The 115,343-nt window shown below is 57.5% G+C and carries 100 protein-coding genes, 1 tRNA gene and 5 pseudogenes (1 of these 106 running past the window's edge); 51 read left to right on the top strand and 55 right to left on the bottom strand.

Annotation, left to right across the window (positions count from 1 at the left end; genetic code table 11):
* Together ACEWFR_RS14460 and ACEWFR_RS14455 are read right to left on the bottom strand one after the other, a co-directional pair.
* A protein-coding gene (locus ACEWFR_RS14460; RefSeq protein WP_374061717.1) for an asparagine synthase-related protein crosses the window boundary here: on the bottom strand, nt 1-730 show its start. The gene continues 1,097 nt to the left of window position 1, outside the view; only the first 730 of its 1,827 coding nucleotides appear in the window; the start codon lies at nt 728-730; its stop codon lies beyond the left edge, outside the window.
* A gap of 790 nt (nt 731-1,520) precedes the next feature.
* Nucleotides 1,521-2,114, bottom strand: coding sequence for an ArsR family transcriptional regulator (locus ACEWFR_RS14455; RefSeq protein ID WP_374061716.1), 594 nt, complete (start codon nt 2,112-2,114; stop codon nt 1,521-1,523).
* A gap of 821 nt (nt 2,115-2,935) precedes the next feature.
* Between ACEWFR_RS14455 and ACEWFR_RS14450 the strand changes: the two genes are divergently transcribed.
* Nucleotides 2,936-3,895: a transcription initiation factor IIB family protein gene (locus tag ACEWFR_RS14450; RefSeq protein ID WP_273740341.1), complete on the top strand. Its 960-nt coding sequence runs from the start codon at nt 2,936-2,938 to the stop codon at nt 3,893-3,895.
* Here ACEWFR_RS14450 and ACEWFR_RS14445 read toward each other — a convergent pair.
* Complete coding sequence (locus tag ACEWFR_RS14445; protein ID WP_374061715.1) at nt 3,888-4,070, bottom strand: hypothetical protein; 183 nt, start codon at nt 4,068-4,070, stop codon at nt 3,888-3,890. The genes ACEWFR_RS14450 and ACEWFR_RS14445 overlap by 8 nt on opposite strands.
* Nucleotides 4,071-4,158: 88 nt before the next feature.
* Here ACEWFR_RS14445 and ACEWFR_RS14440 point away from each other — a divergent pair, with 88 nt between their 5' ends.
* Nucleotides 4,159-6,099 (top strand): DEAD/DEAH box helicase family protein, encoded by a 1,941-nt coding sequence (locus ACEWFR_RS14440; protein ID WP_374061714.1) that lies wholly within the window; start codon nt 4,159-4,161, stop codon nt 6,097-6,099.
* A 222-nt stretch (nt 6,100-6,321) separates the two neighbouring features.
* Nucleotides 6,322-8,055: a helicase HerA domain-containing protein gene (locus tag ACEWFR_RS14435; RefSeq protein ID WP_374061713.1), complete on the top strand. Its 1,734-nt coding sequence runs from the start codon at nt 6,322-6,324 to the stop codon at nt 8,053-8,055.
* A 66-nt stretch (nt 8,056-8,121) separates the two neighbouring features.
* Here the strand turns inward: ACEWFR_RS14435 and ACEWFR_RS14430 are convergent, their stop codons facing one another.
* On the bottom strand, nt 8,122-9,246 hold the full coding sequence (locus ACEWFR_RS14430; protein WP_374061712.1) for a DegT/DnrJ/EryC1/StrS family aminotransferase: 1,125 nt from the start codon (nt 9,244-9,246) through the stop codon (nt 8,122-8,124).
* A gap of 210 nt (nt 9,247-9,456) precedes the next feature.
* On the opposite strand from ACEWFR_RS14430, the gene ACEWFR_RS14425 reads away from it, so the two are divergent.
* The 5 genes from ACEWFR_RS14425 to ACEWFR_RS14405 all read left to right on the top strand — a co-directional run bounded on the left by ACEWFR_RS14425 (nt 9,457) and on the right by ACEWFR_RS14405 (nt 13,109).
* Nucleotides 9,457-11,082, top strand: coding sequence for an alkaline phosphatase family protein (locus ACEWFR_RS14425; protein ID WP_374061711.1), 1,626 nt, complete (start codon nt 9,457-9,459; stop codon nt 11,080-11,082).
* Nucleotides 11,079-12,089, top strand: coding sequence for a lipid II:glycine glycyltransferase FemX (locus tag ACEWFR_RS14420; protein WP_374061710.1), 1,011 nt, complete (start codon nt 11,079-11,081; stop codon nt 12,087-12,089). Before ACEWFR_RS14425 ends, ACEWFR_RS14420 begins: the two co-directional genes overlap by 4 nt.
* Nucleotides 12,090-12,242: 153 nt before the next feature.
* Entirely contained in the window at nt 12,243-12,431 is a 189-nt protein-coding gene (locus ACEWFR_RS14415) for a hypothetical protein (protein ID WP_374061709.1), read from the top strand.
* 46 nt (nt 12,432-12,477) lie between these two features.
* Nucleotides 12,478-12,729: a HalOD1 output domain-containing protein gene (locus ACEWFR_RS14410; protein ID WP_374061708.1), complete on the top strand. Its 252-nt coding sequence runs from the start codon at nt 12,478-12,480 to the stop codon at nt 12,727-12,729.
* A 167-nt stretch (nt 12,730-12,896) separates the two neighbouring features.
* The gene (locus ACEWFR_RS14405; protein WP_374061707.1) at nt 12,897-13,109 is read left to right on the top strand and encodes a hypothetical protein; all 213 of its coding nucleotides are present in this window, start codon (nt 12,897-12,899) and stop codon (nt 13,107-13,109) included.
* An 85-nt stretch (nt 13,110-13,194) separates the two neighbouring features.
* Here the strand turns inward: ACEWFR_RS14405 and ACEWFR_RS14400 are convergent, their stop codons facing one another.
* Nucleotides 13,195-13,866, bottom strand: a complete 672-nt coding sequence (locus tag ACEWFR_RS14400; protein ID WP_374061706.1) for a trimeric intracellular cation channel family protein — start codon at nt 13,864-13,866, stop codon at nt 13,195-13,197.
* A gap of 334 nt (nt 13,867-14,200) precedes the next feature.
* Nucleotides 14,201-14,518, bottom strand: coding sequence for a helix-turn-helix domain-containing protein (locus ACEWFR_RS14395; protein ID WP_098726366.1), 318 nt, complete (start codon nt 14,516-14,518; stop codon nt 14,201-14,203).
* Nucleotides 14,519-14,926: 408 nt separating this feature from the next.
* Between ACEWFR_RS14395 and glmM the strand changes: the two genes are divergently transcribed.
* A complete protein-coding gene (gene glmM / locus ACEWFR_RS14390; protein WP_374061705.1) occupies nt 14,927-16,255 on the top strand; it encodes a phosphoglucosamine mutase in 1,329 nt (442 codons plus the stop codon).
* Between the two features lie 72 nt (nt 16,256-16,327).
* Here the strand turns inward: glmM and ACEWFR_RS14385 are convergent, their stop codons facing one another.
* Nucleotides 16,328-16,534 (bottom strand): hypothetical protein, encoded by a 207-nt coding sequence (locus tag ACEWFR_RS14385; RefSeq protein WP_066296984.1) that lies wholly within the window; start codon nt 16,532-16,534, stop codon nt 16,328-16,330.
* A 456-nt stretch (nt 16,535-16,990) separates the two neighbouring features.
* Between ACEWFR_RS14385 and glmU the strand changes: the two genes are divergently transcribed.
* On the top strand, nt 16,991-18,172 hold the full coding sequence (glmU, locus tag ACEWFR_RS14380) for a bifunctional sugar-1-phosphate nucleotidylyltransferase/acetyltransferase (protein ID WP_374061704.1): 1,182 nt from the start codon (nt 16,991-16,993) through the stop codon (nt 18,170-18,172).
* 573 nt (nt 18,173-18,745) lie between these two features.
* Here glmU and glmS read toward each other — a convergent pair.
* Nucleotides 18,746-20,557, bottom strand: coding sequence for a glutamine--fructose-6-phosphate transaminase (isomerizing) (gene glmS / locus ACEWFR_RS14375; protein WP_374061703.1), 1,812 nt, complete (start codon nt 20,555-20,557; stop codon nt 18,746-18,748).
* A gap of 723 nt (nt 20,558-21,280) precedes the next feature.
* Between glmS and ACEWFR_RS14370 the strand changes: the two genes are divergently transcribed.
* A complete protein-coding gene (locus tag ACEWFR_RS14370) occupies nt 21,281-21,472 on the top strand; it encodes a DUF5786 family protein (RefSeq protein WP_374061702.1) in 192 nt (63 codons plus the stop codon).
* Nucleotides 21,473-21,658: 186 nt separating this feature from the next.
* Here ACEWFR_RS14370 and ACEWFR_RS14365 read toward each other — a convergent pair whose 3' ends face one another.
* From ACEWFR_RS14365 to ACEWFR_RS14340, 6 genes are all read right to left on the bottom strand, one after another.
* Nucleotides 21,659-22,468, bottom strand: coding sequence for a helix-turn-helix domain-containing protein (locus ACEWFR_RS14365; RefSeq protein WP_374061701.1), 810 nt, complete (start codon nt 22,466-22,468; stop codon nt 21,659-21,661).
* Between the two features lie 406 nt (nt 22,469-22,874).
* Complete coding sequence (locus ACEWFR_RS14360; protein WP_374061700.1) at nt 22,875-26,234, bottom strand: bacterio-opsin activator domain-containing protein; 3,360 nt, start codon at nt 26,232-26,234, stop codon at nt 22,875-22,877.
* A 277-nt stretch (nt 26,235-26,511) separates the two neighbouring features.
* Complete coding sequence (locus tag ACEWFR_RS14355) at nt 26,512-26,934, bottom strand: universal stress protein (protein WP_374061699.1); 423 nt, start codon at nt 26,932-26,934, stop codon at nt 26,512-26,514.
* A 358-nt stretch (nt 26,935-27,292) separates the two neighbouring features.
* The gene (locus ACEWFR_RS14350; protein ID WP_374061698.1) at nt 27,293-27,988 is read right to left on the bottom strand and encodes a cytochrome c biogenesis CcdA family protein; all 696 of its coding nucleotides are present in this window, start codon (nt 27,986-27,988) and stop codon (nt 27,293-27,295) included.
* A gap of 2 nt (nt 27,989-27,990) precedes the next feature.
* Nucleotides 27,991-28,560, bottom strand: a complete 570-nt coding sequence (locus ACEWFR_RS14345) for a TlpA family protein disulfide reductase (RefSeq protein WP_374061697.1) — start codon at nt 28,558-28,560, stop codon at nt 27,991-27,993.
* 2 nt (nt 28,561-28,562) lie between these two features.
* On the bottom strand, nt 28,563-29,333 hold the full coding sequence (locus ACEWFR_RS14340) for an SCO family protein (protein WP_374061696.1): 771 nt from the start codon (nt 29,331-29,333) through the stop codon (nt 28,563-28,565).
* A gap of 228 nt (nt 29,334-29,561) precedes the next feature.
* Between ACEWFR_RS14340 and ACEWFR_RS14335 the strand changes: the two genes are divergently transcribed.
* The gene (locus ACEWFR_RS14335) at nt 29,562-30,701 is read left to right on the top strand and encodes an iron transporter (protein WP_374061695.1); all 1,140 of its coding nucleotides are present in this window, start codon (nt 29,562-29,564) and stop codon (nt 30,699-30,701) included.
* Nucleotides 30,702-31,409: 708 nt separating this feature from the next.
* On the opposite strand, the gene ACEWFR_RS14330 is transcribed toward ACEWFR_RS14335, so the two are convergent.
* A complete protein-coding gene (locus tag ACEWFR_RS14330) occupies nt 31,410-32,558 on the bottom strand; it encodes a M24 family metallopeptidase (protein WP_374061694.1) in 1,149 nt (382 codons plus the stop codon).
* A gap of 766 nt (nt 32,559-33,324) precedes the next feature.
* Between ACEWFR_RS14330 and ACEWFR_RS14325 the strand changes: the two genes are divergently transcribed.
* From ACEWFR_RS14325 to ACEWFR_RS14315, 3 genes are all read left to right on the top strand, one after another.
* A complete protein-coding gene (locus tag ACEWFR_RS14325) occupies nt 33,325-35,016 on the top strand; it encodes a trehalose-6-phosphate synthase (protein ID WP_374061693.1) in 1,692 nt (563 codons plus the stop codon).
* Nucleotides 35,017-35,019: 3 nt separating this feature from the next.
* Entirely contained in the window at nt 35,020-35,868 is an 849-nt protein-coding gene (gene otsB, locus ACEWFR_RS14320) for a trehalose-phosphatase (RefSeq protein ID WP_374061692.1), read from the top strand.
* 449 nt (nt 35,869-36,317) lie between these two features.
* A complete protein-coding gene (locus ACEWFR_RS14315) occupies nt 36,318-36,665 on the top strand; it encodes a winged helix-turn-helix domain-containing protein (RefSeq protein ID WP_374061691.1) in 348 nt (115 codons plus the stop codon).
* A gap of 121 nt (nt 36,666-36,786) precedes the next feature.
* On the opposite strand, the gene ACEWFR_RS14310 is transcribed toward ACEWFR_RS14315, so the two are convergent.
* The 6 genes from ACEWFR_RS14310 to ACEWFR_RS14285 all read right to left on the bottom strand — a co-directional run bounded on the left by ACEWFR_RS14310 (nt 36,787) and on the right by ACEWFR_RS14285 (nt 43,026).
* Nucleotides 36,787-37,539: a peptidase M10A and M12B matrixin and adamalysin gene (locus tag ACEWFR_RS14310; RefSeq protein ID WP_374061690.1), complete on the bottom strand. Its 753-nt coding sequence runs from the start codon at nt 37,537-37,539 to the stop codon at nt 36,787-36,789.
* A 147-nt stretch (nt 37,540-37,686) separates the two neighbouring features.
* Nucleotides 37,687-38,964 carry an RNA-guided endonuclease InsQ/TnpB family protein gene (locus ACEWFR_RS14305; RefSeq protein WP_374061689.1) on the bottom strand — a complete coding sequence of 426 codons (1,278 nt, stop codon included), beginning with the start codon at nt 38,962-38,964 and terminating at the stop codon, nt 37,687-37,689.
* Nucleotides 38,965-39,207: 243 nt separating this feature from the next.
* A complete protein-coding gene (locus ACEWFR_RS14300; RefSeq protein ID WP_374061688.1) occupies nt 39,208-39,474 on the bottom strand; it encodes a hypothetical protein in 267 nt (88 codons plus the stop codon).
* A 264-nt stretch (nt 39,475-39,738) separates the two neighbouring features.
* Nucleotides 39,739-41,748 (bottom strand): bacterio-opsin activator domain-containing protein, encoded by a 2,010-nt coding sequence (locus ACEWFR_RS14295; RefSeq protein ID WP_374061687.1) that lies wholly within the window; start codon nt 41,746-41,748, stop codon nt 39,739-39,741.
* Between the two features lie 212 nt (nt 41,749-41,960).
* Nucleotides 41,961-42,212 (bottom strand): MTH865 family protein, encoded by a 252-nt coding sequence (locus ACEWFR_RS14290; protein ID WP_098727421.1) that lies wholly within the window; start codon nt 42,210-42,212, stop codon nt 41,961-41,963.
* Between the two features lie 115 nt (nt 42,213-42,327).
* Nucleotides 42,328-43,026: a hypothetical protein gene (locus tag ACEWFR_RS14285; protein ID WP_374061686.1), complete on the bottom strand. Its 699-nt coding sequence runs from the start codon at nt 43,024-43,026 to the stop codon at nt 42,328-42,330.
* A gap of 288 nt (nt 43,027-43,314) precedes the next feature.
* Between ACEWFR_RS14285 and ACEWFR_RS14280 the strand changes: the two genes are divergently transcribed.
* Nucleotides 43,315-43,704, top strand: a complete 390-nt coding sequence (locus ACEWFR_RS14280; RefSeq protein WP_374061685.1) for a CopG family transcriptional regulator — start codon at nt 43,315-43,317, stop codon at nt 43,702-43,704.
* A 20-nt stretch (nt 43,705-43,724) separates the two neighbouring features.
* Here the strand turns inward: ACEWFR_RS14280 and ACEWFR_RS14275 are convergent, their stop codons facing one another.
* The 4 genes from ACEWFR_RS14275 to ACEWFR_RS14260 form a co-directional block, all read right to left on the bottom strand.
* Nucleotides 43,725-45,308 carry a cobyric acid synthase gene (locus ACEWFR_RS14275; RefSeq protein ID WP_374061786.1) on the bottom strand — a complete coding sequence of 528 codons (1,584 nt, stop codon included), beginning with the start codon at nt 45,306-45,308 and terminating at the stop codon, nt 43,725-43,727.
* 221 nt (nt 45,309-45,529) lie between these two features.
* Nucleotides 45,530-49,360: a PQQ-binding-like beta-propeller repeat protein gene (locus tag ACEWFR_RS14270; protein WP_374061684.1), complete on the bottom strand. Its 3,831-nt coding sequence runs from the start codon at nt 49,358-49,360 to the stop codon at nt 45,530-45,532.
* Between the two features lie 247 nt (nt 49,361-49,607).
* Nucleotides 49,608-51,107: a hypothetical protein gene (locus tag ACEWFR_RS14265; protein WP_374061683.1), complete on the bottom strand. Its 1,500-nt coding sequence runs from the start codon at nt 51,105-51,107 to the stop codon at nt 49,608-49,610.
* Entirely contained in the window at nt 51,104-51,871 is a 768-nt protein-coding gene (locus ACEWFR_RS14260) for an ABC transporter ATP-binding protein (RefSeq protein WP_374061682.1), read from the bottom strand. Before ACEWFR_RS14260 ends, ACEWFR_RS14265 begins: the two co-directional genes overlap by 4 nt.
* Nucleotides 51,872-52,087: 216 nt before the next feature.
* Between ACEWFR_RS14260 and ACEWFR_RS14255 the strand changes: the two genes are divergently transcribed.
* Entirely contained in the window at nt 52,088-53,587 is a 1,500-nt protein-coding gene (locus ACEWFR_RS14255) for an NAD(P)H-hydrate dehydratase (RefSeq protein ID WP_374061681.1), read from the top strand.
* Nucleotides 53,580-54,101 carry a cyclic pyranopterin monophosphate synthase MoaC gene (gene moaC / locus ACEWFR_RS14250; protein WP_374061680.1) on the top strand — a complete coding sequence of 174 codons (522 nt, stop codon included), beginning with the start codon at nt 53,580-53,582 and terminating at the stop codon, nt 54,099-54,101. Before ACEWFR_RS14255 ends, moaC begins: the two co-directional genes overlap by 8 nt.
* Nucleotides 54,102-54,308: 207 nt before the next feature.
* Here moaC and ACEWFR_RS14245 read toward each other — a convergent pair whose 3' ends face one another.
* From ACEWFR_RS14245 to ACEWFR_RS14230, 4 genes are all read right to left on the bottom strand, one after another.
* The gene (locus tag ACEWFR_RS14245) at nt 54,309-54,575 is read right to left on the bottom strand and encodes a hypothetical protein (RefSeq protein ID WP_374061679.1); all 267 of its coding nucleotides are present in this window, start codon (nt 54,573-54,575) and stop codon (nt 54,309-54,311) included.
* Nucleotides 54,576-54,779: 204 nt separating this feature from the next.
* Nucleotides 54,780-55,850, bottom strand: coding sequence for an RNA-guided endonuclease TnpB family protein (locus ACEWFR_RS14240; protein ID WP_374061678.1), 1,071 nt, complete (start codon nt 55,848-55,850; stop codon nt 54,780-54,782).
* The gene (locus ACEWFR_RS14235) at nt 55,832-56,467 is read right to left on the bottom strand and encodes an IS6 family transposase (RefSeq protein WP_374061677.1); all 636 of its coding nucleotides are present in this window, start codon (nt 56,465-56,467) and stop codon (nt 55,832-55,834) included. The genes ACEWFR_RS14240 and ACEWFR_RS14235 overlap by 19 nt, the downstream gene beginning before the upstream one ends.
* Nucleotides 56,468-56,505: 38 nt before the next feature.
* Nucleotides 56,506-56,730, bottom strand: coding sequence for a hypothetical protein (locus tag ACEWFR_RS14230; RefSeq protein WP_374061676.1), 225 nt, complete (start codon nt 56,728-56,730; stop codon nt 56,506-56,508).
* A gap of 55 nt (nt 56,731-56,785) precedes the next feature.
* Here ACEWFR_RS14230 and ACEWFR_RS14225 point away from each other — a divergent pair, with 55 nt between their 5' ends.
* From ACEWFR_RS14225 to ACEWFR_RS14215, 3 genes and pseudogenes are all read left to right on the top strand, one after another.
* The gene (locus ACEWFR_RS14225) at nt 56,786-57,505 is read left to right on the top strand and encodes a hypothetical protein (protein WP_374061675.1); all 720 of its coding nucleotides are present in this window, start codon (nt 56,786-56,788) and stop codon (nt 57,503-57,505) included.
* 262 nt (nt 57,506-57,767) lie between these two features.
* Nucleotides 57,768-58,445: an IS6 family transposase gene (locus ACEWFR_RS14220; protein WP_374061674.1), complete on the top strand. Its 678-nt coding sequence runs from the start codon at nt 57,768-57,770 to the stop codon at nt 58,443-58,445.
* Between the two features lie 39 nt (nt 58,446-58,484).
* A pseudogene (locus ACEWFR_RS14215) lies at nt 58,485-58,560 on the top strand (IS6 family transposase); the annotation flags it as partial.
* Nucleotides 58,561-58,972: 412 nt separating this feature from the next.
* Here ACEWFR_RS14215 and ACEWFR_RS14210 read toward each other — a convergent pair.
* The 3 genes from ACEWFR_RS14210 to ACEWFR_RS14200 form a co-directional block, all read right to left on the bottom strand.
* Nucleotides 58,973-59,242: a PadR family transcriptional regulator gene (locus ACEWFR_RS14210; RefSeq protein WP_374061673.1), complete on the bottom strand. Its 270-nt coding sequence runs from the start codon at nt 59,240-59,242 to the stop codon at nt 58,973-58,975.
* A 644-nt stretch (nt 59,243-59,886) separates the two neighbouring features.
* A complete protein-coding gene (locus ACEWFR_RS14205; protein ID WP_374061672.1) occupies nt 59,887-60,222 on the bottom strand; it encodes a hypothetical protein in 336 nt (111 codons plus the stop codon).
* A gap of 4 nt (nt 60,223-60,226) precedes the next feature.
* Nucleotides 60,227-60,622: a hypothetical protein gene (locus tag ACEWFR_RS14200; protein ID WP_374061671.1), complete on the bottom strand. Its 396-nt coding sequence runs from the start codon at nt 60,620-60,622 to the stop codon at nt 60,227-60,229.
* Nucleotides 60,623-61,865: 1,243 nt separating this feature from the next.
* On the opposite strand from ACEWFR_RS14200, the gene ACEWFR_RS14195 reads away from it, so the two are divergent.
* Together ACEWFR_RS14195 and ACEWFR_RS14190 are read left to right on the top strand one after the other, a co-directional pair.
* Nucleotides 61,866-63,434: a hypothetical protein gene (locus ACEWFR_RS14195; RefSeq protein WP_374061670.1), complete on the top strand. Its 1,569-nt coding sequence runs from the start codon at nt 61,866-61,868 to the stop codon at nt 63,432-63,434.
* A 72-nt stretch (nt 63,435-63,506) separates the two neighbouring features.
* The gene (locus tag ACEWFR_RS14190) at nt 63,507-64,319 is read left to right on the top strand and encodes a transposase (protein WP_374061669.1); all 813 of its coding nucleotides are present in this window, start codon (nt 63,507-63,509) and stop codon (nt 64,317-64,319) included.
* A gap of 566 nt (nt 64,320-64,885) precedes the next feature.
* On the opposite strand, the gene ACEWFR_RS14185 is transcribed toward ACEWFR_RS14190, so the two are convergent.
* A complete protein-coding gene (locus ACEWFR_RS14185; protein WP_374061668.1) occupies nt 64,886-66,046 on the bottom strand; it encodes a signal peptidase I in 1,161 nt (386 codons plus the stop codon).
* 470 nt (nt 66,047-66,516) lie between these two features.
* Here ACEWFR_RS14185 and ACEWFR_RS14180 point away from each other — a divergent pair, with 470 nt between their 5' ends.
* The 4 genes from ACEWFR_RS14180 to ACEWFR_RS14165 all read left to right on the top strand — a co-directional run bounded on the left by ACEWFR_RS14180 (nt 66,517) and on the right by ACEWFR_RS14165 (nt 69,093).
* Nucleotides 66,517-67,032: a hypothetical protein gene (locus ACEWFR_RS14180; protein WP_374061667.1), complete on the top strand. Its 516-nt coding sequence runs from the start codon at nt 66,517-66,519 to the stop codon at nt 67,030-67,032.
* Nucleotides 67,033-67,081: 49 nt separating this feature from the next.
* Nucleotides 67,082-67,747: a hypothetical protein gene (locus tag ACEWFR_RS14175; RefSeq protein ID WP_374061666.1), complete on the top strand. Its 666-nt coding sequence runs from the start codon at nt 67,082-67,084 to the stop codon at nt 67,745-67,747.
* Between the two features lie 51 nt (nt 67,748-67,798).
* Complete coding sequence (locus ACEWFR_RS14170) at nt 67,799-68,401, top strand: hypothetical protein (RefSeq protein ID WP_374061665.1); 603 nt, start codon at nt 67,799-67,801, stop codon at nt 68,399-68,401.
* 128 nt (nt 68,402-68,529) lie between these two features.
* Nucleotides 68,530-69,093, top strand: coding sequence for a hypothetical protein (locus ACEWFR_RS14165; RefSeq protein ID WP_374061664.1), 564 nt, complete (start codon nt 68,530-68,532; stop codon nt 69,091-69,093).
* A gap of 31 nt (nt 69,094-69,124) precedes the next feature.
* Here ACEWFR_RS14165 and ACEWFR_RS14160 read toward each other — a convergent pair whose 3' ends face one another.
* Nucleotides 69,125-70,147: a DUF5305 domain-containing protein gene (locus ACEWFR_RS14160; RefSeq protein ID WP_374061663.1), complete on the bottom strand. Its 1,023-nt coding sequence runs from the start codon at nt 70,145-70,147 to the stop codon at nt 69,125-69,127.
* Between the two features lie 138 nt (nt 70,148-70,285).
* Here ACEWFR_RS14160 and ACEWFR_RS14155 point away from each other — a divergent pair, with 138 nt between their 5' ends.
* Together ACEWFR_RS14155 and ACEWFR_RS14150 are read left to right on the top strand one after the other, a co-directional pair.
* The gene (locus ACEWFR_RS14155) at nt 70,286-71,455 is read left to right on the top strand and encodes a hypothetical protein (protein ID WP_374061662.1); all 1,170 of its coding nucleotides are present in this window, start codon (nt 70,286-70,288) and stop codon (nt 71,453-71,455) included.
* Nucleotides 71,456-71,609: 154 nt separating this feature from the next.
* Nucleotides 71,610-72,866, top strand: coding sequence for an RNA-guided endonuclease InsQ/TnpB family protein (locus ACEWFR_RS14150; RefSeq protein WP_374061660.1), 1,257 nt, complete (start codon nt 71,610-71,612; stop codon nt 72,864-72,866).
* A 110-nt stretch (nt 72,867-72,976) separates the two neighbouring features.
* On the opposite strand, the gene ACEWFR_RS14145 is transcribed toward ACEWFR_RS14150, so the two are convergent.
* From ACEWFR_RS14145 to ACEWFR_RS14130, 4 genes and pseudogenes are all read right to left on the bottom strand, one after another.
* Nucleotides 72,977-73,285 carry a HalOD1 output domain-containing protein gene (locus ACEWFR_RS14145; protein WP_374061659.1) on the bottom strand — a complete coding sequence of 103 codons (309 nt, stop codon included), beginning with the start codon at nt 73,283-73,285 and terminating at the stop codon, nt 72,977-72,979.
* A 115-nt stretch (nt 73,286-73,400) separates the two neighbouring features.
* Nucleotides 73,401-73,703: a hypothetical protein gene (locus ACEWFR_RS14140; protein WP_374061658.1), complete on the bottom strand. Its 303-nt coding sequence runs from the start codon at nt 73,701-73,703 to the stop codon at nt 73,401-73,403.
* A gap of 210 nt (nt 73,704-73,913) precedes the next feature.
* The gene (locus ACEWFR_RS14135) at nt 73,914-74,786 is read right to left on the bottom strand and encodes a hypothetical protein (RefSeq protein WP_374061657.1); all 873 of its coding nucleotides are present in this window, start codon (nt 74,784-74,786) and stop codon (nt 73,914-73,916) included.
* A gap of 55 nt (nt 74,787-74,841) precedes the next feature.
* Nucleotides 74,842-74,934: pseudogene (locus ACEWFR_RS14130) on the bottom strand (IS6 family transposase); the annotation flags it as partial.
* Nucleotides 74,935-75,365: 431 nt separating this feature from the next.
* Here ACEWFR_RS14130 and ACEWFR_RS14125 point away from each other — a divergent pair.
* Nucleotides 75,366-76,196 (top strand): IS5 family transposase, encoded by an 831-nt coding sequence (locus tag ACEWFR_RS14125; protein WP_374061656.1) that lies wholly within the window; start codon nt 75,366-75,368, stop codon nt 76,194-76,196.
* A gap of 509 nt (nt 76,197-76,705) precedes the next feature.
* Here ACEWFR_RS14125 and ACEWFR_RS14120 read toward each other — a convergent pair.
* Nucleotides 76,706-77,869 carry a hypothetical protein gene (locus ACEWFR_RS14120; protein ID WP_374061655.1) on the bottom strand — a complete coding sequence of 388 codons (1,164 nt, stop codon included), beginning with the start codon at nt 77,867-77,869 and terminating at the stop codon, nt 76,706-76,708.
* Between the two features lie 381 nt (nt 77,870-78,250).
* On the bottom strand, nt 78,251-79,546 hold the full coding sequence (locus ACEWFR_RS14115; protein WP_374061654.1) for a GAF domain-containing sensor histidine kinase: 1,296 nt from the start codon (nt 79,544-79,546) through the stop codon (nt 78,251-78,253).
* A 1,029-nt stretch (nt 79,547-80,575) separates the two neighbouring features.
* On the opposite strand from ACEWFR_RS14115, the gene ACEWFR_RS14110 reads away from it, so the two are divergent.
* From ACEWFR_RS14110 to ACEWFR_RS14100, 3 genes are all read left to right on the top strand, one after another.
* A complete protein-coding gene (locus ACEWFR_RS14110) occupies nt 80,576-80,860 on the top strand; it encodes a hypothetical protein (protein ID WP_374061652.1) in 285 nt (94 codons plus the stop codon).
* Between the two features lie 27 nt (nt 80,861-80,887).
* Complete coding sequence (locus tag ACEWFR_RS14105) at nt 80,888-82,036, top strand: tubulin/FtsZ family protein (protein WP_374061651.1); 1,149 nt, start codon at nt 80,888-80,890, stop codon at nt 82,034-82,036.
* Between the two features lie 759 nt (nt 82,037-82,795).
* A tRNA-Ile gene (locus ACEWFR_RS14100) sits at nt 82,796-82,904 on the top strand.
* A 42-nt stretch (nt 82,905-82,946) separates the two neighbouring features.
* Here ACEWFR_RS14100 and ACEWFR_RS14095 read toward each other — a convergent pair.
* Nucleotides 82,947-83,342, bottom strand: a complete 396-nt coding sequence (locus ACEWFR_RS14095; protein WP_374061650.1) for a hypothetical protein — start codon at nt 83,340-83,342, stop codon at nt 82,947-82,949.
* Between the two features lie 703 nt (nt 83,343-84,045).
* On the opposite strand from ACEWFR_RS14095, the gene ACEWFR_RS14090 reads away from it, so the two are divergent.
* The gene (locus ACEWFR_RS14090) at nt 84,046-84,393 is read left to right on the top strand and encodes a hypothetical protein (protein ID WP_374061649.1); all 348 of its coding nucleotides are present in this window, start codon (nt 84,046-84,048) and stop codon (nt 84,391-84,393) included.
* Nucleotides 84,394-84,556: 163 nt separating this feature from the next.
* Here ACEWFR_RS14090 and ACEWFR_RS14085 read toward each other — a convergent pair whose 3' ends face one another.
* The 3 genes from ACEWFR_RS14085 to ACEWFR_RS14075 all read right to left on the bottom strand — a co-directional run bounded on the left by ACEWFR_RS14085 (nt 84,557) and on the right by ACEWFR_RS14075 (nt 86,155).
* Nucleotides 84,557-84,916, bottom strand: a complete 360-nt coding sequence (locus ACEWFR_RS14085) for a hypothetical protein (RefSeq protein WP_374061648.1) — start codon at nt 84,914-84,916, stop codon at nt 84,557-84,559.
* Nucleotides 84,917-84,986: 70 nt separating this feature from the next.
* Nucleotides 84,987-85,643, bottom strand: coding sequence for a helix-turn-helix domain-containing protein (locus ACEWFR_RS14080; protein ID WP_374061647.1), 657 nt, complete (start codon nt 85,641-85,643; stop codon nt 84,987-84,989).
* Between the two features lie 209 nt (nt 85,644-85,852).
* A complete protein-coding gene (locus ACEWFR_RS14075) occupies nt 85,853-86,155 on the bottom strand; it encodes a HalOD1 output domain-containing protein (RefSeq protein WP_374061646.1) in 303 nt (100 codons plus the stop codon).
* 330 nt (nt 86,156-86,485) lie between these two features.
* On the opposite strand from ACEWFR_RS14075, the gene ACEWFR_RS14070 reads away from it, so the two are divergent.
* On the top strand, nt 86,486-86,755 hold the full coding sequence (locus ACEWFR_RS14070; RefSeq protein WP_374061645.1) for a PadR family transcriptional regulator: 270 nt from the start codon (nt 86,486-86,488) through the stop codon (nt 86,753-86,755).
* 822 nt (nt 86,756-87,577) lie between these two features.
* Here ACEWFR_RS14070 and ACEWFR_RS14065 read toward each other — a convergent pair.
* The 3 genes from ACEWFR_RS14065 to ACEWFR_RS14055 all read right to left on the bottom strand — a co-directional run bounded on the left by ACEWFR_RS14065 (nt 87,578) and on the right by ACEWFR_RS14055 (nt 90,177).
* Nucleotides 87,578-87,892, bottom strand: a complete 315-nt coding sequence (locus tag ACEWFR_RS14065; RefSeq protein ID WP_374061644.1) for a hypothetical protein — start codon at nt 87,890-87,892, stop codon at nt 87,578-87,580.
* A 103-nt stretch (nt 87,893-87,995) separates the two neighbouring features.
* Complete coding sequence (locus tag ACEWFR_RS14060) at nt 87,996-88,706, bottom strand: restriction endonuclease (RefSeq protein WP_374061643.1); 711 nt, start codon at nt 88,704-88,706, stop codon at nt 87,996-87,998.
* A gap of 1,243 nt (nt 88,707-89,949) precedes the next feature.
* The gene (locus ACEWFR_RS14055; RefSeq protein ID WP_374061642.1) at nt 89,950-90,177 is read right to left on the bottom strand and encodes a hypothetical protein; all 228 of its coding nucleotides are present in this window, start codon (nt 90,175-90,177) and stop codon (nt 89,950-89,952) included.
* A gap of 450 nt (nt 90,178-90,627) precedes the next feature.
* Here ACEWFR_RS14055 and ACEWFR_RS14050 point away from each other — a divergent pair, with 450 nt between their 5' ends.
* The 6 genes from ACEWFR_RS14050 (at nt 90,628) to ACEWFR_RS14025 (ending at nt 96,677) form a co-directional block, all read left to right on the top strand.
* Nucleotides 90,628-91,788 carry a tubulin/FtsZ family protein gene (locus tag ACEWFR_RS14050; RefSeq protein WP_374061641.1) on the top strand — a complete coding sequence of 387 codons (1,161 nt, stop codon included), beginning with the start codon at nt 90,628-90,630 and terminating at the stop codon, nt 91,786-91,788.
* A gap of 143 nt (nt 91,789-91,931) precedes the next feature.
* Nucleotides 91,932-92,936: a hypothetical protein gene (locus ACEWFR_RS14045; RefSeq protein WP_374061640.1), complete on the top strand. Its 1,005-nt coding sequence runs from the start codon at nt 91,932-91,934 to the stop codon at nt 92,934-92,936.
* A complete protein-coding gene (locus ACEWFR_RS14040; protein ID WP_374061639.1) occupies nt 92,933-93,313 on the top strand; it encodes an archaellin/type IV pilin N-terminal domain-containing protein in 381 nt (126 codons plus the stop codon). The genes ACEWFR_RS14045 and ACEWFR_RS14040 overlap by 4 nt, the downstream gene beginning before the upstream one ends.
* 395 nt (nt 93,314-93,708) lie before the next feature.
* A complete protein-coding gene (locus ACEWFR_RS14035; RefSeq protein ID WP_374061638.1) occupies nt 93,709-94,302 on the top strand; it encodes a response regulator transcription factor in 594 nt (197 codons plus the stop codon).
* The gene (locus ACEWFR_RS14030) at nt 94,292-95,113 is read left to right on the top strand and encodes a HalOD1 output domain-containing protein (protein ID WP_374061637.1); all 822 of its coding nucleotides are present in this window, start codon (nt 94,292-94,294) and stop codon (nt 95,111-95,113) included. The genes ACEWFR_RS14035 and ACEWFR_RS14030 overlap by 11 nt, the downstream gene beginning before the upstream one ends.
* A 511-nt stretch (nt 95,114-95,624) precedes the next feature.
* On the top strand, nt 95,625-96,677 hold the full coding sequence (locus ACEWFR_RS14025) for an ATP-binding protein (RefSeq protein ID WP_374061636.1): 1,053 nt from the start codon (nt 95,625-95,627) through the stop codon (nt 96,675-96,677).
* Nucleotides 96,678-97,053: 376 nt separating this feature from the next.
* On the opposite strand, the gene ACEWFR_RS14020 is transcribed toward ACEWFR_RS14025, so the two are convergent.
* Nucleotides 97,054-97,731: a helix-turn-helix transcriptional regulator gene (locus ACEWFR_RS14020; protein ID WP_374061635.1), complete on the bottom strand. Its 678-nt coding sequence runs from the start codon at nt 97,729-97,731 to the stop codon at nt 97,054-97,056.
* Nucleotides 97,732-98,177: 446 nt separating this feature from the next.
* On the opposite strand from ACEWFR_RS14020, the gene ACEWFR_RS14015 reads away from it, so the two are divergent.
* The gene (locus ACEWFR_RS14015; protein ID WP_374061634.1) at nt 98,178-99,218 is read left to right on the top strand and encodes an ATP-binding protein; all 1,041 of its coding nucleotides are present in this window, start codon (nt 98,178-98,180) and stop codon (nt 99,216-99,218) included.
* Nucleotides 99,219-99,331: 113 nt separating this feature from the next.
* Here the strand turns inward: ACEWFR_RS14015 and ACEWFR_RS14010 are convergent, their stop codons facing one another.
* Nucleotides 99,332-99,595: a hypothetical protein gene (locus ACEWFR_RS14010; RefSeq protein WP_374061633.1), complete on the bottom strand. Its 264-nt coding sequence runs from the start codon at nt 99,593-99,595 to the stop codon at nt 99,332-99,334.
* 523 nt (nt 99,596-100,118) lie between these two features.
* A complete protein-coding gene (locus ACEWFR_RS14005; protein WP_374061632.1) occupies nt 100,119-101,285 on the bottom strand; it encodes an ISH3 family transposase in 1,167 nt (388 codons plus the stop codon).
* 1,119 nt (nt 101,286-102,404) lie between these two features.
* Here ACEWFR_RS14005 and ACEWFR_RS14000 point away from each other — a divergent pair.
* Complete coding sequence (locus tag ACEWFR_RS14000) at nt 102,405-102,671, top strand: hypothetical protein (protein WP_374061631.1); 267 nt, start codon at nt 102,405-102,407, stop codon at nt 102,669-102,671.
* 681 nt (nt 102,672-103,352) lie between these two features.
* Nucleotides 103,353-103,697, top strand: coding sequence for a hypothetical protein (locus ACEWFR_RS13995; protein ID WP_374061630.1), 345 nt, complete (start codon nt 103,353-103,355; stop codon nt 103,695-103,697).
* A 1-nt stretch (nt 103,698) separates the two neighbouring features.
* Here ACEWFR_RS13995 and ACEWFR_RS13990 read toward each other — a convergent pair whose 3' ends face one another.
* A complete protein-coding gene (locus ACEWFR_RS13990; RefSeq protein WP_374061629.1) occupies nt 103,699-104,127 on the bottom strand; it encodes a TRAM domain-containing protein in 429 nt (142 codons plus the stop codon).
* Nucleotides 104,128-104,833: 706 nt separating this feature from the next.
* Nucleotides 104,834-105,073, bottom strand: coding sequence for a HalOD1 output domain-containing protein (locus tag ACEWFR_RS13985; RefSeq protein WP_374061628.1), 240 nt, complete (start codon nt 105,071-105,073; stop codon nt 104,834-104,836).
* A 527-nt stretch (nt 105,074-105,600) separates the two neighbouring features.
* On the opposite strand from ACEWFR_RS13985, the pseudogene ACEWFR_RS13980 reads away from it, so the two are divergent.
* From ACEWFR_RS13980 to ACEWFR_RS13965, 4 genes and pseudogenes are all read left to right on the top strand, one after another.
* Nucleotides 105,601-105,906: pseudogene (locus ACEWFR_RS13980) on the top strand (IS5/IS1182 family transposase); the annotation flags it as partial.
* A gap of 228 nt (nt 105,907-106,134) precedes the next feature.
* Nucleotides 106,135-107,133: an IS110 family transposase gene (locus tag ACEWFR_RS13975; protein WP_374061627.1), complete on the top strand. Its 999-nt coding sequence runs from the start codon at nt 106,135-106,137 to the stop codon at nt 107,131-107,133.
* 198 nt (nt 107,134-107,331) lie between these two features.
* Nucleotides 107,332-107,850: pseudogene (locus ACEWFR_RS13970) on the top strand (IS5 family transposase); the annotation flags it as partial.
* 761 nt (nt 107,851-108,611) lie between these two features.
* Nucleotides 108,612-108,914 carry a hypothetical protein gene (locus ACEWFR_RS13965; protein ID WP_374061626.1) on the top strand — a complete coding sequence of 101 codons (303 nt, stop codon included), beginning with the start codon at nt 108,612-108,614 and terminating at the stop codon, nt 108,912-108,914.
* A 1,171-nt stretch (nt 108,915-110,085) separates the two neighbouring features.
* Here the strand turns inward: ACEWFR_RS13965 and ACEWFR_RS13960 are convergent.
* Together ACEWFR_RS13960 and ACEWFR_RS13955 are read right to left on the bottom strand one after the other, a co-directional pair.
* A pseudogene (locus tag ACEWFR_RS13960) lies at nt 110,086-111,399 on the bottom strand (RNA-guided endonuclease InsQ/TnpB family protein).
* Nucleotides 111,400-112,503: 1,104 nt separating this feature from the next.
* Nucleotides 112,504-113,781, bottom strand: coding sequence for an RNA-guided endonuclease InsQ/TnpB family protein (locus tag ACEWFR_RS13955; protein WP_374061625.1), 1,278 nt, complete (start codon nt 113,779-113,781; stop codon nt 112,504-112,506).
* Between the two features lie 205 nt (nt 113,782-113,986).
* Between ACEWFR_RS13955 and ACEWFR_RS13950 the strand changes: the two genes are divergently transcribed.
* The 3 genes from ACEWFR_RS13950 to ACEWFR_RS13940 are packed head-to-tail and all read left to right on the top strand — an operon-like array spanning nt 113,987 to nt 115,019.
* A complete protein-coding gene (locus tag ACEWFR_RS13950; protein ID WP_374061624.1) occupies nt 113,987-114,259 on the top strand; it encodes a ribbon-helix-helix domain-containing protein in 273 nt (90 codons plus the stop codon).
* 10 nt (nt 114,260-114,269) lie between these two features.
* A complete protein-coding gene (locus ACEWFR_RS13945) occupies nt 114,270-114,566 on the top strand; it encodes a type II toxin-antitoxin system RelE/ParE family toxin (protein ID WP_374061623.1) in 297 nt (98 codons plus the stop codon).
* Nucleotides 114,567-114,578: 12 nt separating this feature from the next.
* Nucleotides 114,579-115,019, top strand: coding sequence for a hypothetical protein (locus ACEWFR_RS13940; protein ID WP_374061622.1), 441 nt, complete (start codon nt 114,579-114,581; stop codon nt 115,017-115,019).
* Nucleotides 115,020-115,131: 112 nt separating this feature from the next.
* Here ACEWFR_RS13940 and ACEWFR_RS13935 read toward each other — a convergent pair.
* The coding region (locus ACEWFR_RS13935; protein ID WP_374061621.1) for a hypothetical protein at nt 115,132-115,343 on the bottom strand (212 nt) is incomplete at its 5' end.

The raw sequence follows: 115,343 nt of genomic DNA, 5'->3' as shown, positions 1-115,343 counted from the left end.
TGGCGTCGCCCGATCGCTGGCGGCAGGCCCGTTCGAACCGATCGACGAGTTCGGCAGCGTTTCGCGATCGGCTTCGATCCGCGTAGGCCGGCTCACCGAAGTCGAACCGGTGGAGCGTCGTCTCCGTGACCGCGCCGCGCTCCGGATCGATGGTGAGTTTCGTCCCCGGACGCAGCCGGTTCGCCCCGTCGATCAGCGTCCGGTCGCCCAGCGAGTAGCCAAAGAGGAGACACTGAGCGACGCCCATCGGATCGAACCCCTCGATCGGCGCCTCGTTGATGAGATAGCGCAGTTCCCGCGAGAACAGAAACGTCTCTCCGTCGTGGAAGTAGTACGTCGGCAGCCGAGCAAGCGGATCATTGAGCAAGCCGAGCCGGTCGGTTTCCTTGTCGGCGGCGACGAGCAGGAACTCGCCATCGGTCTCGAGTAGCCACTCGGTCAGGAACTCGTCGTCGCCGTCGGCCGCGAGCACGTGTGCCCCAACCTCGAGGAGTTCGCGTTCGAGCGTCTCGTCGTCGCGGTCGTAGATCCGGCCCTCGAGACAGACCCAGTACTCGTCGTTCTCGACGATTCGGATCGGATACTCGGGATACGCCGTCGTCCCGACCGAACGAGACGCCGATTCGAGGACCACGTCGGCCTCGTACCGATCCGTGTGAACGAGTGGCTCGAGCGATCCGGCGAACGATCCGTCGTCTGCATCCGGCGTTCGCCCGGTGATGCCAACCATATTAGGAGACGTGATAGTCAGCGTCATAGTAATGGCCGCGTTTACGATGGCCAGATCCGGGCTACCGAATGCGGTGATCGGCCGTAACCGACCTGAAGCACGAGGTTCTGATCGATCGACTACCGTCTCGGGGCGTTCGCCCGCGAGGCAGTCGACTCGAGACGGTATAGCCACAGAAACGATTTATATACTGATCGCAACGCAATCGTGCGATCGGGTGTACAGCGATGTTCAGTGGCTACTATAGTCACTCTGCGGGAACGAAATTCGCGCACGTCGGCGAATCGGTCGTGTCAGAAGGCTCCCGCGCCGAGAACAGCTGCTGGCACGCGACTGTTCCGGTACTGGATGACGGTCGTCGGGAGCCAGATGAATGTACGGAAGCGGGTAATAAAAAGCCTTCTTAGCGGTCGATAGGAGACCGCCGTGTGAGAACGGATCGATTCCGTCGTCCATCCGTGTGGGGAAGGCGGGGAACCCGGGAACAAACAGAGATGGTGACTGAGGCCGGAACGGAAATCGAGACGGTGACGAACGCGAACATCCGGCCGGCCGGACGATTCGCCGTCCGATCGGCACGGAATCGACGACCGCGTCACTGTAGTACCAGCTGAAACGATTCACACACCGATCGCACAGTCCGCGGTTCTCGCTTACGGTGTTTGCTCACGGCTCGCTTCGCTCACCGATCGCACGATGGAGTGTGCAGTGACTGTCAGTGACTCCCATAGAATCACGATAGCAGAGAGCAGATTCGTCGCAGCCACGGCACGGTTGCCGTCGCGTGGGATTACTCGATACGAGAGAGCTTTCCGTCGACGTTGCGTTCGTGATGGCGGTTCCGAACAACGTGAGCGACCGAGAGGCAGAAGAAGGCGGCGACGACGAGGCCGGCGAGGGCGGTCATCGGCACGGCCGACAGGAGCGGAATCCCGAGGAACGCCGCACCGATGAGGGACGCGCCGGCCACGCTAAGCCCCGCATACCACCGATCCCATCGATCCTGTCGATGGGTATCCGTATCGAGGTACATCATTAACAGGTCGGCGTTGTCCGCGAGCGAGATCAACCCTCGGTCCTGGTCGTACTCGACGATACCAGCGTCGTCCATCTTCGGAAGATGGGTCTGATAGAGGGCAACATAGACTCGTTTCCGCTGGTCGGAGCTGAGGGCGTTGATATCGGTGTCGTTCTCCCAGGCGGCGATCTGTTCCGCGAGTTCGCCGAGCGTCACCGTTTCGTCGGCGTCCAGGAGGTACGCGAGGACTTCGCGCCGACGGCGATTCTTTAAGAGCTCGAAAATGACGTCCTTCGAGAGCCGCTCGTCCGTCTCGTCGGTGACCGAGGCGATCTCATCTGGAAGTGACGTATCTACCGACGACATTATCGCGACCCTCCGATCGTAGCGACCCCATTCGCGTTCGTTGTCCCCAGTACACGGCAGGAAAAGCCACCGGAGCACCGGCTCGACGATGACCGCTGTACGTTCGAACGACGGGTCCAAATCACGTTTGACACACCAAGTTGAACACCAACGGAGATACTCTTAAAAACGGCCACGTTTCGCACCGGCTGCAAAGGACGTACGGAACGGCTTCCGGAGGGAGCCACAGTGGTGACTTCTCGCCGTCGCGACGGCCGCTCTCGGTCGCCGGCGAAGTCGGTCGGTACCGATCGATTGTGGGCGCGTATCGACAGGGTACGGAGACGCGGGCCGAGAACGGATCTGATGCCGACGCGACTCGGGGAACTGAGTGACAACACGGCAGCGATACCGATCGTTCGGCCGATCGGATATAAAGTCGATCGACAGTTCACACACGAACGACGGGTTTACACATCGAATAGAGGGATTTACGCCGATTGCTCGAGTCGACTATCCCCGCATTTCATGTAGTATGGTCACACGAACCTATGTGGGTCGAAGCGACCGGTGACGGCCGTTTCGCCCGGATACGACCGATGGGACACGGTCTCGACGCGACCGTCACGGTTGTTTGCTCGAGAGTGACGGTCGCGTCGGTCGTCGTCGCCGCTCGGTTTAGCGTCGGCGACGGGACTCCTTACTGGCTGTTACGTAGATGCTCCCCGAACCCATCCGGTGAATACGCTTCCTGACAGTCAGGCGTCAGAATGGTAAGTCGGTGTTTCCCGCGAAACCATGTGAACCCCTTACAGTGACTGCACGGTTTCGGTCGGATACTGATGACGCGGTCTATAATCGATCACGCCAGCACCGAATCGCAGTCGGAGGCGGTCGAGGCTGGTCTCTGTCCAGACTGTGAGACCGATACGATCGTCCACGATCCGGACCGCGGCGAACGGGTCTGTGAGGAATGCGGCCTCGTTCTCACCGAGGACCCCATCGATTACGGCCCGGAGTGGCGAGCGTTCAACGCCCAGGAGCACGACGAACTCTCGCGGGTCGGCGCGCCCCTGACCCAGTCGATGCACGATCGGGGGCTGACAACGACCATCGATTGGCGCAACAAGGACGCGAACGGTCACTCGATGTCGGCCGACAAACACGGTCAGCTCCACCGGCTCCGGGTCTGGCAGGAACGAATTCGAACGAAAAACGCGGGCGAACGAAACCTCAAATACGCCCTCTCCGAGATCGACCGGATGGTGAGCGCGTTAGGCGTCCCAAAGCCGGTCAAGGAGACTGCGAGCGTCATCTACCGGCAGGCGCTCGAGCAGGACCTCATCCGGGGCCGATCGATCGAGGGCGTCGCGACCAGTGCGCTCTACACCGCGTGTCGTAAAGAGGACATACCCCGGAGCCTCGAGGAAGTAACGTCGGTTTCACGCGTCGACCAACGCGAGATCGGTCGCACCTATCGCTACATTGCGGACGAATTGGATATTAACCTCGAGCCGACGAACCCTCGGCAGTTCGTCCCGCGATTTTGCTCTGATCTAGACGTCGACAAGGACGTCGAAACCAAGGCCGTCGAGATCATTGATCTCACGACCGAGAAGGGGCTCCACTCGGGCAAGTCACCGACCGGGTTTGCCGCCGCGGCGATCTACGCCGCCGGATTGCTCTGCGACGAAACCATCCCGCAGCGAGCGGTCGCCGACACTGCCCAGACGACCGTCGTCACGGTTCGGAACAGATATCGCGAGCAACTCGAGGCGATCGATCAGCAGCCGGTCACATGATCGAGCGGTCGTTCTCGTCTTCCTCGTAGACCTCCTCGTCGAGCAGTGCGTGGAGGTTGCTGTAGGGAACGAACGCGAGGAACCGGTCGTCATCGTCGTATAGCTCGAGTCCGTTGTCGGTGTGATCGTAGCGCTCGCAGACGATCTGACCTTCGGGGAGGATCGCACGATACATACGACGACGTACGTTCTCATCCAGCATATCTGTTGGCCGTGATCGGCGAGCGAAATCGGTTTACCCCCACCGCCGCTACGACCGGGCAGTGACCGACGAACGTTCTTCGACGCCTGCCGACGAACAGCGAAGCGAGCCCACAGCGGCGGGCGACGCGGATCCGACGGACGGCGTCGATGAGAGCGATTTCGGCGAGGAGAACGGCGCAGCCGAAGAACCCACCGCCGACGAGTTCACCATCGCCGACTTCCACGACGCCAGTCAGCAGGAGGGACGGCCGGTTCTCACCGCCGCGGCCGTCTCCCGAGCCCTCGAGCTCCCTCACGAGGAAGCGAACGAACGGCTCGAGACCCTCGCAGAGCGCGGCGACCTCGAGCGCCACGCCGTCTCGACGGATCCAGTCGTCTGGTACCCGACCGAACTCGAGGACCTGACGGATCGAGAACGGGTGGTCGTCTTTCCGAAACAGCGGGAGATCGTCGTCGATCGGCCCGACCAGTTCACGCGCGCGCAACTATCGCAGTTCGCTCACCTCGCGGATGCGAACGGCGAACAGGGCTACCGCTACGTCGTTCGACCGGCCGATATCTGGGGGACGCCCCACGACTCCTTCGAGGACCTCGCGCGGACGATGCGACAGGCGCTGGGCCAGCGGTCGGATGCGCTCGAGGAGTGGGTCGAGAGTCAGTGGGACCGCGCCCACCAGTTCCGGCTGGTGACACACGATGACGGGTATACGGTTCTCGAGGCACAGAGCCCCGAGATCATGGGCAACGTCGCCCGGCAGAAACTCGACGAGGAACACGTCCACGCGCCGATTTCCGAGACCGAAGACTGGGTGCAGGAGGGCTCTGAGGCCGCGATCAAGCGCATCCTCTACGAAGCCGGGTATCCGGTCCAGGACCACCGCGAACTGGCCTCCGGCGAGGAGTTGCCGATCGGCCTGAACGTGTCGCTGCGGGACTACCAGCAGACCTGGGTTGATCGCTTCGCCGAGGCGGGTGAGGGCGTTTTCGTCGGCCCGCCGGGCAGCGGGAAGACCGTCGCCGCAATGGGCGCGATGGCCCACGTCGAGGGCGAGACGCTCGTGTTAGTCCCGAGTCGCGACCTCGCACAGCAGTGGGCCGATACGATCGAGGAGTACACCTCGCTCGAGCCCCATCAGATCGGCCAGTACCACGGCGGCCGGAAGGAAGTGCGGCCGGTGACCATCGCCACCTACCAGATCGCGGGGATGGACCGCCACCGCTCGCTGTTCGACGACCGCGAGTGGGGGCTGGTGATCTTCGACGAGTGTCAGCACGTCCCCTCGGACGTGTATCGGCGGAGCACGCACCTACAGTCCAAGCATCGCCTGGGGCTCAGCGCCAGCCCTATCAGGGAGGACGACCGCCAGACCGAGATCTTCACCCTCGTCGGGCCGCCGATCGGCACCGACTGGGAGGCGCTGTTCGAGGCCGGCTTCGTCGCCGAACCCGAACTCGAGATCCGCTACGTGCCGTGGGGCGACGACGAACAGGCCAACGCCTACGGCTCGGCCGAGGGCCGCGAGAAGTACCGCATCGCCGCGGAAAACCGGGGCAAGATCGACGAGGTCCGCTATCTGCTGTCGGCTCACCCCGACGCGAAGGCGATCGTCTTCGTCGACTACCTCGATCAGGGCCGGGAGTTATCCGAGGCGCTCGAGGTGCCCTTCCTCAGCGGCGAGACGCCACATCACGAACGGCGGCGGCTACTCGAGGAGTTCCGCCGGAACGAGCGTGACCTGCTACTCATCTCGCGGGTCGGCGACGAGGGGATCGACCTGCCGACGGCGGATCTGGCGATCGTCGCCTCCGGCTTGGGCGGCTCGCGGCGACAGGGGACCCAGCGCGCCGGGCGGACGATGCGTCCCGCCGGTGGCGCGCTCGTCTACGTCCTTGCGACTCGAGGGACGCGCGAGGAGGACTTCGCCCGGAAACAGCTCCAGCATCTGGGTCGAAAGGGGATCACGGTCCGCGAGCAGGCCGTCGAGCGCAGCGAGGACTGATACGGTCTGCTGTAACGATGTACCGGTGCGACCGCAGGCCGGATCACGGTCGCGCCGGAACTGACTGACAGCAGACCGTATGAGTCGGGACGGGTGGGCAGAGGGAAGTGAGGCAGAACGGCCCCACGAATGCGACCTCGAACCGAGGCCAATATTCAAGGTCGCGTATTCGAACTGTACTGATAGTATGAACGAGCTACGCGGTCGCGGGGTGAGAGAGCGGTGAGCGACGGAGGGACCCAGCGCCAGATTCTCGTCGGCGAAACGGCCGACGGCGCGAACCTGAAACTGCCGGTCGTGGAACTGCTGACCGGTCGCGGGTTCGTGACGGGGAAATCGGGCTCCGGCAAATCGAACACCGCGTCGGTCATCGCCGAGGAACTGCTCGAGGCGGGCTATCCCCTCCTCATCGTCGACACCGACGGGGAGTACTACGGGCTCAAAGAGGAGTACGAGATGCTCCACGCGGGAGCCGACGAAGAGTGCGACATCCAGATCGGGCCGGAACACGCCGAACAGATGGCGACCATCGCCCTCGAGGAGAACGTCCCCGTCATTCTCGACGTCTCGGGCTATCTCGACGAGAGCGTGGCCGATGAGTTACTCCGGGAGGTCGCCCGCCAGCTGTTCGTCAAGGAGAAGAAGATGAAGAAGCCGTTCTTGCTGGTGGTCGAGGAGGTCCACGAGTACATTCCGGAGGGCGGCGGCGTCGGCGAGACGGGGAACCTGTTGATCAAGATCAGCAAGCGCGGCCGGAAACACGGCCTCGGAATCCTGGGGATCAGCCAGCGACCCGCCGACGTCAAGAAGGACTTCATTACGCAGGCGAACTGGCTCGTCTGGCACCGGCTAACCTGGGACAACGACACCAAGGTCGTCGGCCGCATCATCGACACCGAGTACTCGGAACTCGTCGCCGACCTCGACGACGGGCAGGCGTTCGTGCAGACCGACTGGACCGAGGCCGACGTCCGAAAGGTCCAGTTCCGCCGCAAGCGGACCTTCGACGCCGGCGCGACGCCCGGTCTCGAGGACTTCGAGCGCCCCGAACTCAAGTCCGTTTCGGACACGCTGGTCGGCGACCTCCAGGACATCTCCGAGCGCAAGGACCGCGAGCAAGACCGGATCAACGAACTCGAGAACGAACTCGAGAAAAAGGAGAAACGGATCGAGACCCTCGAGGACGAGTTGTCCTCGGCGCGGGACGTCTCGAGTGCGGCCAGACAGATGGCCGACGCGTTACAGAACACGGACACGGTCCAGTCGGAGCTCCCTGGCTCGAGCGACGACCTGCGTCGGCTCCACGAGGAGATCGCCGAACTCGAGACCGAACGAGACGAGCTTCGGGAGGCACTCGACGCGCGCGACGACCGGATCGAGGGCCTCGAGACCGAACTCGCGGCTCGCGAGGACGAACTGTCAACGCTTCGCACGAACAACGAACAGTTACGCGAGGTCGTTCGCGACCTCGAGCGCGAGGGCGCCGACGGAAACGGGACCGCCGAGAGCGGGATCGACGATGAATCACCCATTCTGCAGGCCGGCGGCGACGACATCGAGTTCGGCTACACACCCGTTGGCACTGGCGCCGGTTCGGACAGCGAGAGCGGGGCAAACGCGGCTGTGACCGACGATTCGACGCTCGTCGTCGCTGACGAGGAGCGCGAACTCGCGGAGCTACTCGAGATTCCGTGGGTCCGCGATCGAGTCACTCGAGCGTGCGAGGGATCGCAGTGCTCGGTCGGTGCGGCGCGCGAGATTCTGGCCGTGTTCGCCGAGGACGGGCCGCTCGAGGCGGCGCCGATCGCGGCTCGGGTGAACCGGTCGACGGTCGCGGTGCAGAGTCTCCTTTCGGAGTTGCGGACGGACGGGATACTCGAGCGCACCGGCGAACGGACGTACGCGCTGTCCGAGGATGTCCGCGCGGAGCTGACCCACTCGTCCGCCGGCGAGTGAACGGCGGGGACGGTATCGGACTCCGAGTGTCCCGTCGTTTCACCGTCATCGTCGAATCGCTGTTACCTATCGCCGGAGACGATCGCCGACGGCATCGATCGCGGACGGCTCGATTCCCTGGTGGACGGGAAGCGCGACAAGCTCTCGCGAGAGCCGGTTTGCAGTCTCATACTCGTCGTTCCCCCGGACCGACTCTCGGAGTATCGGCCAGGTGTGGGCCCCCGTGACACCGGCCGCCTCGAGTTCCGCGAGAATCGCGGCCGAACCGTCGGCCCGGACGGGGAATTCGTACGGCGAGATCCCGGTGGGTAGCGAGTCAAACAGCAGCGTCACGTCGTCTCGGTCGCCGAAGACCTCCCGCCATGTTCGGTAGTTCTCCCGCCGCCGCTTTCGAATCGCGTCCGGGTCGGCGGCGTCGGCGATCGATGCCGAGAGCTTCGACATGGGTGCTTTCGCGGCCTCGTATCTCGCCTTCGGATCGACCGATTTCGAGCCATCAGAACCGTCGGAGAGAGCAGACTCGACCGACCGGTAGAGCGACGGACTCGTCTCGAGGACGGCTCCGGCGACCGACGTGGCGAGGAACCGGCAGTCGACGCTCCCGACGCGATCGGACTGCCCGGCGAGCGACGACGGGGAATACCGCTCGCGGATCTCCTCGTCGGATCGATAGAGCAGCGCTCCGTCGGGAACCGGGAGCAGCTTCCGTAGCGTCGTGATGCCGAGATCGCCGTCCGTCCCCAGCAGCGTCCCCTCGTAGATGCTGAGCGGCGAATGTGCGTTGTCGTCGATATGGTAACAGTCGTACTCGTCGGTCAGCGATGCGATCCGCTCGAGGCCGGGCTGTGGAAAGCCGAAGTAGTTGACGGACATGACGGCGACGGTGTCGTCGTCGATCCGTGCCTCGAGGTCGCCGAAATCGGGAGCCAACGTCTCCTCGATCGCGTAAAAGCGCGTCTCGAGCCCGAGGTCGCAGAACGGTTCGGCAATCGCCGGCGAGAGGTAGGCCGGAACGACGACGTTTCCGTCGGGATCGGCGACCCCGGCGAGCCCGTCCCTGAGCGCGGCTTTCCCGGAGCCGTAGTGCGTGTACGCCACATCGGGGGCGTGGCGGTCGACGAAGGAGTCGATTCCTCCCGTACCCGACCGGGAGCGGGAGAGATCGAAGACGGAGGGGGTAGTAGTGATCATACGTGTGACCGCTTTGTGAATCGATACCGAGAGCAGCGGTTATCGAATCAGTTGGGAGTCGCGTGGTCTTAGTGAACCGGACGATACAGCTCAGGACCGAGTGGCAATGGCTACTTACAGCCAATGCTCGCCGGCTCACTCGCTCCGCGATACCGAACTGACGGAGAAAGCACTTGCATAACAAAGCCCGGGCGGGCAGACATCGCGTCCATGGCAGGTTCGACTGACGATAACGACCTTCGTCTGCTCGTCGTCGGACTCGACGCCGGTTGTCGACCGGTGCTCGAGCCGATGTTCGAGTCGGACGAACTCCCCACCTTACAGCGGCTGTTCGAAACAGGCATTGCAGGACCCCTCGAGTCCCAGATTCCGCCCTGGACGGCCAGTGCCTGGCCGTCGCTGTACACCGGCAAAAACCCGGGGAAACACGGTGTGTACGATTTCCTCTCCTTCGACGGCTACGATTGGGACGTGGTCAACGCGACCCACGTCCGCGAACGACCGGTCTGGGAACTCCTGAGCGACAACGGGCTCTCGAGCGTCGTCGTCAACGTCCCGGTGACCCATCCGCCTCGTGCGTTCAACGGCGCGTTGATTCCGGGACTGACCGCCCCGGAAGATCCGGATTGTCACCCCGACGGGATCCTCGAGGACGTGAAACTCGCCTGTGGCGACTACTGGATATACCCGCAAAGCGGGCCGTTTCCGGACCGCTCGATCGAGGGCTATCAGCGGACAATCGAACTCCGAGGAACGGCCTTCCGATACCTCTGTCGGCGGATCGCACCGGACTTTGGCTTCCTCCAGTTTCAACAGACCGACTCGGTGTTTCACGAGCGACCGGGAGACAAGAAGGCGATCGAAGCGGTCTACCGGGCGGTCGACCACCAACTCGAGGAGACGCTCGAGCGGACGGAGCCCGAAAACGTCCTGATCGTCAGTGATCACGGTATGGGAAAAGTAACTGGCGACGGGTTCCGCGTCAACGAGTTCCTCCGGGACGCGGGTTACGTAAGCGCCCAGAGCGGGGGTGAGGGAATGCCCGACTGGTCGAAATCATGGGAGAACGATCTGCTCGAGGGTGCGGTCGCCGGCGACTCCGGGCCCGGTGCGCTCGAGCGGGCGATGAACCTGGCCGCGACCGTTGGGCTGACGACCCAGCGAATTGCGGACACACTCGAGCGCGTCGGGCTGAAGGAACCGATCGGCAAGCGGGTGCCCAACGATATGATCCGGGCGGCGAGCGAACAGGTCGACTTCCCGAACTCTCGAGCATACGTCCGCTCGAAGAGCGAACTCGGCGTCCGGATCAACCTCGAGGGGCGCGAGCCGAACGGACAGGTTCCGGCCGCGGCGTACGAGCGCGTCCGCGATGAGCTCATCGAGACGCTGTCGGCCGTCCGGACGCCCGACGGCGAGCCGATGTTCGACGCCGTCGAACCCAGGGAGACGTACTTCGAGGGGCCGTACGTCGACGAGGCACCCGACATCCTGACAGTTCCGGCGGGATTCGACAACGCGATCGCCGCCGATCTCGGCACGGAGCGCTTCGGCGAGCCGATGGAGCCGTGGAACCACAAGCCGACCGGCGTCGTCGCTGCCGCCGGGCCGGCGTTCGACGAGTCCGCCGCGCTCGAGGGGGCGACGATCTTCGATATCGCGCCGACGATCTGTTCGCTGTTCGACGTGCCGATCGATGTCGCGATGGACGGCGAAGCGCTTCCGGCCGTCGACTGGAGCACCGAACAATCGTACCCGGCCTACGATCCGGAGCCGATCAGGGCGACCGACGAGGGAACCGTCGAAGACCGACTCTCTGACCTGGGCTACCTATGAGCGTCGAAATCCGAACCCTCGATCCGCGAACCGACGGTGACGAGTGGAATCGGTACGTCGAACGATCCGACGGGTCGAACCCGTTCTTCCGGACGGAAGCGCTCCGATTGCAGGCCGAATACACCGGAACGACCCCGTACCTGCTCGCCGGGTTTAAAGGGCAGGAGCCGGTCGGGATCTTCCCCGTCTTCGAGTACACCAAAGGCCCGGTGACCGCCGCGTTCTCTCCAGCACCACACTCCTGGACATCGTACCTCGGACCCGCCCTGCTGAACGTCGACAAGCTCAAACAGCGCAAAGCAGATCGCCGGATTAAGCGATTCCTCGAGGGCTGTCTCGACCGGATCGACGCCGAAATATCGCCGCTGTACAGCAAGTTCGTCACCGCCGAGTTCGACGACATTCGTCCATTCGTCTGGAACGAGTACGATGTCAAACCCTGTCACACGTACGTCGTCGACCTCGAGGGGACCGAAGAAGAGCTACTGGGGCGGTTCAGCAGCGATGCCCGGAGCAACATCCGAAACGCCGACGACGACAGCTACACGATCGAGGAGGGCAATTCCGATGACGTCGAACGCATTGTCGAGAAGGTTCGAGAACGCTACGAGAGCCAGGGCCAACCGTTCCGACTGCAGTCTGACTTCGCCAGGTCGCTCCACGAACAGCTCCCCGACGGTGCGATCCGTCCTTACGTCTGTCGCGTTGACGGCGAGTTCCTCGGCGGGATCCTCGTTGTCGAATCCGACTGGATTCGGTATCGCTGGCAGGGCGGGGTCAAACCGGACGCGGACGTCGATATCGCGATCAATGATCTGCTGGACTGGCACGTCATGCGCGACGGCCTCCGCGACGGAATTGAGGAGTACGACCTCGTCGGAGCCGGCGTCCCGAGCATCAACCGGTACAAAGCGAAGTTCAACCCGCGCCTCGAGACCCACTACGAGATCACGTCGGGTTCGTTCGGCGTCGACCTGTTGGTCGATCAGTATCAGAAACACCGGTAGCGTCCCTGCTGTCACAGCTGTCCACGCGTCCCCGGAACAACCCCGACCGACGGAACTCGATATATCGGCAGTCTAGATGATGAGTATCAGATAGATAATAGTTCGATTGCCGTTTCGTCATCTATTTATATTATATCACTGCTTTGAAGGGACATGGGGATAACTATCAATGTTGCAGACGACGCAAATGTCGAACTCGACGATGTGGACATTACAATCTACGGAGATAGCATAGCGTTTTCCGTCGACGGAGAGATCACCGACGTTCCCTCGGACGTGCTGAACGAATTCGCCGGGAACAAATTGACACCGGTGGAGATCACGTTCGAGCGTAATTCCTAAATATCGCAACTGTTATACAAGGGTTACAGTATTACCTTGTATACCCATGACTGAGCGCGACACGGGGCCTCGGTCCGCTTCTCCTCCGGCTCCCGATAGTGTCCAGGTGATCGAAACGATTGCAGACCATGTCGAGAAAGATCCCACTGAGGTCGATTTTACGTTTGGAGACTACCTCGACCCGGACGCCCTCGATACACTTCTCGAGTCCGCGAGTTCGGAACTGGTCATCGCATTTGCGATCGACGATATGCTCGTCACCGTGGCCACTGACGGAACGATCGAGGTTCAAGAGTAGCAGAACTAGGGCCGCGACTACTAGAGGAACCACGGAAACGAGTTACGTACTGATCGAGTTCGCCGTCACGTTCGTTGACGAACTCGAAAACGACGAGGGGATTTACACGCAACTCGGCGTCGGATGCTAACAACACACTTTTCTCCGCCAGCTATCAACAGATAAACATGGGAATACGAGAATACTTCGAATCCGATCTTCGGTTCTACTATGCAGTCGGTGTATTCGTTATTCTGGTCTTCGTCAGTGGAATCGCGATAGTAGGAGTATTGGGACTCGCTGTCATCGATGCCCGGCTCATTCCGCTTATCGTGGGCTTCTTCTTGTTTATGTTCGTCTACTTTATCTCGGTGAGTGTTCAGGCTCTCGAGCCGAATTGAGTTGTGAACTATACGTAAGGGACGATACGTCCCTCACCTCCGCCGGACGGTGACCACGCATGCAAACTCAGCAGCGCTTCGCCCATTATTTGTGATCGAATTGAGTCAGCAATACTCCTAATTTCTGTGCTGTCGGGAGATTCCAGTTGTACGTAACCGCAGCTAACCGAGTCACAACGGTCACTACCGCACACACCCCGGCAGCCGTACTTCCGGTAGCACCTGCCGTCCCCACCAGCCAGTATGCGCTTCCACCGAGGACTGCACAACTCGCATAGAAATCCTCGAAGAGGATAAACGGGGGTCGATCGAGAAGAATATCTGCAAACGCACCACCGCCCACGGCGTTGATCGTCGCAATAGCGACGATACCAAACGCTGAAACGCCCGCCTCAGTTGCGACGATGGCACCAGTCGTGGTAAAGGCAGCAAGGCCGATAGCATCCGAAACAAGGGTAACTGGATGTGTTTCCGGAGACGTCAGAACGACGCTCAGCGCGATCGCCAAGCCGACTCCGAGTAGCCCCAGACTGATTTCGATCGGTGACTGGAGTGCTAACGGAGTTCGCGTCACGAGAAGATCGCGTGTCGCTCCACCAGCAAACGCCATCGCCAGTCCAACGATGGTAATCCCGAATACGTCGAACTCCTCACGGATCGCCTTTGATGCCCCCACGAGTGCAAACGCGACCAGACCGATCGTATTCATAACGGCAAATGGGTCGCCAAATAGTATTTCAATGAAGCCCTGACTCATTGCTCTCGCTCTGTGGGTTTCTCTTGGGTGCTCCGTCTAAAGTGTTCTCTCCTCCCCCGTTCCCGCCGATAGCGGTTTGGCGAACCGGTGGTGTGAAAGACACCGGTGCAACTCGAGCGACACCAGCACCGAGTCGACCTGACCGCCAAAAATGGCACTCCTGTCGCACTCCCACCCCCCTCACCTATAGTAGCCACTGAACGTCATTGCATACCTGATCGAACGACGGCTGTCCGATCAGTGTGTGAATCGGTTCAGTGGCTACTATAGAACCGCCCTCGATGACAGTGCTCCGCGCCGGTTGAAGCGGGATAACCGGTATGCGTTCCGTTCGCTACTCGCCGATCCGGTACTTGGACTGGCGGGCGTCCTCCAGACAGACGCGGCTGGTCACGAGGCCGCCGTCCTCGAGCTTGCCGAGCGCGTAGCGGACGGTCCGGGGACACAGTCTGGATTCGGCGGCGATCCGCTCTTGGGTCAGCGGCCCCTCGTACTCGAGGACCTTGTAGACGAGTTTCGCGCTGGGCGGGAACTCGGAGATGGCGCTCTCGGCTGCCGTCTCCTCGCTCTCGTCGCTTCGCTCGTCCTCGCTCGTCTCTTTGGTCTCATCCGTGGCCTCGTCGAGCTCGGAATCCGATTCGGTCGCGCTCATGCGTATCGATCGATGGGGTCAGCGCGCGATGGGCCCGAAGACTGTCCGTCAGGGGCGATCCGACCGAAGCGGCGTGTGGGAATCAAACGAGTTATATATCGGTCAATTGCTCGGAAATTGCGTCTATTGGCCAGCAGACGCCGTCGACAAGCCACAGGTCCGTCTTGTTTCATTCTCACTCGAGCATACCGGTGTGAGTCACATATACGGTACCGACAGTTCAAAATCGCAGGGAGGAACTAACGATCCACCGATCGGACGATCACCCGCAGTGATCACCCCGCGGATCGACCGTCGACGACCGCTCGAGGTGACACGGAACGGGCCGCTGTGGACCCGGTAACGGAGCGCGCAGCGGACGACAGTAACCCGTGCATAGTAAGGCGGTAGCCCACCTCAGGAACCGATATGTTCGGAACCAGCGGTATTCGCGGGCGGGTGGGCGACGAGGTGACGGCGGCGCTGGCGCTTTCGGTCGGCCGCGCCGTCGCCTCGGAGGGGTACGACCGGGTCGTCATCGGCCGCGACGTTCGAGAGAGCGGCTCGATGCTCGTCGAGGCGGTCGGCGCGGGACTGCGCGAGTGCGGTGCCGACGTCGTCGAAGTCGGCGTCGAGGCCACGCCGACGATCGCCCGTGCGGTCCACCACCTCGAGGCCGATGCTGGGGTCGTGGTGACGGCCTCGCATAACCCAGCGACCGATAACGGGCTCAAACTCTGGACCCCGTCGGGGAAGGCCTTCGGTCCCGACCAGCGCGCGGCCACCGAACGACGGATCCGCGAGGACGACTACGGACTGGCCACATGGGACGGGGTCGGCGACCGAACACGTCGCGACGGCGTTCGGGACCACCACGCGGACGCGATCGAGTCAGCGGTGGACCTCGAGCGGTCGCCGAACGTCGTCGTCGATATCGGGAACGGGACCGGCGGCGTGACGGCATCGGTGCTCGACGACCTCGGCTGTCGGGTTCGGACGCTCAACGGGCAGGAGGACGGCTCTTTCCCCGGCCGGCCGAGCGAGCCGACAGCAGAAACTCTCGAGACGCTCTCGACCCTCGTCGCGGAAACGGACGCCGAGTTGGGGGTGGCTCACGACGGCGACGCCGATCGAATGGTGGCCGTCGACGAGACGGGGACCTTCGTCCCGAAGGACGCGTTATTGGCCCTGTTCGCTCGAGAGGCGGCGGGATCGGGCGATCGGGTTGCGGCCCCCGTCGACACGAGTCTGGCCGTCGACGACGCGCTGACCGACGTCGGCGCGTCGTTGACGCGGACGCAGGTCGGGGACGTGTACGTCGCGGAGCGGACGACGGAGGCCGATGTCGTCTTCGGCGGCGAACCGAGCGGTGCGTGGATCTGGCCCGAGGAGACGCTGTGTCCGGACGGCCCGCTCGCGGCGTGTAAACTGGTGGAACTGGTCGCCGAACGAGGGGCGCTCTCCGAACTCGTCGGAGACATCGAGGGGTATCCGATCCGGCGAACGTCGATCGAAGTGGAAGCGAAGGCGACGGTGATGGCCGACGTCAGCGAGGGGGTAAACGAGCGATACGACGAAATCGATACGCTCGACGGCGTTCGGGTCGAGACCGATGACGGCTGGTTCCTACTTCGCGCCAGCGGCACGCAGCCGTTGATCCGCGTCACGGCGGAGGCGCGGTCGGCGGCCGACGCCGAGGCGCTGTTCGAGGACGCGCAGGCGTTCGTTACCGAAGCCGTCGCGACGAGGGGGGAGTGACGACGGCGGCAACTGATCGGCGAGACCTGCCCGGCCGACGGTGGAGCGCCCGAGACGGGTGTTATGAACGGGTTATCTGGCTTCTTTCGGAATGAAATCGGAGGTCTTCATTTCGCGGTACGTCGCGCAGTCGGGACAGGCGTGGACGACGTCGCGGTTGTCGCCGAAGACGCGAGCGAACTGTCGAGTTACCTGGTTGCCACAGTTGACACATCGGGGGGCGGTCGTTTGCTGGCCGGACGTCATTGGCGTCCAGTTCGCGGATGGATCCGTCGACATCAACAGGTCGTACCCACAGAACGGTATTTACTATAGACCGCATAATCGACGCGACGAGCGGCCGTTCGCGCTGCCGGCGGCGATTGATCCCCCATCGAAACACTCCAGATATCGAACGTATTAGGCCCGCATTCGAGAGAAATACAGTATTACCGAAACGAAATATCGTATTTCGGCCCGGTTTCCGGCCTACTGTTCGTCGTCCCGGAGCGACCGAACCGGGACTGTCGTATCGATCACTCGGACCCCACCCGATTCGGAACTATCCGGATCCGATCCGGTTCGGATTCAGTGCCGAAACGGGTCGCCGAATCGAGTCGCGGAATCGGATCGGCGACGCATCGGTCCGCCGCTCGGGACGCATCCAATTATCGCTCGGGATGCATCCAACCGTCGCTCGAGTCGACCACTGTAACTGATCTATAATTATCCGCCGGATCAGCGTACGTCGATTCGATGAAAGCCATCCTTCTCACGGCAGGTGAGGGGACGCGGATCAGGCCGCTCTCCGCGTCCCGTCCCAAGCCGATGCTGCCCGTCGCCGACCGGCCGCTGGCCGCGCACACGGCCGACGCCGCCATCGACGCCGGCGCGGACGAAATCGTGCTCGTCGTCGGCTATGAGGGTGAGACGGTCCGGGAGTACTTCGGTGAGGAGTACCGCGGTGTCCCGGTCTCCTACGCCGTCCAAGAAGCCCAGACGGGGACTGCCGATGCCGTCGACGCAGCCCGCGAACACATCGACGGCCCCTTCGCCGTGTTGAACGGGGACAACCTCTACGATCCTGCCGCCATCGATCGGCTGTTCGACGCGTGTCCGGCGGTCTGCGCCGCCGAGGTGTCGGACCCCCGCAACTACGGCGTCCTGAGTACGACCGACGGCACCGTCACGGACATCGTCGAAAAGCCCGACGATCCGCCGACGAACCTCGCAAACGCCGGAGCCTACGCCTTCCCGGCGGACGCCCGCGAGTGGCTCGAGGTGCCCGCGAGCGAACGGGGCGAACGGGAGATCACAGACGTGCTCACGCGGGTCATCGAGCAGTATTCGGTCACGCCGATCACGCTCGACCGGTGGCTGGACGTGGGCCGTCCCTGGGAACTACTCGAGGCCAACGAGTGGAAAGTCGGCGAACTCGAGCCCCGGATCGACGGCGCGGTCAGCGACGCGGCTCACCTCGAGGGGCGGGTCGTGGTCGAAGCGGGAGCGACGGTCGAGCCCGGCGTTGTGATCGAGGGACCCGTGCTGCTCCGGTCGGGGGCCACCGTCGGCCCGAACGCGTCCGTCCGGGGCGCGACGGTGATCGGTGAAGGCGCTTCGATCGGAAACGGTGTCGAGGTGAAAAACAGCGTCCTCTCGCGGGGAGCATCGGTGAACCACCTCTCCGCCGTCGCCGATAGCATCCTCGGTCGGAACGTCAACTTCGGTGCGGGAACGACGGTGGCGAATCGCCGCCACGACGACGCGGACGTCTCGTTTACGGTCAAGGGCGAACGACTCTCGACCGGCCGACGGACGTTCGGCGTCGTCGCGGGAGACGGGGCGAAGACCGGCATCAACACGAGTCTGACGCCCGGGCTGAAACTCGCGACCGGCGCGACCACGGCGCCCGGTGAAACGGTCGACCGGGATCGGTGACGGCGGGCCGCGATCCGATCTGTCGTAATTGCCTGCGAACTGATAGTTCGTCTTCCCGTCGCGGTCGAGCGCAGCCGGACGTTTCGGCCGCCCGGAGCAATCAGGTGTACCCTTTATGCAGTGGCGAACACCTAGACTACTTGGAGGGTATCGGTCGATACCCACGACATCGGTGACGCCGTCACCGTGACTCGATCGCCACAGTGACCCTCCACGTTCGATTCCGACAGCGTTCGAGTACGGGTCGTCACGACCGACGCCGTGTGGATTCGAGACTACGGGGGTGGTTTCGCGTCCTGCGGCCTCGAGACCCCTACTCGAGACCGATCGATCGGTTTACCCGCTGATTGGGGACGGCGCTGCTATCCGAAGACGATGTTCTGTATCGATGACCGAGAGGAACGCCATCTCGAGACGGACGTTTGAGTACAAACGAATCGACGCACGAGCCCAGCGACTCGACTGCGTCGGGTAGTGGGGCGACTCGACTGGGACAATTCGAAAGACGTGGGAAGGGAGGACTCGAGCGCGAGCGGCGTCAATCGCGTCTGAGTCGCAGTCGACTGTGCTGCGTCACTCGACGGTAACGCTCTTGGCGAGGTTTCGTGGTTTGTCGATCGGCCGGTCGAGCAGGTCGGCGGCGTGATAGGAGACGAGCTGGAGCTGAACGTTCGCGACCAGCCCCGCCAGATCGGGATCGGTGTCGGGAATCCGCAGGTGTTCGTCGGCCACCTCGACGGCGGGGTGGCCGTCGGGACAGACCGCGATGACGGGTGCACCGCGGGTCTGTGCCTCCTCGGCGTTTTTCAGCGTCTTCTCGTCTTCCTGTCCGGTGAAGATCGCGAACACCGGCGTCTGGGGCGTGACCAGCGCCAGTGGGCCGTGTTTCAGTTCGCCCGAGGCGAAGCCCTCGGCGTGCTCGTAGGTAATTTCCTTGAACTTCAGGGCCCCCTCGAGCGCCACGGGGAAGCCGAGCCCGCGACCGATGAAGAAGTACGCCTCGCTCCCGCTGTACTTGTCGGCGATCGCCTCGGCGCTCGAGTACTCGAGGAGGTCGTCGATTTTGGCGGGCATCGATTCGAGCGCCGGCAACAGCGACTCGAGGTCGGCCGGGGGTTCGCCCCGGACGTCATCGGCGATGCGCTGGCCGAGCAGCGTGAGCATGACCGCCTGCGAGGAGAACGTCTTCGTCGCGGCGACGCCGATCTCCGGTCCGGCGCGGATGAAGAGGGTGTCGTCGGCCTCGCGAGCGGCCGTCGAACCGACGACGTTGGTCACGGTGAGCGTGCGAGCACCCTCGGCAGCGGCCTGGCGGAGCGCGTTCAGGGTATCGGCCGTCTCGCCGCTCTGGGTAACCGCGATCACCAGCGTGTCGTCGTCGATCGGCGGCGCGGAGACGCTGTACTCGTTGGCCAGCAACGCGGTCGAGTGCACCCCCGCTTGGTTCAGCGCGAGCGAGCCGTAGAGGGCGGCGTGATACGAGGTGCCGCAAGCGACGAACTGAACGCTGTCGACATCGTCGAACGTTCCCGGTTCGAAATCGGAGAGCGAAATCCGGCCGTTCAGGGAATCGATCCGCCCCTCGAGCGCCTGGGTCAACGATGTCGGCTGCTCGTTGATCTCTTTGAGCATGAAGTGATCGTACTCGCCTTTCCCGGCCTGTTCGGGATCCCACTCGACCGTCTCGGACGTGCGCACGATCGGATTCCCCTTGAGATCGGTGAACTCGACGCCGTCATCGTCGACGATGACGACGTCGCCGTCCTCGAGGTAGACCACGCTGTCCGTGTACTCCAGGAAGGCCGGGACGTCGCTCGCGAGGAAGTACTCGCCGTCTTCCATCCCCACGACGAGTGGGGAGCCCTGCCGGGCCGCGTAGAGGACGTGTTCGCCCGTCACCATCGCGGTCACGGCGTAACTGCCCTCGAGTTCGTCGATCGCCTGCCTGAAGGCCGATTCGCTGTCGAAGCCGGCGTCGAGGTAGTACTGGACGAGATGCGGAATGACTTCGGTGTCAGTGTCGCTCGTGAACACGTACCCGTTTTCGGCCAATCGCTCCCTGAGTTCGACATAGTTCTCGATGATCCCGTTGTGGACGACTGCGACATCCTCGCTCTCGTCCGTGTGCGGGTGGGCGTTCGCGTCGGTCGGCGGCCCGTGCGTACTCCAGCGGGTATGCCCGATTCCGACTTCACCGTCGAGCGGTTCACCGATCGATTCTTTTAGTTCCTTGACCTTCCCGGAGCGTTTTTCGACGTTGATGCCGGAGCCGTTCTGGACGGCGACGCCCGCCGAGTCGTAGCCCCGGTACTCGAGGTTTTCCAGCCCGGTCAGCAGCGGCTCGAGGGCGCTGCCGTCTCCGACGCGGCCGATGATTCCACACATCTGTTAGTCACCACCCGTCGGGACGCTCGGAGTGCGCGCGCGGTCCGGACACGGGTTCGATTTCCGCTGACGAGACAACGCCTTGCCTGCCCCCGAACACTGCGATAGAAGTATCGTGGAGGGCTGCTGGCTCGCAGCAACTGGTCGAGACGACGAACGGTACGCAACCATGAGAGGAAGTCAAACCTCCTGAACCCATTACTATAGACGGACTACTGAGCACCGTAGTCACAGGGTACTCCACCGCTGGCTGTCGACTGCGGCGACTGTCGGCCGCACAGTCGAACGGAACCGCAACTCGATATCGGACACGAACTGTCGGTTTGAGGCGCTCTCTCCTCGGAAAACGTTCGAACTATCACATCGGTCTCAAAAGTACGCCGAACAAACAGGGAATCGGCACTCGAGTATGGGACGTCGAACGAGCGGTAGCGACCCCCAACTGACGTAGGAACGGAAAACAGTCGCTGCGGTTCCCAACGTATAGTAGCCACTGAAACGATTCACACACTGATCGGACAGCTGTCAGTCAATCAGGCGTGCAATGAATTGCAGTGGCTACTATAACACACAACGATGTTTCGGCGGTCGGTCGCGGTGTGACGAAACCCTGATCGCAGACGGTGTTCTGAACCGAGACGCCGGGAGACGCGCGATGGGCCGACCCGCTGGGACGGTGGCTCGAACCGCCACACCTTTTGCGGTGGACCGGGTTGTACGCGTATGGGTTTTGGTAGCTACGATGAATCCGAACAACAGGACCAGAGCACGGACGATGAGGACGTAGAAGCCGTCAACGTCCACGAACACGAACACAAGGGGGAAATGTCGTTCGAATCCGACGTCTCGACGGACGAACTCGTCTCCCAACTGGGCTCGATGAAAGAAGACGAGTCCGACGACTCCGACGAATAACGACCCGACCGTAACGGACACGATACTGGTCCGGCCGTCCGCGGTCGACGGCGATCGCTCGCGCGTCGTCGAGCGCTATCGATCCGATCGCTAATTCGCTTTTTCTCGCAACTGTGGCTCGAGCCGTCGAATCGATCGAAACGAGTGGGTACTCGAGAGATCGCTGCGTCAATAGCCGGATCCGAGTCAGCAGAGGGTCGCGGAACAGAGTTCGCCAATCGCCCGCCGCAGTCGCTGAGAGACGGCCGACTTCGAGACGTCGAGTCGATCCGCGAGTTCGTTCTGGGAGATGCCACGCGGGACGTCGAAATAGCCCTCCTCGTAGGCGACGGTGAGCAGTTCCTGCTGTTTCGCCGTCAGCGCGACGACGCCGTCGTCGCCGTCGTCGGAGACGCGCAGGTGATCGACGGTGACCGAGATTTCACGGTCACGACAGTACTCATTGAACGCGACGAGTCGATCCCGGTCGGCGAACCGAAGCTGCACCTGCCAGCCGTCTCGAGCGCTCGAGAGGTCGAGCAGGCGGCCGCCGACGTCGGCGATCTCGGCGGTGAACGTCGTCGTGCGGTCGGTACGCGTGACCCGGTAGATTCGTCTGTCGGGGTAGCGATCGACGAGGACGGGGTCGGTGACCGTCGGATCCGTCTCGAGGGCGGTTTCGAACGCGTCGAACGCGGTGCCGTAGACGGTAACGAACACGAGCGTCCGACCCGGCTCGACGGTGGTCCAGTAGTCGGGTTCGACGGTGACGTCCGACGCGTGCCGAATCGTCGGGCGCAAGAACAGTTTCGGGTGGTCGAGTCGAAGCTGAGCGACGATCCCGCCGTCGGCTTCCGATCGAACGCCCGACCGGTCACCGGTCGCGTCGCGAATCGATTCGAGAGGCTCCCCGGCGTCGGTGACTCCCTCGACGCTCGTCTCGGGATCGGCATCGGTGACTTTCTCGACGCCCTCCTCGGCGTCGGCGATATCGATGCTCACGAATTCATCCGCCATCCGGAGAGATGACCGGCGTAATTACGTCTTACCTCGAACGCACTCATCGAATGCCTCATTAGGAGCCGAAGATATGATCGTGGGCGCTATATACGGAAACGAATCGGGGTCGCCGCTCAATCTATATTCATCTGTCGACGTATTGACTGGCATTGGAACCGGCGGAAAGACGATATTACCGACTCGAACGGCTCGAAGTAAGACGGAAATACCGGGATGATACCGGGTGGTGGCGGCTCGTACGGACTGCTGTCAGTCAGTTTCGGCGCGACCGCGAACCGTCCTGCGATCGCAACGGTACATCGCTGCAGTCGACCCGGTACATCGGCATATGCGCCGGTACATCGCTGCAGTTGACCCGGTACATCGCGGGACACGCGCCGGTACATCGGGACAGCAGACCGTCTCAATCGGCCTCGAGTTCGTCGAACAGCAGTTCGAACAGTTTTCGCTGGGCTAGCCGGAGATGGCGACTGAACGTCGGCTGGGAGATCCCAATCGACTCGGCCACCTCCTCGCCGGTGTGCTCGCGCGGCCACTCGAAAAAGCCGCCGTAGTAGGCCGCCTCGAGCGTCCGTCGCTGTCGCTCTGAGAGGTGCTGGCTCAGATCGTCGAACGGGCGCACCGGCCGGGGCGATCGATCGCGTTTCCGGCGAGCGACCAGTTCCGTGCCGGGATGGGCCCGCTCGAGGTGGTCGAGGAACGAGCGAACGTCGACAGGGTCGCCGAGTTCGATCACGAGCCGGCAGCGACCGTCAACCGGCGTGACGGATCGGAGGATCCCACCGTGCTCCGCGATCGCTCGCGCGACGGTGGGTTCCCGCAGGCCGATTTCGAGGACCGTCCCGCCGGTGTCGCGGTCGACGATCGAAATCGCGTCGACCGCCGACAGCGATCCGATCGTCTCTTGGATCGCGTCCGCATCGCCCCCGTCAACCGTACAGAACACCGTCGATCCGCCCGACGACCGCGGAACGATCGCTCGCACGTCGAGTGGTCGATCGATGCCGCGGGCGATCGATGATAGCGCTTCGGCGTCGTCCCGGATGACGACCTCGAGTTCGGTGATCCGATCGGCGAGCAACGCGCGTTTCGTCTCGATCGCCCCGATCACAGCCCCGGCGATCGAAGCGAGGTGGCGACAGGCGCGGCGAGTTCGATCGTCGAACGCCGACGGTCGGTTCGCATACGCGGTCAGCGTCCCGTATCGGACCCCGTCAGCGGTGAGCGCCACGCCGAGCGCGGACCGGAATCCTCGCTCGAGGAGCCGCCGTCGCCACGACTGGTCCTCGGTCGTCTGCTCGCGCCGATCGATCGAGAGGTCGTCGAGGACGACCGGCTCGCGCGCCGCGGCCGCGGCTTCCGTCGGCGCACCGACATCAGTCTCCAGGGGAACGGTCGTCGACTCGAGGAACTCGCCGTCGCGGCCGACCCACGTCGACGGGACGACTCGTTTGCGACCGTCGTCCGCGTGACCGACCCACGCGAGCCCTATTTCGCCGGCCGACTCGAGCGGGTCCAGGGATACGATCGCTTCACAGAGCCGTCGCTCGACCGCCTCGCGCGTGTCGGCCGCCAGTATCGACTGCCCCGCGTCCCACACCCGTTCCGTCCGCTCGACGACGGCTTCGAGGCGGTCTTGCTCGTGCCGGGACGCCCGGAGGCCGTCGGCACGCTCGAGTGACTCGAGGGCGACGGTCGCGGCGTCCGACACCGCATCGATCGGGTCCGACTCGAGTCCGTCGAACGCCATCGGTTCAGTACTGGTCGCGAGGACCACGGCACGGTTCGCGACCGGGACGGCGAGAACTCGCTCGGCCCGGAGCCCAGCGCGCTCGAGGAGACCCGCCAAGTCCGCCCGCTCGTAGACTGTCAGTCCACCGGTCTCCGGGTGATCGGCCGCTCCGTCATCGTCTGCCTGAGCAATCGCTCCTTCGTTCTCGAGAACATCGGACAGCGGGCTCCCGTCGGGATCGATCGGTGGCGGCTCGAGCGAGCGCTCGTCGCCACCGATGCGCTCCGCCGCCGCGACCGTCGCCGGACGAAAGCGATCGTCTTCGGCGCGATACCAGACGGCTACGTCAGCGCCGGCCAATTCCCGGACGGCACCCGTGGCGGCGTCTCGAACGGCCGACGGCGTCTCGGCCCGGCGGAGCGCGACGAGCGCGCGTCGGATCGACGACAGGGCGGCCCCTCGAGAGCCGCGCCTGTCGCGGACGACACAGAGCGTTCGATCGGGGTCCGAAAGTGGCGCGACGAAGACGTCGACCGCCGGTGACGCATCGGTTTCGAGAACACCCGAAATCGGATCCATCCACCGGATGACCGGTGATCGAGCGCGCTCCCGAATCGTCGTCGCGAGGTCGTCGGCGAACACGTCCTCGAGTTCCCGTCCGACGAGCGCGTCCGCATCGGCGAGATCGAGCAGCGCCGGATTCGCTAGCCGAACCGTCGTCCCCTCGAGGACGGCGATCCCGTCGTCGAGCGCGTCGACGACGGACTCGAGGAGTTCGAGGCGGTCTTCAGTCACCGCGGTCACGGCATCGGGGGGCTGTTCCCGCGCGTGGACCGAGACACCGTCGTCACCGGGGGTAACGGTGACGGCGAGTCGCCCCTCGAGTGGAGGAAGGGCCGTTTCGAGCGTCTCAGCGGAGCCCGTCGTCTCGGCCGCTCGAACGCCGTCGTAGAGCGCCTCGCCGAGCTCGTCGGGAAGGAGGTCCCAGACGACGGTTCCGATCGGGTCGGCGCGGTCGCTCGAGCGCTCCGCAGTGCTCGTCTCGGTCCCAGTTCCCCCGCCGATACCGGTATCGGTGCCGGTGAACAGCGACATCGCGGCGTCGTTCGCATACCGGAGTTCGTCCCGCGGGCCAAGGGTGAAAAACGCGTCCGCGAGCCGGTCGACGCCCGCGCGAATCCCGTCATCGATTGCCGAATCGGCCGCCGAGCCCGCACCGGTTCGGGTGACGACGACCCCCTCGACGGTCGGATCCGCGAGCCGGTTCGTGAGGGTTAGTTCCGAAACCTGCCACGTGCCGTCGGCGTGGCCGAGCCGCGGCGTCACGCGGTCGGTCGTCCCAACCGGCGCGTCGGTCACGAAAGCGAGCGTCTCACGAACCGCCGCCCGATCGTCCGGGTGAACGAGCCGGTCAATCGCCGTTCGCTCGAGTTCGGTCGGCGTGTACCCCATCCGCGACTCGACCGCCGGCGTCGCGTACTCGATGTCGCCGTCCGCGTCGAGCACCCAGACGACCGCGCCGGCGCTCTCGAGGATCGATCGGTAGCGCAGATCGGTTTCCGCCGCGGCCAGACGGAATCGCGCTCGCTCGGCCGCGTTTCTCACTCGAGCGGTCAGCACCGTCGGGGATTCGTCACGAGCGACGACGTCGCTCGCTCCCGCCGCGAGCGCGCGGTCGGCGCAGTCTGGGTCTGTGCCGTCGACGCAGTCAGCACGGTCTGTACGGTCGGCGTCGTCGCCATCGAGGACGGCCACGATCGGCCGGTCGTCGGCTCCGGCGGCGAGACGCTCGAGAAACGTTCCGCTCGGTTCCGATCGTCCGTCGTCGGCCGGGACGAACGGGCAGACGAGACAGTGCACCTCGCGGTCGGCGAGTCGCTCACGGGCCCCCTCGAGCGTTCGCTCCCTGAGTAGCGAAGCGCCATCGAACCGGGCGGCGAGCGTCTCCATCGCATCGTCGGCGGCAGCAGAATCGCCGACGACCAGGACGCAAGGGGCGTCACCGACGACGGTTGCGGTACCATCGCTCACCCAGCGGTCACCTCCAGTCTGGCCCGATTCAGGTCTTGCGCCCCGGGTCGGTACCATCCAGTCTGATCGACATCTGCTCGGTGAATCGTCGGACGATCGGGTACCGAACGAGCGGGTATCGGACGACCGAGAGCACGAGCCGAGCAAGCAGCCACGAAAGGGGCCACAATACCGGCCGGATCGCTCTCCCGCAAGATAACTATGGATCTCGTACCCGCGCGTCGCGGGAGAGTAGGCGGACTCACCACCGGATTCGGAGGTCGTTATGACTGCACTGTTATGATTGCTCTCGAACCGTGAGGACCGGGACCGGCGCGTTCCGGACGATTTCCTCGGCGACGCTGCCCGAGATGAGGTGATCGAGCCCGGATCTGCCGGCCGTCCCAACGATAATCATATCGACCGGATTCGTCTCCGCGAAGTCGACGATCTGTTCTTGGGGGACGCCGTGGCGGATGTCCGTGGTTACGTCGACATCCGCGCGAGTCGCCGACTCCTCGGCCTCCGTGGCGGCCGCGGCGGCCGCCTCCTCCGGATCGTTTCGGAGGCGATCCTGTTGGTCCTCCGCATGCGGGCCGTCCTCCGACACCGAGAGGACATGCAGGGTCGCGTCGAGTTGATTCGCGAGTTCGATCCCGTGATCGGTCGCCCGACGGGCCGCGTCGCTCCCGTCCGTCGCAAGGAGTATATCCTGATACATCGGTTGACTATCCGTTGGAGCGACGCCCGGATACATCCCTGACCTGCCGTTGCCTGCCGGCTATGCGTCGATCGGACTTCCTCAGAACACCACCTCCCACCCGTGCCCGCAGTTCCGGCACTCGAAGCGACGCTTCAACCCCGCATCGGTCACCGATCGATCCGCTTCTTCTCCCGACCCCTCGAGACAGTTCGGGCAACGATACCGGCTCATGCGCTTCTCGCAGCACACAGTCGGACATAAAGAGCCGACTCGTTTCGGGATGATTGAGACCAATTCGTTTCGTTTCACGCGGAACCCGATCGGTCGATCGGACCGCTGAATTCCGGGCCGAATCGTCGCGCTGCGAGCGTCGGCGTCAGAGCAACTCGAGGATCGCGTGATGCAACTCGAAAACGACGATCGCGAGATACAGTTGCCCGATCCCGGCGGCGATCATCACGACTCCCGCGATCCGCTTGAGCAGGCCGGAGTAGGCCGCGAACCGGCCGGCACCGGCGACGAGCCCCATCCCCGTCGCGACGGTCAACGCGATCATGAGCACGACGACGGTACCGACGTACGTTCCCAGGAGGACCATCGCGTCGGTCGTCGACAGCGATAACGCGCGGGTGACGACGCTGATGAACAGCGGCGCGACGCAGCCGGCCGACGCCAGCGCGTAGCCGACGCCGAAGACCCCGAAGCCGAGCGTGCTCGAGCGGCGCTTCGGGAGCGGAATCGTGAGCGACGGCGCGCGCTCGAGGACGATCAACACGCCGAAGCCGATCAGGACGAAGCCGGCGATGGCTTCGAACCACTTGATCGACGACAGCGTCGACTGGCCGACCCAGAACGTCGCCCCGAGCAGGGCGGTAAACGTGACGAGGACGCCGAGCCCCGCGAGCAGGCCGCGGCTCAACGCACCGCCGAGCGACGCCCGCTCGCCGTCGGTCTGACTCACGTAAAAGCCCACGTACCCCGGCAGGAGCGGGTACGCACACGGGGAGAAGAACGTCGCGATCCCGGTCGACAGCGCGAACACGATCGACGTGGTGCCCGTCGCGTCGACCATCCTCACTCGGCCCCGCCCTCGAGGGCGCGTTCGATTCCCGCGACGAGTTCGTCGGCGGTTTTGATGCCGGAATCGTGCCACCGGACGGTCCCCGAGGCGTCGATCGCCACGGCGGACGGATAGGGCGATCCCCAGTATCGGCTGGTGAGCTCCGAGGTCGGGTCGAGGCCGATCGTCCAGTCGCCGTCGTTTTCGTCCCACCACTCGGCGAGCTCCGTCTCGGAAATCGTGTCGCCGACCGGTTCGCTCGTGACGGACAGAAAGAGGACGTCGTCGCCGACTCGGTCGTGGGTCGTGGCGAGGGCGTCCATCTGTTTGATACAGGGATCACACCACGTCGCGAAGAAGTCGATGAACGTCGGTTGATCCGGCGCGGGGACGGTGACAGTGCCGGCTTCGCTTCCCGACGCGTCGACCGTCTCGATCTCGTAGGGCTCATGTTGTCGGCCGACGAGTCCGGACGATCCGTCGGAGTCGTCGTCGAACGAGGGAACGCCGAACGCTGCGACGGCACCGGCACCGGCGACGACGCCCACACTGCCGAGACCGGCGAGGACCTCACGGCGACGCATCGCTACTCGTCCACCCCCACGACCGTTCTCGTGTCTTCGACCATCACCTGGGTGTTCACTGCGTCACGTTGCCTGCTCGCCGTCGGATATGCACGCTCGACGATTCCGCGTTCGTTGACGATCTGGACGAGCGCGGAGTGGGTGAACGTGTACTCGAGGCCATCGGCACCGGACGATTCGTTCCCGGATTCGTTCCCTGCAGCGGTCTCGTTCGTCGACTCGTTATTCGACGACTCTTCGTTTCGCCGAAGCGGGAGCCCGAACGTCTCATTGAGAACCGTCTTGGCCGTCTCGTTGTCCTCGGGGCGGAGGTAATGCCAGTGTCCCGCGTCGGGATCGATCCCTCGCTCTGTACTGTAGGCCCGCAGGGCGTCGGCCGTGTCTCGGTCGGGGTCGAACGTCACCGCGAGCAAGCCGACCTTGTCCTCGTAGCCGCTCTCGATGGCGTCTTCCTGTATCCGAGCGAGGTGCTGGAGGAGCGCGTCACACATGCCGTCCGGACAGGATCCATAAAAATACGTGATGACAAACGGGCGTTCGCCGACGAAATCGTCGCGGGAGACGGTCTCCTCCGCGATCGGATCGGTGAGCGAGAACGAGGGGAACTCCTCGCCATACGTATCATACGAATAATCCGCGTGTTGGGCCTCCTCTTCCGGGGATTCGAGTATCGTATCCGGGTTGGAGTCACCGCCGAGTAGATCACCGAGACAGCCGGCAGCGCTCGTGATCCCCACCGTCCCGAGCGAGCCGAGGTATGTCCGCCGTTCCATAGTTAATTCGATGGAACCCGTAATCAAAGGTTCATTGGTTCGATCGCCGAAGGCGGCCCCCGTGCGTTTCGTTCTCGATATACACACTCGGACGTGCCGCCATCCGCCGCCGATCGAGCGGGCACTCAGAGCGGTGATTCAATTCAGTGAACCGATCGTGAGCCCGTCTCCGGCCATTCGAGTGACGAACCAACAGGCGTTTGATCGCCGATACCCAACCCTCACTCGATGAAACGCCGGGGATTTCTCCGCGGAACAGCAGGGATCGGTGCCGTCGGGACCGCCGGAATCGCCGGACTCGCCGGCTGTCTCGAGCGGCTCGGGTTCGAAGAGGAATCTGCATGGGCGAACCCGCCGCTCGTCGAGAACAGACCCAACGCGGTCTACCTCCCGGCATCACGCGAGGAGATGGGGACTTACGGGACGGCGACCGACGGCGACTACGCGGCCGCGCTGTCATACACTTTTCCCCATCGGTTCTGGACCGTCGAAGCCACCAACGAGGGGAAGACGCTCGTCGAGGTCGACGCCGACGACAGCCTCCACCTCATGGTCTCCGTCTGGGATCGCGAGACGCACACCGCCCTCCCGGCGACCCTGCGCCTCGAGGTGTCTCAGGACGGCGAACCGGTCGACACCGGCACCTCGTCGCCGTGGCCCATGATCTCCCAGCGAATGGGGTTTCACTACGGCGATAACGTCCAGCTTCCCGGGGAGGGTGCGTACACCGTTCGGGTCACCGTCAACCCCGTCACCGGGATCAATCGGACCGGTTCGTTCGAGGGCCGCCTCGAGTCGCCGGGCTCGCTCGAGATCGACTTCGAGTACGCTCGGTCGGACATTCACGACCTCTCGTTCAAGACGATCCCCGAGGAACGGCGGGGGAGTCGCGAGGCGTTATCGCTGATGAGTCACGGCGGCGACGGTGGGGGAGACGGCAATGGTGGGCACAGCGATGGGGCCGGACAACCGCCGATGGGACGGGGAGTGCCGATCGAGGACCTTCCCGGCCAGGTCTTCGACCCCCAGCGCAGCGGTGACGCGACGTTCGCCGCGCTCGTTTCCGACGCCGATCGGTTCACCGACGGGAGTTCCTATCTGGCGATCAGTCCCAGAACGCCGTACAACGACATTGTCCTCCCGTTTACGTCCCTGTCCGCGGCCGTCGAGGGCAGCGGTTCGGTCCGCCAGACCGAACTCGTGGAAGCGCTCGATCACGAGATCGGCCACCACTACGGGGTCGCGATCGACGATCTCGCAGCCGGCGACCGCGTGACGGTCTCGGTCGACTCGCCACCGCAAGTGTCCCGTCACGACGGCTACGAGACGGCGTTTTTCGACTTCGACGAGCTGAGCTACACAGTCTGAGCCGGTTCGATGGCTGAGACGGGCTGAGCCGGTTCGATGGCCGAAACGGTTTGCGATCGTTCATGAGACAGTTCACCACCCGTCTCGAGTCGCACGAGGCGGAGCCACTCGTTGCGATAGTCTCCAGATGTATGTTGTCGATTTCAGCGTGGAAACCACGGCTTTCGGGCGGAACAACGATAAGAGCCGGTCGACCGTCGAAAACCGTTCGCGCCTGGGCTCTGTTTCAGCCCATAAATTCGTTCGTACCGTAACCGATCGATTCGGACCGGATACTGGTAGTTCCTTACGGTTATGATAACTATCGGGGATCGTCGAATACGTCCGAAGCATGTCTCGTACAGGTCACGCAGCCATGGATATCGGGTGTCCGGAGTGTGATACGACGATAGCCGCATCCATCCCGCCAGGCCCGGGAATCCACTCGGAGAGCGATTCGAACCGCCTCCTCGGAAAGGAAACGCAATGCCGGAACTGCGGTCACGAACTCGAGTTGTACTACTACTGAAACGGCGCATCCGCCGGTAGCTCCTGAGACGGGTGTCAGCAGGCGGCCTGTCCCTGCGTTTCGACCGCTGCACGTTTCACTCGTTCTCGCGGTCGGGCCGATGTCTCGGCGAACCGACTATTGGTCGCGTGGGAGCGACCCACACCGGAAACGCGGTGTCCCTCTTCGACGGTGATCGAACCGTCTCCGTTTTCTCCGACTCACTGACCGGTCTCCCAGCCGCGCGGCGTCTCGTTCAACCGCTCGGCACCGTCCTCAGTCACCGCGACGAGATCCTCGATTCTGATGCCGAACTCGTCCTCGAGGTAGATCCCCGGTTCGACGCTGAAGACCATCCCCGGCTCGAGTTCACGGTCGTTGCCCGCCGCGATGTAGGGCGGTTCGTGCACCTCGAGGCCGACCCCGTGACCGGTCCGGTGGACGAAGGCGTCGCCGTAGCCGGCGTCCTCGATAACTGATCGGGCGGCGCGGTCGATCGACCCGGCGGTGACCCCCGGCTCCACGGCGTCGATCGCGGCTCGCTGTGCTTCCCTGACGGTGTCATGGACGCGCTCGTACTCCGCGGGCGGTTCGCCGACGACGATCGTTCGGGTCTGATCGCCCGGATACAGACCGGTTCCCGCCTCGAGATCGGCTGCGACGAATGCACCGAAATCGAGGACGACGGGATCGCCCGATTCGATCTCGCGCGAGCCGCCGTGGTGGTGCGGGCGGGCCCCGTTCGGGCCGCTCGCGACGATCGTCTCGAAGGCCGGTTCCTCGCCGCCGTCCGCTGCGAGCAAACGGTCGATCTCGGCCGCCAGTTCGGCTTCGGTCATCCCAAGCAGTTCGTCACCGCGCTCGCGAATCGCGAGCGAAACGCGATCCGCGAGTTCGCCGGCCCGGCGGAGCGCCGCGAGTTCGACCTCGTCCTTGCGGATCCGCAACGGCTCGAGGACGGTACTCGCGAGCCCGAACTCGGCGTCGGGGAGCAGTTCTCGGAGGTCCTGCGTGAACGTCGCCCACATTCGATCGTCGACGAGCACGGTCGCCGGGTCGGTGCCGCCCAGCAAATCGGCTTCCAAAACGGTCTCGACGACCTCGAGCGGGTCGTCGGAATCGGTCCAGTATCGCAGGTGCAGGTCCTCGATCGGCAGGTCGGAGAGTTCGGCCCCGTACATCGCCGGCGCGACGAGCGCGGGATCGCCGCGCGCGGGAACGAACAGCAACAGGTGCCGTTCGGACGGCGATTCCGCGAATCCGGTCAGATAGGTCAGATTCGGGCTCGGGAAACAGACCGTCAGGTCGGCTCCGGCCGCCGCGAGGCGATCCTGACAGGCCGCGATTCGTGTTTCGAACGGCGGTTTCATGGAGTGGGGTTCACTCGAGCGAGAAATCAACGTTTGGTTGCCGAAACGAGCGCGGGAGAGGGCGGTATGCACGCCGGAGGTCGGCGTCCCGGTCGTGGCTCGAGGAGTCGGACGCGGCGAAACCGCCGATCCGGAGGACCACCAGCGTCTCAGCGTCCGTCGATCGAAGTGACCCTCGATGGAGGGTGTGAATGGAGTAGTGGATTTCGCCGGGAATGGATGGAAAAGAGCGCCCCGCTATCGTGGCAACACGGAATCGCCACGCCCTCCCCAGCCGATTTCTCCTCACGGGCGCGCAGCGCCCGTCTGCTCACGGCGGCTCCGCCGCCGTTCGCATGGTATGCGAAACCTCCGGTCTCGCACTATTCGCATGGTTCGCGGGACCTCCGGTCCCGCGCTATTCGCTTTCGAGGCACTCCCTCCGTCTTCGCGCGGCGTTGCCGCGCGAATGGTCTGTGAGACCAGCGGTCTCGCACTAGTCGCGCCTCGCCGCCAGCGCGCGCCACCGCACGCCGGGTGACTGGTCTGGAGCGATACGCTGCGTCCCTTTATCGAGCACCGCTTGCGAATCACAGAGTCGAATCAGTCCCGAGCGATCCGTTGGCGGACCGTAACGACCTCGCCGCCAGCACCGGGTTAGTGCTGATCGACGACTGTCTCCTCGAGCGAATAGTCGGCCGGACGCGAGTAGTAGCGGGAACCTATTAGCGTCCCTGCGGTCGCAGGCCGCGAAGCAACCAGTCGGGGCGCTCTGTTGTTTCAGCGAATGCGAGTTACCGAGCGGTTGTCGTCGATGCCTGTGCACAGTCGACAGCTTCGGGCCGACGGCCGCGGACGAGCGGACGAAACGTCCGACGACGACGGCCCCACCTGTCCCGGTTCGTTGATCGTGGTCTCGAACCGGCAACCGTATCGTCACGAGTACGAAGACGAGCCGACCGCGGAACGGGCGTCCGATCCCGCGGACACCGACGAGAGCCCGCCAGCGGGAACGAACGGCGGGGCGCAGACGGGAACACAGCGGTCCATCACGGTCGACGAACCGACCGGTGGGCTGACCGCTGGCCTCGATCCCGTGGTTCAGGCAACCGACGGGACCTGGATCGCCTGGGGCGACGGCGACGCCGACTTCGCAGTCACGGACGAGCGAAACTGCGTTGCCGTCCCGCCGGACGAGGAGGCGTACACGCTCCAACGGCTCGAGCTATCCGAGGAGGCGGTCGAGTCCTACTACTACGGATTCAGTAATCGCGTGCTCTGGCCGCTCTGTCACGGCTTTCCCGACCTGATCGAGGACCGAACGAACGACTTCGAGTGGTATCGGACGGTCAACGAACAATTCGCCGACGCGGTCGGCGAGCACGCCGAGGACGACTCGGTGATCTGGCTGCAGGACTACCACCTCGCGCTCGCACCACGGATGATCCGGGAGTCGGTCCCCGAGAGCGCGACCGTCGCCCACTTCTGGCACATCCCATGGCCGACGCCGGAAACCTTCCAGCGCTGTCCCGCCGGTGACCACGTCCTCGAGGGGCTGCTCGGGAACGATCTGCTGGGCTTTCACGTCGATCGGTACGCCGATCAGTTCCTGCAGTGCGTCGATCAGTTCCTGCCGAGTGCGTCCGTCGACTTCGCTCGTCGAACGATCCGGTACGACGGGCGGACGACCCGCGTCGTCGCGACACCGATGGGCGTCGACGCCGAATCGTACGACCGGGACGCACGATCGGCCGATCTGGACCGCCTCTCCGCCCTGTTCGAGGAGTACGGGATCCCGGAGGGGACCGCGGTCGGACTGGGGCTCGACCGCCTCGACTACAGCAAGGGGATTCCGGAGCGGTTGGCGGCGCTCGAGCGGTTCTTCGAGCGGAAGCCGGACTGGCGCGGCGAGTTCACGTTCATTCAGAAGGCGACGCCCTCCCGGACAGATATCGAGACCTACGAACGCTACGGCGAACTCGTCCGCAGCGAGGTCCAGCGGATCAATCGACGCTTCGAGACCGCCGACTGGCGGCCGATCGTCTACACGGAGGACGTGTTGCCGCGCGAGGACATCTGTGCGCTCTATCGACACGCGGACGTGATGGTCGTAAGTCCGCTGATCGACGGGATGAATCTGGTCGCACAGGAGTACATCGCCGCGAGCGTCGACGGGGACTCCACATTGTTGCTGAGCGACCGAACCGGAGCCCACGAGCAGTTCGGTTCGCACGCACTGACGATCGATCCGACCGATACCGACGGTTTCGCGGCCCAGATCGAGCACGCACTCTCCCTATCCCCATACGAACGCCAACGGCGAATGAACACGCTTCGTCAGCGCGTCTTCGATGGGGACATCGAGTCGTGGATGGAGACGCAATTCGACTGGATCCGACGCGTCCACGACGATTCCCGGACGACCGAACCGCGGTCCGAACGCGATTCGGACTCCCGCGAACCCACGCCACCAATATAGTCGATGACGAGGACCGAGTCACCGCCGCGGCCGATCGACGAGCATCTGCCCCGGATTCGAGAAACACTCGAGCGGGCGGAGGGGTTGCTCGTCTGTCTGGATTTCGACGGCACGCTCGCGCCGATCGTCGAGGATCCGGACGCCGCGGTTCCGACCGAACAGAATCGGTCTGCGGTAGCGACGCTGGCAAACACGCCGTCGGTGACGACGGCAGTCGTCAGCGGTCGCGCCCTGACGGACGTTCGCGAGCGCGTCGACGGACCGGCGATCTACGCCGGAAACCACGGCCTCGAGCTCGTGCGCACGGGAACGATCGCCGTCCATCCGGTCGCGCGAAAGCGCGCCGCCCGCCTCGAGCGGATCTGCGCCATCCTCGAGACCGCGCTTCGCACCGTTCCGAACTGCCGGATCGAAAACAAGCGCCTGACCGGGACGGTCCACTTCAGATCCGTGCCGCCGGCCGCCGAACCGATCGCCCGCCGCATCACCCGCGAGGTGGTCGAGCGATTCGGCGGCGACGCCCTCGAGATTTCGGCGGGGAAACGGATCCTCGAGATCGGACCGGCGTTCCCGTGGGGAAAGGGCAACGCCGTCGAACTGATCGCCGCGGACGAACCGCCGGCGACCGCCAGCATATATATCGGGGACGACGTCACCGACGAGTCGGCGTTCCAGGCGGTCGAACCGGACGGGATCGGGGTCCGGGTTGGTGACGACGCCCCCTCGAGCGCGTCCTGTCGGGTCGAGTCGCCAGCCGAGGTCGCGTCGTTTCTCTCGTGGCTGGGATCGACCGGAGCCGATCTGGTCGCTCGCTCCGACGTGTCCACTGCGACTCCCATCGAGGCCCGATAGCGGTTCCGAGGAGAGAGACTCACGATCCGCGCCGCGGTCGGAAAGACCACGACCATCACGAGCCACACCGCCGCCACTATCGAACCAACTGAAATGAATGCGCGCCCGATCGCACGACGGACGCGCGGTTCGGAGCGAACGCGGTTCGGAGCGAACGCGGTTCGGAGCGGGCGCGGTTCGGAGCGAACGTAGTGAGCGAGAACCGCGGGGATGCGAACGGCGAGCAAAGCGAGCCGTGAGCGAACGTAGTGAGCGAGAACCGCGGACTGTGTGCTCGGTGTGTGAATCGTCGCAGTTGTCGGGCTAGTTACCGCCACGAGTCATCGCGTCGGACCACCGGCTCCGTGATAGTGGGCTTGCCAAAACGAATAACTGAAGGATATACGCATGTTCGAGCCGAAAGTATTAGTTACCACTGGAAATATAGTACGGTACGAGAGTGAAAGAGAGTGAAACTCAGACAACCAACTGATTTCCTGATCCTCGAGGCGCTCGAGGACAAGGGTCGCAACGTCGCAACGAATCTGGCCGCGCACACGGGGAAAAGCCGGAAGAACATCAATACCAGACTGCCGGTGCTAGAAGACTACGGTCTCGTCCGCAAGATCGGCCCCGCAGAGCGGTCCGGGCTGTACGAGATCTCCTCGACGGGGAAGGCGGCGCTGATCTACCAGGACCAGTACGACGAAGCCGACGACTTCGAGGCGCTCATCGAAGGACCAAGCGCCGGCACAGAGCAGGGCGATCCACAGGCGAGTTTCGCCCGCGGTGAAACCGACGACGAATCCGACGAATAACCTGACGACGCGGTCCGTATTCGACCGCTTCACTCCGTCTCGAGTCGGCGTCGTAACGAGTTCCGCGACGGCGGGTCGGTCGCGGCATCCGGTCGATAGTCACTACTGTGTTCCGTGCGAGTCAGAAGGGAACTTCGCCGTCGTAGTCCGCGAGACGGCGGCGGGCACAGGTCGAAAAGGCGAAGCTGAGCGTCCGTTTCCGGTCTGCAGCGGCGGGGATCGCCGACCCACACGGCGATGCGTCGCTCTTGTACTCGGGATCCCACGCGTAACTGCTGAGCATCGGCGTCGCGGTCAGGGCACCGTCGGACACGAACGCGACGCCGTCTTCGTGGTTCAGACCGAGCGCGTGTCCGATCTCGTGGAGGAGGACCTGCATCGTCCGCACCGGCGTCGTGTTCGGCGCGATCGCGCGGGCGTCGTCGGTGACCACGTCGTCGAACGACTCGAGGGCGGCGAGATGTCGAGCCCCGCCGACCGATGCGATGTGAGGCACGCCGTATCCGGTTGGAGCCTGTTTCATCCCCCCGTCGGTCACCAGCAGGTTGACGTCCGACGCGGGCTCGAGGTTGCGCCCGCCGAGCGTCCCCGACGCGACTGCCACGGGCCACTCCCCGCGGCGAGTGAGGCGTGCGGCGTCTTCGGTCGAAACCGAGACGGTCCCGCCGATCGAAGCCTCGAGCGTCCAGTACTCGAGGGAGAGGGTTTCGTCGAGATACGATCGAATCCGATCGCCGACCCCGTCGTAGGTCGCGGCCTGTTCGGAGAGCCAGATCCGCACCTCGAGCGTGTCGCTTGTCCTCCGTGTCGCATACGCCAGCGTGCCGAGCGAGGCCGTCGATCCGATCGTCCCGAGGAACACACGGCGTTTCACGAGCGTGCGTCTCGCAACGAGGTCGGAGTGTCTGCGGGTGTCTATGGACACGCGTTAACTGTTGGTCGCTCCCTGCGATACGGACCACGTTGACGTCCTCCCCGCGCTGAAGCGCGAGGATTCCCGACCGCGTTGGGATATTAAGGTCTACGAGCGGACTTGTTCTTGAGGTACGAACGAGCCAGTTTCCTTGTCAAACAAGACTGTCGAAGGCTGCGCCAACCAGCCGTTACTCCTATCCGCGGCCGAAACAGCCGACGGACTCAGAGGTACTTGCCGAATATTCTCCGCCCCGTTCACATCCGCATTCGCAACCAACTCACACGAATCACATACGTACAACCCACGCTCCACACGATTCGAATCCCGCTCCCGCCCACAACACGAGCACGTTTTCGACGTGTCACGCTCGGACACAGGGTTCACCTCGACACCCTGCATCTCAGCCTTGTACGTGAGAATGTTCGTGAACCGGTCGAACGCCCAGCCATGCAAATCAAGATTGCCGTGCGTTCCCCAGTTTTTCACTTCGTCATCTTCGTCTTCACGAACTCCACTCAAGTCACCGATAGTGATGGAACCCACTCGTTTCTCCACACACCGTTCGACGATGTGTTTCGAGAGAGCGTGGAAGTAGTGAGTGCGGCGATTCGACCACTTACGGTGGAGTTGCTCTGCCCGCTCCGACGAAGAGTCATCGCAGTTCGCGATGTGCTTGCCGAAGTAGTAGCCGTCTTCTTTCAGACAGCCAAGCGGGTACAATTCCGCGGTTTCATCTTCGTAGGCAAGTGCAGCAAACGTGCAAATGCCGAGGTCGATTCCGACGGTTGATTCGCCGGGGGCGTCGGCGACTTCGATTTCGACGCGGCAGACGAAGTGGAGTTCCCACTTGTCGCCCGTCCATACCGCGCGGACTTGTTGAACACTCTCTACGGTAGGGAGGTCGACATCCGGCCGCGTTTCGTACTCACAGAGTGCGAAGTCGGACCAGTAGTCTTTCGTGTTCTTGCCTTTGGAGAGGCGGACGCGGTTGTTTTCTGTGTCAAGTTTGAACCCTTTATTTTTGAACGTGATGGTGGAGCGTGGGTGTTCGTCGCCGTGTTTGCGGTAGCCGGGTGGATTGGCTCGGGTGTCTCCGTTGGTTCGCTTGCTGTACCATGAGTGGAACGCTTCAGCGAGCTCTTGCAGAATTCGCTGACTTGACTGCGAGTGTAGGTCATCATAGCGTTCGTGGTTCTTGAGGTACGCGGTGAGTTCGTCGTGTTCTGGAATGTGTTCGATTTCGTCCCAGACGCGTTGAACGGTCCATCGTCCAACATTCCAGAGTTTGGAGCCGGAGAACCCGAGGGCGTCAAGGTCGCCCTCCACTTGCGAGTGGTTGCGGAGACTCGCTTTGAAAGTGCGTGGGACGACCTTATTCGCCATGCACAACATATGACAGTATAGTTACTTGAAGGTTTGGTTTCGTGTTTGCGTGGAATATCCAGTCGTGCCATCGTCAGTGGATAGCGTCACCGTGCGACGGCGCGTATCCCCGCCGTGAACGGCGAGGCTTTGCGCCTGCTCAATCCGTAACCGATACGGCCGCCTCGAAGTGCGTGCCGGGGTCCGGTCACGTGCGGTACCAAGGGCCATACAGACGGGATCCGAGCGTTCGGCCGACGCGACTTACCGCGGCGGCACGCGCCGAGTATCGACGACGCGGGCACGGCGCTCGATGACGCGGATCTCGAGCCCATCGGGAAGTTCGTCCGGGTCGGTCGGTGTGAGCATGAGCAACGCGTTGTCCGCAATTTCGACCAGTCGTCGATGCGGTGCGCGCTGGTACATACAAACCGTCCACTCGCCGTCCCGGAGCCGTCGTCTGACCTGCCAGTCGGTGTAGTACCGACCGTCCGACCCCTCGAAAACGGTCTCGAACGGGAGCGCTACCACGAGTTCGATCCCCCTCGCTCTCGAGAGTCGGGACTTCCGTGCGAGCCGGCAACGGCGTGGGCGATTCGAGCGGCCCCGGTCATTCCTACAGCATCGAACGACCGTCACGCACGTTGGCACTCGGATTCATATGGACGACGTTTAAGCGAACAGTACTTTCAACCGAGTGTGATAGTCAGAGACACGCGAATTCGCTGGTTAACAGACCGCCGACTACAGTTGTGAGACGCTTCACGACTCGGTCGAGTTCACCGCTGAGAACGACTACTCAGGGGTTCTGCCATCCTCGAAGAACTCACCGAGAATCGATTTGAGTCCCTTTCGCAGGTGCTGGTGCATCGTCGGCGGCGAGATGTCCATCGCGTCGGCGATATCCTCGCCGGTACTCTCGCGCGGCCAGTCGAAGAACCCGCTGTAGTAGGCAAGTCGCAACGTCGTGAGCTGGCGGTCAGTGAGCCCGTCGAGGATTCGGTTCCGTCGTTCGGCCGCCGTCCTGACCGGTCGATCCACTTCCCGTCTGGCGACGAGTTCGGTGTTCTCGTAGATCACAGTCAGCGCCTCCGCGATCTCCCTGATATCGGCATCTTGTGAGACCTCGACCAGACAGGTTCCGACCCCGCCCTCGACAGAGACATCCCGGATCGTCGCGCCGTGGTTCGTGAGCGTCCGGATCCCAGACTGCGACAGCCGCATCTCGATCGTACAGCCCTCCTCACCGTCGTGGATGAGCCGACACTCTTCGACCGAGTCGTGGGCCGCCGCCTCCTCGAGCACCGTCTCGCCGTCCAGCCCGTCGATCGTCACGTACTGGAACGTGCGTCCGCCGGCGGTCGTGCCGGCCCACTCGAGCGCGCAAGTACAGCCGTACTTCGTCGAGAGGTCAAACGAGAACGTGTCGCCGCCGTCGATTCGGAACTCGAGTTCGACGACGGAGTCGGCGAAGAGTAGCTGACGGTTCTTGACTGCCATGATCGTAAAGCCGATCGTCTCGCCGAGCAGTCTGAACCCGGCCCGCTCGCGCTCGCTGAAGGCGTCGTCGCGACTCGCGAGCACGGTAAGCACGCCGTAGGTCGCGTCTTCGTGCGTGATGGGGACGGCGATCGCAGACCTGACGTCGTCCTCACGGGCCGCCGCCCGCAATTCGTCGGGAATCGACTCGTCCTCGAGAATGCGGTTCGTCGTCCGTAACTCGCCGGTTTGTGCCGCCTTCGCGACCGGGTTATCGTGATCGTCACCGGGATACTCGCGAATGCGCTCGAGGACGGTCTCCGCCTCGCCCGCGCCGGTCCGGTAGGACAGTCGCCCGTCCCCGGTCCGTTCGGCGATCCACGAGCCGCAGTACAGCTCCGAGTCGACGAGTTGCTCGCAGACCTCGCGTTCGATGGCGTCTCTGGCCGGGGCCTCGACCAGCGTCTCGATAACTCGTCGGACGACTGCGTTGATCCGGTTGAGCGTCTCGAGTTGGTCCTGTCGCGAGCGGAGTTGCCGCTCGCGCTCGACGCGTTCGGTGATATCCCGCGCCAGCCAGACGACGGCGTGCCGGCCCTGAACCCGTTCGTCGATCGGGACGACGCGAGCCTCGAACTGTCGGCGGCCGTCGGTCGTGTCCGCCTCGTACTCGACCGACTGGACGTCGTCGGTTCGGATCGCCCGATCGACACACTCCTGTAACTTCGCGGCGACCGCGTCGGGGAACGCGTCATCGAGTGTGGTTCCGACGAGGTCGTCCGCCGGCATCGAGTACAGATCCGCGGATTCGGACCGAACCTTCGCCTCGAGATACGTGCCGTTCTCGCCGATGACGAAGGCTTCGTCGGGCAGTTCGTTCGCGAGGATGTGATGGTATCGGTCGTCGCTGCCGTCCGCTGGAACCGAGGTGGAAGATCGGACCGTCGAGACGATCCGATCGATCGGGTCCTCGTCGCGCGTCGTCGGCACGTACTCGGTCGCGTCGGCCCGGAACGCGACCGTGGCGAGTCGTTCGGTGCCCTCGCGTGGCACAACGATCGTCGGCACGCCAGCCAGGCTGGCGTGGACTCGCCGGAGCACGGTTTCTATCTCGCCGGGACAGTCGAGTTCGATGACGACGGCACTCGGCGTAATCGATGCCGGCTCGTCGTCGCGTCGCTCCATCGCCGACTCGAGATCCGCGCTCGCGGGCACCGTTCGAACGTCGTTCTCGGTGGCCCGCTCGAGGCGGGGCCGAAGACGGCTCTCCTGGCCCCGCGCGTCAGTTACGATGATGATCGGTCTCGTTCGATGTGCAGCGTTCATCCGTGTATCCCCGTCCGCAACCTGATCGGTCCGTTTCCGCACTCCTTTATCCCCCAACTACGCTGTGAAATAAAAATCTGCTGGTCGTCGTTCGACCGGCAGACACCTCACGGCCGGTGATCGATGCACCGTATCCCAGCGCGCCGACACGGTGGGTCTCGGGTGTGTCAGGCTGGCAGGAGTCCCCGAGCTGTGAGACACAGGAGTCCGTCTCACAGCTCGTCCGCCGCTTTCAGTTCCGCGATCAGGTCGTCGACGAGGGAGTCGACGTCCTCGTAGGGGAATTCCCCGCCGTCAGTTGTGGCGTTGAGCTCCATCGCGGTCATCGAGAAGTCGCCGCACTCGAACCTCGTCCCTGGCCCGTCGGGCAGCGCCGGCACGAGTTCCATCGGACCCGAAACCGGATAGTCGGCGTTCTCGAACGCGTCGATCAGCTGTTCGCGGAGTTCGGCTTCGTCTGTCATGAGATTGTGTTTCCGCGCGGACACCAATAACTCTACAGGGAGCCCGTCGACCGGTCGGCGATCGCGATTCGCGATCAGACCCGGTCACGGACGGCCACTCACCGGACGCAAGCGACTAGAGCCGTCGCATGAACTCGGGGAGGATCCCCCGCTCACTCGAGTCGGTCGCCGCGGCCGGCTCGGCACCGGGCGAGTCTATCTCTGCGTCGCCGGTGTCCTGGAACGAGTTGGGATCCCCATCACCGGCGCTCCCTGAGCCGGCCGACGTGCCGTCGGGTTCGGCTGGGGTCCCGCCGTTTGTTCCCGCCGTGGCTGTTCCGTTCGATGCGTCGGACTCGGCGTCGATGGTCGCCTGGAACTCGGCTTCGGATTCGGGACCGAAGTAGTAGGGGTCGGCGGGAAGCGAGCCCCGGAGGCGGACGTTCGCGTAGCCGGCCAGCGCCAGCGCGGGAACGAACAGCGGCTCGATCCCGAACAACGTCGGTCCGGCGGTCAGGATGACGAGAAAGACCGACAGCGGCGAGTAGAGGAAAAAGGCGACGACCCGGAAGGCGTCACCGACGTAGCCGTCGACGACGTACGCGTAGAGTCCGTACGCACCGACCAGCAGGCCGACGTCGGCGTAGAGCCCGACAAGCAGTCCGACGTCACCCGCGACGAATCCGTGGATGTGGACTGCGATCGCACCCGTAAGTACCGTCGTTCTGTTGACGTAGGTCTCGTCGAGCGCCATCCCGAACACGAGCACCGAGAGCTGGATCAGCGGGGCCGCAATCCACCACGGGAGGGAACTGAAGAGAACGCCATAAGACACGATTACACCCACTCGTCCGAGTGGAGTCGGCCCCGTACCTTTAACGTTCGTTCCGTTTCGAGACTCGATACGAGCCCCGACGGTCGGCGGGTACGACGATCGACTGACTGGTACGACGACGACCGACTGGTACGACGACCGACGGGCTCGAGTACGTGTCTGCGTGCGTCGGCGCTCGAGCCGTCGCTCGTCACGAGACGCCGCCGTTCGACGGACGCTCGTCACGGTCAGACGCCGCTCGATGGACGGTCGAAACAGTAATTAATCAGCGGCGAACAGTATGACGATATGGCAAAAGATACCGTCAGATATCCCGACGACGTGGTCACGGAGATTGACGCGCTCGTCGACGACGGTATGTTCGAGAGCAAGTCGGAGTTCTATCGGTTCTCCGCGGAGTACGTCCTCACCCTGATCGATTCGGACCACGATATCAAGACGTTCAACTTCGACGAGATCAAGTCCGAACTCGACATCAGCGACCGCGACCACGCCAAAGCGCTGGGCGCCGACGGCGGGACCTTCTTCCTCGACGCCGTGATAAACGTCCGAAAACACGGTCTGCGCGGCAACTACGAGGCCGCCGAACGCTTCATCGACACCCACTACGACGAGACCGACCAGGAGTGTATCATCCTCGAGGAACTGCTCGGGACCTACCGCGACGGGTCGTCGTAGCCGCTGCCGTTCCGTTTTCGCTATTCGAGTCGCTCAAACGGTTCGCCCAGGGCCGCTAGCTCGACGTGATCACGAACCAGCCGCGCCGCCCGGTCGGCGGGCGTCTCGCCGGGTTCTTCCCCCGCCCCTGGCGAGTCCGTGGCGTCACGGTCGACCCCCGCACTCGCCGCGATGGTGTCGAGAAACGCCGTTCGGACCGACGCGTTGTCGAACAGGCCGTGCAGGTAGGTTCCCAGCACCCGCCCCCTGGCCGCACTCGAGTCCCCGAGCGGTCGGCTCACGTCCTCGAGCGCGCGGGTCCGACCGGCGTGAATCTCGTAGCCCGACGCGGGACCCGTGGCACCCTCGAGCAGCGGCGATGCGTCCCCGTCGACGGGAACCGTCGTCTGCTCGAGGCGCTTGTCGCCCTCGAAACGAGTCTCGACCGGTAACAGGCCCAGTCCCTCGACGACGTCGGCCTCGCCGGTCCCCTCGAGCGCGGCGTTGGTGATCCGCTCGCCGAGCAGCTGATAGCCGCCGCAGACGCCGACGATCGGTCCCTCGAAGGCTGCGAGTGCGTCGGCGAAGCCGGCGTCGTGGAGTGCAAGCAGGTCGTCGACCGTGTTCTTCGTACCCGGGAGGACGACCGCGTCGGCGTCGACGCCCTCGAGTGGATCGGCTGTATCGCCGTCGACCGGCACGTAAACTACCGAGACACCGGGTTCGGCCGCCAGCGCCTCGAGATCGGTCGCGTTCGAGATTCGGGGCAGTCGGGGGACGGCGATCCGAATCCGGCGCTCTGCGGGAACACCGTCGTCGTCGCCGACGACGCCCCGTTCTTCGCTCCCGGGGAGTCCAACGCTGTCCTCCTCGGGGAGGCCGGGATCGTCGTAGGGCAGGACGCCGAGAATCGGGACGCCGGTCTTCGACTCGATCTCCTCGATTCCGGGCTCGAGCAGTGACGGATCGCCCCGGAATTTGGTGATGAGCGCGCCGACGATGCGCTCGCGGAGGGCGTCGGGAACGAGTTCGATCGTCCCGTAGAGGCTGGCGAAGGCTCCGCCGCGTTCGATGTCGACCAGCAGAAGGATGTCGGCGTCGGCGAACCGAGCCGTTTCGACGTTCGCGAGATCTCGATCGTGCAGGTTGATCTCGCCGATACTGCCCGCGCCCTCGGCGACGATCACGTCGTTGTCGGCCGCGAGTCTGCGATACGATTCCTCGGCCGCCTCGCGCGCCCGCTCCCAGTACTCATCGTAGTACGTGCCGGCGGGCACGTGCTCGTGGGCCTCGCCCTGCACCACCAGCTGGCTCTCGCCGTCGCCGCGGGGCTTGAGGAGCACCGGGTTGCAGTCCGTGGTCGGGGTCGTGCGGGCCGCTCGAGCCTGGACGAACTGGGAGACGCCGATTTCGCCCCACTGGCCATTGGAATCGTCACCTGCTTCGATGCTCTGCTGGCCGTCCGCGTCCGGCCGAACGACGACTCGAGCGTTGTTGCTCATGTTCTGGCCTTTGAACGGCGCGACGTCGATTCCGCGATCGGCGAGCAGCCTGCAGAGGCCGGCGGCCACCGTCGACTTGCCGACGTGGCTCGCGGTTCCGGCGACGAGGAGGGTTCTGGTCATCCGCGTTGGGCGGTACTCAGGGAGCCGGTAATTTCGTCCTGTCGATTCATGGTGGACGACGAGCGGTTGGCCAGCGTCCGGGTCTGACGGGTCGGTTTCGAGCAGCCGCTGAGCGATTTTAGTCATCTTCGACCGAGCGAAGCGGTCGCAGTCTGCTCGTCGTCTCGGTTTCTTTCGATTGACACTCCCTCGAGAACGCCGTCTACGCGGGAGACTGTGGCTCAGTCGCGAGTACGTCGTCGGTAGGCGTACAGGAGACCAGCAAGACAGACGAGTGCGCCGATCACGAGACCGATCTCGGGCGTCAAGCCGCCATCCTCGTTCGAATCTTCACCGGAAGCGGGCGTCGATTCGGGTTCCTGATCCGGTTCGACGGTTACCGCTCCGATGACCGACCCGTCGACAGCTATGTCGTAGGTCCCCGGCGCGTCGAACGCGACCGGGAGCGTGGCCGTCGTCTCACCGAACGCCTCGACGTCGAGTGGCCCCGCTGCGACGGGGTCGCCGTTGGCCAGGACGACTGCATCGTACGTCCCGTCGACACCGCCGTCGTTTGCGACCGACAGCCGTACGTCGACGTGCTCGCCCGGGGTAGCAGTCGATGACGAGACCGTCTCGTCTCGCACGTCGAAGACGGGAACGGTCGAGCCAATCGCGAACACGGACAGGCCGGGCGATGTCGACTCGAAGACGAAGTGACTCGAGGTCTCGTCGACGGGCGTCGCGTCGAGATAGCGCCACCGCGTCCCCTCGTCGCGGTACAGTGCGACGGTATCGGGATCGAGACCGCTGGTTTCGAGGTGACGCTTCTGTACCCGGTATTGGAAGGTCACGTCCTCGATGTCGTCGTCGCTAACGGAGTGGTCGACGACGACGTACCCCGCCGGAGTCGCGCCGGTGTCACGCCGAAACGTCTCCTCGCGAGCGCTCGATTCCGAGCGCTCGTAGGTTGTGACGTTCAGCGTGAAGTCCTCGCTGTTGGTTACGTTCACGGCGAGTTGGGAGACCGAGACGTTATTCGTAGGGGAGTGCTCTCCGTCGGCTTGATCGCCGTTGGTGGCGTTCCCGGAGTCATCGAAGACGAGGACGACCGGGACTCCGGCCTCGGTGTTCGTCACCGAAACGTTCGATGAGACGTTACCGCCGCGTTCCCCGGTTTCCACGACGACGGTCGTCTCCCGGTCGGTGGAAGTGTCGGTCGGTGGCGAGGGGTCCGGCTCCTGAGGGCGCGAGCGAACGGTCAGGGTACGGACAGCCGTCCCTCGGTTCCCCGCCGCATCGGTCGCGTTCATCGTGACGACAAACGTCCCGGCTGTCCCGAAGGTGTGACTCGTCGTCGCGCCGGTCGTGCTCGTCCCGTCGCCGAACGCCCACTCGTAGTCGACGATCCCGCTGTTGTCGATCGAATCGGTAGCGTCGAAATCAACCGTCGTACCGACCCACACGGTGGAGGCGTTTCCGAGGACCGCCGTTGGTGGTGTCGTATCGGTGACCGTCACCAGGTGCGACGCAGTCTGCTGATTGCCCGCCGCGTCGGTCACGGTCAGCGAGACGGTGTAGGACCCAGGATCGCCGAAGGTGTGGGTTGCCGTTGTACCGGTTGCGTTCGTCCCGTCGCCGAACGCCCACTCGTAGGCGACGAGTTCCCCGGTATCCGTCGAATTCGTCCCGTCGAACGCGATGACGGTGTCCTCGTCTACTGTTCGATTCGAACCGCCGTCCGCGACGGGCGACGTGACGTCGACGGTGACGTTCGTTATCGCTGAGAGTGGCCCACTGTTGCCGGCGGCGTCGGTCGCCGTTGCCGTCAACGCGTGCGTCGTTTCGGAAAGCGCCGAATCCGGTGTGAACGACCACGCACCGCCCGCATCAGCGTTCGTCGTTCCGATCGTTCCAACCTGATCGGATCTGATCGTGACTGTCGCGTTCGCTTCTGTCGTGCCCGTCACCGTCGGCTTCTCCTCGTTCGTCACGTTGTCCGCGTCTGAGCCGCCCGTATCGCTTCCGGCGGTGAGATCGGGAGCGGATGGCGTCCCGGGAGCCGAGGTATCGATCACAACGTCGAGACCGTCCGATTCCGGGCCGGTGTTGCCGGCGTCGTCGGTCGCCGTCGCCGTCAGCGTGTGGGTCGCTTCCGAGAGCGCTGCACTCGGCGTGAACGACCACGCACCGCCTGCATCGGCGGTCGTCGTTCCAAGCGTCCCGTCACCGTCCGAGCGGATCGTGATAATCGCGTTCGCTTCTGCGGTGCCAGTCACCGTCGGTTTCGTCTCGCTCGTCACGTCGTCCGTGCTCGAGCGGCCGGTGTCGCTCCCAGCGGAGAGACCCGGCGTCGACGGAGCGGCCGGGGGAACCGTATCCACGGTCACGCTGTCGGACTCGCTGTTCGCGCCGTCCGCACCGTCCCCGTCTGCCGCCGTGAGGATCGTCACGATGTACTCGCCGTCGCTGTGTCCGGGGTGCGTCGCGGTGTAGCTGTAGCTTCCCCCGTCGCTGCTTTCGGTGAAATCCCCCTCCTCGAGCGTCGCGGTTTCGGCTCCGCTAACCGAGACGGAGATGTTCGAAAGGAGCGTATCGGAGTCGAAGGTGACCTGCACGTCCTGCCCGGATGGGTTGGTCGCGGTCACGTTCGAAATCGTCGGCGCGGGCTGCTCGAGCGCGTAGAAGTGGCTGCCAGAACCGTAGTAGAGGTAGCCGTTCCAGGCGAGCGGCGTCGGGTAGAGATTCGCTGTCGGCGAGTCGTAGTACCAGCGTTCGGTGCCGTCGGTCGCGTTAAAGGCGTAGACCGTTCCGTTACCGAAGTCGGAGAGATAGAGGGTGTCACCGGCGACGACCGGCGCTCCCCGGAAGCCATTCCTCGTAACGCTCCAGATTTTGGTACCGTCCGCGGCGTTCAGTGCGACGAGATCGCCGCCGCGACTGCCCGCGTAGACGACGCCGTCCGCGTATACCGGACTGGCGTCGAGGTCCCCGGCCACGGTGTAATTCCAGCGTTTCGTCCCGTCCGTGGCGTTGATCGCGTACAGTTGCCCGTCGCCCGCCGTTTCCCCGTGGCTGCTGTCACTGCCGATGAAAACGGTGTCGTTAGCGACAGTGGCGTCCGATTGAATTGCGTCGATGGCGGTGTAGTTCCAGATCTTCTCTCCCGTGGTCGCGTTCAGCGCGGTGACGTTGTCGTCGTTCGCTCCAAAATAGACCACGCCGTCTACGACGGCGGGATTCGATTCTACCAGAACCGGCTGGTACAGCGTGTAGTGCCAGAGTTCCTGACCGGTAGTCGCGTTCAGTGCGGTCATATTCCCGTCGTTACTGCCGAAGTAGACGACGCCGTCCACGACCGTCGGGGCCGATCGGACGTCCGTCTGCGTCGAGTAATTCCACTGTTCGGTCCCGTCGGTCGCATCGATCGCGTGAAGCTTGTAATCGTTCGTCCCGAGATAGAGGACGCCGTTTGCGTACGCGGGCGTGGTCCACGTCGAGCCCGAGCCGCCACCGGGCGTCGCGTTCCACTTTTCTGCGCCCGTTTCGGGATCGAGCGCGTAGAGCTTCCCGCCGTCGTGGAACGCCGTGTATAGCGTGTCACCGACGATGGTCGGTTGCATCACCTGTGGCATGCCGTCCGAGATATTCCACGCTTCGACCGGCGTCGTGGAGGGACCCGTCTGATTCGGATAGTAGCCGCGATTCGCCGGGCCGCCGTGGAATTTCGCGTTCGCCTCGTCGACGGTCACCGTTTGACTCGCGAGGCCGCCGACCGAGACATCGCGGGCACCGGTTTGCCAGAGCGTTTTGGTAAACGACACGGTCGTCGTTTCGCTTGCGGTCAGCTGCCCCGTTTCGTAAACGACGACATCCCCGTCGACGACCAGTGTTGCGTTGTAGTCCTGTTGTGAACCGCCCGTGTTCGTAACGGTGACGGTCGCAGTCACGGCGCTGCCGGTGTACATCGTCCCCGGCGTGATCGACGCGTCACTGTAGACGATATCCGGTCCGTTCGTGGTCGATGCGGCGACTGCCGAAAACACCCCGAAAAATCCCACCATCGACGTCATAACGAGCAGCAGAGCGAGCGTTATGGCGCACATATTGTTTTTACAGACTTTCATTTTCCCCTTACTACCGATAGCTGCGAATAGCACAGCCATATACGCTCCGAAAGATGTTTTATATTTTTTATTATGCGGTGAATCAGCTAGACCGGTGTCGGTCACAGCGGTTCGGCACCGGGTAGGATTACAACGGACACCCGAGCGGTGACGGATCCGAGCCTGGAGAGTCGCCCCTAGAATGTCAGATGATCTATTCCATCCGATATCGCGCGTCCCAGCGCGGTCCGGCGCGACTCGAGAGCACGACCCCGACGATCCCCAATCCGATCCCGGCCAGCGTGAGGACGGCGGCGAGTTCCAGTGACGGCGGGACGACGACGAACCCGGCGACCAGCGTCGGGACGAGCGCGACGGCGACGCCGACGGTAAACGTCATGAACCGGACGGCATCGAAGAGAAACTCGTTAGGATCGAAGCCGGCGATGTAGACCGTCAGGCCGTAGTAGTACAGCGCGTAGCCGGCCAGCAAGACGGCCCCGACGACGGCGTCGACGAGCGTCGCGTCGAACCAGATGACGGCTGCGAGGTAGGGCATCGCGACCGTCGGCGCGCCGACCAGGACGAACGCGATCCGCTTCGCCCGGAAGACGTCCGCGATCGAGACGGGGTAGGTGAGGTAGTCCTCGAGCGAGTCGAACTGCGTCAGCCAGTTGTAAGTCGTAAAGGCCGAGAGCCCGAGGACGCCGCCGAAGAAGATCCCCGGCGCTGGCGCGATGCCGGTGATCGAGTCGACGACGCCGACGAGCGTGGCCACCAGTGCGAGCAGAATGCTCGCCGAGACGAACGGCTTCCAGACGCCGCCGGAGGAGCGCGCGAGGTCGAGCAGCGTTTTCGTCACTAGCGGCGCGTCGTCGATGGGAAGTACGTCACTGAGTCGTGCGAAGCGATCGGTCGCGGTCCGCGAGGGCCGACCGTAGGTCGGGTCGTAGATCGCGAGCGCCCCTGTCGCGACGATGAGGGTCCCGACGGCCAGCCCGCCCGCGGTGATCGCGGATCCGCGCATCGGAACGAAAACGGACTGAACGAAACTGAGCCCGCCCATCGCCCAGCCGCCGAGGACGGCGAGACCGATCGCCACCCCGATGGCCCACGTCGGCGCGCCCCGGGTTCGGACGGCGATTAGCGCGACGGTGACGGCCATTCCGACGGCGAAGACGAGGAAGAGCGAGAGCCAGAACAGCCCGACGTCGAACGGGGTCGCGGCCGACAGTCCGTCCAGGGCCGCGCTCCCCAACGCCATCGGCAGGACGAACGCGACGCCGTAGAACAGCGCGTCCTTCAGAAGGAACGCGCCCAGCAACCGCCGCCGCGAGAGCGGCAGCGTCGTCGACGAGGAGAGCAGTAAGGAGAGCCGCCCGAAGACGTTCTCGAGCATGTCGGAGCCGGCGAAGCCGGCGGTGCCGCTGTAGAGTCCGAAGGCGAGGGCGAGGACGTGAAGACCGCTCACGATCGTCCCCGGCGCGGTGCCCGTCTCGACGAGGGCGACCGTCGCACCCACGGTGAGCAGCGCGATCACGAACGGGAAGAGCGCGAAGCGCCAGCCGCCGAACAGCTGGGTGTGCATGCGCCACTCCTCGCGGAAGAGTATCGCGAGCAGCCGTCGGAACGAGAGCCCCGAATTGACGTAATTCGAACCACCTCGAGCCGCGGGCTCGGTTCCAGTTCCGGTTCCGGTTTCGGTCCCACTCATGCGTCCGGCCCGTCCATCCGCTCGAGCGTCGGCACGTCCCGTGCGTCGGCCCCGTTGACGCGGTCGAGGAAGAGCTCGAGCAGCGATTCGTCGCCCGCGTCGCCGTCGGTGATCGTCCGTTCCGTGACGAGTTGGCCATCGGCGACGATGCCGACGCGGGTGCAGATGTCCTCGGCGACGTCGATGTTGTGCGTCGAGACGAAGACGGCGTTGTCGCCAGCCGCGTAGGAGACGAGGAATCGCTTGACCTGCTCCTGGACGAGCGGGTCGAGGTTCGCCAGCGGCTCGTCGATGAAGACCACGTCCGGCTCGTGGACGAACGCCTGCGCGATCATCACCTTCTGTTGTTGCCCGCGGGAGAGATCGGTGTGCAGCGTGTCGAGCTTGCTTTCGAATCCGAGTCGTTCGGCCCACGCCGCGGTCTGATCGGCGACTCGCTCCGGGCGGAGATCGCGGACCTCGCCGACGAACTCGAGATACTCACGCGGCGTGAGAAAGCTCGGCGGCGACCCCTGTTCCGGGAGGATGCCGACCCGCCGGCGCGTCTCGATCGGCTCCGTCGTGGGATCGGTCTCGAGGACGCCCACCGTTCCTGCGTCCGGTCGAATCTGTCCCGTCAGCGTCCGGATCGTCGTCGTCTTGCCGGCACCGTTCGGCCCGAGAAAGCCGTATAGCTCCCCCCGTTCGACGGTGAACTCCATCCCGGAAACCGCCTCGACCGATCCGTAGGACTTCCGCAGCCCGTTGACGCGAATTGCAGCCATTGAACGACGAACTATTCTCACGAATTGATAATAACAATGCTGGTAGCGGAACCGACGAGTTGTTGATTCGACCGTCGCTTGGGCGGCATCTCGATTCGAACGCGGCTCGCTCGAGAGTTCGATCCGAACGCGGGTCGCGGACGAGCCTCTCGAGGTCGAACGCAACGCCGTCCGCTGTCCGCAATCTTCAACGGTCGGCCGGTCGAACCCTCGCGTATGATCACAGGCGAGCGAATGGCCGCCGTCGACGCGAACGCCGCGGCGCTCGGCGTGTCGCGAAAGCAGCTGATGGAGTCGAGCGGACACGCCGTCGCTCGGGCGGTTCGGGACGTTGCGGAGCCGGGTGCTCGAGTCGTCGTCGTCGCCGGCCGCGGGAACAACGGTGGGGACGCGTTCGTCGCAGCTCGATTCCTGGACGGTCCCGAACGTCGTTCGGGATCAGACCGGGACGCATCGCGTTCCGGGCGTGAGTACGACGTGACGACGCTGCTGCTCGGCCGCGCGGCGCTGATCGGCACCGACATCGCTCGCGAGAACTGGGACGCCCTGCAGCGGTCCGATTACGAGACGCGAGAAGTAACCGACTCGAGCGAGTTCGAATCCCACTCGAGCTCGTTCGATCTCGACGAGGCGGACGTGATCGTCGACGCGATGCTGGGAACGGGAATCAGCGGCGACCTTCGGGAACCGGCTGCGAGCGCGGCGGCAACGATCAACGAGGCCGACGCGACCGTCGTCGCCGTCGACGTGCCCTCCGGGTTCGACGCCGACGGAGGCGACCACGCGGACAATGCCGTGGCGGCCGATCGCGTGGTCACCTTCCACGACGCGAAACCGGGGGTGGACGAACTCGACGCAGAGGTCACCGTCGCGGATATCGGCATTCCGACCGCGGCGGAGCGGTTCGTCGGCCCCGGGGACATCGATCTCGCACGGCCCGACGGTCGCGCGGGCCGACCGTACATTATCGGCGGCGGTCCCTACACTGGCGCGCCGGCGCTCGCGGCACAGGCTGCGCTTCGGGCCAGCGCCGAACTCTCCTTCGTCGCTGCGCCCGAGTCCGTCGCCGGCGAGATTCAGGGGTATAGCGAGGATCTCATCGTCCAGCCGTACGAGAGCGACGTTCTCACGCCCGAACGGGCCGAGGACCTCCTCGAGACGGCCCAACAGTACGACAACGTGGTCGTGCTGGGCCCGGGGCTCGGCACCGCCGACGAGACCCTCGAGGCGGCCCGGCAGTTCCTCGAGTCGTACACCGGTCGCGTCGTCGTCGACGCGGACGCGCTCGCGGTCGTCCCCGACCTCGAGACCGACGCCACGTTGGTCTGTACGCCCAACAGACGGGAACTCGCAAGAATGGGTGGACCGGACGTCGACGACCTGGCCGACGTGGCCGACGAGATCGAAGCGTTCGCGGCCGAGTTGGGTCACGTCGTGCTCGCCAAAGGGGCGACGGACGTCATCACCGACGGCGAGCGAACGCGGCTCAGCCGCTCGGGAACCGCGGGGATGAAAGTCGGCGGCACCGGCGACACGCTCGCCGGAATCGTCGCGGCGCTGCTGGAACACGCCGAGCCGCTCGACGCCGCCGCAGCGGGGGCCCACGTCAACGGCCTCGCGGGCGAACGACTGGCGGAAACCCAGGCCTTCGGTTTTCTCGCCTCTGAACTGCTCGAGGAAATTCCCACGGCCCTGTGGGGTGGTGCGGATGAGTGAAACCCCCGACGAGCGGCCGACGACGGAGGGGGCCGCGGACGCCGACGACCTCACCCACACCACCGACGAGGGCGACGTCCAGATGGTCGACGTCGGCGACAAACCCGACAGCGAGCGACGCGCGGTCGCCGTCGGCGAGATCCGCCTGCAGCCGTCGACGGTCGAGGCCATCCGAGCGGACGGGATTGGCAAGGGAGACGTCCTCGCGACCGCCCGCGTCGGCGCGATCCAGGCCGTCAAACATACGTGGGAGACGATCCCGATGTGTCACCAGATCCCGATCACGAACGTCGACACCGACTTCTCGCTCGCCGAGGATCGGATCGAACTCCGCGTCGCCGTCGAGACCACCGGGAAGACAGGCTGCGAGATGGAGGCCCTCGAGGGCGTCACGACCGGCCTCAACGTTGTCTGGGACATGGTGAAAGCCGTCGAGAAGGACGAAGACGGGCAGTACCCCGACACCGGAATCGAAAACGTGCGCGTGCTCGCGAAGGAGAAGGAGCAAGCGTAGTGGGGAGTAAGTAGTGACTGCCGAAATGACACTGACGACACCGCTGTGTAACCTGCTCGAGGTTGAGTACCATGGGAGAGGGGGATGAGTATCTCGAGGTGATTATCGAAGCCAGGGACAATACCATCGCCACGCAAGGTAGCCTCTCACTCCTCCACGTGTCACCTACCCGACCCTACACGCCTTCAGTGTGTTGAGGGGAGAGCGTTAATTCGAATCGTCGTCGTTGGACCTGTCACGCACTTCAATTATCTCCGCCGCTACGTCTTTCACGTGCTGCTGGTGGGCAGCCGAAGTCCGGACGCTTTTGGCCGCATCGAGTTGGTCATTGACGACCGCGTTCTGTTGTGGCCCCCACGTTTCTGGCGGCTCGGATTCGATGTATTCGACCCAGCGCTTGATGCCTTCAATGCGTTGCTCACGGTTCCGTTCGTGCTTCGCGTCGAGGTGCTCACGCGCGTTTGAGTCGCTCATATTCGGTTTCAACGTCGAGCCGCGTTACCCACTCTTCGAGGCGAGGGACACTAAGACTTTCCTCGAAGAGCGTGTGAAGTACCCCGCGCACGGTGGCGCGGGGCGTCCGTGTTTACTCTGGCACTGCTGAGGCAACGGATTTTAATTCCTCTCGCGCTTCCATCTCTGGTTGCGCCGACGTTCCGTGTCGGTCAACACCCGAACTCAAAATGAGTCCGTGAGAGTCGGGGCCTCCACCAGCCCCCGATGCGTCCATCTCACCTTCTTCACTCGTGGAAGGGTTTCGAGAGACGGCACATTCTCATTCTGTTCATCAAACCAATTCTGCACGACGCACACCGCCGCCTTCCTATCAGAATGGTCTTGGAACTCACACTGACGGCACTTGAATCGCTTCTTATGGCGATTCGCTCGTACCGTATGCTGGCACTCCGTTCTCGGGCATCGCTGACTCGTGTATTCAGGGTCAACCTCATCGCTGGGAATCCCATCCCACGCAGCCTTGTAGGAGACCATCTCTTGGAGTGCTGCAAATGGCAGCGAGTGTAGGCGACGGTTCATCCGCGTTCCGTAGTCAATGGAGTCTCGCATGTCTTTGAGGTTTTCAAAGACAATAAGCGGGTTCGAAAACTGCGAGACCCATTCGACTACTTTCCGCGATACTTTGTGCAGGCAGTCGTGAACGTAGTCGCGTTCTTCAGTCTGTACGACTGTCTCAAATGCGGTCTGCTTGGCTTTCTGCATCCGCTTGCGCTTGGTGAAGAACTCGTGGCGTTGTTCTTTGACTGATGGATACTCAAACACCACGGAGTCTTTCACCGAACTGCTCCGACTCATCGCAATGAGAGCGATGCAGTCCTCGTTTACATCCACGCCGATAATCGTGTCTGCATCGACCTTGCTGGCGACTTGATGATTCTCGTGCGTGACGGTGACGTGGAGTCGCCACTCACTGTGTTTGTGAACGACTTCAGCGGTACCAACCCGCCACTCCTCGTCGTTGAAGGCAGTCCGTAGACGATCGAAGTGGTCAGGGCTGCCACAGAGTTTGCCTTTGACGTGCGTTCCTCTCGTGGCAGTGACACGGAATCGAACCGTACCGTCGTCTTCGAAGAATAGGCGGTAGCCTTCCTCGTGGTTCATCACCACCGGGTACGACTCGTCAATGTATGGATAGGGTCGGCCCCACCCGTCATCTTTGTTGTCATGATAGGTTTCAATTTCACCGAGTGCTTTGTCAACGATGAGCATCGTGTTCAGATAAGCTGATTCCATGCGAAGGCGAACGATCTGAGCCACTGATCAGCAGTGTCTGCGTGAGCGTTACTAAAGCAGTTTGAGAAGGATGAGGTTCGGCGTTTTATCTCACGAAAGACACGTTCGATACTGTTCCGATTTCCATGTCGTTCGTATCTGAAATCGAGGCCATGTCGTTGACAAGCGTAGTTCAGTGATTTATCGCCATCGACAAGAAACACGGCGTCATCGACGTCGTGTTTCTCACGTAATTCCGTGAAGAACGTACTGGCTATGACCTTGGTTCTAGTCGGCTCAAGCTTTGTATGCAGTAATTCATTTGACTCTGGATCGACAGCGGCGTACAGCCAATACTGTTCATCGCCGAGCCGGATCACCGTCTCGTCAACCGCAACGTGATCCGGACTTCGACAGGGATCGGGCTGTAAATCTGCCTTGTGAACCCAATTATGAACCGTCGATCGAGCCCGTTCAACACCAAATATCTCGAGAACTCGAACAGTATTCGAAAGCGAGAGTCCAGCAAGATGGAGTTGAATACTGAGCTTCATCAACAGCCGCGGTGTTGCTTCTCGCTCCACAAAATCCAAGTCGAACTGGCCGATACTAGGACTGAGGCGTGCGTTTTCGGGCATGAATCACTTTGAAAACGCCACGCCTCACTCCTTCAGCCTTATCTGAACAGCACCACGATGAGTTGGCTGGTGTTTTTGACGTGGTTGGCGTTGTCAACAACGGTTGATTTAATGTCGCCCCAATCCCAGCCATGTCGGTCGAGACGGTTGGCTTCGTTGCAGATGCGTCGGGCTTCGAGACAGCCGGTTTGCAAGTCGTCGCCACTCCCTGTCTGGATGTCTAGTCCGAACGACAAAGTGTGGGTGAGTTCAGACGACTGCACTATGTTCCAGTATGGTTTGACACTTGTTAACTGTTGTGTTTGACGTGCTTCACCAATGGGCACGGTGGCCCGTGGTACTCGCGCTGCTATTTTTCATAGAGATATTTTCGATAACTGTTACTGCTACTACTTCTATTATTTTTATATTTATCCCAACTCCCTCGCTTGCCCTTTTGCACGTACTTATCAACAACAGTACCATAGTAGAGAATACGATATGGATGGGGGTACTTCGGAGCGGGGATCGAATCGATTACTGCTCGGACCACTGCCGGACGAGGGGGAGATTCCCTCGTATCTCGAGCGCGTGCGACCGTCCGACCGGGCCGCACCGAAAGTAGTTATTTCGACTCGTCATCCGCCGTCGGCGATTCTCGATTGCCGACAGACCAGCGACTCCTGCTCCTCGCGGATAGACATTATTTCAGTCAGTGGTATGAATCACGGTTCACCGGTAGATCCTGACGTGACTGAGAGACATACTGGACAGCTGAGTGCGGTCAATCGGAGCGACTTGACTGGTCTCGGAACCGAGATCAGTGAATTGCTCTCACGACGCGACCACGACGCTCCGGTGGAACTCTGGTTCGATTCGGTAACGTCGTTGATCCCCGCCATCGACTTCGAACGGGTATTCAGGTTTCTCCACATCCTCACCGCTCGCGTCGAGCGCTTACGTGCCACCGCGTTCTACCTCGTCGATCCGGCGGCCCATGATCCACAGACCGTGACGAGCCTCACGTACCTGTTCGACACCGTTCTCGAAATGGACTAGTGCGGGCCTGAATCGAACGGGGGCAGTTATCTCCTCCTCTAGTAGCCACTGAAACGATTTACACACTGATCGAAACGCCGTCATGCGATCAGATATGAATTGACTTTCAGTGGCTACTATAGTTTGGAACAACGGAAGAGAGAATCCGTCCGTACTGTATTCGATCGCCGACCCGCTCGAGCACCCGTCAGTAAACAGCCTCGGGCGCGGGGCGCTGTTTCGTTAAGCGTGAAAAGTGAGGCGGCACGATTTTGTGGTGCCTATGCCAAAAATCGACCGCCTCAGCGGGTGTAGCGACTGGACCGATTTGAGTTTTGTGGAGCGAGAGCGGACACCGCGCCAGTTGATGGAACTTGGTATTCGACTCCACCTTGCAGGACTATTGCTTTCGAATACCGTTCGAGAATTGGAGAAGTTCGGTGTCAAACGTAGTCGAAAGGCCGTTCATGATTGGGTTCACAAGTGCGATCTACAGCCAGCTGTTGACGAGAACCCGAATCACATCGCGCTCGACGAGACGGTGATTCAAATTAACGGACATCGATATTGGCTGTACACTGCTGTTGATCCAGAGACGAACAAAATCCTCCATACTCGGCTGTACTCAACGACTACGACCGTGTTGACAGAACGGTTCCTGCAGGAACTCACCGAGAAACATGATCTCGACGATGCCGTGTTTCTCGTCGATGGAGCAAAACACCTCCAAACTGCACTCCGTCGATCCGGGCTCCGATTTCGATATGAAAAACATGGAAATCGGAACGCTGCTGAACGTATCTTCCGAGAGATAAAACGTCGAACCTCTTCGTTCTCAAACTTCTTTAGTCAGAGCGTGTCATACAATAGTTCTCAACAGATATTATTCTGGGTATTAATCTTGAATAAAACCAATAACTGTCGAAACTACAGTCTCATACGCGAATCGAGAGCTGTATAATCGTCAGGTAGAGGGTGTGAGACGTATTCTATGACACGCTGTTAGTCACACAAAACCGTCAACAGCAGAATCATGGCTTCAGGCCTTCGCCGTCTGGCACAATGCTACAAACTAAACACGACCATCCAACCAGAGACCAAATCCCAGCTATAACACCGACTACGGCCATCGCTACTGAAAACCACTAATTTGCCATCTGGAACAGTATCAATGGAGTTAGACGAGATGAATACTTCGTAGACTACTCCCGCAATCATTCCGATTCCACCAATTGAGAGAAGTACTGGGACGAGAGCTATACTCCCAGATACGACACTAGAGAGCCCCATACCTCCAAGAATAGCACCACAGACGGCTAACGATGCATAATAGAGACGTGCTTTAGTCATATCTATAACACTCGTACCTATCGGTATATCTTTTTCTCCGGTGAAGAATTCGGCCCTACAGACGCCGAGACATTCGCATCTGTAGTGAACAACTGCCTCCTATCAACATAATGTTCTTTCAACAGACCGAGCAGAACATCACAGATATTGTTCTTCCCATTCACGGCGTTGTTCAATCATCTCGAGTCCATTATCACTGATCGCATAATAGTTCGTTCGTCTATCGAGTTCACCTTTTCCGACAATCTCCTTATCCACCAGTGTGTCTAGATTTGGATACAGTCGGCCATGATTGACTTCTGAACTGTAGTATCTTTCCACTTCTTCTTTCACGTCTTGCCCAGACGGTTTGTCAGCACCTGCAATTACGTATAGTAAGTCTCGCTGGAATCCAGTTAGATCGTGCATGATTGTATCAAGCAGTGGAATTTACCTTTGTTATTATTACGATACGGAATATAGTTATGAATTACTTGTCAGCACTCTCCAATGGAATCTCTCTAGTGGATACGTATCACAGCGTAAGTGCTTGGTACTTACCCATTCCTAATTTTACTTCTGGGGGAGCATCTCAACCTTCGAATTTTCAATTTAGAAATCGCTTATCGCAGAGGTGAACTGCCGACTCAAAGGTGGGTCTTTGGAGATGATCAGCCTCGGATCGAACTAGTGGAAGCGGTAAGTACAGATCTGGTACTGACCACGAGGTTAGTAATGAAGTGACGGCAGCCATTGATCTGCTTTGGGTTGGGTCATTGAAACAGTCGATAACTGCCGTTCTATGGGAGTATCTGAAGACGGTTATTCAGAGGTGTTGTATACACTACTACTCCATATCGCCATTGAAATTCGACTACTATAGTCGGTATCAAGCGATAAGCAGGTACACTCTGCAACCCCCGATATCTGATTCACTCCCTTCTAACCGAATACCATTGTCAGTGCAGGTAGAAGTTTGACCAGAATAACTACGGATCGAACCAGGTAATTACTATTCATATCCAATTGTTAAAATAAACTTCCAATAGAGAACGTAGGAAAAACTACGTTACCTATTCCGCCTCACTGCTAAATATTCCGTGACCACCGGCGATAACCTCGCCATCTGGCGGCATAGGTGGTGGATCACCGTTTTCCCCCGATTTCTTATCTTCTTTTTTGTTCTTCCCCTTTGGTGGGGTAACTGGCTGGTCTGTCTTGTCATCGTCTTTTTCACCGTTAGGTGAGTCGTCATCGGGAGACCGCGTATCACCAGTATTCTCAGACGATTCATCAGCGTTAGAATTGTCAGTGTCTGTATTGTCTCCACTGTTTGAGACAATGCGAAGTCCTAACAGTGACGCGACGATACCGGCACCGCCAGCAAAAGACTGACGGCGAGTCGGCATCTACTCAACCCTCGTATGTTTCGCCGTCGCCTTTATCCCTCCATCCTGAGTTGGCATTCCCGTTTACAGTGAAGACTTCTTGCGTCCCGTCACCCCATTCGTAAACGGCGTTGATTGTGCCCTCACGGTTGTTGCTGATTTTGACTTGTGGGCCTTGTTGTTGGTGGTCTCTGGTTTCGACTTCAATCCCGTCTGTTGGCACGTGAACCGTTTCAGGTTCAGGGTCCGGTTCTGGGTCTCCTTCCCCTGGGTTGTACGTCTCTTCTTCCTCACTATCGAAGTCTGCTGTACCACCGGCAACTTTCTTCGCTCCGAGGTTAGTCAGGTGGATGTGCCCATCACCAGTCACATCGCCATTGACCATGTTTTTACCGGCGTCGTGAACATCAACGCTCAACATGAATTCTACCTCATGCGTGAGTTCTGCGTCTTCCGTGTATTCTGAACCGCCGTGGTCATACGGTGTTTCGATATCTTCAGGATCGAAGTAATCGAGGAGTTCAACACTCCCAGCAGCATGTTGCCGTGTGCCTTCGTAATCAGTATCCCCGAAGTGCTCTTCAGAAATATTGATGTTTGACTCTGAGAGAATCTCGCGTGTTTTCCCATTGATACGCGCTGAGAGCGTGTAATCGAAGTGTGTGGCTTCGTGAGTGAAGTTTTTCTACTCAACAAGGATTTGGATGTCTTCCAACATCAACGACTGGAGCCGTCCACTCTGGGACTCTTGATAATGCGTCTCTGGAACCCCAAACCACCCAGTTTCAACTTGTTCGTCGGCGGAGACTGACCCCATGAGAGCTGCGCCACCGAGAGTTGCCGCTCCAATTCCGCCTGCACCAGCGATGAATTTGCGTCGATTCATTTTGTTGTACCGGCCTTCTTCGTTTCGATGGGCATGATGTCACCACCCCCGTCACGTTGTTAGACCGACATTCAACTTGTCCAATTGGTCAATTATTAGTAATTTATATCTTACTAACTTATAGCAATTTATTACCTCGGATAACACATTGAGTCCCAGTCTCATTACCGGGGCCTTCAACTGTCTATCAGTAATACCATCTATACTAACCAAACTGATAAACAACTTCAAGAGGGATGATTTCACGAGTTTAGTCCCAAATATATCTCAGGTAGGAGACTTTTACCGTTCGCTTCGGCAGCCTCAGGATGACCAATATAATGACGGGGTATTGTTCAGTTCGCACCTGTAGTTATCACTCAATACAGATAAACTGCTTACTAAGGTAAAATCGATGAAAACTTAGTTGATAGAGATAGTCTAATAACTTCTGACCATAGTTATTCATGATGCATACATTCTCATGGTCGATGGTGAGAACCGACTTTATGAATTGGGACACTACACATCGAGGACGGCCGCATTACGCTGTGTGAACTGTTCTCTGACACTCTCAAACGTCTCCTATCGGTAGTAGGTCTCGGTGGCGAAATGAAACAGCGGTATCTCCTCGGGTTCTTTGAGAAAAAGACAAACCGGATACCGCGAAACATGACTTCAGACCCAGTCAGATGAAGACGTCTTCTGAGGTACTAAGTCTCTCTGAGAGAATGTAATCAAATTCGAAGTGTACAAGCCGTTCCAGAACAATTCTAGATTAGAATCCGCCGGTTAGACCATGGCACGCCTGTTACTTTACGTTGGACTTGCTCTGATGGTGGTTGGTGTCGGTCTTTTTGCTGTGCCCACCGGCAGCTTCAGCTCTATTGGGGGTGACCGCCCGGTCGACATCTCTCTCGCTGACGACGACAATGCGTTTCTTGGCATGCATGAAACAGGGGTTGAAGTCAACCATCCGACCAAAGCCGTCCGAGTGGCGGAGATCAGGAACAACTTTGACTCAAGCCTGACCGTCTCGTACGAAGCCAGTATCGACTCCGACGCAGTGTCTTTAGAGCACCCATCTGAGTCTGTTACAATAAGCCAGGGTAGCAACCAGGCCATCCGAGCTACTTGTGCTCCTCCAAACGGTGGGAGCGGGACTGCTACATTGACCGTCACTGTCCATGAGGCGGAAGCCGATGGCACTACCCTTTCCGAAGCGACGTTAGAAGCGTCTGTGAATTATGACTGTCCGGGCAAACCCAGTGGACCGCCGGCCGAAGGCGGAGACCTACCGGAGAACAGCGTTGCGTTTATCGACAGCAACGATAACAGCGTGTACGATGAAAACGAGGAGGTCCTTGACAGATCGGAGCTGAGGTCATTCGACGATGATTCGGCGAACCTGGTCGTTAGCTCCGGTGAAACCATCTCCTATGGGTATCAGGACGTAGAGATCGAAGCAAAATCGGTTACTGTCTATGGAACAGAACTCGAAAGCGACAGCGATATATCTATTTCGGCAGAGGACGGGAGAATACACCTTGAGGAATCCACGGTGAGATCTAACTACGGGGAGATCGAGTTAGAGGCCGATTCCGTTACGTCCACCAACTCGGAAATACGGACAGATTCGGCGATCACCGTAACGGGAGATTCTGGAACAGTCGATTTAACCGGGAGTACTTTGAACTCGAGATACGGGGAAGTAGAGGTTTCCGCTGTCTCTGTTGACGCGGAAAACGTACAGATAGATACTGAGAGTTCGATCGAAGTTTCCACGGAAGCAGATCTGAACCTCGACAATGCGAATATAAATTCGGACTATAGATCAATAGAAATCAATGGAGGTTCCGTCAGTGCCGCTGGAGCCACCGTTGAAACAGATGAACAGATAACGATTACCGGTGATTCAGGACCGGTCGATATCAGCCAGGGAACCATTTCCTCAAAGAGCGGCGAAATCACAATTACAGGCGGCTCGGTTACTGCTAACAAAGCCTCGCTGGAAACGGAATCCTCGATAACGGTAGAATCGGATGCCGAGTCGATCAGCATGGTAGACGCATCACTGATCTCAGACTACAGTAATATCGAAGTGATCTCCGCGGCAGACCTTGATGCATCAAACACGGTTTTCGAAACCGATGCCAAAGTAACAGTTAGCTCCGTAGGAGATCTCCTGTTGAACAGCTCGGAAATCAGGACTGACTACGGGGAAGCAACGGTAGCCCTCAACAATGGTTCGTCGACATTAGAAGTTGATGGCGCTTTGATTGAGGACAACGACAACAACCTGGTTTACAGCCCAAACGGTGTAACCGTTAACGGAACACCGGAGACCGGTCAAGTCACACCTGGTTGACACCCTCCCACGCCTGAACAGTAGTTACTGAAGTAGCCAGACAACGATTATCGTCGCGGTCGTTGTCTCGATATGGTCGAGACAACCGAAGCAACGCAGGTGACTCGTGCAGCGTCGTCACTGCTGTTTCCCGAGTTGGAGTTCGGGATCGCTACTAACGGCACCTATCCGAGCGAGGACTTCCAGCGAGTCCTCGCTCGGATCGCATTCGACAACGAGTTCGCCAATACTGGTGCGAAAGCGTATCAACTTGCCCGTGGCGACGATATTCCTATTGATGCTACCGCCCGAAATCCGCTTGCGCGGGCACTCCTCTATCATTTGCGTGGACTCGACGCGGACGCGGTCGAACTGATCGTCGACCGCGTCCGCGAAGCGATCCTTGAGGAAGCAGCTCGCAATCGCGTGTTTAATCGGCCAGCTGACGTCGCAATCGACGTTCACGACTGGCTCTATTACGGGGACGAAGAGACTCCTCGCGTCTGTACAACGAATCCAGCACAAGGAACCGATCGCGCGTACAAGTTCGCTACTGTCTGTATCATCGATCCGAGCGTCCGCTTCACGCTCGAATCGGTAGCCTTGGAGGGCAGCGATACCGACGAGTTAGCGGATGCACTCCGCCAACTCGTCTCAGAAGCCCGCGAGTACGTCGAAATCAACCGACTTTACCTCGATCGTGGCTTCTATCGTGTTCACCTCGCCCTCGCGCTCGAAGATCTCGACGTTGAGTTCCTAATGCGTGCGCCGCAAACACGGAAGGTACAGCAATTCATTGACGACCACGACAGCGATACGTTCATCGCAGAGTACGAGATGGCTCGATCGAATCCTCCGACGGGCCGGACGACAGTCCGTCTCGTCGTCGTTCCGCACCGAACATGAGATGACGACCACTTCTGTCTGGTTACCAACTGTGATCTCGACGTCGGCACTGACGTCGAGATCGCTCGACCACTGGCCGAAGCATATCGCCGTCGGTGGGGGATCGAAACGTCCTATCACAAGATTACGGAGTTTCTCCCGAGAACGTCGTCACCGACGTTCTCAGTACGGCTATTTTACTTCTTATTCGCCGTCGCGCTGTACAATCTGTGGGTGTTAACAAATCTACTCGTGACGCCACGCCGGACGGTCGGGACGACTGGATCCGTCCCGACCGCCCTGTTTCGCGCGTTTCTCGGGCAAATACCGTACGGATAGCAGCTATCTCGGCGACTGACTCGGGCTGTTCAGCCCGAGTCAGTACGCCCCTCAGTACTGGCAAGACTGGAAGAACAACGGCTGACGAAAAGCTTCGGCAGCTGTTCCACTCTTTGGATAGCACTGAACACGGTTTCACGAAGCCGGAGTTGAGAACGAGGCTTCAATCCTTGCGGCTTTCCTGGTTGAATCAGCAACTACTGTAAAGGCGCGGGTATTCTCCTCGCTCTTTATAATAATCTTGGCTGTCACAGGAATCGTCTCTTCAGCTTTTCGAGGAACGAGATGTTTCGACTGGCCGAACGGAGACGGACAGAGTCAAACCCAATAGTGACAATACCGAGACTAAGCGCCCCAACAAGTAGTACAGAGTCCACTGCCGCTACAGCCAGAAGCGGGTGTATTTCATGCAGTGCAAGAATAACTGAACGGGGGAGAAACGGCAGATAACGGTGCTGGGAGACCTCCCTACTATATGCACCGGTCTCTGCTGGTGCCTGTATCGTCAGGCCGATTGTTTCTTCCGAACGAGGGGAAAGACTGACAACCGATTTTGAAAATGAAATATCCTGATTATCCGTCTCGAGAACGGTCATCATGGGAATATACCCGTCATTGCTTATCTGGTACTCAATCGTCGATGTTTCTCCTTCAGGCACAACAAGCGGGTTATCGTTGGGTGATTCCGAACTAACAATGTCGAGGCTGCTTGAACCAGACCCCAGCACCATACTGGCCGTTGCGGGAGCGATAATGACAACTGCTATGATAAGAAAAATCATTCCAGAGGTATAGTATCCGCGACGTCGACGGCTATGATTTTCCCTCTTCCGATTCCCTGTAAGAGAGTCCGCTACCAAATTGACTACGATAAGTAAACCTCCGACAACTACCAATGCCATCGGAGACAACTCACCGTTGACCAAATCTCCCAGCCCCGGAACTCCTACAAAAACCGCAATAATACCTGATATCATCCCTTGGATTGCTAAAACACCGGATCCAAGGTTTGGAATAACGACGATCTCGCCGTTAAACTGTAACGCCTTCGCAACGATCTGAGACTCCGAAACCGGCGGCTCAGGGCCATCTTGATCCGTGAATGCATTCGCATCTCCCTGGGTGATATACCCCACCTCCGTTTGATCGACGACACGGTGTGTGGTCAACCCCCCTCCCTGTAGCTCCTCGGCGTTAAAGACAACGACGTCTCCAGACTCAGGTGGACCTGTCAAGGCAGTTGGAACAGCAATGAATCCATCTCCTGGCTCGAGCTTGGGTTCCATGCTACCGGTCTCCACATAGCCAAGAAGAATAGGCTGTCCGAGGGCCTGACCGAAAAATAGGGCAGCCACCGCTAGGAAAATCAGTATCAACACAGTATACTGAATGATATCGCTGATTTTCACTTCTCACTGTACCATAGTTCTGGACAGTGATAAAACGCGTTATCAGAGAGGCAACATGGAAAACAGCTTTTTGACTCTGTAACCAGCCTTATAGATGAACAAGGTGTCTGGAGGCTCGACCCTGAGTCGGTTCAACATCTTTCGAGATAGTTCCCCTCCCTCAAGGAGTGAACCGCGTCAGCGGCGAGCGAGGAGGGCAGGGTAGTTCATAACATCGGAGTTGAATCAGCTTTGAGATATTTGCGTGTACGCTACCCCCTTTTTATACAGAATCGGATTCAAGCCGGGCTTTCTGACAGGAAAGCCTGGCGAGAAGTCTTTCAAGCTGGAAAATACAAAGTGGGTAGGAGTTCATTAACAGGTTAGGAACACAGTACTCCCTGTGTTAAAACCAACTCAGAACAATGGTACTCAGTAGACGCAACGTATTAATCGGACTCGGAGGGATAGTTGGGGGAGGCGGTCTCCTCATGAGCACGGGCGCATTCACAACAGCGAGTGCGGAACGCGAGGTCAACGTCTCCACTGCTGGCGACGGGAGCGCATTCCTCACTCTTACCGGGGATGGCGACTACGTCTCAGATGAGAGTGGAGATACCTTAACACTTGATCTAGGGGGACCAGACGGGAATGATGATGCCACAGGTTTCAACCAAGAAGCAGTTACAACCCTAACCGGTGTTGTAACGATAACGAATAATGCCGCCGAGGACACCTCTACCACAGTTGGTGTCTCAACGGACCCCGCAGGATCCGCTGAAGCCGGTGGAAGTGCTTCGCTCCAAGTCCCTAGTGGAGATCCTGAGGCAGTTGTGACGTTTTACGTCAGTGATGAAGAAGAGGAAAGCAGTGTCGGTGAGGGTGAAACACGCAGTATCGATACAGGTGAGTCAGCGTACCTTGATGTCGAGATTGATACGCGTGATGATACCTTGGGCGATACTGATGCAAGCGATGATGATAGCTTGACGATTGTTGCAGAATAAAAACTAATAATTATAGATTAACAATATAATGAATCGGCGTAATGTACTCATGGCGGTCGGTACACTGGCAGTTGGTTCCGGGGCAGCACTTGGAACCGGAGCGACAGATATTGTTAGAAGTAACAACTCAGACAGTAGCTTTCGAGTGGTTGCTCCCAAATCTAGCCTTACAATCGAACTATTCAATGAAGGTAATTATAATGAGAACGTTGAGATAAAAGACACGAATATGTTTGATAGTGCTCCGGACACTTCTGAGCTCCCTCTCATCTATGTCTCAGATAACGACGGAGAGATGGTGACAGTACAAATCGCGGTCGGACTCGGAACCACGCATCAATTCAACCACCTATTTAAGGTAACAAATAATAGCGACCAGAATAGCCAGTTTGACATCGGGTTTGAATACAGTTATTCAGAAAGCCTGTCAAACTACGACACAATCGATACGTCGGATGCCAGGAAGGTCTTCAAACTAATCCATGGAGATCAGACGCTTGTTTCTCCTGACCCAGAGGATGATGATGCTTCTGAACCGGCAAACCAAGTTGGAGTACCGACAGGGAAATCTATCGAAATCGGTCTTAAAACAGACACAAATGTTCCAGGGTTAACAGAAGAGTTCTCAGGCAACGTATTCGGAGATGCTAAGGACGAGAATAGAAGTATAGAGCTGATTGAGGAGGTAACAGCGAGGGCCGAACGAACAATATAACCCACTATATATAGTTGGATAGTATGGAAAATAAAGGTTTTAGCTCAATCAATGCCGACACGCCGTCAAACCGTCTCCGGACTAAGCAGTCTCCTGATCGGCGGAGGAGTTATAGGTGCAGCAGCCTCGAGAACATCGAACTCATCAGCTGAGGCAGACTTTCGTATAGTCGCCCACAAATCTATCGAGTTAACACCGGCCAACGACCCGCCGATCCATGTCCAAACAGATGGTCAGGGCCGAGTGACTGCTATTGCGCCTAGCGGAGACGGGGAAGGCCTGACACAGAAGGCGATCACTCGTTTTGAGGATATAGTATCGATCTCGAACGTAAGTTCAAAGGGGATAGACAGTATCTACTTCTCATTCAACGCCACAAGCAGTACTCTCACGAACCAAGAACTCGTGGAAATCGAAAACTCACTTCAAGTAACTGCTGCGGACAAGACGCTCGAATCCGGAGGGGTAGACAACGGGGACAATCTTCTGGCCAAAAGCGACCACGGTAACGCCGTTGATGGACTGCTTTCACCGGGCGAAGCAATCCCTTTCGGCTTACAGGTCAACCTCATCTCCAGTGTAGGCCCGAGTTCAATTGAACTCTATCCAAGCCAAACCGACTTCGATATCACACTCTCTGTGAGTCTCGAGTAGTACACGTCTCACAGTTCCCTTCTATCTGTACAGAATCTTGTCCACTTCTGTATTCAGAGAGAGAACAACCAAACTTCAGGTATGGTCGGTATCTATATTAGGCTAACACTTTGATTTCGAAGTGACTGATGGAGGGGGAACAATTCGAAGGAAGGGGAAGTATGGGAACTGGTGAGAAGCTTTCGAAAAACGAGATATTTGACCTGATGAGCAGCCAGCGCCGACGCTACGTAATTCATTACTGCAAAAGAACTGGTGAGGCTGTCACGCTTTCTGATCTTGCCGAACAGGTTGCGGCTTGGGAGCAGGACAAGAAGATTGAGGAGCTTACCTCAGGCCAACGTAAGACGGTGTACACCTCCCTTCAGCAGACACATATACCACGTTTGGAGAGGGCCGGCGTCTTAACTGAGTCGAACGGGGTGATAGAGCTTACCGATGAGATAGATGAAATCAGTATTTATCTGGATTTTGTCCCCGAGAATTCGATTCCTTGGAGTATATACTATCTCGGTCTTTCCTCTCTCGCTTTCGTTGTGATGGCGGCTCTCTGGATAGATCTCCTTCCAACGGATCCAGTTCCCACCCTTGTGTATCCAACCCTGATTGTGGGCATCATGTTGATTTCAGCGTCATGTCATGCGTATCTGAACCATAAGCAGAATCTCGAGAACTTCGAGAAGCCTCCTTGAGAAGGGACGGTGCAGCAGACGACACTTCCCATCAGATATCTAGCCAGTTGTCGGTGCTCTCCCTGTCGATTGCATAGTAGTAGATCTCCTCGGTGTCGATTACTGCATACGTCTCGATGTCTGGATCGTAAATAACACGTTTGTTGGTATCGATGGCGACGTCCACGAGGTCACCCAAGGTTAGAATAGATATGTACTGTCGATCCGAATTTGTGGGGAACTCTCCCCGTGAGATCCACTCATCATGGCGACTGTGGATTATCTGTGTCCTCATCCGTTCCGAATTGATGCTGTCCTTTAAACTGCTCACTACGCCACATAGGCCGAAAAGGATCAAAGAGAGCACTGAGAGACCTCCATAGACAAGCGGACTGGATGGCTGCTGAACAGTTCTCTGTACCACCGTGGAGTGTGTACGACTTTCGCTTAGGCTGCCACCGAGGTAGTATGCTTCCCCGGAGATAACTAGAGGGGTTGTCGCTGTGAGTGAGCCGTCATAGTCATCTGTTGAATATGTCGTGTTCATCCGTAGCCGTATTTCGAACTGACCGACCCCCTGTGTCTCCGATTCCTTTGTCTGTATGTCTTCACGGAGCTGTTCTACATCTATCGTTGTAGATGAGTTGACGGACCCGTTTGTAGCCGTGTAGTTCGAACTGAGCAGTGTTTCTACGGAGCTATGGAACGGCTGTCCGTCTCGAAGACCAACAGTTTCCATCTCCAGCTCATGTGAGACAGTCACCTCTTGGTCCGGTGGAACGGTTGTATTTAGGTCGAGAGTGAGCTCTGGTGCGGATGATATGAAATAGGCCGACCGGTTTTCTATCCACAGATCCTGTTCATAGAGGGAAGACTCCCCGCTCACGAACGCTCTGGTCGAGACATCTGTACTCACCTGTTGTTGGTTTGTATCTTCGGTGACCGTCCCTGTCGCTGGATTGGTAAACACGTACCCTGCACCGACCAAGAAAAGGATTCCAGCAACCGCTAAGACCACGATCACTGCCCGGCTATTTTGATTCACAAACAGTTTAATACGGTTCTCGAGAGGCATTATATACTAAAGCTAATTGAAGAATGTTAGTTGGGAGTTGAAACAACGATGGTCACTGTAGCCGGAGTTTCGTGGCTTACAACAAAACTTTTGTCCTAGCCGCGCGAGAGGTCAAGTATACTTACTCAGTTACCTTTGATGACTCGAGACCCAACTGACCAGAACGATGGCTTCCCATCCTCCAACTCACTTGAGGAGTGGATAGACCAACAAGCCGTCTCTGAAGGGGTCTCTAAGGAAGAACTGTTTCAGAAGCTGATATCGTCATACTGGACAGTAAACGAAATGTCTCAACTGGTGGATGAGACCGACACGAACCACGGACCATCCAGCAGAACCGGTCCGCCGTCCACAACGTCGGACAAAGCTGAAAGTGCTCCCGATCAGGTGACAGAACTCCGTGAACTGGTCAAGGATATAGAGAAGGAGCTTCAAACAGAGGTTCGCCGAAGCAACCAGATCGGGGCCAGGACCAGTACACTTGCAGAACGGATATCTGAGATAGAAAACAAGCTCGCTGAGGTCGAATCCCAGTCCGAATCCCAGATAACTGAAATTAGGGATGAGCTCCAGTCACTCGAAACAGAGCTAACCTCCGATAGGAAAAACCTGGAAGCAGACCTCTCCTCAAAGTTCGATGATCTTCAAACCATACTCAAGTTCTTGGTTGAAAAAACCGATGAGTTCGACGATCAAATAGCAAACATCAAACAGGATTACTACGGGACGGTAGAGCAGATAGAGGAAGAGCAGAAGCTTTTGCAAAAGCTGAAACAGGATGCCAGTGACGTCGGATCATATACCGGGGAATGCGAAACCTGTGGGACAGCAATCGATGTCGCCTTACTAATGGACCCGCACTGCTCACAGTGTCATTCACAGTTGACCGGCGTGAAGAAGGAAGCAGCCTGGTGGATCCTCTCAAAGACAGTGATCACTACGAAAGGAGGCCCCGAAAAACAGCCCCGAACAGACAAGGAGAATTCACGATCCAGTTCTTCTAATAAGCCGTCTCGAGATGACCTCAGAGAAGAGTTGGATACCCACTCCCCTCAGGAAACCGGCTCGAAACAGCCGGATTTGTCCTCGCAGACCGCTTCGAAGGATGTGATGGATAACGGTTCAGATGCAGATGATCCGTCAGACCTCTCACTTGACCTCGGCTCCGAAGACATATCTCAGAGCCCCGTACCAGAAGATCAGGCGAGTGAAAAATTGCCGTTCGGAGATCTTAACGACCTCACCCAAGATGAAGAAGAAGATGATCGCGGTGAGGAAGAACAAGGATTCGAATGGAATGATGACTGACGATCATCCTGTCTGAGAACAGTTCAACTGAAGCGGTAGCGCGGAGTCCCCTTCCTCAAGGAACGAGCGAAGTGAGTGAGTAGGGAGGGGAGGAGCTCGTTCGTATCTGCCACAATCACGCACCTATAAGTAGCCATTAATCTACATTGAAAGTGTGGCAGACGACTACGTGCGTCGGACGGCAATCACTCGTCTTGAGGTTACTGACGAGCAACGCGACCTCCTCGAAGATACTATCTCCGAGTGGAAGCGTGGTTGTCAAATCGCCGCGGACATGGCATGGGGTAGGTGCAACGCCAAGAGCGACGTCCAACCCCTCGCCTACGACACCGTGCGCGATCACACCGACCTCAGTAGTCAGCACGCGATTCTCGCCACCCACCAAGCCGCACAAGCCATCACCGGCTGTATCGAACGCCGGTCAAAAGACAAGAAGGCCAGCAAACCGACCTTCACCGCACCCACGGTGAAGTACGACACCCGAACCATGACGCTGTTCGATGACGACACCGTGTCCCTCTCTACTACAGAGAGTCGTGTCCGGTGTCCGCTTGCCCTTCCCGAAGCTGACGATGGCTACCAACGGCAGTATCTTGATTCGGACTCGTGGAGCGTCACGGAAAGTACACTCACCGCCCGTGACGGCGACTACTTCTTACACATCGGCTTCCGTCGCCACAAGACCGATATCGAGCGAAACACCGCCGAGGACGGAACGGTCCTCGGGGTTGACCTCGGCATCGAAAACCTCGCCGTCACAAGTACCGCCTATTTTTTCAGCGGGCAGGAGTTAACGCACGACCTCCACGAGTTCGAGAAGGTACGCGCCGGACTCCAGCAGACCGGGACGCGAAGTGCCCACCGGACACTCGAACAGTCGAGTGGGCGCGAACTTCGATACGTCCGTGACGTGCTCCACCGTGCGTCGAACGGTATCGTCGCGGAAGCCTTTCAGTACAACTGCGACGTAATAGCGTTCGAGGACCTAACCCATATTCGAGACCGAACAGGTGCGTCGTGGGGGCACAAATGGGCGTTCCGAACGCTCTACGAGCAAGTGGAGTACAAAGCCGAAGCGGAAGGTATCGCGGTAAAGCAAGTAGGTTCGGCGTACACGTCGAAGCGGTGCGCCGAATGTGGCTTCACGGCGGAGGAGAATCGCCCGACTCGCACTGACTTCCGGTGTGTAAGGTGTGAGTCGGAAGCGAACGCAGACTACAACGCAGCGAAAAATATCGGGATGCGGTACGTCCGTCGAGGCCAACAGTCGTCTCGGCGGACGGGCGACAGTCAGCTCGCCCTCAAGTCTGGAACGGTGACGCCGAACGGTGGATTTACCGCCTACCCGGATGGGTTCGAGGCTGAGTTCACGGACAAGCCCCACCCTCCACAAGCGAACCCTTCAGGGTGAGCGAAGTAGGGTGGGGTCGTTGACTACTGAACGGACCAACCTGGGGAACTTCTCCTCATCCCTCTACACGCGGAACAGGCCGGTATCTTGGTGTCAAGCCCAGAGGCAGTTCACAGGCCTAGTGTTCCATCCGGTTCGGTCCTTGCTACATGGATCACGTCGTGGGCGACCGTTATCACATAATCGTCGGCCCTGATCCTGACTTCCGTGCTGGATCCGGTATCAATCAGGGAATTGAGTGCGTCAACATCAACGTGGTCGGAGAGAACAAAGCTGTGTTCCTTCAATAAATTTGTCGCATCGACTCCTTCAAGTTCGGCGATCGCCTCCAAAATGGCGTATCCGACTGAACTATCCGGATCAAATTCCCGCTGGATCTCCGTGTCGCGACTCAACACCGGACTGTAGCTTTCCCCCATACAGGCACTAACGCATGTTTCCCCTTAAACCCATGTCATCTTTTGGCGATGGCCAGTGGAAATGGCCGGGGTCCATATTTTCTTTTGAACGAAAAAGTGTTCGGTGTCAACCGTTTCACTTACTAGAGGCCAGTTGAAGGGATTTTTCTATGAACTTGTACGTGTCTGGGGCTACGGATGGGTCAAAGATGGCGATGATGCCGGTGCCGTCCTGGACTAGTAAATGGATGAGCAGGCAGCCGGAGTAATAATGGAGTACAGCGTTGAGATCCTCCTGAATGCCTTGGCTCTGCCCTGGTTGGACATTTTCCTTCGCCCGTTGGAAAAGTATATCATCAGAATATGCACGTAGAACCCTCAAGGATTTATCGTCGCGGGAGTACTCGATCGAGAGATCACCCTTGTTGTACTGTGCCATTCCACGGAACTGGTTGACACCACGGTTTTGAAAGAAGTTTAACACCCGTTGAGAATCCATGTTAGAGTCATCTTTGACGGATCACCGCCTTGTAGCTTCGGTTCTGATTCGACAACAGATATCAATCACCGTTTCTGGAAGATTTGAGAAGAAGAGTCCTGCAAGCGCTGGTCCCTATAGATAGATCTACAAGTAAATGAATATGTTTCGCTATTCCATCGTGATCTTTCCGCCCTCATCAAACGTCAGAATTGTATCAAACAACGATGAAAACATTTTGACTTCCTGTTCGTCGTGACGATCAGGGTTAAAATGGTAATGTGATCTCACTTTCGCTGACTCGACACGGCCCTGAAGGACATGGAGGAACCGGAACACTAGCTGATTATCATCCACCAACTCGATCAGGTCGGAAAGCGAATGTATACACATGACTGTCTGGGAATCATTTTCTTCCCAGTTCACGAGTACTTTACTGATCAAGATCCCGATACGGCGCAAGTCAGTAGCACTGGGAACCGGTTTGATATCGACGGGTCCATCGTAGTTACTTGAGGATCTGTTTGTGCTGTATGTCTGAGGATCGATAACAACTGTGTTTGAGACCGGATTCGTCAGGTAATTTTGGAGGATAGATAACTGTTCGCTTGGTGTCTGTTTGACCGTCACCAGCAGTAGGTTAACCGCAGTGTTCGCTTGGGAAGCCATCATCCTTGAACAAAGGCTTTGTTCGGCGGCGCAGTCCGTAGGTCCGACAACCAAAACATTTGATGCATCACCGACTAACTCGAGTATCGCCTCGGTCTTCGGGTCAGCAGTTTCACGGGGTTTAGACGAATCTGCAGACTGGTCGATGAGGTCCCACTCGGATGAATCTTCTAACGTCTCAAAATCTTCCCTTGAACCCTGTTGCTCCTGTACCGACTCCGCTAGGTCTGACAGTGGTTTCGAACTATCGTCCGGGCCCAACAAACTGTTCTCTGATCTTTTTGTGACCTGGTCCGCGAGTTCAGAGAGGGGTGATGAGGATTCCTCTTCAGAGTCTTCGGATAGAGATGACTCATCGTTCTCGTCCTCTCCCATACACCCAAGAACTAGCCTGTACGCATAAAACTTCACCGCCCCAGAACCATCGTGTTCAGATAAGCTGATTCCATACGAAGGCGAACGATCTGAGCCACTGATCAGCAGTTTCTGCGTGAGCGTTGCTAAAACAGTTTGAGAATGAGGAAGCCTCCTCTCTCAAGGACTGAGGCACTTATACGCCGAGGGAGTAGGGTGGGGTAGTTTACAGGAATGATTACTAATATCCTCAGAACATGCTATAACTACTCTAAGTGGGGATCAAAAATAGCCGTATTGTGTAATATTATCTTGAGCTCACTTCTCATCCGTACCTAAGAACTAATTTATCTGTATACATATGCCGAAGCGCGTATGACAAAACCACTCAAAGCGTCAGGGTTCCTCGGGCTTACAACTATGATGGTCGTTGGACTGTACCAGTTCATCTTATTATCCGGAGGGAACGGCATACCGGGTTGGATGATCGGAGGTCATGCCCATCTCGGGGTTATCTCTATTCGGCTGTGCTGAATCACTAGACGGCGTCGGGATAGGTCGCTAAATCAAAGGAGTTGAAGCGGGAGAGTCGAGTTGTCCATGACCCAAGTCTCCCGCTTCATTGGGGAAGTTGTCCCAGTCGCTCAAAACGTTACTGGCGATGGAGACGAATCCGCCGCCCCGAAGGGTGGCGGCGGATTCGCCGACTATGCCCTTGTTTCCCTGCATTGTCTGCGGATTTACCTCGATACGTCCTACCGAATGACGATTGACCTGCTCAAGGAGATGCCACAAATAACCGGGGAGATCGGCCTCAGCGCGGCCGATCTCCCCTCGCCATCCACGTTGTGTAAGGCGTTCGACCGGATCAGTATGAGCGTCTGTCGAGTGTTGCTTCGCCAGTCGGCGAAGCTACACGATCCATCCGAACACGCTGCTATCGACGCAACATTCTACGAACGAGATCGTGCGAGCCGCCACTATTGCCAACGAACGAATTACCGTGTTCAAACGCTCAAAGTCACAAAACTCGTCGATACAGCAACGCAAGCCGTTCTTGATCTCCACTGTTCGACGACGTTAGAAGGAAGCGACGCAGACCTCGCCGAGCAGATCGCCCGCCGGAATGCGGGCGATCTGCGGTCACTTGCCGCTGACAAAGGCTATGACAAGCAACAACTCCGAGAACGACTACGTGAACTCGACATTCGCCCACTGATCAAACACCGGATCTTCGCTCCGTACGATCACGCACATAACGCCCGCATTGACGACGATCGGTACGCTCAGGGGTCAATGACTGAAACCGTCAACTCAGCTGTCAAGCGCTCGCTCGGCTACGCCGTGCGAGCGCGTACCTGGTATCGAGAGTTCCGTGAAATCGCCTTGATGTGTGTCGTCTATAACATCAAGCAGGCCGTCAAACAGTGAAATCCAACGCCGTATGGCGATTCAACACAGCCCTCTATTCTTGCCATTGTCATGGGCTTCGCTGTACCAGCACTCGAAGTTACAGGAACCCTCCGAACGGCCGTCACCGTGTTCTTCATTGCCGGTCAGTGGGGGTTCCCGGTGTTGTCTGGATCGGAGAAGGGGCCGGCCTTACCTTCCTTATGCCCACCGCCTTCCTCTGGGGACTTGCGTTAATTATCTCTATGCTGATCATGCTATATGCAACTCTCACACAGGACACTACCGTTTCCGGAGAAGGATCCACACCAGTATCACCTGCCGACGATTAGCTGGAAAAGAGGGCGCTAAATCCCCGTTCTCAAGGAATGAGCGGTGGTAGCCGCAAGTGAGTAGCAGGGGTAGTTCACCCTTATTCTGTATTAGAGATGTTCCGGCTTTGGTTGCTGTGTTGGGCAGCAGATCAGACAGAACTGACCGAAAGCGGAAGATGCTGGATCAAGACCTTGGAACGTTTGCCAGTGTGGTTTCTACGGCCAGTCACTGAGGGCATCGGAAACGTCCTGTGCCAAGTGAAACACGACCTGGTCGGGATCGATCCCTGTGTCCTCGAGTCGTTGCTTCAAGCCGTCACGTACTTTTTCTGTCCGGCATACTATCCAGATCACGTCGAACCCGTATTCGATGTGTTTTTCCACGTGTTCCCGTTCTCTCTGCGTGTTCTCCATTGCGATCTCGATAGCGACTTCGATCTTCCCTGTGTTGACGTAGATATCAGCGTCGAACAGCTCGGGTTTTGTGGCCCAGCCCGCTTTCTCGAACATCTTTTTCACCTGGTGTTGCCAGTACCTGTGGACAATACTGCCTCTTCCCTCGTGGCTGGGATCGAGACTTAATTTGTCTTCGACGTAGGTACGTCCTCTGTCGGTCAGTTCCAATAGTTTCCGCACCCCTGTCTCCGTCTCGAGTGAGCGTTCTGTGACGAGGCCTGTCTCCACCAGTTCGGTCTTGGCCTTGTTGCCCTTGTACCGGCTGGGGAACGTCTCGTATCTTTCAGTCAACGGGATAAACGGTTCTTCGATGACTCCTTTCAGGAACTGTTCCGCATTGTCGGAAAGTGTAATATCGGTCTGTGGGTCGTCAATATTTTTCGGTTCCTCAGAATCTTCGTTTTCCGTTTCTATGGCTTCTGCGTACCGCGGCGGCCGTTTCCGGGGTTCTGCTGAAAGCGAGTTCCACTCTTTGCCTTGGTTTCCCTGTAGATCTGACTCTGTAACCGTTTTCGATAGATCGTACTTGTCGAGTGTTACCCGGCTTGGGTCACCGTTCCCTGTCTGTATTACTGCTTCCCCGATACCGAGGTCTTGCGCAGCGTTTGTTTGCCTCTGTGTAAGGTTCATTGACTCTGCGACTGCTGTGAACTGTTTCCGATCGCCTGTGGAGAGAAGGAGTTTGGTGTAGGTGTTGGCCTTGATCGAATCGGTCAGCTTGGACGCCTCCTGATCCGCCACGATCAGTCCTTCACCGAACTCCCTCATCTTCGCGGTCAACTCGTCGACGGCCGGAATACCGGATTCAGACTGCCTCTCCTTGTAGACACTGAACACCTGCTTCGCCTCATCGAGGACAAACACATGGTTGAGGTCTTCCGATCGATGCGCCTGAGCAAGCCGGTACTCGTAGACGGCCGCCAACAGGATTCCATCATAAAGTTCTGCGTGTCACGGCTTAATCCCCCGAACTCGAACACGACATTCCGGGTAAGCAAGTCTTCAAACCTATAGCCCTGACTGCAGTCGAAGATGGTCCCCGCTCCAAAGTTCATGGCCTCCACCCGGTTGAGTACCGTGTCCCGGTAGTTCGAGGTCTTCCTCATATAGTTGATGTAACCGGAAGCAAGGAACTGCTCGAGTTCATGGAAACGGGGGTGCGGCGAGGTGTTCTCTTCGAAAAAATCGTACAACTGGTAGAGTTTGAGAATGGGTTTCAGGAAAGAGGACTTTCGGGAAGGGGATATCGATGTTACATAGCAGATAGTTTTGAACGGTCTTCATTCGATTATGGAAGAATCAAGGCTAAAATCCCGGCCTTCGGGGCGGGGAAGATATTAAGTCGTCTTCCGGTATCTGTACTTCGAACCGTGCACCGGATCCACTGCTGTTCGTCACTGAGATATCCCACCCGTGGCCGTCTACGACTTCTCGGACAATCGCTAATCCTAGTCCGGTGCCGTTCTTAGAGTTGGTGTAGCCGTACTCGAAAATAGAGTCTTGCTCATTTCCAGGTATTCCTTCGCCGTTATCTTCGACAGCAAAACCATTCTCCAGAAAATCTACCCGGATCGTATCGGCTGTTTCTGCATGTTCGACAGTATTCTTGAACAGATTCTCGAACAGCTGTTTCAGACGGGAGTCATCGCCTATCACCATCACCAGATCTTGGTCAATCTCAACGGTTATTCCCTCAAACTGAACGTTGTTGGACGCGTTCTCAGCTACGGCCTTCAGGCTTACCGGGCCGGTGTCCTGGATTGAATCACCGCTCTGGGATAGAGCAAGTAGGTCGGTTACGAGTGTATCCATACGGTCGACTGCGGCTTGGATTTCATCGAAATCTTCCTCTGCATTGGTTTCCCGGGCGATATCTAGGTAGCCGTCTATAACGTTAATGGGGTTTCGAAGGTCATGGGAGACAAGACTTGCGAACCGGTCCAACTTGTTGTTCTGTTTTTCCAGTTCTTTCTCCCGTCTCTCCAAGTTCACTGTCCGTTCAATCCTGTCTAATACAAGCTCCGTGTGCACGGCTAAAAGCTTCGCAAGCTCTCTCTCCAATGAACTGAACTGTCTGTCAGAAAACGATCCGCTGATCATCACTCCATGTTTTCCTATCGGAACGATGTATTCAGATTTGATTTCTGTCTCGGAATTATGTGTATGAGGATTATTAGATAGATCGTTAAACGTTTTCGGTTGCTGTGCCTCAAAAATTTCCCACGCCAAACTGTCTCCCTGTTCCAGTGTGGGCAGTTCACCGAAAACGTTGTCAGCGATGTTAGATACCGCAACAGGTTCCAAGCGACCATTCTTTTCCAGCCAAATACCGGCGAGTGGGAGTTGTATGATTGAATGGGCGGCGTCAACAGATATCTGACAAGCTTTCTTCTTGGAATCTGCCTCTAGGAGTTCTTGAGTTACGTTGTGCAGTAACAGCAGTGCAGAATCTCGCCGTTTCCCCCGAAGATCATACACGCCTACGATGAAGCCGATCCCTGCGCCGGTCGTTGCACTGTTCAAAATCAATGTTGGCGAAAGTGCAGTAAATGCAGTGTCGGAACCCTCCGAGATACCGATTAGTAAACCGATGACACTCATAACGCTCAACCCGGCGAGAAACCAGGCTAAGACCCTTAACTGAAACCCTTTTTGAAGACGTTGTCTGTATAACCAGCAGACACCTGCTAGAACGACCAGGCTTAGGATGAACGGACCTATGTCACGGAATAGAACGGAGGCGGTAGACTTGCTCGTGAAAAATAGTAACCGAAAGCCATGTGCAATAGTTATGGAGAACACCGCAAACCACATGAAGAGGACGGGGTAAGAGGAACTAGTGTTAGGATGGGATGTCATTCCCGCTAATCTCATATCCTAGTTTAGAAGGTACTGGCTTATATCTAGTGATCTAACTCCCGGTGAAACCAACCGCCTTAGGACCTCTTATCCGATGATTTCAACAAAGAGAATAAATACAGTTGGTAGAATGTGTCTCATAGTATCTTATAAAAGATGAAAATAAGAGGGAGGGGTGTTTGGGTTAGGACTGTATTTGATGTTCTTTCATCAGTTCTCTTAAGCTTTCCTCCTCCCCATCCCAGTATGTTTCCGTGTCTCTACGTTCTTCGATCAAATGGTTTGTCCGGTCTTCCGCGGTCTGTTTTTCCAGCTTGTCGGTGTCCGGCAGTTCAGAGTACCCGTTTTCGAGGAGATCTGCTGCCTGTTCGTATCCAGTGTCTCGTTCAATCCGTGGAACGTTCCGGCTGTAATGGGTGAGCGCTCTTGTAGCCGCGTTGTATGTCTCCCACAGCGTTGGCGCATCCCTATCTTCGACTTCGTCGTGCAGTGCGTTCAGGAGGTCGGGTACCAGCTGGTTGGCACAGCCAGCAGTCTACCTTCACGACCTCTCCCGAGGATTCCAACCTCGGATAGAGGTGGTAGACTCCAAACCGTAATATCCCAAATGGGTCGGGATTCCTCCGCCTTCAGGCGGAGGAGGATGTCAATTGAGGTGAGGAGTTGCTGACACCAGCAGATTAATACTTTCTGAAAGTGACATTCATACCATGATGGGAGAAAGCTTGTCGCTCCTGGAGACTTGCCGAAACTACTATCGAGGTGATAATAATGGCAGATCCACACCGCGATGAGTCTGAACAAGATGGCCTCGACAGGATCGATCGAGATTCTGTGAACTCTCTCGAGACGGCCGATACGCAGTTCGAGGAGGTGGAGCAAACGCTGTGGGACCTCTCACGACAGACGGACTCAGCAGCACTAGTGGAAGTCGTCGATAAGGTACTGACCGATCTCTGGGCGCTACAGCATTCACTCCTAGAGATTCAGAAGGAGATCGATTCCCATCCGGAATCGACGGATGAAGACTCGTTTGACCGGTCATCAGATAAATAGCAGAGAGTAGTGTGATCAGGAGTTTATATGAAAATTGAGTTGATCGGTATTGGTGGCGCAGGGTGCCGTATCGCGCAGACAATCAGTGCCACCGCCCCACAGGACTCGTTTGTTGGCGACACGTTTGCGTTCGATACTGATCCTGAGAGTCTACGTGACCTCTCCCCTCACCCGCGGATGACTCGGCATCAATACGGTGGAACTGCGACCGGTGGACTGCACGGCGATCTACAGGCCGGATTCGAAGTCGGAGGGCGCCATGTCGACGAACTCAGTCATCAACTAGATGATGGCCGCCCAACGGTAGCCGATGCGTTCCTCGTAATCGTCGGACTTGGCGGCGCAACGGGTGGCGGCACCGTACCTGCAGTCGTGAAGAATCTACAACGGCTATATGAGAAACCAGTCTATGTTCTTGCAACGTTGCCCGCAAAGCGGGAACTCTCACCTACAGACAATACAGAGAACGATCACGTGAGTGAGCCGCCCACAAACAAGGCAGCGACTGCCGATTCCACGAGCCGACCACTTGCAGAGAAGAACACAGCACGTACGCTCGAGCAGCTTGACGGCCATGCAGATGCGATCATCTGTTTCGATAACGAACGCTGGTTGCAGTCTACCGACACCATCCCCGACGCGTATACACGTCTCAACCAAACGCTTTCAACACGAATACTCGCTCTCTTCGGCGCTGGAGATACTGCCCCCGACCAGAGCGCCGAAACAGTCATCGATGCAAGTGACATCCACCGAATTCTGGGGAAGACAACCGGAATCGCGACACTCGGCTACGGCGAACAAGCGATTAACACAGCTTCTGGCTCACGGTTCGGGCTTGGACTCTTCTCGTCTGACACAGCCGTCGAAACAACGACTGCGATCAGTGCCATGACAACAGTCATCCAGAAAGCAATCCACCGCACACTCACGCTTGAGTGTGACCGGGCGAACGCCACAGAGGCACTTCTAATCGTTGGTGGGCCGCCGGCGTGGCTCAACCGTCAAGCGATTGCAGATGGACGAACTGAACTCGAGGCCACGATTGAATCACCGATGATTCTCGCCGGTGACGCGCCGCAACCGGACCGTGACACCGTCATTGCAGTCGTCCTCTTCGCTGGGGTAGAGCCAGTAACACGGTTGCAGGAACTACAGGCGTCGACGGACCGCTGACCCCGTCGAGGGACAGCGACGCAGTTGGAGATAATTCCATTCTTTGATTGCCAAATAGCCCCCTATCCTCTCCTAAACGTGGCGGTACTGGGCGATATACCGAGGCCGTCATACGTGACGATGTTCTCGGTGTGTGCTGTCGAGGGTCCAGTGATTACATCCTGGAGATGTAGCTGAGACGCTTGATTGTTCTCGGGAACCGGCCGCCGGAAGCGCCGCGGCTTGGAGAAACAGGGACGTATCGCCAACCGGAAAACAGCGGGCAGGTTCGTATGGTAGACCGTGGACGAACACGATCCTGTACGAGGGGTTGATCCGGATAATCCGATCTGGGAGTTTGAACCCGGTTCCTCTGGCAAATCTAACGTCTCTGAACGAGCCGATAAGCGAGATATCGAGCATATCTCTGCGTTCGACGGCGATTTTCGAACGCTTGGATTCACACTCGTTTCGGAGGCTGTTGGTCATCTCGATGCATGACTGATTCCATATAAGATATCTTAGTATATTGGACCGTCTACCGGAATATAGATGCGATGGACGTGACTGCAATCACGAGGCTTAGCCCGCTCGAGCACTGATCTCACCTCAGCTAATATGGGTGGAGTCACTCGGCCAGTACGCTTACTTGTAGCTGTAGTAAACGCTGGGACGATTGAAGTGAGAGACTATGAAGGCTGAATCTCTCACGTTACGTAATGGTCAGTATACGAGAAATAGGAAAACCTATGGAACTTGTTTCTCTTCCTCTCTGTACCAGGGCCTTTAGCTTAGTCTGGTGAGAGCTCTCGGCTCATAACACAGTCTGACACCGAGTGAGGGCGTGTGGGATACCGAGTGATCACTGGTTCAAATCCGGTAAGGCCCATATATCAGTGGTTCCACGGTTTCGTTGGCGGTGACCCGTGTTTTATGGATCCTCAATGGCGTCAGCGATGCGCTTGAAGGCACGAGTCTGATCACGTAGTTCATCGCGGAGCTGTCGGACTTCGCTTACGAGTTCCTCGTTGCTGGTTTCCTGCCCTTCAGCACCGCTAGGAGGACCACCAGGACCGCCGCCCATCATCCCACCCATCATCTGCGCCATTGGATTCCCGCCGCCCATCATTCCACCGCCACCCATTCCGGGACCACCACCCATACCACCGCCGAACGGACTCTCAGGTGGCTCACCCTCACCGTCACCCTCTTCAGCCCGGTTTTCGCGGATTTTCTCAACACGCTCACGGAAAGATTGTTCCTCAGATCCGTTCTCTGCAGTTTCTTGCGTCCGCCCGTCACTGTTGTCAGGGTCTTCGTCAGCCATACATCTGATTCTCTCCTTTCACTGTAAAAGACTGGCGACTGATAACGGCCCACACTCTACAGATTACATAGCAAGCCGATTGATGATCGAAAAGCCGGTTATAAACCGACTTACAGGTACGTCAGTGAGGGGAGTACCTGTTTGCCCTGGTAGACTTGGCAGATGTCCACGGATGTCTCAAGCGGATTCCCAGAGCAGTTTGATCTTCTGCTTGAAACGTGATAAACAACCCACAAGGGGCATGTGTTACCGTATCATTCAACCGTGAGAGCAGTTATGACGTCCAAGTGGGTGAAGGAAAAGCCTGACCAGCACCGTCCCTAGAAACGATAATCCCGTCACCGGCGATCAACTCATGAATTACCCGAACCGCTATGGCCAGTCATCTTTCCTTCTATCCGTGACAAGAGCTTGATCGGTGTTGACTCCCTCCGATCCAGTATCCTCACCGCAGGAGAACTTTCGACGGAATAGTTCCGGGATGAGAATATTTGTAGATAGGAGCTACTATCTGTTTTAGATATTTAAGACGGGATGAGTAATTAGGTAGTGTATTGTGAAGGTGTTGTGGTATCGGAAGCAAGGATAAGAATGCAGAACAAGAACTGAGAGAAGAGGTATAGAAACTCAGGAAAGAACTGGAAGAAGTTAAGGAAAACCGAAGCGGCGAAGGACATAAAAAGGAGAAAAGCCGGTCCGGAAAATGACCGAAGATACTGTCGAGAGTTCCGGTATCAGCCGGAGAAGGTTCTTGAAAATAATGGGGGGTGGAACAGCCGCCGCAGGAATAACTGCATTGATTCCCGGAGCAGCTGGCTTCGACATCACCTCGAGTGACGGACTGAAATACTTCAACCAGAGTTCGACTGACTCAAGTTTCGAGGTCGATCCTTCCGGAACACTCAACGCCAACAAAATTGCCGGCCACAACGGACCTCTCCAATGGCAGACAGATCAAGACGCACAGAAGCAAAACCTCGAGAACATCGGATCACTCAGTACAGATCAAGGCGTTACCGGAGTGGCTATCTATTTCTCTGATAGCTGTTAGAAACGATGTGCGGAAAACAGAGGATAAGTTCAGAAATCCTCTATTGTTTGTTCCAATCATTTTGCGTTAAATCATCTGTATTGTGCGAATATGTATTGTTCCCGTCTTCATTCTATCATCGAAACGATCTGGGTGAACGAGGATTGAGAGCGGTTGATTGACACTACAGTGTCATCGGCGCTTCGAGTGTGGGATCGGCATCAAGGATCGTAGACAGGGTCGGCTGCACCTGATCAAATTGCTCGGTCGGTTCCACGAGTTCGCGTTCTGAATCATAGTTTATGAGTCCTTTCGAGACCAACTTCGGGATGTGGATATGATATAACGAGAGGCGGATCTCTGTTAGTACGTCCTCAGACGCCTCTGTAATTGATGTCTGATGATTGTACTTGAGGACGGCCTGCGTGAGGTCGTTGAGCGTTAATGACCGCTGTTCTTCTGCGAGCAACCCAAGCACGATCCGACGGTGCTGGTGTTGACACAGGTTGAGTACCGAGTCGAAGGTGCTAGATTCCTCACTCATTATCCTCATTCAGACGACTGACGGTAATCACGCTGACTTTTTCATACACAAACCGGGTTTAAGTCCCCGATCAGGATTGGACTGTCAGGGCAGAGAGCGTGCTCCCGAGGACGTGCTTGATCCCCCCTCGGAGACGGGAGCCGACGGCCTGCTGTGAGATGCCGAGTTCCTCGCCGATGTCATCCAACGTGACCTCGCGCGGGGACTCGAAGTACCCACGCTCGTAGGCAAGCACCAGCGCCTCTTGCTGGGTGTCAGTAAGGACGGCTTCGGTCGCCGTCTCAACCGGCGTGAGTGCGTGCAACTCCGTCAACGTGATCGGGATGTCCAGCTCTCGACAACGTTGTTGAAAGGCTGCGATGTCACTTCGATCATCACCGCGGATATCGAACGTCCACTGTTGGTTTGTCCCGGTGGCCTCGATCAGTGGAACCTCTGTCTCCGCCAGTATGGTTAGCACGTCGTCGTAGTCCATCTCCCACTCGACGCGTAACAGGTACTCGTCCTCAACAGAGTCAACGAGGCGAATGTCCTTCACGCCCGGGTGCTTGTTGAACGCGCTCTCGATGTCGTTGACCTTGGTTCCTCGCACCCAGAAGTACGGGATCACCACGTCCTGTGCGGGGATAAGTCGCTCCAGTTCGACTGTCACGTTCGGCAGTTGGTGGAACACTGTCCCCAAGGGAAATTCGTCTGTCGGAACCGTGAACGTCGCCTCAGTAGCCATCGTCTGTCCCGTAGGTTTCCAGATGTAAAGGTCTGCTACTGATCAACTACCGTTCTCGTGACGCCACTGTTTCCGGACGCCTGGTCTCTCGGCCCAAGAATCGGTACCAAGTGCATCTTGACCCAAACAGTGGGATCACCGATACGGTATCCGAGGTCATTACTAGCTCCCTCTGTACGTAACATCGAATAAAGAAATTGTATTACCAACTACTGGTAGTCCCCAATCGTATCCTCAGCAGGCTGCGTATTCGCCTCAGTTGACTCGGTAAAAGAGACTGTTTCGCCTACCTCTACCTCCCCAGAACTATCGACTTGGATCTTGTAGCCCCGATATTGAAACTTGATTGTTCCATCTCCTCTGGCCGCGCTGGGAGTAGATTGGAACAGTGCGTCCAGAGCCTCTGTATCAATGACGGTGTGAAGCGGTGGGTTCATTTCTACCGGGTTCATCCCCTCCCGGTCAGCTACTTTCTCAATAACTCTCATACTTACTGCCTTCCCCTCTACCATGGCTAGGAGTGGCATAACCTGCTATAAAAAAGTGGATGAGATAGAAGAACATATATCATGCCTGTACTTACCGCTTTCAACAATACGACATAAGACCGATCTCACCCCCTCACCTTCGAGTCGGCAATTCCCGGCTACAGTGTGGAATTTCTAAACGGAAATATGTAACTGGGGAGACTTCCCAAAGTGAAGTGGATTAGATCAGTACTTGTTACCTAACATATTTTTCTCCCACTATCGAGATTCCACTGAAGAGCGATGATGAGTAGTTTATATCTAAACTCTGTATTATAGTGATAACAAAGGCGAATACTACTGCGTGATACAGTCGTGCATGATCTGACTGGATTCCAGCGAGACTTGCTATACGTAATCGTAGGCGCCGAAGAACCGTCTGGACAAGACGTGAAAGACGAAGTGGAAATATACTACAGTTCTGAAATCAATCACGGACGGTTGTATCCCAATCTGGACACTCTTGTAAACAAGGGGCTTGTCGAAAAAGGGCAACTTGATAGACGAACAAACTATTATGTTGTCAGCGATGATGGACTCGAGATGATCGAACAACGCCGAGAATGGGAAGAACAATATCTGTGATGTTCTGCTTGCTCTGTTGAAAAAGCACCATTTGACGTGGAACAGCTGTTCATCACAAATGCGTAGTTATCTAACCGGACGTTTCAGCTCTGTGCCTGGTTCTGAATAAAGAAATTGTATTGTCAGTTACTGCTATCGTGTCCTCATCGAAGTGTTACCCATCGATTCCGAACTCGTCTCGCCGCAGCTTGCGCTTCTCTGTTTCTGTACGCTGATCGTAGTGTTCCTTCATTGTCTGAACCGACATATCGACCCGATCTGCAACCAATTCTTCCCGATGCCCCTCATCCAATAGATACGTCACACTGGATCGGCGGAGATCGTGCGGGGCAATACTTGACGGGTAGCGCGCGGCGTGCAAACGGGTTGTGGCTTCACACTCAGTGATTTTTCTATTGTGTGGGCATTCATTGGTGTAGTCGCATGGACGAGTGATCTGGTTGATATGATCTCGAAGGTTTGAGTGACTGACGCGTCCGTGTTCAGTAGTGACGACCTGTTGCCGTCGTTCGACACGTAGTCTCGCCGTGAAATAAACCGCGACTACCCTGACAACTTCGAGCCTCGAGAACTAGGAGTCAAGACGATCTCGAGCTCGAATAGGTACTATCTCAATTCGAAAGTCGTGGACTCAGTTTCGCTGACCTTTCCACTGATCTTGTCGTGGATGGTTAACTCTGCATGTTACTCGCCTTCAGGCCAGTCATTTCCGGGGTCGAAATAGAAGCTTTGTCCGTAGGAGAGTTGACCGTCACCGTCAATCAGTTCTGATTTCGTATTGGAGAAATCCACCTGCCGAACGTTTTCCGGTCCACAGAGCTCTTACTGATAGGTGAACTCTAGTTCGACATCATGGACATGGTTATCGAACTGGAACGTGCTCCAATTCTGCTCATCTATTAACCCGGATTCAATTTCATTCTCATCAAGGTCACCGGGCTTTTCCCACTCGCTCACGAGTCCAGTCTTCTTGACTACTGGTTCGCCTGGCGCCTCATCGCTGCTATCTGGGTGAAGCTCATCGCCCTTTCTCTCCACCAAGCTATTATCGGCCTCATCACTGCCGCATTTTCCGTTGCCATCACCGTTCCCGTTACCGTTCCCATCAACTAGTATCGTCGCTTGAGCAGCCGGCAATGATCGTCGAGAGTGGCGGCTCCGCTTCCCAGGAAGAGCTTCCGTCGGCCCATGTGACTACAATTTGACGATCTCGTGATGGTATTCCCTCCGTCGGAAGTTACTACTGTGCTGCCAACTGTCGAGCACAGCCGAGTCGGTTGACAAGCTCTTCCCTTGGTTCGCCCCCAAGATATTCGCAGATATCCATGTATCGTTCGAGAAGCATCCGTTCGTCGACGTATCTGCCCTCTTTTCGGTAAATAATCCCAAGTTGTTCGTAGTACCACTTCGGTGGTGCCGAGTAATTGTTTGCCCTCGCTTCAGCCACTGCTTGGTCAATACACCACAGTAGCAGTTCCTCGGCACCTTCCTGATCGACGAGTCCGATGAGATCGTCACCATCGATGAGCTTCACGTTGAGATCGTCGGCTAACTCCTTGGCGTTTCTCGAGTAGGACGACGTCGTTACCACGACTACCTTGTCTACGTTGTCTTCCTGGTGCTTAAGGCTCGAGTACTGCTGGATCGCGGGGCTGCCCACCTTGTTCCCTTCACCGTAGCGCTTCGCCTGGATCAGTGCCTTTTGATTATATGGCGTTGTTTTCTTCGCCCGGACGTCGATCCCCTTGTCGTTCGACGCGGTCGACACCTCGCAGTCCCAGCCCATAGTTTCCCAGAGATCCGCGACAAAGTGCTCAAACTCATAGTCATCCATGGACTGGAGCTTTTGTTTGATATCGGTATCATCAGGGAGTACGGCGAGATCCTCACCACAGAAGCGACAGAACCGGCTGCCATCTTCTTTCTCCTCCCCACACGACGGACATTCCATGTTGGTCTATCTAAGTCGTTAGTTCAAAAAGAGTGACTACCGGACTGATTCTACTACTCGGTCTCAATCTGGAGCACGTCGATGGCCTTAGCGGGACCGATGTCATGATCAATATGAACTCACGTATTGCAGAAACGCCGGCCAGAGGCCAGCGTTGAGCCCCCATCCAATGTCAATGGGTATCGACTTGGGTGGGTCCGAGATCGAGAGACAATATGGCAATTGGCTTCACGTTGGAACGTGGTTCGATCTCGGAAGGCGAGGGAACGTCTGTCTCGGGTCGGGCGGATCTTGTCGGGCAACGACTGAATCCTCCTCACCTCGCCAGGTAGATCATTCGAGTATCGCTGATTAAGGCCTATGGCCATATAAGCAGGTAACACCGATGTTACCGGCTAGAGTAACATCGCTGCGGCTTCGTATATAGGACCCTGCTGGCCGCTGCTAGTCTGGATCACTCGTAGAAGGGATGGGGGAGGGGGTCGAGGGTACGCTGGCAGGGGCACCGCATAGTACGGTGACCTGCTGTATTCTTGTATAACGGGAATGTGGGGGATAGGACTGTCTCCAAAGTAAATTGGTGTCTCGAGAAAACGCCGACAGGGGATGTCAGCGTTAGAGCCCCCACCTTTTCTGATGTGTCTCAGAGGGGTGGGACCGAGACCGGTGTGTTTGACAATTTGGCTATTGGCTTCACGGCGGACCGGCCTCGGCAGGCAAGGGACAGTAAGTCTTGGATCGGTAGATCCTCTCTGACAACGACTAAACTCTCCCTCCCCACCTTTTCCTTGTTATCAGCATGATATTAACTCATTGGCCAATTGATACTGTCCGGAACTATTAATGGTCATGGCCAATAACAATCGAATGCCTCCGATCCCCCTTCCCCCTCCCCTCCCCTTCCCTCGGAGGCCTACATCCATCCCCACTACGTTTTCAAGACAGTCTCGGAAGAATCGGAACCACCCTAGACAGAGGTAAGATGGACTATGACCGTTCTCTGGGTATGCACGACTATGTTCAGCATGAGTCAAGGTGGAGCCTCCGACCTCAAGGGGCGAGGTGCGTACGTGTCAAGGGGGGTAGGGTGGGTGTCAGTGAAGTGCTTCTAGTGGGGGTGTTCGGCTTACACGCCATCCAGCAATGGCTGCTGCGATGGTTCCAATGATTACAGCGATTGCCAGTGCTCCGCCGTAAATCCAGGGTGCGGTTTGTACAAGTCCTTCAAAGCCGACAACGGATGTCAAGCCTGTTCTGCAGGTCCGGGATCGGTTTCCCCCGATACAAAGACAGCTACGGCGACAGCGAACAGTGTGATCGATGTGACAACAGCCAGAAGCCGCCGAAAACAACTTTCACTGGTTTGATCTGTGGTGACGGTTTCTTTGCCGCCGTCTTGATCGTGCTCGATGTCTTCGATCGCCTCATCAACTTCTTCCTGAGTTGCCTCCGTGAGATCCGTCTTTTCCACGTTCACTCCCCTCTCCCAACCTCTACTCTACATCACAGACTAAAATAGTTTCTTATTTGAATTATATAGTTAGTTGCTATAACCGATCGGTACACTATTGTTTTCGATATCTGTTGGGCATACCAGGAAACCGCTAGTCTCCGGCCACTGTTAGCTGTACCTGAGACCAGGAAGCCCCCCTCCTTCTTTCAACAAGGCTGGGGCGAGTAGCCCTCGAGCACGGTAGGATAGTTCACGGCACCGGTCCTATCGAGTTAACCATTAACCGGAGACTATCCAGTACAGAAGAAATACTGCAGTTGATAATGTTCATCTTTCCATTAGTATCTCGGCCATAACAATGGATGGAACTGGTAACTGTTGATACGTGGTACCGCCCCTACCAGATAGAGACGGGATCTAGTGACCAGCTATGGTCTGGTAAGCGGGATGGACCATGAGAGAGAAACCATGAAACTTGCACTTATCGGCTTCGGTCAAGCAGGCGGAAAGGTCGTCGACGAGTTCTTGGCGTACGACGAAGGAATCAACGGCGGCTTCATCGAATCAGCAATCGCGGTCAACTCAGCGACGACTGATCTGAAAGGACTTGAAAACATTCCACAGGAGGACCGTGTTCTCATCGGCCAGGCACGCGTGAAAGGACACGGTGTGGGTGCCGACAACGAACTCGGCGCGACAGTGACCGAGGAGGATATCGACGAGATCCAGGGAGCGGTTGACCGGATCCCGATCCATGAAATCGATGCCTTCCTCATCGTCGCCGGAATGGGTGGTGGAACCGGCTCCGGTGGAGCGCCGGTACTCGCAACCCACCTCAAACGGATCTATAGCCAGCCTGTTTTCGGCCTAGGCATTCTCCCGGCGATGGACGAAGGCGGAATTTACACGCTCAACGCTGCCCGGTCGTTCCAGACGTTCGTCCGTGAAGTGGACAACCTGCTCGTCTTCGACAACGATGTCTGGCGCAGTGCCGGCGAATCGGTTGCCGACGGTTACAGCCAGATCAACCGTGAGATCGTCGAGCGGTTCGGTCTCTTGTTCGCCGCGGGCGAGGTCGGACAGGGGGACCAGATCGCCGAGAGCGTCGTGGACTCTTCGGAGATTATCAACACGCTTCAGGATGGTGTGTCGACCATCGGTTACGCAAGTGAAACGGTGAATACCTCGAGCGATGGAATCCTCGCATCGTTTAGGGACGATACCGGTTTCGATAAAGGAACTGCAACAAACCGGATAACAAGTCTTGTGCGTAAGGCGACGCTTGGCCAGCTGACACTTCCGTGTGATGTTGGAAGCGCGGACCGCGGACTCGTCGTTGCAACCGGGCCGCCAGAGAAACTAAGTCGAAAAGGTGTCGAACGCGGCCGCCAGTGGCTCGAGGACGAAACCGGTAGCATGGAGATCCGCGGCGGCGATTATCCGATGCCCCACCGTGACGAGGTCGGTGCAATTGTGCTCCTGTCCGGTATCACTGACGTTCCCCGTATCGACAATCTTCAGCAGGTCGCGATCGAAGCACAGGATCGAACCGAAACCCTGCAAGCCAATGCCGACGACGAACTTGCCTCTCTCGTCGATACCGGTGGGGAGCTTGATGCCCTGTTCTGACGAAGCACTCTGAGGGCCTCTGGAGGTTTTCTCCGCAAAACTGTATCAGTTAGGTCTGTTGATCTTCCTAGATACATTCCACTATTGGAACCATTCTCAGTGTAATTAGTAGTTATAAAAACAATTAACTGACTTATTATTTCATGTGTGGACACGTTTTTGCCAAGCTATCTACTGAGACGTTTATACTGATTATCGCGTTCGCATTCATGGCTTCAAACGCGGCCGCGGAACTAACCGTCTACGAAGACGATTCAGTGACCATCACCGGATCCAACTCTACAGTGACCTGGGGACAGGACTACTCATTCGACGTTTCAAACCTTTACTTCGCCAACTCAGTCCTGGGAATCGGCGATGACAGGAATATTAGTGTGGTCTCGGACACCGTTACGGGAACCAGCTCCATACTGGAAGAGTACGATCTTTCCACGCCTTTAGTAGGCGATACCGTTCTAAAAATCGAAACGGAGGCAGTAACAGGATCCACCGTCGGCTACCAGTTCACCGGCATTCCAAGTATAACGGACGGACAGTACCGGTTATACATGGATGGTGAACCGAAGGATGTCTATAGCTCAGGCGGTCTGATCACATGGAGCCAGAGTTCGTGGAACTCCGACCACCGTTTCACACTATTCTATGTGTCGGAGGAACCGGTTGTTCAGGATCTCAGTCCGGAAGGCAGGAACGTAGAGCCCGGAAGTACTGAACTAGCCGTTGACGTTGAAGACGATTCAGGCCTCGTCGATATCGGTTTCTACAGGGAAGATAACTCGGTGATCGAGAGCCTGAACTCTGTAGAGCCAGGCGACCACTCCATTATGTGGGAGACAGGAAGTGAACGAGAGTTCAACTGGTACGTTAACGTTTCTGACGGATTGAACACGGTCACAAGCAGAAAAGCAGCGTTCACGACTATCGACCTGGAGCTGGGATGGAACGATACCTCGGAGAGTGAGAACGGTTTCAGGATTTACAGCAATACTACGGGCGGGTACAGCAGGATCGGGACGGTAGGGGAGAACGTTGAAAGCTTCACGGATACAGCCAGCGATCTCGAGTTCGGGAAACATATCTGTTACCGTGTAACATCCTACAACCGGTTTGGAGAGTCACAGCCGTTGGAGGGGTGTGTGACGCCGTGAAAGGGATTTCGCCGATCATCGCAACGGTCCTGTTGACCGCGTTCACAGTAAGTGTAGCAGTAGTCACAGCCCCGTTTTTCACCGATACACTCGAGTCAAGCCTGGACGGAGTCGAAGACCAGCAAGATGTTCTACTGGAATCGATATCAGCACGGCTCGATATACGTGACGCAGTATACAACACTCAGGACGACTTCCTGAACCTGTCCATCCAGAACACTGGCGAGACCGAACTCGCCAACTTCTCCGTCACGGTGTTCGCTGACAGTCCGGTCCAGGAACAGTTCACGGAACCACTTGACACGAACGAGATTACAACCTTTACTATGGCCACACCTGGAACCAGTAACGTAGACAGAGTGGAGGTCGCCTCCTAACAGTTCTCGGCCATGGATGAGTTCGACCTCGAAGACTCAGCCGTAGGCACACCGCCATCAACACCTGAAGGAATCACAATCAACTGAAACATATTCTCTGTCAGACATAGCAGTAAACTTCCTTCACCTCTGGCTTGTCTAGCGGCTCAGGCTTGAGGAAACGGTCTTAGCGCCGTGAATCCGGTGAAAACGTCACATGACCACCGGATTTCAATAGCTTTTCTTACAGAAACATTCAATAATATTCACCGCTGTTATCCATCAACCTGGAGAAGGACCGGGACGACTACCCACGAACAAATTCCGGGTAAAGTAATCAATTTGTCATATTCAGAAGAACTTATATGACTCTCGCACAATCAACTTGTAAGCCAGATTGCGTACGGTAACTACCAATGACAGGAACCAGTGCACAAATCAAGGAAGAACGGGTGTTAATCATCGACGATGAGGAGAGGCTCACTGACGTCTTCTCGCAGTGGCTGTCGGACCAGTATCAGGTCGAAACAGTCTGTGATGGACGTGAGGGTCTTTCCAAACTGGACGATGAAATCGATGTGGTACTTCTTGACCGGCGTATGCCGAATCTGAACGGTGATGAAGTGTTGGAGCATATACGGGAGAAGGGGTACCGGGTCAAGGTCGCGGTAGTGTCCGCGGTCGACCCCGACTTCGATGTGATCGGTATGGGTTTCGATGAGTACTTGGTGAAACCTGTGAAGAAGGATGATATCCGAGAGGTTGTTGACAGGCTTGTGAGTAGGACGGATTATGAGGAGGACACGGAGGAGTTAAGCCAGTTGCTGGCAACCAAAGCCGTGCTGGAACAGGAGAAACAGGAGTCCGAACTCGAGACAAACATGGAGTACCGGGAACTGCAACAAAATATATATGATCTGCAGAAGGATGTTGATGAAACGCTTGACGGGTTCACCCACGAGGACTACCTCGCCGCGTTCCGAGATATAGACGTGAAAAATGGTTCATGAAAGTCCGTACCTGTTTACAGTCAATGAATCGGAGCAGCCAAGCCAAAAACTGATACGTGTCGTAGGCTCCCTGGTAAACGCCTCCCGCGGCGAACTGGACCCGGTTCAAAACATTATCGACCCGGAGCTTTTGGACAACATCCGGCACAGCCGAAGCGATGTCTCGTTCTCATTCAGGTACGAAGGATACGACGTGACCGCACACAGCGACGGACGGATAGTGCTCAGGGACCCCGCCTCGATCTATGCACAGCTCGACAACCTTTCCAACACGCTTCACATGTCCTCCGGAGATGAAGACAAGATCTGCGCTGACCTATTACAGCAGTACCCTTTCGACCATGAGAACGTTTTAACTGTGGTGTACGGCCAACATCCGGACCACTCAATAGAGCCTATTCTCCAGCACGGGACGAAGCCACCGGCCAATAACAAAGTGATATCAGTGACTTCTGAAGGCAGTGAGCCGGACAGCCAGCTCTTCAATGTGAAAACAGACCTAGTCGATATGAATATGGAGGACGGCTTCTCCCGCCTAGGGAAGGAAATCCTTCAAACAATCGGGGACTGGACATCAAACCCGTATAAAACGGTTCTCTGCTTCCGCTCCATCGAAGCAGTTATAGACCGGACAGATATTGAGACCGGATTCAAGTTCTTCCATCTGTTGACTGAAAAAATCAGCTCATCCAACGTCACGGCACACTACCACATCAACTCCAAAACCTGTGACGACATGACCATAAACGCGTTAACACCCCTGTTCGACGCAGTAGTCTATGAAGACGGCAACTTCACCATCTCCAAGTAAGAATAGGATCTCCGAAACGTTGGTTGTTGACTATTACTCGTACGCTGATGAAAAGGGGGGTTAGTGAACCCCCTCGTATGCTACTACACAGCCGATCGAGGCGCTGATTTAGTTGGATGCCAGTGCTCCGATCTGCCTCCAGCCAGTGTCATCCGGAAGCAGATCAAGCGGAGCTGCGTTACTCATTCGCATAGTAGTTAGCCCGACTTTTGCATGGTGGTTTGAGAGTATGGAGATACAGGATATTTTCTGGAAGTAGTCCTACCGGAGTTCGAGAAGCAACCCTTGTCTGCAGAGCGCTCTATTCGCACACGTAGTTGGTTCAGTACAGGTGGACGATGTAGTGCAATAGGGTTGAATATGTGTTTATACTGCTAAAAAGTGTGGAAAATCTAGGTGCTGAGAACATCGCTTTGGTAGAATCACACCTGTTCTTCTTTATTCTCTCTATAGGCGTATATATCGGTCATAGTAACGAACAGGTTGGGAGAATACTAACCGGTGGAATGCAATGGAAGGCCAGCATGCTAATGAATTGCCGCGGGAGTACGATGCTCTCACTGTCGGTATTGCGTTGTATGACCCTAAGACGGGGATAATTCTTGACACGAATAACCGCCTAGAATCGATCATGGGGTACCCGGTGGACCGCCTCCGCGAGATACCGATTGAGAGATACACTGCCAACTCTTATTCGTTTTCAGAAGCAGACTTTATTAACCGACTTCGTGCGAGCGCTTCCGGAAACCCGCAACAGTTCAAGTGGCGTATTAAACGGGGTGATGGTGAACTTATTTGGACTCGGATTCGGCTATCACAGTTTCCCGGCGGTAGCCAAGAGAGAGTCTTTGCAGAGATACATGATATAACCGATTACTACGACATGAGTCATCGGGCTGAGTTGTTTTGGCGACTACTCCGCCATAACCTACGGAATGAGGCGACGCTCATTCAGGGCAGTGCTACACAGATTAGAGATGACACCGAGAGCAGCTTTGTGGGTGCGGCCGCTGAGACGATCCAATCTGGAGCGGCAGAACTTGGAAACATAGCCGAGTCGGTGAAGGAAATCGAACAGTCAGTAGACTCAACCGACACACAGCGAGTTTACCGAAACGTAGCTGACACTGTTGAAGAAGTGACGACTACTATTGGAACCGACTATCCGTCGGCAGAGATCACTATCGAAGAGAAGGAAGAGATGTGGACATACGTCAATAACGGGTTTCGGACTGCTCTTACTCACGCGCTTGAGAACGCGATAATTCACAACGAAAAGACAGATCCATTCGTCAAGGTTGAGATTGGTCCGTCACCGAACACCGGTCGGGTTGATATCCAAATCAGCGATAGGAACCCAGAGATACCTGATGTCGAAACCAATCCCCTATTTGACCTCGAGGAAACTACCAGTACATCTCACGGGTCCGGCGTCGGCTTGTTCGTCATGAAATGGTGTGTCGAATCACTCGGCGGTGAAATAGAATTCGAGAGACGGACTCCGAAAGGCAACACTATCCACTTTTATCTGCCCCCGAAGGAATCAGTTGAAAGCGCCCCATAGCCTATCACTAACGGATTTCACCACCGGATGGTTAATTTGCTGGATATACACGCGATATGTTCATGACGGTTCTTACAATATTACTGGTATCTGATGGAAGTTACAGCGGTAAGTCCGTATCTGTAGTGGGAAGTAGTCTCACGAGAGCTAATGTATGAAGAAGAGGGTTTAAACGGGGTCATATAGACCAGTATCTCTTCTACCCATATTCCGGATGCGGCTACCCCAAACCAGTCAGAAAGCAACCCTGGAGGGAATCCCTGACACAGTGAACTACCATCCTACTCACTTGAAGCTATCACTGCTCGTTCCTTGAGGATGGAGCTTCCTGTTTCAACGATGAGTTTAGCAGAGACATCGGTACTCCCTGTAGATGTCACTCTTGGATGTTTTCGGAGATCTGTTGGAGGAGTTTGTTTGTACTCAGTGAGGCGGTGAGCTGTATTCGTTCGAGACAGGTCATTTTGTCGAAGGCGTTTTTATACCGGTTGACTGTGCCCCGTGAGACCTCGAGCTCTTCAGCAGTCTCTGCCTGGCTCATCCGTGTGACCGCATCGATGTACTGGGCTGTAGTCTCTTTCGTAAGCCCATATTTTTCGAGTATGTCCTCAACATTCATCGCTGGGCTAACTGGAGGATCTGCTCTTTTCCTGGGGGAAGTGGTGGAGCATGTAGTAGTGTCCAGTGATTTTGCTTTGTTTCCTTGCTTCTTGGCTGCGTCGACAAATCCTTGGGATTTGAGGGTGCGGCTCCACTGCTTGACGAACTTTTGGCCTGACTGTAACCCGTTTTTGTCGTGTCGGTGGATCCCTTGGCTCTGTGTATACCGGATAGGAATCCACTCACCGTCCTTGACTTTGAAGATGATTTCAGGGCAGGCCTTTACTTCGCCCATCCGTCTATAGTAGTGGCCGACGATTACATGGTTTCCGTCGACCTTTTTTATGTTTAGCTCTGGGAAGTCTCCGTTTTCGACAGTGATTTCCTGGTTGACCTCGAGGTCATCAACTGAGTCAACCTCGAGCTGCTTTAAGATCTCTCTGATCAATTTCACTGTTGGATCTTACTTCTGTTTATCCGATTTTTGTTGAGGTACCAGAGCATAGTTTCAGTGATGTTTTTCCGGCTGTATTGTACTCAGACAGGTGGGGTGTTCGTATATCCCAGTAGATCACATGACTATTACCTAACTATACTTATCGAAGATATAGTCGGAGGTATTTAAAATTACCTGTCACCGCATCAATGAAGCCGGAGCTCAAGGCCGTGATCAGCGGATCCATGCCGGAAAACAACAACGCCGTCGCCGCAGCCATAAGCAAGTATCCCGTGTTCGTTTCGACCCGCACTTCACACACCGAAAGTCACTATGCAGATTCTGTTGGTATGGTAATTGTTTTACCGTAGTGTTACAGACATGGACACCATGATTGGAAATAACCTCTATACTGGGGGAAGTTTTAGTGCGGTTGTTGCAGTTGATCTCGAGGGTCGGTGATTATGGTGGAGGTGCCTGAGGACGTTGACGGGTTCAGCCACCTAATTGAGCATATCCAGGACGCGGTTGTCGGTTTTGAACTGGTGGGATCCGAGCCAGAAGTTCGGTGGGTGAACGAAGCTTTTGTCGATCTATTTGGTTACAGCCGTGACCAGATCGTCAATGCCCGGCTCAACAAGTATATCGTCCCAGAGTGGTTAAGACGTGAGGCTGCCGCACTCGATAAGCGGACGGATGACGGCGAGGTCAACTATCAGCGAGTGCAGAGACAAACCTTTGATGGCCTCCAAGAGTTCTTGTACCGTGGAATTCCGTACGACAGTGATAGAGTTGACGGGTTCGCGGTGTATACGCCACTGACCAAGGTATCACGGCAAGAACGCCAGGTACAGGTGCTTAACCGTGTTCTTCGACATAATCTTCGAAACCAGGTAACGGTCATTGAGGGAAACGTCGATCGGCTTATCGAACGGCTGGACCGGTCAGACGACAGAACAGATGAGATCGCGACCGATGCGCGTGAATCAATCAGCAACCTACGGAACCTTTCCGAGGAGGTCGGACAGATACACCAGATCTTGGGGAGGCCGCCTACCGGAGATAACAGGGTTGATCTCATGGCGGTTCTTGACGACACCGTTGAGGAGTTCCGGAAAAAGTATCCTTCGTCCGTTATCAAGACAGATATACCCCCTACACTGTTTGTACGGGCCAGTTCCAACATCCGGACTGCAGTTGAGGAGTTAGTTGAAAACGCTGTGGAGCACAACCCGGCAGACCAGTCCCATATCTGGATTTATACACAGCCGGTGGTCGAAGACGAGTGGATCGACCTCGTTATTGATGACGATGGACCTACAATCCCCGAATCGGAACGCAAAGTGATCGCTGACGGTGCCGAGATCACATCCCACCAGCACGGAAGCGGTCTCGGGCTCTGGCTTGCCAAATGGACAGTTGAAAAATCCGGGGGACAACTGTTGATCGGCGAGAGCTCCCTCGGCGGAAACAAGTTACGGATACGGCTCCAAACCTTTGAGTGACATCCTCCTCTCCCTACTTGCTTCCTGCTTCCGGCGCGGACACTGAAAGCCCCCGCACTCGTTGAGGAAGGGGCATCTGCCTTGACCGCCTTAGGGGAGATAACGGTCGGTTCCTAGGCGGTTACCATCCACGTTGTACTCGATGAATAGCCCCACTTCTCGATCTCAAGTTTGGTATCGGCCTGCTGTATAGCTGGAATGTTTGTTCCTACCTCTGTCGGAGTTAACCCAAACTCATCTGCAATATACCGTGATTTGAAATATGCTTGGTCAGTGGTATGACTCCGGAGGTAGGTAAGGATCCGATATTGTTTTTCTGTCAAATTTTTCCCTGTCTCGCTCCCCGTCCAGTTCGTTTGTATCCCCGTCACAATCATGCTATCCTGAGTATAGAGGTTTGTTATTAATTGGCTACTCGTAGACTATCTAATGGATGCCACTCCGTACCAATGCGTTAATATCGAATGGGTAGTCATTCCACGTACCGGTTCAGGCTGTGACCCTGCTTCCTCAAGATATGGATCTCATCGTTTGTAGACCGTCTCTGCTGTCGATTTGCTTAGGGTCATCTCACAACGACTTTTCCTTTCACGGAATCGAATTATTTCGGGAGTAGTGGTGAACTCTCTTCTCTTCCTATCAGAAATCCAATATTGACTGTCGCAACGGAGACCAAAGGGTGGCCGACCAGAGCTGTCACCACATCATCCATCGCGGCTTAGGCTCAGTACCTCACAAAGCGTTACCAGCTAATTCGATCTGAGTCTCCAGTTTCGTCCTGACGAGTCATCACGAGTGGGTGAACTACGCTGATCGAAGAGGGAACTGTCGCTGTCGGCGGCGATCAGCCGCCGACGCGACGGCGTTGCCACTCACGAACAGGGCTTCCTCGGTCGGTGGTTACCGGTGGAACCGATCGTCCGGTAGCCGATTTGCGGGGACGGCCCGACGCACCGCGAGGGCCGTCCACGCTGCCCGTCGGATCATGTTGATGAACTCCTTGAACGGCCAGGACCAGAGGCGACGCCCGCCACGGCGGGGCGTCGCCACATACTCCCAGTGTAGATACCGCCAAACGTTCTGCAACAGCAGGCTCACCACGACGTACAACAGCCGTACGACCGGATCTTGCGTCGATGTTGTCGCGATACTCTGTTCGGACAACCGGTAGCTGGCCTCGATACCGAAGCGTTTCGCGTAGTGGTATCGAGCGTTTCGTGGCGTGTCGATGAACGGCGCGTCAGCGGCGTAGCCGTGACGCGCCACGCCGTGTTCGTCGTAGCGTCCGTTCTGGTAGGTACAGTCGATGTAAACGGGAAACTCGACGGTCCAGCTGTGACTGTCGAGTTTCGCCGTCAGATCGTGTTGGATGACGCGACTCCAGCCTTTGGAGAGTTCCTGCTTGATCGTCCTTCCCCAGCGGACGATCGGCATCACGTAGGCGTGGTTGTGCGCCTGAAGCAACGTGAGACACTTGCTGTCGTAGAATTCTCGATCAAGATAGACGGCCTCGACCTCTGCGTCGAGGCCGTCGAGTACACCGAGAAACTCCGCAAGGACGCTACTGGCAGTGTCGCCGTCTTCGAGACGGCGCACTGCCAGCGTGAATCGCTTGTTGGTCACACGCGCGTAGAGTGTGGCGTACGCGTGGAATGCGGTGGTTCCACGTTTCGCTTCCGAATGATAGAGACCGTCTGTCTCGTCCTCGTCACCGTAGTAGGGCCGCAGGTGGAGGTCTGCACAGACCTCCACCTGCTCGGGAAGTACGTCGAGAACGTCCTTCTGAAGCAGCTTATTGCCAATTCGTTCGACCGACTCCAAGTCGAACTTCTCGCGGAGGTGGTACAGAACCGTGTTGTGGTGGGGTGAATCTTCGCTCTTCTCGCAGAGTGTCGAAACCGAGGTCCCGTCGGCGCATGCGCCGACGAGGACCTCGTGAACGTCTTCAGACGTTGTTTCGGCGTTGGGAGCGAGATCAAGCTCAACTTCCTCGTCAACACGATTGACGAGGAAGTTAAGAACCTGGTCTTCGTGGATTGAATCGTCTGCTTGCGGGGTATTAGGCACACCATTGGCAAGCAGACATCCTTCCTAGTCACTTACTATTTAGTGGAGACTCTCGGGTTCATCCCGACTGCATCAAGTCGCTTTGTGAAGTACTGAGGCTTCGTTATTAAGAGGCTCTCTAGCCTATTGTATGCTAACCGAGACGGTCTACTGCCCTATCCCAATGAGACAGTATCGGGATTCGCCTCTTCGCCATGGAAGGCACCCCTTCTATTTCCACGTCACTGTACTGCGCGGGTGTTCTTCGTGAACGCGGTTGCCGTCTTGGTAATAGTTCCGGAAGTGCAAAGCAAAAATCCCTCCTTCAGGGCGGGGAGGATGTCAATGCATTCGTCGTGTTCGTAATCGCTACGTCTTACCAGTTGTGGGTGAACTGGTGGCCCGTCGTTTGGGCCCTGCGAGCCTAACGAAAGGTCGGAGGCTCCACTGTTAACTATGCTGATAGAATAGGGCGAAGTCGAAGTGGGGTATCTGGTGGGGACTCTCCGTTACCGACAACGCCGTTCCAGGCTATGGGTGCCGCCGATCACAGTCATGCAAGCCCCTTACGGCCGTGGCGGCCTGTTTACCAGTCTTCCCAGGTCATAAAGGAGGTTGGGACTGTACAAGATCCATAATCCGCTAACGAGGAACGGGGCTCCAATAAGGAAGATAATCGGGTCATGTTTGAGAAGTGACCCGACGACAATACTGAGACCGAAGCCCAGATGTAACAATCCAAGTGGATACCGCTTGTTCATTAATCGTCATATGTGATTTCGTGATGAAATATATTGCTCTCTGTTTCAAAATACGGAAATATGTCTGGCCTCTGGGTGCAGCACTCGTCGCACCGCCGATGCTCTTCCTGCTGGGAAAAAACGGAGAGGGGGACCCTCTTGATAGATGTATAACTACTCCCTGGCCGCGCCACTCACAGTGGGCTTTATATTATCTACATAGAATTTCCTTCTATAATTATGCAGAATTAAAAGTGTAATTATGGGTAGTGGGAAGAGGCAACAGTCCTGGAAAGGAGGACAAGTATTCTGTCTCCGTAATCCTTCAACTATTACCTAATTCCATCTACAGTGAATAATCATAATACTTTGAAATATGGCTGCAAGAGGTGAACTATACATGGCAAAGAAAGGATTTGCGTTTGATTTAGAAGATGAGGTCTATGGCTACGGCATGCTCAACGTCCATAAAAACTGTTTGATCGATCTACCGGAAACAAGTGGAGAAAAACTACGTACGGACATTCAAATCACAGAAGATGCGGAGGAGAATATTCTCAAGAAAATCGCGGATCATTACGATTTGGATGATGTAAGCCATCTAAAAGTGGTCGAAGTCCGGCTGTCAAACAGTTTGGATGAGAAAGCGGTAGAGGAACTACCGTGAAACCATTTCGGAAATGAGAAAGAGTTAATCAGGGCGTCAATCGGAATGTGAGTAGTTGTTTCGAAATTCTCCTCCATCGGATGGTGAACGAATTTGAAATAAGCCATCAGAAGTAGAGTGCCTAATCGGGAACAGTATATCTAGTAGATATATTAATACTGGTAGAGCTATAAGAATCTATTAGCGGGGGAAAGGATTTGATCGTGAAACTCAAATCACGGTCACTTCCGAGATATCCCCTCGCGGTCCCGACCCCGAGATCACCTGCCCGTGAAGCCAACTGCCACATTGGCTCACGCACCCGATCTCGAACCCACCTTCATTGAACGTCAGCTCCCAGGGAATGGGAGGCTCCAACGCCGACCACCCCAGTCGGCGTTTCCGTCACAACAAATAGAATAATGCAATTTGAGACAGACTGAGCCGTATCTGCTTTGTCCTTTTCAATACGTCTGTCTGGAAGTGCTTCGTAGGATCGACTGCAGTATCTCAGTTTATTACCGTCTGTAAGGTTAATTAAGCAATCACCGGTTCAAAACCGATAAGGGCCGTCAGCATCCTTCACTGTCATGTTTTTCTCGATAAAGAACAGCTCTGATAATCACTTCTGTTGATTGCCTTCTGCATCTAGTTGTATGATTCGATAATATTATATCAGAGCACGGCATGAGGAGGAGTTGCATGATTGGAACTATCACTCACGAAACCAGAAGCCAGTGCCTCACCAATGACGTCCTGTTCGATATTCTTTCACACGAACGGCGGCGGTTCGCCCTATATTGCCTCGAGAGATATCAGACACCGATGGCGCTTGCCGATCTGGCTGATGAAGTAGCACGGTTGGAGTATGATGCCGCTACACTTCCTCAGATCCCAGGGGAAGATGTGAAGGAGATCTATCTTGATCTCTACCATTCACATATTCCGAAGATGGAGGATGCCAGTCTCATTAAGTACTCTCAAGAAGAAGACATGGTGAGTCTCAGATATGAGTTCTCGGATCTAAACTTGGGAGAATTCATGTGAACTATTCAGAGTGGTCATGTTGTTCAACGACTTCTCCAAAGGCCACGTTTGGCCTGATGCTCTTGATCTTGATCGTTACCCGTTCATTCACTTCAGTGTCTGGGACGATAATCACATATCCTCGTTCGACGCGAGCAATACCGTCTCCCTGTTCACCGATATCTTCGATATCGACAGCACGTTGCTCACCTACCTCAACAGGGGGTTTAGGTCCTGGATCTGCCCGATCTTGTTTCTGAGTCTGGTCCTGTTGCTCCGGCTGCTCCTCTGCTGATGCGGTATCAGTCTGTAGTACCGCTGCACTATACATATTGTCTGTCTGTACTTGGCCTTTGGTGACTTCTTGGTCTGGAACTTCGATGATGTAGCTGCCGTCTTCTTCTTTTAGTTGTGCGGTGAACAGGCAGAGCAGGTTATCTGGTACTTCCATGGAGAAAAATTCTCTTATCTATAATAGGGTTCCATGATCAACTTGGTTCTATCGGTGGCAGCACCCATTTATAGAATATATGACGGTCTGAAATGTTACTATCAAGCTTTACAGCTATCTGTGGACAACCCAATCCGAATTTCTTCGCGCTTCAGGGGCCATTTATTGAATTGGTTCTGCTGCTGACTGCTGTCGGCTTATGGGAACTCAGATGGCCTGCGTGGGCGCTTACTGTGGTGACATCCGAAGCTATAATCTCACGAGATATGCTCCAAATCACAGCACTAACACTTGATTCACTACCGTTCATGTCTGACCTTATTGTGATCTATATGTTCTTCAAAGAGGATTGATACATTCAAAGAGCCTGGGTCTAACCTGCACACTACATCACATAAAGTCTGTTAACAGGTGCGTGTGTCCCATTTTGAACTCTATAATTACTGTGGAAGTCAGCCAAGATCAGGGTGAATAGAACAGACTTCCGTGATCTGTATAGAGATATCAACCACCAGTAAAGCAGAAATCAGTTCCGCCACAGTCAGGGCACGATTCCCTTCCAATCGGTTTGGGATCAGGACCACTTTCACACAGAAGAACGAAGCCACATTCTTGACACTCAATAAATTCAGACATAGGAAGTCACATAGGTTGGCTTCTGATAAATCTCTTCATAGGACTACGGGAGCATATACTTGACCACTATCTAAATAATATTGACTTGTATCTCAGGGTTCTTTTCTACTACTACCTTCTGCCCTTCATGGGTGAATTCAACCTTGATACATAGTTCAGGACGTTCGAAAAGGTCTTCAAGGGCATCTGCATCAACTGATTCATGTAGCGGTTTGATTTCACACTCAGTAGTGCCGTTATCCTCTGCAATCTCCTCAACTATTTCGTATATAATGGATCTCTCTACTTCCTGTTTTGTTGATTCAATCATAGTTTCCTTGGCTGAAATAGCGGCTCAGGGACAAAAAAGCTTTTTGTAGGTCCTGAAAGCGACGTTTCCAACGGTTATTGTGCGATTGCACATGGTACATGCCGGATACGCTGCTGGCTTTCGTCAATATAGATTCTACTCGAATAATGTCGGGAGGGCCAAAGCCACGGATCACCACTGATGATGTCCTGCAATTCTTTGTAGAAACTGATGATCGCTGTGAACCGTTTGATGCCCCTGAAATCGCGGAATATTTCTCATGCCATCGGAATACGGCGAGAAATAAATTGGAGGACTTGGTATTTATGGGCGATCTAGACTCAAAGAAAATAGCATCGGGGAAGGTGTACTGGATGCCATGCACCCGTAATTGTGATTAGTTATTCCCCATACCACCAACCATATCGTTACTGAAAGTACCCTGATTATGTAGCGGTATGTGTCCTGTCGGTTGTGTTGAATCATTAGACGGCGTCGGGGAAGGTCAGTAAATCGAAGGAGTTGAAGCGGAGAGACTTCGGTTGTACATGACGAAAATCTCCCGCTTCACCGAGCGTTGCGTCTCGATTGCACAAAGAGTTGCGGGTGAACGAGGCGAATCCGCCGCCCCGAGCGGTGGCGGCGGATTCGCCGACTAAGCCCTCGTTTCGCTGCATTGTCTCCGGATTTGCCTCGATACGTCCTATCGAATGACGATCGATCTGCTAAAGGAAATGCCGCAAATAACATGGGAGATCGGCCTTAACGTGGCCGATCTCCCCGCGCCTTCTACGCTGTGTAAGGCGTTTGATCGAATTGAGATGAGCGTCTGTCAAGTGCTGCTGCGCCAGTCGCAGCTGACTCGATGGAAACGCTGCTACTCCATGAGAGCGTGAAACAAAGCATGGGGCGCAAGAGACCGACGGTCGTGTCGTGCCACAGAGCACGTGCAGCTGACTGGTCCATGTGCGAAGGAAGCCGAGTCATGGGCGTTACAGCCCGACTGCCGCCGAGAGCGGCAGTCGGGAAGCCCGAATAGGTGCATCTCTGCTTCACGCACTGGCGTCCCGGGTGAACAGATCATGTATCTCGGAATCGACGTCCACAAACGGTACGCACAGGTGGCAGTAATGAACGATGCTGGTGAGATTGTCGAAGAGGTTCGCGTCAAGAACGCGAACCTCGACGATCTCGCTCAGCGGTATGCTGGTGCTCAAGCCGCGCTCGAAGCGACTAGCAATTACTACCACATCCACGATACGCTATCAGAGCATTTGGACGTGACTGTTGCTCATCCGCAGAAATTGAAGCAGATTGCTAACTCTGACAAGAAAACCGATCGCGTTGATGCGAAAGAACTAGCGCGGATGGTCCGGTTGAACTCAGTGCTGGAAAGCTATGTTCCAACCGACGAGATCAGGGAAGCCCGCGCACTTGTGCGCGGGCGACAAACGTTGATCGAAAACCGCACCAAGTACGCCAACAAGATCCACGGACTCCTCTCCGATCATGGCATCACGAAGGATGTGAAGCCACTCAACGTGGAGGGGCGAGAGTTCCTGCGGGAACTCTCGCTCCCAGCACCGTGGGACACGTTGTTGGAGTCATATCTCGAAATAATCGAGGTGCTTAGCGAAGAAATTCGAGAGCTTGATGCGGAGATTGAAGAGTACGCTGGGTCTCTGAAGGAGACCCAGCTCCTGATGACCATTCCGGGTGTAAGCTACTATACAGCACTTACAATCTATGCGGAGTTAGGCGAGATTGATCGATTCGATGGTGACAAAGAGGTCGTCAGTTATGTCGGATTGAATCCCGTGATCCGCGAGTCAGGCGACTCGCGGCTCGAAGGAAGTATCTCCAAACGTGGATCAAGTCGGGTTCGGTGGCTGCTCGTCCAAGCAGCTCATACTGCAGTGCATGCCTCCAACGACGAGTATCTAACCCGCTTCTACGAGCGGCTAGCAAGTCGGAAGAACTCACAGAAAGCAATCGTGGCAACAGCTCGGAAGATGTTGGTGTCGATCTATCATATGCTTGACCGAGGTGAAGTATATGATCCACCTGGCGTGAGTGCGTAGCCGAGAGATCTGAGGGCCGCCGAGCGGGCGGCCCTCAGTGGTCGGCCGAGGCCCTCCATGAGCGACTGCTCTCGTCAGCCAGCGACCGCACCGCTACAAGATACCGACCGCCTGCCGGCTATGGAAGCAGCAGACACTGGGACGGCATAATTATTTTATCGACAACGGTGGTTTGTTCGGGTAGCAGCGTTTCCATAGGTGCACGACCCGTCTGAACACGCTGCAATCGACGCTACGTTCTATGAACGAGATCGTGCAAGCAGCCACTACTGCCACCGAACGAATTATCGCGTTCAGACACTCAAAGTTACAAAACTCGTCGATACAGCAACGAAAGCTGTGCTCGGTCTTCACTGCTCAACGACGTTAGAAGGCAGCGACACAGACCTCTGTGAGCAGATCGCCCGCCGAAACGCGGGCGATCTGCGGTCTCTAGCCGCTGATAAGGGCTACGACAAGCAACAACTCCGCGAACGACTCCGTGAACTCGACATTCGCCCGCTAATCAAACACCGGATCTTCGCTCCGTACGATCACGCACACAACGTCCGCATTGACGAAGATCGGTACGCTCAACGGTCAATGACCGAAACCGTCAACTCCGCCGTCAAGCGCTCACTCGGCTACGCCGTGCGAGCGCGTAGCTGGTATCGAGGGTTCCGTGAAATCGCTCTGATGTGTGTCGTCTACAACATCAAGCGTGCCATCAAGCAGTGAAATCCACCGCCCTACAGCGATTCAACAGAGCTGAGTCCCCAGTAGACGAGCCCGCCGGCAACACTGGCCACTCCCAGGAGGACGGCGCCGACCAGCATGCCAGGCGCTCCGAGCAGTCGGCCCACTGAGTCGAGCAACCTGAGTGCAAACAGGATAGCCCCGAACGCGAATCCCCCAACGAGTCCGGCTATCATAATCGCGAGTACGTCTGTCCCCCCCCCCCACCGTCGAGGGATTCCCCGCCTCGAGAGATGTCCGTTCATTGTCCCTTGGTGCAGGTATTTCCTTACGTTCGTATACCGGTTTGTATCGATATATGATATCTATTCGGGGGCCTTAGCCACCGAGAGTCGAGCGTGATTTTATCAGTGGTGAAGGGACGACTCCCGGAAGCACCGCGAATCGTGTTGAGTCGGGCTCCCGATCCGACTCGCATTTCGAAACGGTAGCCAAGTCGAGTTGCGATTCGCTCTCCGAGTCGGAACGTGAAACTATACTGAACGTGTCATACAATAGTTCTCAACAGGTATAGTTCACAATCATTCTTGACTAAAACCAATAGCTGACGAAACCACCGGCTTATGCGCGAATTGAGAGCTGTATAATCGTCAGGTAGAGGGCGTGAGATGAATTCTATGACACGCTGATACTGGCTATTAATCCGACTCACTTCGAAGGAGAAATCGTGTTAGAGACTCCGCTCCGTCGCTGCCTCGGTATCATCATCCTGACCGTCGGCCTCTTCGTCCTGGCGGCACCGGGTGGTCGGTCGATGCGGCGTTGCAGACGACTCGAGCGGGGCAGACGAAATCGTGGTGCTTGCGGACGCAAACTTCGATTTCGGGGCTGACTATCGTGAGTCGACGCTGGCAGCCGCCGACGAGGCGGCTGCCTCCGAGAAGATAACGACCGCCGGTGTCACGGACAGTTCCGGTCTCGCGGCGGCACTCATCGCACCCGCCGACCGGCGCGCTAACCTCCGGGTCGGGGGTCTCCTGTACGTCCACGCGATTTCGATCGCCGGGGCTGCAGTCGTTGCGGGCCGGACACTCGTCGGTTGGTGAATCGATATTCGAGGGCTGGCACTCGAGCCGAAGAATCGCCTCCCGGTCGATCGCAGTTATGAGACGGACCGTCACGTGGCACTGGTGACTGATGGTGGGTCACAACGCGGCGAGTGATCGGCATGGAAGATATGCTGACCTATGTGCTGATCGCGTTTACGCTCGCGACGCTGTTCTCGATTCGATATCGATGGATCACCCCGCGATTGGCGAGCGTAGCAATGGCCGGCGCGATGATTCCCGATCACAATCGATTGAAAGGGTCGTTTCACCGGAGACGGCCGAATCGGTGCTCGGGCTGTCCGTCTCGTGGCGGCCGATGCACTCGATCAGCGGTGTCACAATCGCGACTTGCATCGGGGCACTCCTCGTCCGCCCCAGTATTGACGAGCGATTGCGATACTGCTCACAGTCGGTGTCCTGTCTCACTTCGTGCTCGACCTCCCGTTAATGCCGCTGGCAGGCTTGTATCGGTATTTCTGGCCACTCACCAGCTCGGACATCGTCGTCCCCAGATTCTACAGTAGCCGAGACCGAGGGACGGCATTCGTTGCGATTCTGCTCACACTCAGTGCCCGATCGATCGCACAGTGCCGACGGCATCGATCGCTCGAGACGGAGTCCACGATACAGGCCGATGGATGAGCGATCGAGACCCGGCGGATACGTCTCGAACGTGTCTCATCTATTCTTGACGCAGACGGGGGTCTCAAAAGAAAATGGAGACTGGATAGCTCCCTCTCCGTATCGGTCAGCGAGAGCGCGCGTCCCAGAGCTGAACCTAAGGCGTCTCGCACGCTGGACAGACGATGGCGACATTATCCTTGTACGTGTCACGCTCGAACGTCCCCGCGGCACACTGCGGTGTAGTCCGTCGTGGGGCGGCCTCCTCGAAGTAAGCATCTCCACATCCAAATTCCACGCTGATATAGAGCCTCTTAGGTGGATCTCTGATCCTACACCGACTGTTTCGCTCTGAGATGCCTTAGTATTGCCAAATTTTTGTTGTCCTATGACTCCACGAGTAGCTTCTATCGTCGAAATTAAAGGCTATCACCACGGCAAGATGAGGGTGTTGTTGGATCTGTGTTTTTCGTGGTGGATAAGTTGTGACATCCTCCTCGCCGTGAACGGCGAGGCTTCCCGTCCCGCAGGTGGGATATTTGCCGGTCTACGACACCGTCTGTTCTCTCGTTGTGAACGTCCCGCTCTCGCGGTCGAACAGGTATGTCGATGGCTGTGTCGTTCGAAAGGCGCATAGCGCCTTTCGTGATGACGAGAGACCGAAGGTCTCTCGAACCACCACACAGCCGTTGCTCCTATCTTCTCCGTGAGGACTCGGAGTTATCTTCTGGCGCATATTTTCCGCCCCGTTACAATCCGCGTTCCCGACCAACTCGCACGACGAGCAGACGTACAAGCCACGTTCGACCCGATTTGACTTCGTGGTGTCACCACAGTTTGAGCACGTCTTCGAGGTGTTCCACTCGTTCTTCTTCAGCACCTCGACCCCACGCATCTCGCCTTTGTACGCGAGGTACTGCGTGATGCGGTCGAACGCCCACGAGTGCAACTTCTTGTTGCCAGGCTTCCCCCAATCCGACTCTCGGACGTCTTCGGGCCAACTCACCGCGAGCGTCTCAACACCCCGCTCGACACATTCCGTGATGATGGTGTCCGTAAGAACGTGGTAGAAGTGCGTCTCACGGTTTGCGAGTTTCCGGCGTGCCTACATCGACTGCTTCGACGGGCCGTTCTCGCCCTCCGTGTCGTACTCTGCTCGGGTGAAGTAGTGTTTGTCCTGCTTGAGCGAGTTTCCGGGGTAGAGGACGTATTCGTCGGGGAATGCGACCGTGGCGACGTTTGTAATGCCAAGATCAATCCCGGCCACTTCGTCGCCCGCCGACTCGTTGGTTTCGAGTTCGAGCTTGCAGACGAAATGAAGTTCCCACTCCTCGCCGTTCCAGACGGCGCGAACGTTCTGCACCGTGTTGAATTCCGAAAGATCAACATCGGGACGAGTCTGGTACTCGCAGAGCAGGAAGTCCGAGAAGTGTTCTTTGAGGTTCGAGCCTTTACTGAGGCGGACGCGGTCGTTCTCGGGGTCGTGTTCGAAGCCGTCTGTTTTGAACGTGACCGTACTATGGGGCCGAGTGTCGCCCTGTTTGCGGTAGCCGGGCGGATTCGCCATGTCGTCGTCGTTGTGTCGCAGGTCGAACCACGACTGGAAAGCGTCAGAAAGTTCTTCGATGACTTTCTGACTGGATTGTGCGTTCAGGTCTTTCCAGCACGACTGGTTCTTCATATACACTTTGACCGTTCCTTCATCGGGGATTTCGCCAGTCTGGTTCCAGATGCGGTCGGCTGTCCAGCGTGCGACGTTCCAGATCTTCGAGGCGGAATCACCGAGCGAATCGAGGCCATCACAGACCTGTTGGTGGTTCTGGATGGAACCAACGTAGGTGCGAGTGACCTCAATCGCCATACACAGCCTATATCAGAATAAGTACTTAATGGTGAGGATTACTGCAGCGGTGAATATCCGGCCCTGTCATCGACAGTGGACTCTGGGGGAAGTGTCGGATTCACTCCCGGCGTAAACGCCGGGATTCTCTCCTCGTGGAAAGATAGCGGATGTTGACCGCATCGTCAGTCATCGTCGTCCTCTAGGAACTCGGCGATTGCCCGGCAGCGCTCGGCGATTTTCTCGTCGGTCAACGGCCGCTCGAACTCGACTCGCATCTCAACCATGTCGCCGCTGGCTGCCATCAGGGTCATCTCGGTTCACCGGAAACGTGCTCTTCGTGCTCGCCGGCGACGTCGTCTCGGTCGACGTTGGGTGACACCGGACGCACCCCCGTCGCGTATGCAACGTGCTTGATGTGCTTCTGCCACGATCGCGGAACTTGTGGTCAGAACACTCGTATGCCTCCAGTTGCGCTCGACAAGATACTCGCTCTCAGACTCGGTGCCAACGAGGCACTGTCCCGGGCAGTCACGAATGCGACCCTGGTCCTCGAGGACGGTCAGGTACTGGGTGAGCGCTCATCGGTCGAGACCGTCGACGCCCTCCTGGAGGGACTTGGCGGCCGCTATCAGTTACTCAGCTCGTTCCAGACGCCGGCGCGTTCGGCTGCCACGGAGTGCCCTGTAGCCAGCCTCGAACCTTGTGCTTGGCCGCGGAGGTTTCGTCGTCGCTCCAGGCGTCGTCCCAGTCGCCGACGGCCTCGAGCAGATCCGCGAGCGCGGCAGCGATGACCTCGTCGACGTCGTCGATGTGGTCGTTGATCCCTCGGCTACACCGAAGATGTTCAGTCGGCGGTCCTCGAGATCCTCATTAGCCGAGAGTTCGTAGAGAAAAAGAGGGGGGATTAATTCGACAGTGAAACGGCAATCTTTCTTTGCAGGAACGGTTTCAATCTTGAACCCGTGCAGCGTGTCATAGAATTTATTTCACGCCCTCTACCTGACGATTACACAGCTCTCAATTCGCGCATAAGCCAGTGGTTTCGTCAGCTATTGATTTTATTCAATTGGAGAGATTATGAATTGTATCTGTTGAGAACTATTGTATGACACGCCCAGTGAACTACCCCTGCCTACTCGCCGCCTTCGGCGGCTCCTTGAGGCAGGGGCTTCCTGCTTCGACGACGCGACTTGCAGACACACTAGTGGTGTCCACAGCGGTCGCAGTCTCCACAGGCGTTGCTTTGGAGTGAACCACTCCTAGTTTCTTCAGACCACGCGACAGAACGTTTAACGCTGCGTTCCAATCTCTATCCAGTTCAAACCCACACGACGGGCACGAGTGTTCCCGAACCCATAATGGTTTCTTGGTTTCCACCCCGCATGACGCACACTCTTTCGTCGTTCCACGTGCTTCAACTTCCACATAGTGCGTGCCGTGTTTGTCACAGTGATGTTCGAGAATCGCACGGAAGTCACTCCATCCAACCTCATGCTTGTTCCGCGCGTTCTCACTGCTTTCCAACATCGACTTCACGTTGAGGTTCTCAACAAACACAGCGTCGTACTCGATCGCGTAGAAATGAGCGAGCTTGTGCTTGTAATCACGCTTCTTGTTCGACATTCGAGCGTGAACTTCAGCAACACGACGGCGTTGGGATTCCCAGTTGTTTGACTCGTATTGCTTGCGGGAGAGCGAGCGTTGCTCGCGTTCGAGGTGCTCTCGCTCGTCGGATAAGTCAAGGCGTCCGATGGAACGCCCGTCTGAGTCGTGGATGAAGTTGAGAATCCCAAGGTCGAGCCCCACGGTATCCTCTGTCTCGATGTCTTTTGGAGTGGGTTTTGCTGGCTTGTCAGTACTGATGCAGAACGAGGCGTACCATGCACCCGTGGGCTCTTTCTTCACCGTGACTTCCTTGATAGCGTCGTGGTCTGGTAGGTCACGGTGTAATCGGATTGGGATTCCTAGGGTTTCACCGCGTACTTTTTTGAGTCGGAGTATCGCGCGGTCTCTTGGGCCACTCTTCTTGTCGAGTTCGAAGCCCGATTGCCGGTACGTGAAACTCCGGTACTCACGCGGTCCTTTCCAGTTCAACGAGCCAACGTCATAACCCTTGGACTTCAGCTTGCCGAGGTTGTTGATGTTGGTGCGGATGCGTTCGACAGCTTTCTGCAGTACGGTCGAGTATACCTGTTTGAGGTCAGTCCACTGCTGTTTGAGTGCGGGGAGGGCGTCTCGGACTTGCCAGACTCGCTGTCGAAGTGTACCGTTGTCTTCTGGTATTTTGTTGAATTCGTTGAGTGCGTGGTTGTAGACTTGTCGCACGGTGTTTCGATTCCAGTCGAGACTCTCCCGTTGCTCTGTTGTTGGAAAGAGTCGGAATTGCGGACTGTATTCCATGCGACTTGCTTCTGTCTACGAGTTATAGTTTGTTAAGCGTTTTAATTAGAATGGCTGTGAGGCGTGCGGGTGCTGTATCCCCGCCCTACTCGCTCGGCGTTGCCTCGCTCCTTGAGGACGGGGGCTTAGCACCCTCTACTTCAGCTAAAATAGTATTCAGCCAAATGGCGACAGTTCTTTGAGTACCACCCGCGTACCACGACGTATGAGCACGGGCGCGGACGACAACGGCGACGGGGACATGGTGAAGTTGAACGTGAAGGTCCCGAAGCGGCTTCTGGAGGAGATCGACGAACTGGCAGAGGAACTGGAATACACCAACCGGTCGGAGTTCATTCGGGAGGTGCTGCGCGACACCACGGAGCCGATTCTGACGCCCGGCGCGCAGGAGGGTGTCTCGGAGGGCTACGCGGACGTTGCAGCGGGGCGGACGATGTCCACGGACGAGGCCCGCGAACGCCTCGGTATCGACAACTGAGGGCTAAACGGTGGCTCACGAGGTCGTCCTGACGGAGACGTTGGTCGAAACGCTGGAGCAGTTCGAGACGAAGGATGCGGAGCGGATCATCAACAAGTTGGAGGACATCGACGACTTCCCGGACCATTTCCTTGACCGGTTGAAGAACCATCCCGGCTACAAGCTTCGCGTCGGCGACTTTCGCGTGCTGATCGATTGGGACAAGGACAACGAGGTGATTTACGCCATTGACGCCTTCGAGCGGAAGAAGGAGTACCGTGAACTCGGCAAGTATCGGGAGGTATGGGGGTCGTGGCGGGATGAGTAGTGGTGACAAACTGTGGCAAAGGAGAAAGACGATGACGCCGACCGCGATTCCGAGTCGAAGGGTGAGATCCACGAGCGGTGGGAGAAGAAGAGGGAGATTTTAAGCCGGTACAGACAAGCCAAGAGAGAGAGCTATCCGACGACCCGCGGGATGATCCTTGGGCCGTACACGAGTCTCCTGACCCGGAATCTGGCCAAGAACATCACGCCGCCGCTGTGGGAAGCCATCAAATCAGAGGCCTACCGTGTCCACCGTTGGTCGGTGGAACGAGATCGGTACGACAACCTGGAGTCTCCCGAGCATCGACTCGCAAAGACCCTCGGGAAGGTCCAGCTTCGGCACTACTACTGGTCGAAAGGGAAAACGAGGACCTCACGGAAAATCTGGACGGAGAGGACGCAACACGGCTGTATCTGTTCTTCGACCTCTCGACACTCAACCAGTCGGGCGTAGCCCGCGCCATCAAGAACCCCGACATCCGGGAGGCGCTGGGTATCGAGAACTCGGTGAGTCAATCGACACTGAACCGGATGCCGGGAAGGATGAACGACGAGACGCGACACTACTACGCCAGTGAGACCGAGACCCTGGTTCGACAGTTGTAGGACACGAAGCTCGAACACTGGTTCCGCAACCCGACGCCGGACACGATAGTCACTGACGGCGAAGGGTTCCCACCGGTCCAGGTGATCGCTCGGGAGCTCCGCTCGAAGACGTTCAAGTACCTCCGGCTGAAGCGCGACAGCAGTGAACTGGCCCCGAGGTCAAGCCTCGGGG

It is taken from the genome of Natrinema sp. H-ect4, from assembly GCF_041894845.1.
Classification (GTDB): domain Archaea; phylum Halobacteriota; class Halobacteria; order Halobacteriales; family Natrialbaceae; genus Natrinema.
Note: the sequence above shows the minus strand (reverse complement) of the source record. Positions and strands in the feature narration are given on the sequence as shown.

Coding starts and splice junctions, on each gene's coding strand:
- ACEWFR_RS14455 (WP_374061716.1), bottom strand. CDS start 2,114: ATGTCGTCGGTAGATACGTCACTTCCAGATGAGATCGCCTCGGTCACC.
- ACEWFR_RS14450 (WP_273740341.1), top strand. CDS start 2,936: ATGACGCGGTCTATAATCGATCACGCCAGCACCGAATCGCAGTCGGAG.
- ACEWFR_RS14445 (WP_374061715.1), bottom strand. CDS start 4,070: ATGTATCGTGCGATCCTCCCCGAAGGTCAGATCGTCTGCGAGCGCTAC.
- ACEWFR_RS14430 (WP_374061712.1), bottom strand. CDS start 9,246: ATGATCACTACTACCCCCTCCGTCTTCGATCTCTCCCGCTCCCGGTCG.
- ACEWFR_RS14425 (WP_374061711.1), top strand. CDS start 9,457: ATGGCAGGTTCGACTGACGATAACGACCTTCGTCTGCTCGTCGTCGGA.
- ACEWFR_RS14420 (WP_374061710.1), top strand. CDS start 11,079: ATGAGCGTCGAAATCCGAACCCTCGATCCGCGAACCGACGGTGACGAG.
- ACEWFR_RS14415 (WP_374061709.1), top strand. CDS start 12,243: ATGGGGATAACTATCAATGTTGCAGACGACGCAAATGTCGAACTCGAC.
- ACEWFR_RS14410 (WP_374061708.1), top strand. CDS start 12,478: ATGACTGAGCGCGACACGGGGCCTCGGTCCGCTTCTCCTCCGGCTCCC.
- ACEWFR_RS14405 (WP_374061707.1), top strand. CDS start 12,897: ATGGGAATACGAGAATACTTCGAATCCGATCTTCGGTTCTACTATGCA.
- ACEWFR_RS14400 (WP_374061706.1), bottom strand. CDS start 13,866: ATGAGTCAGGGCTTCATTGAAATACTATTTGGCGACCCATTTGCCGTT.
- ACEWFR_RS14395 (WP_098726366.1), bottom strand. CDS start 14,518: ATGAGCGCGACCGAATCGGATTCCGAGCTCGACGAGGCCACGGATGAG.
- glmM (WP_374061705.1), top strand. CDS start 14,927: ATGTTCGGAACCAGCGGTATTCGCGGGCGGGTGGGCGACGAGGTGACG.
- ACEWFR_RS14385 (WP_066296984.1), bottom strand. CDS start 16,534: ATGTCGACGGATCCATCCGCGAACTGGACGCCAATGACGTCCGGCCAG.
- glmU (WP_374061704.1), top strand. CDS start 16,991: ATGAAAGCCATCCTTCTCACGGCAGGTGAGGGGACGCGGATCAGGCCG.
- glmS (WP_374061703.1), bottom strand. CDS start 20,557: ATGTGTGGAATCATCGGCCGCGTCGGAGACGGCAGCGCCCTCGAGCCG.
- ACEWFR_RS14370 (WP_374061702.1), top strand. CDS start 21,281: ATGGGTTTTGGTAGCTACGATGAATCCGAACAACAGGACCAGAGCACG.
- ACEWFR_RS14365 (WP_374061701.1), bottom strand. CDS start 22,468: ATGGCGGATGAATTCGTGAGCATCGATATCGCCGACGCCGAGGAGGGC.
- ACEWFR_RS14355 (WP_374061699.1), bottom strand. CDS start 26,934: ATGTATCAGGATATACTCCTTGCGACGGACGGGAGCGACGCGGCCCGT.
- ACEWFR_RS14350 (WP_374061698.1), bottom strand. CDS start 27,988: ATGGTCGACGCGACGGGCACCACGTCGATCGTGTTCGCGCTGTCGACC.
- ACEWFR_RS14345 (WP_374061697.1), bottom strand. CDS start 28,560: ATGCGTCGCCGTGAGGTCCTCGCCGGTCTCGGCAGTGTGGGCGTCGTC.
- ACEWFR_RS14340 (WP_374061696.1), bottom strand. CDS start 29,333: ATGGAACGGCGGACATACCTCGGCTCGCTCGGGACGGTGGGGATCACG.
- ACEWFR_RS14335 (WP_374061695.1), top strand. CDS start 29,562: ATGAAACGCCGGGGATTTCTCCGCGGAACAGCAGGGATCGGTGCCGTC.
- ACEWFR_RS14330 (WP_374061694.1), bottom strand. CDS start 32,558: ATGAAACCGCCGTTCGAAACACGAATCGCGGCCTGTCAGGATCGCCTC.
- ACEWFR_RS14325 (WP_374061693.1), top strand. CDS start 33,325: ATGCGAGTTACCGAGCGGTTGTCGTCGATGCCTGTGCACAGTCGACAG.
- otsB (WP_374061692.1), top strand. CDS start 35,020: ATGACGAGGACCGAGTCACCGCCGCGGCCGATCGACGAGCATCTGCCC.
- ACEWFR_RS14305 (WP_374061689.1), bottom strand. CDS start 38,964: ATGGCGAATAAGGTCGTCCCACGCACTTTCAAAGCGAGTCTCCGCAAC.
- ACEWFR_RS14295 (WP_374061687.1), bottom strand. CDS start 41,748: ATGAACGCTGCACATCGAACGAGACCGATCATCATCGTAACTGACGCG.
- ACEWFR_RS14290 (WP_098727421.1), bottom strand. CDS start 42,212: ATGACAGACGAAGCCGAACTCCGCGAACAGCTGATCGACGCGTTCGAG.
- ACEWFR_RS14280 (WP_374061685.1), top strand. CDS start 43,315: ATGGCAAAAGATACCGTCAGATATCCCGACGACGTGGTCACGGAGATT.
- ACEWFR_RS14275 (WP_374061786.1), bottom strand. CDS start 45,308: ATGACCAGAACCCTCCTCGTCGCCGGAACCGCGAGCCACGTCGGCAAG.
- ACEWFR_RS14270 (WP_374061684.1), bottom strand. CDS start 49,360: ATGACGTCGATGGTGGGATTTTTCGGGGTGTTTTCGGCAGTCGCCGCA.
- ACEWFR_RS14265 (WP_374061683.1), bottom strand. CDS start 51,107: ATGAGTGGGACCGAAACCGGAACCGGAACTGGAACCGAGCCCGCGGCT.
- ACEWFR_RS14260 (WP_374061682.1), bottom strand. CDS start 51,871: ATGGCTGCAATTCGCGTCAACGGGCTGCGGAAGTCCTACGGATCGGTC.
- ACEWFR_RS14255 (WP_374061681.1), top strand. CDS start 52,088: ATGATCACAGGCGAGCGAATGGCCGCCGTCGACGCGAACGCCGCGGCG.
- moaC (WP_374061680.1), top strand. CDS start 53,580: ATGAGTGAAACCCCCGACGAGCGGCCGACGACGGAGGGGGCCGCGGAC.
- ACEWFR_RS14245 (WP_374061679.1), bottom strand. CDS start 54,575: ATGAGCGACTCAAACGCGCGTGAGCACCTCGACGCGAAGCACGAACGG.
- ACEWFR_RS14240 (WP_374061678.1), bottom strand. CDS start 55,850: ATGGAATCAGCTTATCTGAACACGATGCTCATCGTTGACAAAGCACTC.
- ACEWFR_RS14235 (WP_374061677.1), bottom strand. CDS start 56,467: ATGCCCGAAAACGCACGCCTCAGTCCTAGTATCGGCCAGTTCGACTTG.
- ACEWFR_RS14225 (WP_374061675.1), top strand. CDS start 56,786: ATGGGCACGGTGGCCCGTGGTACTCGCGCTGCTATTTTTCATAGAGAT.
- ACEWFR_RS14220 (WP_374061674.1), top strand. CDS start 57,768: ATGCCAAAAATCGACCGCCTCAGCGGGTGTAGCGACTGGACCGATTTG.
- ACEWFR_RS14210 (WP_374061673.1), bottom strand. CDS start 59,242: ATGCACGATCTAACTGGATTCCAGCGAGACTTACTATACGTAATTGCA.
- ACEWFR_RS14205 (WP_374061672.1), bottom strand. CDS start 60,222: ATGCCGACTCGCCGTCAGTCTTTTGCTGGCGGTGCCGGTATCGTCGCG.
- ACEWFR_RS14200 (WP_374061671.1), bottom strand. CDS start 60,622: ATGTTGAGCGTTGATGTTCACGACGCCGGTAAAAACATGGTCAATGGC.
- ACEWFR_RS14195 (WP_374061670.1), top strand. CDS start 61,866: ATGGCACGCCTGTTACTTTACGTTGGACTTGCTCTGATGGTGGTTGGT.
- ACEWFR_RS14190 (WP_374061669.1), top strand. CDS start 63,507: ATGGTCGAGACAACCGAAGCAACGCAGGTGACTCGTGCAGCGTCGTCA.
- ACEWFR_RS14180 (WP_374061667.1), top strand. CDS start 66,517: ATGAGCACGGGCGCATTCACAACAGCGAGTGCGGAACGCGAGGTCAAC.
- ACEWFR_RS14175 (WP_374061666.1), top strand. CDS start 67,082: ATGGCGGTCGGTACACTGGCAGTTGGTTCCGGGGCAGCACTTGGAACC.
- ACEWFR_RS14170 (WP_374061665.1), top strand. CDS start 67,799: ATGCCGACACGCCGTCAAACCGTCTCCGGACTAAGCAGTCTCCTGATC.
- ACEWFR_RS14165 (WP_374061664.1), top strand. CDS start 68,530: ATGGAGGGGGAACAATTCGAAGGAAGGGGAAGTATGGGAACTGGTGAG.
- ACEWFR_RS14160 (WP_374061663.1), bottom strand. CDS start 70,147: ATGCCTCTCGAGAACCGTATTAAACTGTTTGTGAATCAAAATAGCCGG.
- ACEWFR_RS14155 (WP_374061662.1), top strand. CDS start 70,286: ATGACTCGAGACCCAACTGACCAGAACGATGGCTTCCCATCCTCCAAC.
- ACEWFR_RS14145 (WP_374061659.1), bottom strand. CDS start 73,285: ATGGGGGAAAGCTACAGTCCGGTGTTGAGTCGCGACACGGAGATCCAG.
- ACEWFR_RS14140 (WP_374061658.1), bottom strand. CDS start 73,703: ATGGCACAGTACAACAAGGGTGATCTCTCGATCGAGTACTCCCGCGAC.
- ACEWFR_RS14135 (WP_374061657.1), bottom strand. CDS start 74,786: ATGGGAGAGGACGAGAACGATGAGTCATCTCTATCCGAAGACTCTGAA.
- ACEWFR_RS14125 (WP_374061656.1), top strand. CDS start 75,366: ATGACCCAAGTCTCCCGCTTCATTGGGGAAGTTGTCCCAGTCGCTCAA.
- ACEWFR_RS14115 (WP_374061654.1), bottom strand. CDS start 79,546: ATGAGTGTCATCGGTTTACTAATCGGTATCTCGGAGGGTTCCGACACT.
- ACEWFR_RS14110 (WP_374061652.1), top strand. CDS start 80,576: ATGGCAGATCCACACCGCGATGAGTCTGAACAAGATGGCCTCGACAGG.
- ACEWFR_RS14105 (WP_374061651.1), top strand. CDS start 80,888: ATGAAAATTGAGTTGATCGGTATTGGTGGCGCAGGGTGCCGTATCGCG.
- ACEWFR_RS14095 (WP_374061650.1), bottom strand. CDS start 83,342: ATGGCTGACGAAGACCCTGACAACAGTGACGGGCGGACGCAAGAAACT.
- ACEWFR_RS14090 (WP_374061649.1), top strand. CDS start 84,046: ATGACCGAAGATACTGTCGAGAGTTCCGGTATCAGCCGGAGAAGGTTC.
- ACEWFR_RS14085 (WP_374061648.1), bottom strand. CDS start 84,916: ATGAGTGAGGAATCTAGCACCTTCGACTCGGTACTCAACCTGTGTCAA.
- ACEWFR_RS14080 (WP_374061647.1), bottom strand. CDS start 85,643: ATGGCTACTGAGGCGACGTTCACGGTTCCGACAGACGAATTTCCCTTG.
- ACEWFR_RS14075 (WP_374061646.1), bottom strand. CDS start 86,155: ATGGTAGAGGGGAAGGCAGTAAGTATGAGAGTTATTGAGAAAGTAGCT.
- ACEWFR_RS14060 (WP_374061643.1), bottom strand. CDS start 88,706: ATGGAATGTCCGTCGTGTGGGGAGGAGAAAGAAGATGGCAGCCGGTTC.
- ACEWFR_RS14050 (WP_374061641.1), top strand. CDS start 90,628: ATGAAACTTGCACTTATCGGCTTCGGTCAAGCAGGCGGAAAGGTCGTC.
- ACEWFR_RS14045 (WP_374061640.1), top strand. CDS start 91,932: ATGTGTGGACACGTTTTTGCCAAGCTATCTACTGAGACGTTTATACTG.
- ACEWFR_RS14035 (WP_374061638.1), top strand. CDS start 93,709: ATGACAGGAACCAGTGCACAAATCAAGGAAGAACGGGTGTTAATCATC.
- ACEWFR_RS14030 (WP_374061637.1), top strand. CDS start 94,292: ATGGTTCATGAAAGTCCGTACCTGTTTACAGTCAATGAATCGGAGCAG.
- ACEWFR_RS14025 (WP_374061636.1), top strand. CDS start 95,625: ATGGAAGGCCAGCATGCTAATGAATTGCCGCGGGAGTACGATGCTCTC.
- ACEWFR_RS14015 (WP_374061634.1), top strand. CDS start 98,178: ATGGTGGAGGTGCCTGAGGACGTTGACGGGTTCAGCCACCTAATTGAG.
- ACEWFR_RS14010 (WP_374061633.1), bottom strand. CDS start 99,595: ATGATTGTGACGGGGATACAAACGAACTGGACGGGGAGCGAGACAGGG.
- ACEWFR_RS14000 (WP_374061631.1), top strand. CDS start 102,405: ATGGCAAAGAAAGGATTTGCGTTTGATTTAGAAGATGAGGTCTATGGC.
- ACEWFR_RS13995 (WP_374061630.1), top strand. CDS start 103,353: ATGATTGGAACTATCACTCACGAAACCAGAAGCCAGTGCCTCACCAAT.
- ACEWFR_RS13990 (WP_374061629.1), bottom strand. CDS start 104,127: ATGGAAGTACCAGATAACCTGCTCTGCCTGTTCACCGCACAACTAAAA.
- ACEWFR_RS13985 (WP_374061628.1), bottom strand. CDS start 105,073: ATGATTGAATCAACAAAACAGGAAGTAGAGAGATCCATTATATACGAA.
- ACEWFR_RS13975 (WP_374061627.1), top strand. CDS start 106,135: ATGTATCTCGGAATCGACGTCCACAAACGGTACGCACAGGTGGCAGTA.
- ACEWFR_RS13955 (WP_374061625.1), bottom strand. CDS start 113,781: ATGGAATACAGTCCGCAATTCCGACTCTTTCCAACAACAGAGCAACGG.
- ACEWFR_RS13950 (WP_374061624.1), top strand. CDS start 113,987: ATGAGCACGGGCGCGGACGACAACGGCGACGGGGACATGGTGAAGTTG.